Origin of the sequence: Micromonospora sp. NPDC000668, assembly GCF_042897975.1 — a bacterium.
In the GTDB taxonomy this organism is placed as follows: Bacteria; Actinomycetota; Actinomycetes; order Mycobacteriales; family Micromonosporaceae; genus Micromonospora.
Genome location: NZ_JBIAYP010000003.1, coordinates 866,456 through 980,315 on the forward strand (window position 1 = coordinate 866,456; position 113,860 = coordinate 980,315).

105 protein-coding genes, 1 tRNA gene, 2 pseudogenes and 1 riboswitch are annotated in these 113,860 nt (G+C 72.5%); of the genes and pseudogenes, 37 read left to right on the plus strand and 71 right to left on the minus strand.

Annotation, left to right across the window (positions count from 1 at the left end; genetic code table 11):
• The first annotated feature begins 64 nt into the window (after positions 1-64).
• On the plus strand, positions 65-595 hold the full coding sequence (locus ACFY29_RS20315) for a GNAT family N-acetyltransferase (RefSeq protein WP_355601688.1): 531 nt from the start codon (positions 65-67) through the stop codon (positions 593-595).
• 177 nt (positions 596-772) lie between these two features.
• Here ACFY29_RS20315 and paaN read toward each other — a convergent pair whose 3' ends face one another.
• From paaN to ACFY29_RS20335, 4 genes are all read right to left on the minus strand, one after another.
• The gene (gene paaN, locus ACFY29_RS20320; RefSeq protein WP_328420961.1) at positions 773-2,446 is read right to left on the minus strand and encodes a phenylacetic acid degradation protein PaaN; all 1,674 of its coding nucleotides are present in this window, start codon (positions 2,444-2,446) and stop codon (positions 773-775) included.
• Between the two features lie 50 nt (positions 2,447-2,496).
• Positions 2,497-3,516 (minus strand): GNAT family N-acetyltransferase, encoded by a 1,020-nt coding sequence (locus ACFY29_RS20325; RefSeq protein WP_386988208.1) that lies wholly within the window; start codon positions 3,514-3,516, stop codon positions 2,497-2,499.
• A gap of 332 nt (positions 3,517-3,848) precedes the next feature.
• A complete protein-coding gene (thrC, locus tag ACFY29_RS20330) occupies positions 3,849-5,135 on the minus strand; it encodes a threonine synthase (RefSeq protein ID WP_355601693.1) in 1,287 nt (428 codons plus the stop codon).
• An 11-nt stretch (positions 5,136-5,146) separates the two neighbouring features.
• Positions 5,147-5,282, minus strand: a riboswitch (SAM riboswitch).
• Positions 5,283-5,349: 67 nt separating this feature from the next.
• Positions 5,350-6,318, minus strand: a complete 969-nt coding sequence (locus tag ACFY29_RS20335) for a DMT family transporter (protein WP_355601695.1) — start codon at positions 6,316-6,318, stop codon at positions 5,350-5,352.
• Between the two features lie 91 nt (positions 6,319-6,409).
• On the opposite strand from ACFY29_RS20335, the gene ACFY29_RS20340 reads away from it, so the two are divergent.
• Positions 6,410-6,793 (plus strand): ArsR/SmtB family transcription factor, encoded by a 384-nt coding sequence (locus tag ACFY29_RS20340; RefSeq protein ID WP_386988212.1) that lies wholly within the window; start codon positions 6,410-6,412, stop codon positions 6,791-6,793.
• A gap of 824 nt (positions 6,794-7,617) precedes the next feature.
• Positions 7,618-8,313, plus strand: coding sequence for a DUF4232 domain-containing protein (locus tag ACFY29_RS20345; protein WP_386988215.1), 696 nt, complete (start codon positions 7,618-7,620; stop codon positions 8,311-8,313).
• Positions 8,314-8,323: 10 nt separating this feature from the next.
• Here the strand turns inward: ACFY29_RS20345 and ACFY29_RS20350 are convergent, their stop codons facing one another.
• A complete protein-coding gene (locus ACFY29_RS20350) occupies positions 8,324-9,220 on the minus strand; it encodes an ABC transporter permease subunit (RefSeq protein ID WP_328420973.1) in 897 nt (298 codons plus the stop codon).
• Positions 9,220-12,084, minus strand: a complete 2,865-nt coding sequence (locus ACFY29_RS20355) for an alpha/beta fold hydrolase (RefSeq protein WP_386988219.1) — start codon at positions 12,082-12,084, stop codon at positions 9,220-9,222. The genes ACFY29_RS20350 and ACFY29_RS20355 overlap by 1 nt, the downstream gene beginning before the upstream one ends.
• Positions 12,085-12,448: 364 nt before the next feature.
• Between ACFY29_RS20355 and ACFY29_RS20360 the strand changes: the two genes are divergently transcribed.
• From ACFY29_RS20360 to ACFY29_RS20395, 8 genes are all read left to right on the plus strand, one after another.
• On the plus strand, positions 12,449-13,642 hold the full coding sequence (locus ACFY29_RS20360; protein WP_386988222.1) for a hypothetical protein: 1,194 nt from the start codon (positions 12,449-12,451) through the stop codon (positions 13,640-13,642).
• Positions 13,629-16,316 (plus strand): nitrate- and nitrite sensing domain-containing protein, encoded by a 2,688-nt coding sequence (locus ACFY29_RS20365; protein WP_386988225.1) that lies wholly within the window; start codon positions 13,629-13,631, stop codon positions 16,314-16,316. Before ACFY29_RS20360 ends, ACFY29_RS20365 begins: the two co-directional genes overlap by 14 nt.
• Positions 16,313-16,789, plus strand: a complete 477-nt coding sequence (locus tag ACFY29_RS20370) for a roadblock/LC7 domain-containing protein (RefSeq protein ID WP_355601707.1) — start codon at positions 16,313-16,315, stop codon at positions 16,787-16,789. The genes ACFY29_RS20365 and ACFY29_RS20370 overlap by 4 nt, the downstream gene beginning before the upstream one ends.
• Positions 16,786-17,271 (plus strand): DUF742 domain-containing protein, encoded by a 486-nt coding sequence (locus ACFY29_RS20375; protein ID WP_386988228.1) that lies wholly within the window; start codon positions 16,786-16,788, stop codon positions 17,269-17,271. The genes ACFY29_RS20370 and ACFY29_RS20375 overlap by 4 nt, the downstream gene beginning before the upstream one ends.
• A complete protein-coding gene (locus tag ACFY29_RS20380; protein WP_386988231.1) occupies positions 17,249-18,019 on the plus strand; it encodes an ATP/GTP-binding protein in 771 nt (256 codons plus the stop codon). Before ACFY29_RS20375 ends, ACFY29_RS20380 begins: the two co-directional genes overlap by 23 nt.
• Before the next feature lie 39 nt (positions 18,020-18,058).
• Positions 18,059-18,592, plus strand: a complete 534-nt coding sequence (locus ACFY29_RS20385) for a hypothetical protein (protein WP_386988233.1) — start codon at positions 18,059-18,061, stop codon at positions 18,590-18,592.
• Positions 18,593-18,628: 36 nt separating this feature from the next.
• The gene (locus ACFY29_RS20390) at positions 18,629-20,884 is read left to right on the plus strand and encodes an AAA family ATPase (protein WP_386988236.1); all 2,256 of its coding nucleotides are present in this window, start codon (positions 18,629-18,631) and stop codon (positions 20,882-20,884) included.
• 106 nt (positions 20,885-20,990) lie between these two features.
• Positions 20,991-21,923, plus strand: coding sequence for an SMP-30/gluconolactonase/LRE family protein (locus ACFY29_RS20395; protein ID WP_386988238.1), 933 nt, complete (start codon positions 20,991-20,993; stop codon positions 21,921-21,923).
• A gap of 49 nt (positions 21,924-21,972) precedes the next feature.
• On the opposite strand, the gene ACFY29_RS20400 is transcribed toward ACFY29_RS20395, so the two are convergent.
• The 19 genes and pseudogenes from ACFY29_RS20400 to ACFY29_RS20490 all read right to left on the minus strand — a co-directional run bounded on the left by ACFY29_RS20400 (position 21,973) and on the right by ACFY29_RS20490 (position 34,183).
• A complete protein-coding gene (locus ACFY29_RS20400; protein WP_386988241.1) occupies positions 21,973-22,326 on the minus strand; it encodes a gas vesicle protein K in 354 nt (117 codons plus the stop codon).
• Positions 22,323-22,535: a gas vesicle protein gene (locus ACFY29_RS20405; RefSeq protein WP_386988244.1), complete on the minus strand. Its 213-nt coding sequence runs from the start codon at positions 22,533-22,535 to the stop codon at positions 22,323-22,325. The genes ACFY29_RS20400 and ACFY29_RS20405 overlap by 4 nt, the downstream gene beginning before the upstream one ends.
• A complete protein-coding gene (locus ACFY29_RS20410) occupies positions 22,532-23,359 on the minus strand; it encodes a GvpL/GvpF family gas vesicle protein (protein ID WP_386988247.1) in 828 nt (275 codons plus the stop codon). Before ACFY29_RS20410 ends, ACFY29_RS20405 begins: the two co-directional genes overlap by 4 nt.
• Positions 23,360-23,525: 166 nt before the next feature.
• Positions 23,526-23,678: pseudogene (gene gvpJ / locus ACFY29_RS20415) on the minus strand (gas vesicle protein GvpJ); the annotation flags it as partial.
• Between the two features lie 49 nt (positions 23,679-23,727).
• A complete protein-coding gene (locus ACFY29_RS20420; RefSeq protein ID WP_386988249.1) occupies positions 23,728-24,060 on the minus strand; it encodes a gas vesicle protein in 333 nt (110 codons plus the stop codon).
• Positions 24,026-24,346: a gas vesicle protein GvpG gene (locus ACFY29_RS20425; RefSeq protein ID WP_386988252.1), complete on the minus strand. Its 321-nt coding sequence runs from the start codon at positions 24,344-24,346 to the stop codon at positions 24,026-24,028. The genes ACFY29_RS20420 and ACFY29_RS20425 overlap by 35 nt, the downstream gene beginning before the upstream one ends.
• A 3-nt stretch (positions 24,347-24,349) precedes the next feature.
• Positions 24,350-25,105 (minus strand): GvpL/GvpF family gas vesicle protein, encoded by a 756-nt coding sequence (locus ACFY29_RS20430; protein ID WP_386988255.1) that lies wholly within the window; start codon positions 25,103-25,105, stop codon positions 24,350-24,352.
• 136 nt (positions 25,106-25,241) lie between these two features.
• Positions 25,242-25,457: pseudogene (gene gvpJ / locus ACFY29_RS20435) on the minus strand (gas vesicle protein GvpJ); the annotation flags it as partial.
• Positions 25,454-26,638 (minus strand): SRPBCC family protein, encoded by a 1,185-nt coding sequence (locus ACFY29_RS20440; protein WP_386988258.1) that lies wholly within the window; start codon positions 26,636-26,638, stop codon positions 25,454-25,456. The gene ACFY29_RS20440 and the pseudogene gvpJ (ACFY29_RS20435), both read right to left, overlap by 4 nt.
• Before the next feature lie 2 nt (positions 26,639-26,640).
• On the minus strand, positions 26,641-27,054 hold the full coding sequence (locus ACFY29_RS20445) for a hypothetical protein (protein WP_386988261.1): 414 nt from the start codon (positions 27,052-27,054) through the stop codon (positions 26,641-26,643).
• 278 nt (positions 27,055-27,332) lie between these two features.
• On the minus strand, positions 27,333-27,842 hold the full coding sequence (locus tag ACFY29_RS20450; RefSeq protein ID WP_386988264.1) for a GNAT family N-acetyltransferase: 510 nt from the start codon (positions 27,840-27,842) through the stop codon (positions 27,333-27,335).
• Positions 27,843-27,983: 141 nt separating this feature from the next.
• A complete protein-coding gene (locus ACFY29_RS20455; protein WP_386988267.1) occupies positions 27,984-28,874 on the minus strand; it encodes a hypothetical protein in 891 nt (296 codons plus the stop codon).
• A complete protein-coding gene (locus ACFY29_RS20460; protein ID WP_386988269.1) occupies positions 28,843-29,496 on the minus strand; it encodes a DUF3618 domain-containing protein in 654 nt (217 codons plus the stop codon). Before ACFY29_RS20460 ends, ACFY29_RS20455 begins: the two co-directional genes overlap by 32 nt.
• Before the next feature lie 22 nt (positions 29,497-29,518).
• Entirely contained in the window at positions 29,519-29,914 is a 396-nt protein-coding gene (locus ACFY29_RS20465; RefSeq protein WP_328421000.1) for a phage holin family protein, read from the minus strand.
• Positions 29,911-30,567: a hypothetical protein gene (locus ACFY29_RS20470; protein ID WP_386988273.1), complete on the minus strand. Its 657-nt coding sequence runs from the start codon at positions 30,565-30,567 to the stop codon at positions 29,911-29,913. Before ACFY29_RS20470 ends, ACFY29_RS20465 begins: the two co-directional genes overlap by 4 nt.
• Positions 30,568-30,750: 183 nt before the next feature.
• Positions 30,751-31,155: a DUF3263 domain-containing protein gene (locus ACFY29_RS20475; RefSeq protein ID WP_328421004.1), complete on the minus strand. Its 405-nt coding sequence runs from the start codon at positions 31,153-31,155 to the stop codon at positions 30,751-30,753.
• A 101-nt stretch (positions 31,156-31,256) separates the two neighbouring features.
• A complete protein-coding gene (locus tag ACFY29_RS20480; RefSeq protein ID WP_386988276.1) occupies positions 31,257-32,273 on the minus strand; it encodes an ABC transporter permease subunit in 1,017 nt (338 codons plus the stop codon).
• Positions 32,270-33,277 (minus strand): ATP-binding cassette domain-containing protein, encoded by a 1,008-nt coding sequence (locus tag ACFY29_RS20485; protein ID WP_386988279.1) that lies wholly within the window; start codon positions 33,275-33,277, stop codon positions 32,270-32,272. The genes ACFY29_RS20480 and ACFY29_RS20485 overlap by 4 nt, the downstream gene beginning before the upstream one ends.
• 120 nt (positions 33,278-33,397) lie before the next feature.
• Positions 33,398-34,183: a DeoR/GlpR family DNA-binding transcription regulator gene (locus ACFY29_RS20490; RefSeq protein ID WP_053654382.1), complete on the minus strand. Its 786-nt coding sequence runs from the start codon at positions 34,181-34,183 to the stop codon at positions 33,398-33,400.
• Positions 34,184-34,383: 200 nt separating this feature from the next.
• Between ACFY29_RS20490 and ACFY29_RS20495 the strand changes: the two genes are divergently transcribed.
• The 3 genes from ACFY29_RS20495 to nagA all read left to right on the plus strand — a co-directional run bounded on the left by ACFY29_RS20495 (position 34,384) and on the right by nagA (position 37,467).
• Positions 34,384-35,313 carry a sugar isomerase gene (locus ACFY29_RS20495; RefSeq protein WP_328421013.1) on the plus strand — a complete coding sequence of 310 codons (930 nt, stop codon included), beginning with the start codon at positions 34,384-34,386 and terminating at the stop codon, positions 35,311-35,313.
• A 76-nt stretch (positions 35,314-35,389) separates the two neighbouring features.
• Positions 35,390-36,361, plus strand: a complete 972-nt coding sequence (locus ACFY29_RS20500) for an ROK family protein (protein ID WP_386988283.1) — start codon at positions 35,390-35,392, stop codon at positions 36,359-36,361.
• Positions 36,358-37,467: an N-acetylglucosamine-6-phosphate deacetylase gene (nagA, locus tag ACFY29_RS20505; protein WP_328421017.1), complete on the plus strand. Its 1,110-nt coding sequence runs from the start codon at positions 36,358-36,360 to the stop codon at positions 37,465-37,467. Before ACFY29_RS20500 ends, nagA begins: the two co-directional genes overlap by 4 nt.
• Positions 37,468-37,521: 54 nt before the next feature.
• On the opposite strand, the gene ACFY29_RS20510 is transcribed toward nagA, so the two are convergent.
• The gene (locus tag ACFY29_RS20510) at positions 37,522-38,745 is read right to left on the minus strand and encodes a DUF4032 domain-containing protein (RefSeq protein ID WP_328421019.1); all 1,224 of its coding nucleotides are present in this window, start codon (positions 38,743-38,745) and stop codon (positions 37,522-37,524) included.
• A 118-nt stretch (positions 38,746-38,863) separates the two neighbouring features.
• Here ACFY29_RS20510 and ACFY29_RS20515 point away from each other — a divergent pair, with 118 nt between their 5' ends.
• Positions 38,864-39,601: a phosphatase PAP2 family protein gene (locus ACFY29_RS20515; protein ID WP_386988532.1), complete on the plus strand. Its 738-nt coding sequence runs from the start codon at positions 38,864-38,866 to the stop codon at positions 39,599-39,601.
• A 10-nt stretch (positions 39,602-39,611) separates the two neighbouring features.
• The gene (locus ACFY29_RS20520; RefSeq protein WP_386988287.1) at positions 39,612-40,850 is read left to right on the plus strand and encodes an APC family permease; all 1,239 of its coding nucleotides are present in this window, start codon (positions 39,612-39,614) and stop codon (positions 40,848-40,850) included.
• Positions 40,851-40,877: 27 nt separating this feature from the next.
• On the opposite strand, the gene ACFY29_RS20525 is transcribed toward ACFY29_RS20520, so the two are convergent.
• The 4 genes from ACFY29_RS20525 to ACFY29_RS20540 form a co-directional block, all read right to left on the minus strand.
• The gene (locus tag ACFY29_RS20525) at positions 40,878-41,633 is read right to left on the minus strand and encodes an ABC transporter permease (protein WP_355602021.1); all 756 of its coding nucleotides are present in this window, start codon (positions 41,631-41,633) and stop codon (positions 40,878-40,880) included.
• Positions 41,634-41,737: 104 nt separating this feature from the next.
• On the minus strand, positions 41,738-42,727 hold the full coding sequence (locus tag ACFY29_RS20530; protein WP_386988290.1) for an ATP-binding cassette domain-containing protein: 990 nt from the start codon (positions 42,725-42,727) through the stop codon (positions 41,738-41,740).
• Positions 42,728-42,757: 30 nt separating this feature from the next.
• Positions 42,758-45,637: a BTAD domain-containing putative transcriptional regulator gene (locus ACFY29_RS20535; RefSeq protein ID WP_386988292.1), complete on the minus strand. Its 2,880-nt coding sequence runs from the start codon at positions 45,635-45,637 to the stop codon at positions 42,758-42,760.
• A gap of 65 nt (positions 45,638-45,702) precedes the next feature.
• Complete coding sequence (locus tag ACFY29_RS20540) at positions 45,703-47,715, minus strand: NAD-binding protein (RefSeq protein ID WP_386988295.1); 2,013 nt, start codon at positions 47,713-47,715, stop codon at positions 45,703-45,705.
• A 93-nt stretch (positions 47,716-47,808) separates the two neighbouring features.
• On the opposite strand from ACFY29_RS20540, the gene ACFY29_RS20545 reads away from it, so the two are divergent.
• The 3 genes from ACFY29_RS20545 to ACFY29_RS20555 all read left to right on the plus strand — a co-directional run bounded on the left by ACFY29_RS20545 (position 47,809) and on the right by ACFY29_RS20555 (position 50,644).
• Positions 47,809-48,297 carry an MSMEG_6728 family protein gene (locus ACFY29_RS20545; RefSeq protein ID WP_386988297.1) on the plus strand — a complete coding sequence of 163 codons (489 nt, stop codon included), beginning with the start codon at positions 47,809-47,811 and terminating at the stop codon, positions 48,295-48,297.
• Between the two features lie 48 nt (positions 48,298-48,345).
• A complete protein-coding gene (locus ACFY29_RS20550; RefSeq protein WP_386988299.1) occupies positions 48,346-49,884 on the plus strand; it encodes an FAD-dependent oxidoreductase in 1,539 nt (512 codons plus the stop codon).
• 316 nt (positions 49,885-50,200) lie between these two features.
• Positions 50,201-50,644, plus strand: coding sequence for an HNH endonuclease (locus ACFY29_RS20555; protein WP_386988302.1), 444 nt, complete (start codon positions 50,201-50,203; stop codon positions 50,642-50,644).
• A gap of 70 nt (positions 50,645-50,714) precedes the next feature.
• Here ACFY29_RS20555 and ACFY29_RS20560 read toward each other — a convergent pair whose 3' ends face one another.
• The 4 genes from ACFY29_RS20560 to ACFY29_RS20575 all read right to left on the minus strand — a co-directional run bounded on the left by ACFY29_RS20560 (position 50,715) and on the right by ACFY29_RS20575 (position 55,884).
• On the minus strand, positions 50,715-52,265 hold the full coding sequence (locus ACFY29_RS20560; protein ID WP_386988305.1) for a serine/threonine-protein kinase: 1,551 nt from the start codon (positions 52,263-52,265) through the stop codon (positions 50,715-50,717).
• Between the two features lie 83 nt (positions 52,266-52,348).
• The gene (locus tag ACFY29_RS20565) at positions 52,349-53,122 is read right to left on the minus strand and encodes an enoyl-CoA hydratase/isomerase family protein (protein WP_386988308.1); all 774 of its coding nucleotides are present in this window, start codon (positions 53,120-53,122) and stop codon (positions 52,349-52,351) included.
• Between the two features lie 171 nt (positions 53,123-53,293).
• Positions 53,294-55,687, minus strand: a complete 2,394-nt coding sequence (locus tag ACFY29_RS20570) for a M4 family metallopeptidase (protein ID WP_386988310.1) — start codon at positions 55,685-55,687, stop codon at positions 53,294-53,296.
• Positions 55,688-55,725: 38 nt separating this feature from the next.
• Complete coding sequence (locus ACFY29_RS20575; protein ID WP_386988313.1) at positions 55,726-55,884, minus strand: hypothetical protein; 159 nt, start codon at positions 55,882-55,884, stop codon at positions 55,726-55,728.
• Between ACFY29_RS20575 and ACFY29_RS20580 the strand changes: the two genes are divergently transcribed.
• Positions 55,883-56,398, plus strand: coding sequence for a hypothetical protein (locus ACFY29_RS20580; RefSeq protein ID WP_386988316.1), 516 nt, complete (start codon positions 55,883-55,885; stop codon positions 56,396-56,398). The two genes, ACFY29_RS20575 and ACFY29_RS20580, sit on opposite strands and share 2 nt — an antisense overlap.
• A gap of 11 nt (positions 56,399-56,409) precedes the next feature.
• Here ACFY29_RS20580 and ACFY29_RS20585 read toward each other — a convergent pair whose 3' ends face one another.
• The 5 genes from ACFY29_RS20585 to ACFY29_RS20605 all read right to left on the minus strand — a co-directional run bounded on the left by ACFY29_RS20585 (position 56,410) and on the right by ACFY29_RS20605 (position 59,560).
• The gene (locus ACFY29_RS20585; protein ID WP_386988319.1) at positions 56,410-57,048 is read right to left on the minus strand and encodes a histidine phosphatase family protein; all 639 of its coding nucleotides are present in this window, start codon (positions 57,046-57,048) and stop codon (positions 56,410-56,412) included.
• A gap of 67 nt (positions 57,049-57,115) precedes the next feature.
• The gene (locus ACFY29_RS20590; protein ID WP_328421049.1) at positions 57,116-57,781 is read right to left on the minus strand and encodes a DUF998 domain-containing protein; all 666 of its coding nucleotides are present in this window, start codon (positions 57,779-57,781) and stop codon (positions 57,116-57,118) included.
• 11 nt (positions 57,782-57,792) lie between these two features.
• Complete coding sequence (locus ACFY29_RS20595; protein WP_328421051.1) at positions 57,793-58,212, minus strand: VOC family protein; 420 nt, start codon at positions 58,210-58,212, stop codon at positions 57,793-57,795.
• 35 nt (positions 58,213-58,247) lie between these two features.
• A complete protein-coding gene (locus ACFY29_RS20600; RefSeq protein WP_328421053.1) occupies positions 58,248-58,646 on the minus strand; it encodes an AraC family transcriptional regulator in 399 nt (132 codons plus the stop codon).
• Positions 58,647-59,483: 837 nt separating this feature from the next.
• Positions 59,484-59,560 (minus strand) — tRNA-Thr (locus ACFY29_RS20605).
• 353 nt (positions 59,561-59,913) lie between these two features.
• Between ACFY29_RS20605 and ACFY29_RS20610 the strand changes: the two genes are divergently transcribed.
• Positions 59,914-61,005 carry a sn-glycerol-3-phosphate ABC transporter ATP-binding protein UgpC gene (locus ACFY29_RS20610; RefSeq protein ID WP_355601813.1) on the plus strand — a complete coding sequence of 364 codons (1,092 nt, stop codon included), beginning with the start codon at positions 59,914-59,916 and terminating at the stop codon, positions 61,003-61,005.
• A gap of 133 nt (positions 61,006-61,138) precedes the next feature.
• On the opposite strand, the gene rlmB is transcribed toward ACFY29_RS20610, so the two are convergent.
• The gene (rlmB, locus tag ACFY29_RS20615) at positions 61,139-62,272 is read right to left on the minus strand and encodes a 23S rRNA (guanosine(2251)-2'-O)-methyltransferase RlmB (RefSeq protein WP_328421103.1); all 1,134 of its coding nucleotides are present in this window, start codon (positions 62,270-62,272) and stop codon (positions 61,139-61,141) included.
• The gene (cysS, locus tag ACFY29_RS20620) at positions 62,272-63,687 is read right to left on the minus strand and encodes a cysteine--tRNA ligase (protein WP_328421105.1); all 1,416 of its coding nucleotides are present in this window, start codon (positions 63,685-63,687) and stop codon (positions 62,272-62,274) included. The genes rlmB and cysS overlap by 1 nt, the downstream gene beginning before the upstream one ends.
• A gap of 216 nt (positions 63,688-63,903) precedes the next feature.
• On the opposite strand from cysS, the gene ACFY29_RS20625 reads away from it, so the two are divergent.
• Together ACFY29_RS20625 and ACFY29_RS20630 are read left to right on the plus strand one after the other, a co-directional pair.
• On the plus strand, positions 63,904-64,512 hold the full coding sequence (locus ACFY29_RS20625; protein WP_328426136.1) for a helix-turn-helix domain-containing protein: 609 nt from the start codon (positions 63,904-63,906) through the stop codon (positions 64,510-64,512).
• Positions 64,513-64,722: 210 nt separating this feature from the next.
• Positions 64,723-65,685 carry a DUF559 domain-containing protein gene (locus ACFY29_RS20630; protein WP_386988324.1) on the plus strand — a complete coding sequence of 321 codons (963 nt, stop codon included), beginning with the start codon at positions 64,723-64,725 and terminating at the stop codon, positions 65,683-65,685.
• A gap of 190 nt (positions 65,686-65,875) precedes the next feature.
• On the opposite strand, the gene ACFY29_RS20635 is transcribed toward ACFY29_RS20630, so the two are convergent.
• The 3 genes from ACFY29_RS20635 to ACFY29_RS20645 form a co-directional block, all read right to left on the minus strand.
• The gene (locus tag ACFY29_RS20635; protein ID WP_386988327.1) at positions 65,876-67,585 is read right to left on the minus strand and encodes a S8 family serine peptidase; all 1,710 of its coding nucleotides are present in this window, start codon (positions 67,583-67,585) and stop codon (positions 65,876-65,878) included.
• 97 nt (positions 67,586-67,682) lie between these two features.
• Positions 67,683-68,468: an HAD family hydrolase gene (locus ACFY29_RS20640; RefSeq protein ID WP_386988331.1), complete on the minus strand. Its 786-nt coding sequence runs from the start codon at positions 68,466-68,468 to the stop codon at positions 67,683-67,685.
• A 13-nt stretch (positions 68,469-68,481) separates the two neighbouring features.
• The gene (locus ACFY29_RS20645) at positions 68,482-69,456 is read right to left on the minus strand and encodes a DMT family transporter (protein ID WP_386988333.1); all 975 of its coding nucleotides are present in this window, start codon (positions 69,454-69,456) and stop codon (positions 68,482-68,484) included.
• An 85-nt stretch (positions 69,457-69,541) separates the two neighbouring features.
• Here ACFY29_RS20645 and ACFY29_RS20650 point away from each other — a divergent pair, with 85 nt between their 5' ends.
• Positions 69,542-70,087, plus strand: coding sequence for a CGNR zinc finger domain-containing protein (locus ACFY29_RS20650; RefSeq protein WP_328421113.1), 546 nt, complete (start codon positions 69,542-69,544; stop codon positions 70,085-70,087).
• Here ACFY29_RS20650 and ACFY29_RS20655 read toward each other — a convergent pair.
• The 6 genes from ACFY29_RS20655 to ACFY29_RS20680 form a co-directional block, all read right to left on the minus strand.
• A complete protein-coding gene (locus ACFY29_RS20655) occupies positions 70,054-70,665 on the minus strand; it encodes a GNAT family N-acetyltransferase (RefSeq protein ID WP_386988337.1) in 612 nt (203 codons plus the stop codon). The genes ACFY29_RS20650 and ACFY29_RS20655 overlap by 34 nt on opposite strands.
• 65 nt (positions 70,666-70,730) lie before the next feature.
• Positions 70,731-72,140 (minus strand): class II fumarate hydratase, encoded by a 1,410-nt coding sequence (locus ACFY29_RS20660; RefSeq protein WP_386988340.1) that lies wholly within the window; start codon positions 72,138-72,140, stop codon positions 70,731-70,733.
• Positions 72,141-72,175: 35 nt separating this feature from the next.
• Positions 72,176-75,157: a BTAD domain-containing putative transcriptional regulator gene (locus ACFY29_RS20665; RefSeq protein WP_386988343.1), complete on the minus strand. Its 2,982-nt coding sequence runs from the start codon at positions 75,155-75,157 to the stop codon at positions 72,176-72,178.
• 255 nt (positions 75,158-75,412) lie between these two features.
• A complete protein-coding gene (locus ACFY29_RS20670; RefSeq protein WP_328421121.1) occupies positions 75,413-77,080 on the minus strand; it encodes a fumarate hydratase in 1,668 nt (555 codons plus the stop codon).
• Between the two features lie 148 nt (positions 77,081-77,228).
• A complete protein-coding gene (locus tag ACFY29_RS20675) occupies positions 77,229-78,698 on the minus strand; it encodes a PQQ-binding-like beta-propeller repeat protein (protein WP_386988537.1) in 1,470 nt (489 codons plus the stop codon).
• 108 nt (positions 78,699-78,806) lie between these two features.
• Positions 78,807-79,295, minus strand: a complete 489-nt coding sequence (locus ACFY29_RS20680) for an Lrp/AsnC family transcriptional regulator (RefSeq protein ID WP_328421125.1) — start codon at positions 79,293-79,295, stop codon at positions 78,807-78,809.
• A gap of 139 nt (positions 79,296-79,434) precedes the next feature.
• Here ACFY29_RS20680 and hppD point away from each other — a divergent pair, with 139 nt between their 5' ends.
• Genes hppD through hisC form a run of 4 tightly spaced genes read left to right on the plus strand, consistent with a single transcriptional unit; the run spans position 79,435 to position 83,529 of the window.
• Positions 79,435-80,646: a 4-hydroxyphenylpyruvate dioxygenase gene (gene hppD / locus ACFY29_RS20685; RefSeq protein WP_355601835.1), complete on the plus strand. Its 1,212-nt coding sequence runs from the start codon at positions 79,435-79,437 to the stop codon at positions 80,644-80,646.
• Between the two features lie 11 nt (positions 80,647-80,657).
• Positions 80,658-81,389 (plus strand): RDD family protein, encoded by a 732-nt coding sequence (locus ACFY29_RS20690; RefSeq protein WP_386988347.1) that lies wholly within the window; start codon positions 80,658-80,660, stop codon positions 81,387-81,389.
• A complete protein-coding gene (locus ACFY29_RS20695) occupies positions 81,386-82,429 on the plus strand; it encodes an RDD family protein (protein WP_386988350.1) in 1,044 nt (347 codons plus the stop codon). The genes ACFY29_RS20690 and ACFY29_RS20695 overlap by 4 nt, the downstream gene beginning before the upstream one ends.
• Positions 82,426-83,529 carry a histidinol-phosphate transaminase gene (hisC, locus tag ACFY29_RS20700; protein WP_386988353.1) on the plus strand — a complete coding sequence of 368 codons (1,104 nt, stop codon included), beginning with the start codon at positions 82,426-82,428 and terminating at the stop codon, positions 83,527-83,529. Before ACFY29_RS20695 ends, hisC begins: the two co-directional genes overlap by 4 nt.
• Before the next feature lie 155 nt (positions 83,530-83,684).
• Here hisC and ACFY29_RS20705 read toward each other — a convergent pair whose 3' ends face one another.
• The 5 genes from ACFY29_RS20705 to ACFY29_RS20725 all read right to left on the minus strand — a co-directional run bounded on the left by ACFY29_RS20705 (position 83,685) and on the right by ACFY29_RS20725 (position 88,233).
• Entirely contained in the window at positions 83,685-84,944 is a 1,260-nt protein-coding gene (locus ACFY29_RS20705; RefSeq protein ID WP_386988356.1) for a PQQ-binding-like beta-propeller repeat protein, read from the minus strand.
• Positions 84,945-85,086: 142 nt separating this feature from the next.
• Positions 85,087-85,569: an SRPBCC family protein gene (locus tag ACFY29_RS20710; protein WP_328421136.1), complete on the minus strand. Its 483-nt coding sequence runs from the start codon at positions 85,567-85,569 to the stop codon at positions 85,087-85,089.
• Between the two features lie 137 nt (positions 85,570-85,706).
• Positions 85,707-85,916, minus strand: coding sequence for a DUF397 domain-containing protein (locus ACFY29_RS20715; RefSeq protein WP_355601845.1), 210 nt, complete (start codon positions 85,914-85,916; stop codon positions 85,707-85,709).
• A 254-nt stretch (positions 85,917-86,170) separates the two neighbouring features.
• Complete coding sequence (gene fahA, locus ACFY29_RS20720) at positions 86,171-87,367, minus strand: fumarylacetoacetase (protein WP_386988360.1); 1,197 nt, start codon at positions 87,365-87,367, stop codon at positions 86,171-86,173.
• Positions 87,364-88,233 carry a hypothetical protein gene (locus ACFY29_RS20725; protein WP_386988363.1) on the minus strand — a complete coding sequence of 290 codons (870 nt, stop codon included), beginning with the start codon at positions 88,231-88,233 and terminating at the stop codon, positions 87,364-87,366. Before ACFY29_RS20725 ends, fahA begins: the two co-directional genes overlap by 4 nt.
• Positions 88,234-88,326: 93 nt before the next feature.
• On the opposite strand from ACFY29_RS20725, the gene ACFY29_RS20730 reads away from it, so the two are divergent.
• Positions 88,327-89,493 carry a homogentisate 1,2-dioxygenase gene (locus ACFY29_RS20730; RefSeq protein WP_386988366.1) on the plus strand — a complete coding sequence of 389 codons (1,167 nt, stop codon included), beginning with the start codon at positions 88,327-88,329 and terminating at the stop codon, positions 89,491-89,493.
• Between the two features lie 49 nt (positions 89,494-89,542).
• Here ACFY29_RS20730 and ACFY29_RS20735 read toward each other — a convergent pair whose 3' ends face one another.
• Genes ACFY29_RS20735 through ACFY29_RS20750 form a run of 4 tightly spaced genes read right to left on the minus strand, consistent with a single transcriptional unit; the run spans position 89,543 to position 92,318 of the window.
• Positions 89,543-90,571 (minus strand): tetratricopeptide repeat protein, encoded by a 1,029-nt coding sequence (locus ACFY29_RS20735; RefSeq protein WP_386988369.1) that lies wholly within the window; start codon positions 90,569-90,571, stop codon positions 89,543-89,545.
• A gap of 10 nt (positions 90,572-90,581) precedes the next feature.
• Positions 90,582-91,067: a 2-C-methyl-D-erythritol 2,4-cyclodiphosphate synthase gene (ispF, locus tag ACFY29_RS20740; RefSeq protein WP_328426137.1), complete on the minus strand. Its 486-nt coding sequence runs from the start codon at positions 91,065-91,067 to the stop codon at positions 90,582-90,584.
• Between the two features lie 13 nt (positions 91,068-91,080).
• Positions 91,081-91,776, minus strand: a complete 696-nt coding sequence (ispD, locus tag ACFY29_RS20745) for a 2-C-methyl-D-erythritol 4-phosphate cytidylyltransferase (protein WP_386988372.1) — start codon at positions 91,774-91,776, stop codon at positions 91,081-91,083.
• 56 nt (positions 91,777-91,832) lie between these two features.
• The gene (locus tag ACFY29_RS20750) at positions 91,833-92,318 is read right to left on the minus strand and encodes a CarD family transcriptional regulator (RefSeq protein ID WP_328421148.1); all 486 of its coding nucleotides are present in this window, start codon (positions 92,316-92,318) and stop codon (positions 91,833-91,835) included.
• 327 nt (positions 92,319-92,645) lie between these two features.
• Between ACFY29_RS20750 and ACFY29_RS20755 the strand changes: the two genes are divergently transcribed.
• Positions 92,646-93,341 carry a hypothetical protein gene (locus ACFY29_RS20755; RefSeq protein WP_386988377.1) on the plus strand — a complete coding sequence of 232 codons (696 nt, stop codon included), beginning with the start codon at positions 92,646-92,648 and terminating at the stop codon, positions 93,339-93,341.
• A gap of 52 nt (positions 93,342-93,393) precedes the next feature.
• Here ACFY29_RS20755 and ACFY29_RS20760 read toward each other — a convergent pair whose 3' ends face one another.
• From ACFY29_RS20760 to ACFY29_RS20775, 4 genes are all read right to left on the minus strand, one after another.
• Complete coding sequence (locus ACFY29_RS20760) at positions 93,394-94,041, minus strand: hypothetical protein (RefSeq protein WP_386988380.1); 648 nt, start codon at positions 94,039-94,041, stop codon at positions 93,394-93,396.
• Between the two features lie 32 nt (positions 94,042-94,073).
• On the minus strand, positions 94,074-95,132 hold the full coding sequence (locus ACFY29_RS20765) for a type III polyketide synthase (protein ID WP_386988382.1): 1,059 nt from the start codon (positions 95,130-95,132) through the stop codon (positions 94,074-94,076).
• An 84-nt stretch (positions 95,133-95,216) separates the two neighbouring features.
• The gene (locus ACFY29_RS20770; protein WP_386988385.1) at positions 95,217-96,386 is read right to left on the minus strand and encodes an acyl-CoA dehydrogenase family protein; all 1,170 of its coding nucleotides are present in this window, start codon (positions 96,384-96,386) and stop codon (positions 95,217-95,219) included.
• A gap of 42 nt (positions 96,387-96,428) precedes the next feature.
• Entirely contained in the window at positions 96,429-97,199 is a 771-nt protein-coding gene (locus ACFY29_RS20775; protein ID WP_328421158.1) for a methyltransferase domain-containing protein, read from the minus strand.
• Positions 97,200-97,245: 46 nt separating this feature from the next.
• On the opposite strand from ACFY29_RS20775, the gene ACFY29_RS20780 reads away from it, so the two are divergent.
• The 4 genes from ACFY29_RS20780 (at position 97,246) to disA (ending at position 101,875) form a co-directional block, all read left to right on the plus strand.
• A complete protein-coding gene (locus ACFY29_RS20780) occupies positions 97,246-98,085 on the plus strand; it encodes a UbiA family prenyltransferase (RefSeq protein ID WP_386988387.1) in 840 nt (279 codons plus the stop codon).
• 139 nt (positions 98,086-98,224) lie between these two features.
• Positions 98,225-99,016 (plus strand): hypothetical protein, encoded by a 792-nt coding sequence (locus ACFY29_RS20785; protein ID WP_386988390.1) that lies wholly within the window; start codon positions 98,225-98,227, stop codon positions 99,014-99,016.
• Positions 99,017-99,101: 85 nt separating this feature from the next.
• Entirely contained in the window at positions 99,102-100,559 is a 1,458-nt protein-coding gene (gene radA, locus ACFY29_RS20790) for a DNA repair protein RadA (protein WP_386988393.1), read from the plus strand.
• Between the two features lie 131 nt (positions 100,560-100,690).
• Positions 100,691-101,875 (plus strand): DNA integrity scanning diadenylate cyclase DisA, encoded by a 1,185-nt coding sequence (gene disA / locus ACFY29_RS20795; protein WP_328421167.1) that lies wholly within the window; start codon positions 100,691-100,693, stop codon positions 101,873-101,875.
• 6 nt (positions 101,876-101,881) lie between these two features.
• On the opposite strand, the gene ACFY29_RS20800 is transcribed toward disA, so the two are convergent.
• The 3 genes from ACFY29_RS20800 to ACFY29_RS20810 all read right to left on the minus strand — a co-directional run bounded on the left by ACFY29_RS20800 (position 101,882) and on the right by ACFY29_RS20810 (position 103,816).
• Positions 101,882-102,592, minus strand: coding sequence for a hypothetical protein (locus ACFY29_RS20800; RefSeq protein WP_386988396.1), 711 nt, complete (start codon positions 102,590-102,592; stop codon positions 101,882-101,884).
• Positions 102,593-102,710: 118 nt separating this feature from the next.
• The gene (locus tag ACFY29_RS20805; RefSeq protein ID WP_386988399.1) at positions 102,711-103,307 is read right to left on the minus strand and encodes a peptide deformylase; all 597 of its coding nucleotides are present in this window, start codon (positions 103,305-103,307) and stop codon (positions 102,711-102,713) included.
• Positions 103,304-103,816, minus strand: a complete 513-nt coding sequence (locus ACFY29_RS20810; protein ID WP_328421173.1) for an ACT domain-containing protein — start codon at positions 103,814-103,816, stop codon at positions 103,304-103,306. The genes ACFY29_RS20805 and ACFY29_RS20810 overlap by 4 nt, the downstream gene beginning before the upstream one ends.
• 96 nt (positions 103,817-103,912) lie before the next feature.
• On the opposite strand from ACFY29_RS20810, the gene ACFY29_RS20815 reads away from it, so the two are divergent.
• Positions 103,913-104,824, plus strand: a complete 912-nt coding sequence (locus tag ACFY29_RS20815; protein ID WP_386988402.1) for an A/G-specific adenine glycosylase — start codon at positions 103,913-103,915, stop codon at positions 104,822-104,824.
• Positions 104,825-105,055: 231 nt separating this feature from the next.
• Here the strand turns inward: ACFY29_RS20815 and ACFY29_RS20820 are convergent, their stop codons facing one another.
• The 3 genes from ACFY29_RS20820 to lysS all read right to left on the minus strand — a co-directional run bounded on the left by ACFY29_RS20820 (position 105,056) and on the right by lysS (position 110,060).
• Positions 105,056-107,587: an ATP-dependent Clp protease ATP-binding subunit gene (locus tag ACFY29_RS20820; protein WP_328421177.1), complete on the minus strand. Its 2,532-nt coding sequence runs from the start codon at positions 107,585-107,587 to the stop codon at positions 105,056-105,058.
• A gap of 510 nt (positions 107,588-108,097) precedes the next feature.
• The gene (locus ACFY29_RS20825; protein WP_328421179.1) at positions 108,098-108,442 is read right to left on the minus strand and encodes an Lsr2 family protein; all 345 of its coding nucleotides are present in this window, start codon (positions 108,440-108,442) and stop codon (positions 108,098-108,100) included.
• Between the two features lie 109 nt (positions 108,443-108,551).
• Positions 108,552-110,060 (minus strand): lysine--tRNA ligase, encoded by a 1,509-nt coding sequence (gene lysS / locus ACFY29_RS20830; protein ID WP_328421180.1) that lies wholly within the window; start codon positions 110,058-110,060, stop codon positions 108,552-108,554.
• Positions 110,061-110,148: 88 nt separating this feature from the next.
• On the opposite strand from lysS, the gene ACFY29_RS20835 reads away from it, so the two are divergent.
• Entirely contained in the window at positions 110,149-110,892 is a 744-nt protein-coding gene (locus ACFY29_RS20835) for a class I SAM-dependent methyltransferase (RefSeq protein WP_386988406.1), read from the plus strand.
• Positions 110,893-110,902: 10 nt separating this feature from the next.
• Here ACFY29_RS20835 and ACFY29_RS20840 read toward each other — a convergent pair whose 3' ends face one another.
• Entirely contained in the window at positions 110,903-111,661 is a 759-nt protein-coding gene (locus ACFY29_RS20840; RefSeq protein ID WP_252417322.1) for a type III pantothenate kinase, read from the minus strand.
• A gap of 118 nt (positions 111,662-111,779) precedes the next feature.
• On the opposite strand from ACFY29_RS20840, the gene ACFY29_RS20845 reads away from it, so the two are divergent.
• On the plus strand, positions 111,780-112,871 hold the full coding sequence (locus ACFY29_RS20845) for a hypothetical protein (RefSeq protein WP_328421187.1): 1,092 nt from the start codon (positions 111,780-111,782) through the stop codon (positions 112,869-112,871).
• Positions 112,872-112,910: 39 nt separating this feature from the next.
• Here the strand turns inward: ACFY29_RS20845 and nadC are convergent, their stop codons facing one another.
• On the minus strand, positions 112,911-113,807 hold the full coding sequence (gene nadC / locus ACFY29_RS20850; RefSeq protein ID WP_328421189.1) for a carboxylating nicotinate-nucleotide diphosphorylase: 897 nt from the start codon (positions 113,805-113,807) through the stop codon (positions 112,911-112,913).
• Positions 113,808-113,860: the final 53 nt, after the last annotated feature.

Genomic DNA, 113,860 nt, shown 5'->3' on the forward strand with positions numbered 1-113,860 from the left:
CGGCCGTCCGGCGGCGATCGAGCACGCCGAAACCGTCGTCCACCCCTGTGATAGGCATGCGGGCATGACCACCGATCCGGGCGGAGTCGCCCTCCGGCAGGCGAAGGTCCGTCGGGTCCGGCCGGAGGACGCCGCCCGGATGCGGGCGCTGCGCCTGGAGATGCTCGCCGACGCACCGCTGGCCTTCCTGGAGACCGTGGCCGAGGCCGCGGCCCGCTCCCACACCGAGTACGCCGCCCGGGTCGCGTCCACCGCGACCGGGTCCGGTACCGCGCAGTTCATCGCCGACCCGGGAGGCCGGCTGGTCGGGCATGCCGGGGGCACGGCCGCGCCGTACGAGGCGGGGTTGACCGTGATCTACGCCGTCTACGTCACGCCGGCCTGGCGGGGCATGGGGCTACTCGGTGAGCTGGTCGACGAGGTGGCCGCCTGGTCGCGCGCCTGTGGCCGGCCGGAGTTGCTGCTGGAGGTGGTGGTCGGCAACAACCGCGCCTACCGGGCCTACCAGCGGCTCGGCTTCACCGACACCGGCGTACGCGTCCCGCACCCGACCATCCCCGCGCTGACCGAACTCCAAATGCGACGCCCAGCCTGAACCCCAAGAACCCTCCCAAGGCAGAACCCCGGTGATGTTTCCAAGAGCCGGCTGCGTCGCGCCTAGCGTGCGCCGAGAGGGTTTCCGGGGCAGCCCGCCCCGCGCAGGGATCAAGCCTGACCGCCCGGAGCGGGGTGGGCTGCCCCGGAAACCCCAACAGCAACCAAAGACCAACGATCAGACAGGCCGCCGCGACTGCACGATCCGGAACCGATTCGCCACGTACGCGCCGTCGGTCAGCGCCGAGTTGGCCGCCGCGTTGGCGCCGCTGCCGTGGAAGTCGGAGAAGGCCGCCGACTGGTTCACGAAGACCCCGCCGGTGAGGTTGCAGGACAGGTGCACCCCGACCTCCACCGCCACCGCCTCGGTCGCGTCCAGCACCGCCTCGTCCGTGGAGTAGACCCCCGCGGTGAGCGCGCCCTTCTCGCCGACCGTCCGGTGTAGCAGTTCCAGGCTGTGCGCGGTGGAGTCGGTGGCGATGGCGAACGAGATCGGCCCGAACCACTCCCGGCCGTAGGTCTCCGCGTCGTCCGCGCCCAGCTTCACGATGGTCGGGGTACGCACCACCGCGTCGGCGTACGACGGGTGCGTGACGGCCCGCGACTCCAGCACCGGCTCGCCGACCTTGGTCACCTCGGCCAGCCGCTCCAGCACCCCGTCGTTGACGATGGCACCGGTCAGCTCCACACCCCGGGCCGGGTCGGCGGTCAGCTTGCCGACCGCCGCGGCGATCCCGCCGGCCACCTCGTCGAAGCTCTTGTGCCCCTGGTCGGTCTCGATGCCACCGGCCGGGATGAGGAAGTTCTGCGAGGTGGTGCACATCTGGCCGCTGTACAGGGTCAGCGTGAAACCGAGGTTGCGGCACATGCCGGCGAAGTCGTCGGTGGAGTCGATCACCACCGTGTTCAGCCCGGCCTTCTCGGTGTAGACCGCCGCCTGCCGGGCGTGCGTCTCCAGCCAGTCGCCGTACTCGGTGGAGCCGGTGAAGTCGACGATCTTCACGGCCCGGTGCAGGGCCAGGTCGCTGGCGAGCTTCTCGCCGGGCGTCTCGGCGGCCAGCGTGATCAGGTTCGGGTCGAAGCCGGCCTCGGCGAGCACCTCCCGGGCGTACTTCACGGTGATGGCCAGCGGCAGCACCGCGCGCGGGTGCGGCTTGACGATCACCGGGTTACCGGTGACCAGCGAGGCGAACAGCCCCGGGTACGAGTTCCAGGTCGGGAAGGTGTTGCAGCCGATCACCAGCGCCACCCCGCGGGGCACCACGTGGAACGTCTTGGTCATCCGCAGCGGGTCACCCTTGCCGGCGGACTTCTCCCACCCGGCCGTCGCCGGGTGCCGGGTCATCTCGGCGTACGCGTACGCCAGCGCTTCCAGCGCCCGGTCCAGCGCGTGCGCGCCGCCCGCCTGGAAGGCCATCACGAACGCCTGGCCGCTGGTGAACTGCACCGCGTTGGCCAGCTCGAAGATGTTCTTGTGCAGCCGGTCGAGGATCTCCAGGCAGACGCCCACCCGGGCCTGCGGGCCGGCGTCGCGCCACGCCGGCAGCGCGGCGGTGGCGGCGGCGACCAACTGGTCCACACCTGCGTGCGGGTAGCGCACCGCCAGCTCCACCCCGAACGGGCTCGCCTCGGTGGCGACCCGGTCGCCGGTGCCCGGCTGGTCGAGGGGGAAGTCGCCACCCAGGTACGCCTCGAAGGCGGCCTTGCCGTCGGCGGCGGCGGTCTCGCCGTACACCCGGGGGCTGGGGGACTCGGGATAGGCGGACCAGTAGCCCCGCTCCGTGATCGCGGTCAGCGCACGGTTGAGGGTGTCGGCGTGCCTGTCGTACAGGGGATGCGGGGTCTCCGTCATGCCCGCCATCATGCCTGAGGAGCGCCCGTGAGCAGTAGCGCCGATACCCGTCAGAGAGTGAGCTGCCAGTTGCTCCAGGAGTCCACCGGGCGGAACCCGAGCCGCTCGTTGATCGCCACCATGTAGCTGTTGCTCGCCGCGTTGAAGGTGTCGATGACGCGTACCGCCTGCTCGTGGGTGAGCAGATGATGCAGGTTCTCAATCTTGGCGAGCAGGCCGAGCCGGTGCCCCCGGTGGGCCGGGTCGACGATGGTGATCTGTTGGAACGCGTGCCAGTCGGCGGAGGCGCCCACGTCCAGCAGCGTCCAGGCGACCAGCCGGCCGGACTCCTCGTGCAGCACCCCGAGGTTGTAGCGCCGCCGACCCCGGGCGTCCAGGGCCCGTTCGGTGCCGCGGATCCGCTCGGCGTCCACCTGCTCCGGTTCCCACTGCACGTCTCCCATGGGCGCATCCATGAGCAGCCGGCCGTCCAGGTAGGCGACGTCCGCCACGTACTCCTGCGGGGTCGCACCCTGCCAGCAGACCGACCGATAGCCCTCGGCTAGGGCGTGCGCCTCGGCCAGCGCCGCGCGCAGCGCGACCCGGTCGATGGTGCCGACCTCGAGTCGGCGACGCACCTCGGCCAGCGCGGACTGGGCTCCGGTCGCGGCGGCGAACGCATCGCCCGCCACCGTCCGGGCCGGCCCGTCGGGCAGCGCCGAGACGGTCATCGCGACCACCCGCTTGCGTCCGCGCTCGCGCAGCAGGCGTACCCCGTGCTCGTGCAGTGCCCGACCGACGCCCCGCCGCCGCAGCTCGGGATGCACTACCAGCTCGGCCGTGGCGTTTTCGGTGTTGTCGAGCTGCGGCAGGTCCAGCTGGACATAGCCGGCCGGTACGCCGTCCAGTCGGGCCAGCGCCCAGAGCGTCTCGGTGCCGGGCATCGGCGTGTGGAAGAACGCGTCGAAGCGACGCCGGCAGAAGGGCGGGAAGTCCGGGAGATCGGCGTCGTTGGCCGCCGCGCCGATCCGGTACGCCTCGTCGACCGAAGCTCGGTCGGCGCCGTCGAACGACGCGATGGTGATGCTCATGCCGCCGAGCGTGCACCCCGGGAAAGCGATCGGGCCAGCGAATTAATCGCTGGCCCGATCGAACGTGGTCGGGAGGGACACTCGCACAACGCCTCCGGCGCTGGGTCGCAAGAACTTCAAAAGTCTCCGGCGAAATGCCCTCCCGCAGGGAGCATCTTGCGCCGTCCGGTTCCTGCCGTCAAGTCCAGAGCGGTGGGTTTTCCACACTCACTGCGAAAAGCCAGTTACCCGGCGGATCGGCCCGATCCCCCGTCCGGGCGATCCCCTATCCCCCGCCCGACCCTGCACGCCCACCCCTCCGGCGCGGGGCGGGGCGGGGTGGGCGGGGCTGATCAGCCCAGGAGGCCGGCGTCTCGGGCGGCACGGAGGGACGGCTTGATGTGGTGGGTCGGGCCGACCTGGCCGGCTACCGCATCGATGGTCTTCAGCCCCTCGCCGGTGTTGAACACCACGGTCTCCGCCGTCGGGTCGAGCCGACCGGACTCGACCAGCTTGCGCAGCACCGCCACGGTGACCCCACCGGCGGTCTCCGCGAAGACGCCGGTGGTACGGGCCAACTGCCGGATGCCGGCGCGGATCTCGTCGTCGTCGGCGTACTCCATCCAACCGTCGGTGCGGCGGACCGCCTCCAGGGCGTAGAGGCCGGCGGCCGGGTCGCCGATGTTCAGCGACTTGGCGATGCCGGTGGGCTTGACCGGGGTGATCGTGTCGGTATCGGCGTGCAGGGCGGTGGCGATCGGGTTGCAGCCTGCGGACTGGGCACCGAAGACCTTCCAGCCGCCGGCCGGCGCCTCGACCAGCCCGATCTCGACCAGCTCGGAGAACGCCTTGTCAATCTTGGTGAGCAGCTCGCCGCTGGCCATCGGGATGACCACCTGGGCCGGGATCCGCCAGCCCAACTGCTCAGCCACCTCGTAGCCGAGGGTCTTGGAGCCCTCCGCGTAGTACGGCCGGACGTTGACGTTGACGAACGCCGTGTCCTCGAACTCGTCGGTCTCCACCAACTCGCCGCAGAGCCGGTTCACGTCGTCGTACGAGCCGTCGATGGCGACCAGGTCGCCGCCGTAGACCGCGGTGGTGATGACCTTGCCCTGCTCCAGGTCACTGGGGATGAAGACCACCGAGGGCACCCCGGCCCGGGCGGCGTGCGCGGCCACCGAGTTGGCCAGGTTGCCGGTGGAGGCGCAGGCGAACCGGCTGAAGCCGAGCGCGCGGGCGGCGGTGAGCGCCACCGAGACGACCCGGTCCTTGAACGAGTGGGTCGGGTTGGCGCTGTCGTCCTTGACCCAGAGCGGCGCGGTGATGCCCAGCTCGGCGGCCAGGTGCGGGGCCGCCACCAGCGGGGTGAGCCCCGGGTCGAGGGTCACCCGGGTGGACGGGTCCTGACCGGCGGGCAGCAGCGCGGCGTACCGCCAGATGTTGTTCGGGCCGGCCTCGATCTGCTCACGGGTGACGGCGGCCAGGGCGGCGGTGTCGTAGTCGACCTCCAGCGGGCCGAAACACTCGTAACAGGCGTGCTGGGCGGCGAGCGGGTAGCGGGCCGAACAGGCGCGGCACACCAGGGCTCGGGCGGGGCTGGAGGAGGTGTCGATGCCAGGGGTGGCGAGCGTCGACGTCATGTCGAGGAGTCCTCTCATCTTTCCCCACACCGCACGGTGCGGCGGGGACGGAATTGGCACCTGCCCCGCAGGTCGCTCAGCGGTGAGCGCGCGGGGTGGTTGCCGGGGCGTCGTCGGGCCGTATCCCTCAGCCCCTCTGGATGAGGTATTCAGTTGTGCCGTCGAGTCTAGGCAACGCCGGGCGCCGCCTCCACCGCAGATCCCAGTGGGTGGGTCAGCGGTTGGCCACCGCCACCGGGTCGACCACCGCGACCGGGTCGGTCACCGCAGTTGGTTGGGGCAGCGACGGGGTCACGGTCCGAGCCCGGGTGGCGAGGTTCGCGGCGATCAGGGCGGCGATGGTGATCGCGGCCCCGACCAGTTCGATCGGCTCCGGTCGGTAGCCGCGGACGATCTGCACCGTGAAGGTGGTCACCGGCACCAGGTTCATGAACAGGGCGGCGTTGGCGGCTCCGAGCCGCTGCACGCCGGTGTTCCAGGCCAGCACCGCGATCACCGCGCCCATGATCACGGCGTACGCCAACTGCGGGGCGACCGCCACGAGGTCGGCGGCGGCCGGCGCGTGCTGCCATCCGATGCCGTCGGCGAGCACGCTCGCGGCGAGCATGGCGGCCGTGCCGGCGAGCGCGGTCAGCGTGGTGTACCGCAGCGGCGACCAGGTGCCGAACTGGCTGGCGCCGTGGGTGTAGATCGCCCAGCCGAGCACCGCGCCGATCATCATCAGCCCGCCGAGGCCGAACTGACCGAGCCCGGTCAGGCTCCCGCGGGTGATCACCAGGCCGACGCCGAGGAGCGCCACCAGGGAGAGGGCCAGCAGGAGGGGCTTCGGGCGTACGCCGTCGCGGGCCCAGCGGACCAGTTGGGTGATCACCGGGGTGGTGGCCACGAAGAGGGCGATCTGCTGCGGGGCGGCGTGCTCCAGCGCCAGGTTGGTGAGCACGTTGAAGCCGGCGAAGCCGACCACACCGAGCACCGCCACCTCGACGGCCCGGCCGCCGAGCCGCAGCGCGCCGGCACCCTCGCGGAGCAGCAGGATGGCGACCAGGATGAGGGCGGCCAGCAGGTAGCGGGCGGTGGTCAGGTTGAGCGGATCAACCCGGGTCAGCGCGCTGGCCAGGACCGGGAACATCACTCCCCAGCTGAGCACGGCGAGAAGCGGATAGGCGGCGGAACGGGGACGCATCGTCAGCTCCAATGTTCGAGAATCGTCGAACCAGCGACACCGACCCTAGGGACTTGTTCGACGGTTGTCGAACAACGGTTACACTGGTCACATGGAGCCGCACGAACCCGACCTGACCGCCGTACCGGTCACCACCGTGCTGGCCGCACTCGCCGACGACGTGCGGCTACAGATCGTCCGGGCGCTCGCCGAGGGCGGCGAGTTCGCCTGCAACACCTTCGAGTTCGGCGTCTCCAAGGCGACCCGCAGCCACCACCTCAAGGTGCTGCGCGAGGCCGGCCTGACCCGCACCCGGGCCGCCGGCACCAGCCGCTACGTCCGCCTCCGGCGAGACGAGCTGGAGCGCCTCTACCCCGGCCTCCTGAACGCCGTCCTCACCCCCGCCCCGCCCGCCCCGAGCCGCGCCGCCCCGAGCCGCCCCGAGCCGCCCCGAGCCAGCCTGAGAGCGGCCGGCACCGCTGGCGACGCGACGTGACGGCGGGCTGACGAGCCCGGCGGTCGGGAGTAACGGACTGCCTGCACGCCCTGTCGAGCTGCCCCAGATATGGGGCAGGGTTGGACGTCGGCGTTACCACCGCTCGGTGCCGGATTGTGCGCTTGCCTCAGCATGCCGGCCGCGTGCCGGGTCAATGACCGCCGGCCGCTACACGCGGACGAGCGATGTCCCCAACCATTCAGCTCCAGAGGCACCCGGAAGCCCTCGTCAGGTCCGTGCCGAGAGGGAGCGGCGGCAGAGCAGCCGCCCCAGCACAACACTCGCCCGGCACAGCAGCCAGGCAGAGCAGCCAGCCCAGCACAGCAACCGCCCAGCCTCGCGCCCCCAGCCCGGCACAGCAGCCAGCCCGGCACAGCAGAGCAGCCGCCCCAGCAGAGCAGCCAGCCCGGCAGAACCGGTCAGGTGACTGGTCGCCGCGCAGCCCTCGCGGCGATGGTCCAAATATGGGGCAGCTCGACAGGGTCAGCAACCGGCAGGCCGGGCCGGCGGGCCGGCAGGCCGGGGCGCGAGCCCGGGGCCGCGAGCCCGGGGCGCGAAGCCGGGGCACGAAGCCGGGGCGCGAAGCCGGGGCGCGAAGCCGGGGCGCGAGCCCGGGGCGCGGCCGGGGCGCGAGGCCGGCGCGAGGCCGGGGCGCGAGGCCGGGGCGCGAGGCCGGCGCGAGGCCGGGGGCGCGAGGCCGGCGCGAGGCCGGGGGCGCGAGGCCGGCGCGAGGCCGGGGGCGCGATGCGGGAGTCGATGCGGGAGCCGATGAGATCCAGAGGGCCGGGCGGCGGTCGGAAGCTCGCGTGGGCGAGGATCAACGGATGACCTTGCACGGCGCGGCAGCGCGGCGACGGACCGGCGTGGCGCTCGCGATGGCTCTCGTGCTCGGCGCCTGTGCTCCCGCCGACCATCGAGGCCAGGCGGGGGATGGCCCGAGCCGGCTGCCCGGGGTCACGGCCACGCCCAGCCCGACGCCGTCGGCGTACGTCAGCCCGCCGTTCTGGTGCCCGGAGTCGGGCCTCCGGGTCCGGACGAGGGGGTCGGACGCCGCCATGGGATTGCGCGCCCTCGGGCTGGAGCTGGTCAACTGCGGCGACCAGCCGTACCGATTGAAGGGGTATCCGGCGCTGCGCGTGCTGGACGAGCAGCGCGAGCCGATCACCCTGCGGGTGGTGCCCGGGGCGAAGGAGATCACCCCGGGGTTCGACCATCCGCCCCAGCAGTTCACGCTGCAGAAGGGTGAACGCGCCGTCGCCACCGTCCTCTGGCGCAACCTCGTCACCGACTCGACCGTGCCGGCCACCAACGGGGCGTACCTGCTGGTCGCACCCACCGCCGGGCAGCCGGTCGAGGACGTCGACCCGGACGGCCCGATCGACGTGGGCAACACCGGCCGGATCGGCGTCAGCGCCTGGAAGAAGGCCGACCCGCCCGCGCCGGTGCCGACGCAGCCGGCTCAGCCGCCGGCGCCGAGCGCGGTGCCGTCGTCGGTGAGCCCGCCCGACATCCGGCTGTGAGGTCAGCCGGCTACGAGGTGATGTCCTTGCGGGTGAAGCGCCAGAACGCCAGCCCCCAGAACAGGGTCGCGTAGCTGATCGCCGAGATACAGCCGCGTACCACGTCGTCGGTCTGCACCGGGGTGGAGAGCAGCCCCAGCCAGGCGGTGCTGAAGTGGGTGGGCAGGAAGTCGCGCAGCGCACCGAGCGCGGTGATCTGGTCCAGGATGCTGGACAGGATCCAGAGCAGCACCGCGCCGCCCACCGCGCCCAGCGCGGCGTCCGTCGTCACCGACAGCAGGAACGCCAGCCCGGCCACCACCAGCAGGACGACCGCCAGGTAGCCAAGCACCGCCAGCAGCCGGAGCAGCCCCTCGGCCGGCTCCAGCTCCGCGGCGACCGTGCTGCGCAGCGGCGACCAGCCGTACCGCAGGGTGCCGGCGACCAGCGCGGTGCCGGCCAGCAACAGCAGGGCCAGCCCCGAGTACGCGAGCGCGACCACCAGCTTCACGGTGAGCAGCCGAGCCCGGGGCACCGGGATCGCCAGCAGGTAACGCAGGCTGCCCCAGCTCGCCTCGCTGGCCACCGTATCGCCGCAGAACAGCGCCACGACCACCACCAGCAGGAACGACGCCGACACGAAGATCGAGAACAGGGTGAAGTTGAGCCCGCCAGCAGTGGCCAGGTCGACCAGGCTGGCGAACTCGTTGTTGCCGTTGTCGTCGTCGCCACCGGAGTTGAACTGGAAGGCGACCAGGATGACCAGCGGCAGCAGCACCATGAACCCGAGCGCCAACTGGGTTCGCCGTCGGGACGCCTGGCGGCGGAACTCCGCGCCGAACGGCATGGTGGCCGACGGCCGGTAGCCCCGGGCCGCACCGGCCGGATCGGTGACGCCCATCGGCGCCTCGACGGAAGAGCCAGCCATCACCGGTCACCGCTTCCCCGAGAGTTTTCGCCCACCAAGGCGAGGAACGCGTCCTCCAGGCGCCGTCGGGGCACCACCCGGTCCACCCCGATGCCGGCGCGCACCAGCTCGGCCACCACCTCGCTGCGGGCCGTGCCGTTGGTGTCGACCACCAACTGGCCGTCGCTCTCCGGCAGCACCCGGACCCCGTGCAGCCGGTCCAGCACCGCCCGCGCCGCCACCGGATCGGTGACGTCGAAGAGCACGCTCGGGGACTCGCCCACGATCTCCTCCACCGGTCCGGATGCCACGATCCGGCCCTTGTTCACCACCACCGCGTGCGTACAGGTCTGCTCCACCTCGGCCAGCAGGTGGCTGGAGACCAGCACCGCACGACCGTCCGTGGCGTACTGCTGGAGGACTCGGCGCATCTCGGCGATCTGCGGCGGGTCGAGCCCGTCGGTCGGCTCGTCCAACACCAGCAGCTCCGGCAGGCCGAGCATGGCCTGGGCGATGGCCAGTCGCTGGCGCATCCCGTGGCTGTAGTTCTTGATCTTCCGGTGCACCGAGTCGCCCAGCCCGGCGATCTCCAGCGCCGCGTCGAAGTGCGCGTCCGCCGCCGGTCGCCCGGTGGCCCGCCAGTACGCCTTCAGGTTGTCCAGGCCGGACAGGTGCGGCAGGAAGCCGGGCCCCTCCACCAGCGCGCCGATCCGGGAGAGCACCGGCGAGCCGGGCACCAGTCGGCGGCCGAAGACGTAGATCTCCCCGGCAGTCGGCTGGGTCAGCCCCATCAGCACCCGCAGCGTGGTGGTCTTGCCCGCGCCGTTCGGCCCGAGCAGGCCCACCACCTGACCCGGGTGCACCTCGAAGTCCACGTTCGACACCGCGACGAAGCCGTCCGCGTACTCCTTGCGCAGCCGCCGCACGGCCAGCGGCGTGTCCGCGTACTCCGGATGCACCGAGCGGTCCTGTCGACGGTGCCGGCGCCGGACCACGGCGACGACCACGACGAGGCCGATCGCGATGGCGGCGAGCAGGCCGGCGAGGACCCAACGCCAGATGATCGCCGCGGTGGGGATCGGCTCGCCGCTGATCGTGGGCAGGCTGACCGCGCCGTCCGCCGCCACCGTGTAGACGGTGGGCTGGGCCGGTGTGGTGTACGCCTGGTCGGAGCTGGCCACCACCAGCCGCAGCCGGTGCCCGGCCTCCACCCGGCGGACGATCCCGGGCAGCGTCACGGTGACCGGGCGGGCGTCCTGCACCCGCTGCGGCAGGCCGGTGAGCCGAACCGGGGCGACCAGCCCGTTCTGCAGCGTGGCCGCGCCGTCCGGGTCGACGTCGTAGAGCTTGACGAAGAGCACCGCCTCGCCGGTCGGCGACGCGGCGCGCAGGCTGACGGTGGGCGCGCCCGCCACATCCACGGCCTCGGTCAGCGGTGCCGACTCGAACCGGGCGTGCTGGCCGGGAACGTCGCCGGCCACCCCGTCCAGCAGCGACGCGAGCCCACCGGCGAACGGGATCGAGGAGATGGCGGCCGGGTTGCCGTTCGGCGGGTTCGCGATCGGCTGCGCCGGACCGGCGACCGCCACCTCCCGGCGGCTGCTGCCGGTCAGGCCCGGATAGTCGGCGCGACGGAAGCCGGTGGCGACCAGCCCCCGGTCGAGCGCGTCGAAGCCGGCGATCCGCGACCAGGTGAAGTCGTCGCCGGGCGCATCGCCCTCGCCCTTGACGTAGTGGTCGAGCCACTGGACGGTCAGGAACTTCACCCGGTCCGAGTCCGAGCGGGGGCCCGCGCCGCCGTCGTGCCCGCCGGTGAACCAGGCGACCCGCACCGGGGTGCCGGCGGCGGCGATGCCCCGCGCGTTGGCGTCCGCCTCGCCGAGCGGGAAGAGGGTGTCCGCCTCGCCCTGCACCAGCAGGGTGGGTGCCGTGATCCGGTCCAGCACGCCCGCCGGGCTGGAGCGGCGCAGCAGGTCCACGGCGGCCTGGTCGGCCTGCCCGGTGGTGGCGATCCGCAGGTACGCGGCGCACACGTCGGCAGCGAAGCGGCCGCAGGACGGGTCGGCAGCGCCGGCCGGGGCGCCACCGGGACCCGTGCCCGGGCCGGCGCCCGGATCCGGGCTGGGCGGGCCGGCGGAGGCCGGTGCGCCCTGCGGCTGGGCGGCGGCCCCGCCGGAGATCCCGGCCGGGCCGGTGCCCACGTTGCCGCCCCCGCCGAAGAAGAGGCCGGCCCACCCCTTCTTGAACACGCCCTCGGTCGGCGCCCCGCCGGTGCTCTCCGGCAGGAACGCCCGGGACAGGTCGTTCCAGGTGATCATGGGAACGATCGCGTCGACCCGATCGTCCTGGGCGGCCAGCAGCAGCGCCAACCCACCGCCGTACGAGCCGCCGACCACACCGACCTTCGGGTCGCCAGCGGCGTCGGTGCGCACCTCCGGCCGGGCGGCCAGCCAGTCCAGCAGCCGCTCGGCGTCACGTACCTCGTAGTCGGGGCTGTCCAGGTGGATCTCGCCACCGCTGCGGCCGAAGCCCCGCGCCGTCCAGGTGAGCACCGCGTAACCGCGCCCGGCGAACTCCTCGGCGTCGGACCGTACCGACTCCTTGGTGCCGCCGAACCCGTGCGCCAGCAACACCGCCGGCACCTTCCGGCCGGACGACGCGTCGGCCGGCAGGTAGAAGGTGGTGTCCAGGTCGACAGGCTGGTCGCCGGCCGGCCCGGAGCGGACGGTGAGCATCGCGCTCTCGGTGCGCACACCCGATCCCTGCGGCCACACCGCCCAGGTCACGACGGCCGCCAACAGCACGACGACCGTCGCTGCGGCGATCGCGCGGCGGCGGGTGGGCAGGGCACGCCGGAACCACGCGGCCGGCGACGGCGATCTCATGCGGCACACGGTACGGGCCACAGGCTGAGCGTTGGCTGAGATCCGCCGTACGTCCGTCCGGTTGCCCCGATCGGCGACCGGACGGGATGCGACCGCCCACCGTGCGACGCGGCACAGTGAGTTGAGTTCGCATCCCGTGAATTCCGATCTTCGGCGGATATCCACCTCGATCCCTTCATGTCACACCCGTCGACGGGACGCAGCGTGCCGGCAACACGGACGAACAGTGACATCGCTCGAACTGACGCAAACCCGACTCACCGACGACGGGTTGGCCACCGGAAGGTTCGGTTAGTTTTCCGGTCCGGTGCACGGGACTCATCGGCGAAACCCGACACCGCGCCCACCGCCGGAGGAGACACACATGACAGTCCCCGCGCCGCGGGTCCGTCGAAGGCCGTCCATGTTGGGTCGACTGCTGCCGCTGCTGCTCATCACGGCGCTGCTGGCACCGGTGGGTCTGCTCCTCACCCAGACCTGGCGGCAGACCAGCGACGACCGGGATCTGGCCGCCCGGGAACGGCTCGGCGTGCAGTATCTCCGCGCCCTCGCCCCGGTCACGGGCGCGCTGGTCGACGCCCAGTCCGCCGCCGTCAGCGGCCGCCCAGTCTCCAGGGAGGCGCTGACCCGCACGGTCGAGGACGCCGCCGAGGTGGACGCTCGGATCGGCGCCGAGCTGCGCAGCCAGGAACGCTGGGCCGGGCTGCGGGCCAGACTGGAAGCCTTGCAGGACCGCAGCCCCACCGACCCCGAGTCCGCCTACACCGCGTACGGCGAGGTCACCGACCTGCTGTTGGCCCTGCACCGCAAGGTCCGGGAAAGCTCCGGGCTGGTGCGCGACCCGGGGGCCGACTCCTTCTCCCTCCAGGACAGCGCCGGCCAGGAGCTGCCCGAGGCTGTGGTGGCCGCCGGCCGGCTCGCCGACCTGGGCACGCTCGCCGCTCGCCGCCCGGCCGCCGAGCAGACCCGCAGCCTGATCGAGCTGACCGGCCTGCGGGTGGCCGCCCTGGCCCCCGCCGCCGACCTGGTCGACAACCTGCGCGCCGCGGTGGACAGCTCGGAGAGCACCGACCTGGGTGCGAACGTGCTGACCCCACTGGACACCTACCAGCGCTCGGTGGAGGCGCTGGCCGCGTACTCCGCCCCGGCCGCCGGCACCGGCACGGTGGACCCGGGTCGGCTGGCCGCCGCCCGGCTCGATGCGCACACCGCCGCCCTCCAGCTCCAGCCGGTCATCCTCAGTGAGCTGGACGCCCTGCTGGCCGAGCGGATCGACGGGCTGGACCGGGACCGCTGGCTGACCGCCGGGGCCGGGGTGGCCGCCGCGCTGCTGCTGGGTTGGCTCGCAGCGCTCCTCATCGCGGCCAGCCGTCGGGCCCGTCGCCGGGCCGCCATGACCGCAGCGGGCGCGGAGAGCCCCGGCACCCCTCCGTCCGGCGGTTTCTGGCAGCCGGCGGTCAGCGCCGGCCGACCCGGCGACCCACGGCCGCTGCAACCGGTCGGCGCGACCCGGGACCCGGAATCCGCCCAGTGGGGGGCGTTCGATGCTGCTCGGTAGGCTCCGGATCCGCGGCAAGCTCGCGCTGCTCGTTCTGATCCCCCTGCTCAGCATGGTCGGCCTCGCGGTGCCCGTGGTGCTCGAGCGGGTGGCCGCTGCGCAGCGCGCCGACGACATCGCCGAGCGGGTGCGGCTCGCCAGCCGGGTCGGCAGCCTGGTGCAGGACCTCCAGCAGGAACGCATCCTCTCGGTGGGCTTCCTGCTCGGCCGGGTGGAACGCGCCGAACTGGTCCGCAAGACCGCCGATGTGGACGACCGGGTCGCCGACCTACGGGCCGGGGGGAGCGACGCGCTGACCGACCGGGTCGACCACGCCCTGTACGGGGTGTCCAGCCTCATCGACCTGCGGACCGCCGTGCTCGCCCGGTCAGCGAGCCCGATCCAGGTGATGGACGCGTTCGGCCCGGTCAACCGGGGAATGATCGACTCGCTTCGGCTGCCGTTCAGCGTGGACACCGACACGCAGCCGGGCCGCCAGGTGCTGGCCCTGGACGGGCTGCTGCGCGCCGACGAGGGGCTGGGCGCCTGCGCCACCCTGATCGTGCTGGTCAAGGCGACCGACAGCCCGCAGGCCAGCGCCGGGTACGTGGCCTGCATGGCCGCCCTCCAGGTGGACAGCCAGCGCTTCCGCAGCCTGATCACGCCCGAGCAGCTGGAGGTGGCACGGCTCAACGACGTGGCGGTGGCCGCACGTACCAGCCCCGACTTCCTGGTCACCAGCGCCCGCGACCCGGCCGACGCGATCCGTGACGTGCCGCTGGACGCGCTCTTCCCGTCCGTCCGCTCGATGATCCGGCTCGGCCAGTTCGTGGAGAAGAAGCTGGTCGCCGACGTACTCGCCGAGGTGACCGCCGAACAGCGGCGGGCGCTGACCGCCGCGTACCTGGTCGGCGGCGCGGCGGCGCTGATCCTGGCGATGGTCGTCCTGCTCAGTGCGGTCGTCGCCCGGACGGTGGCCAGGCCGCTGACCCGGCTCACCCTCTCTGCGGACCGGGTCGCCCGGGTCGCCGAGGCGGAGCTGGTCCGGGTCGCCGACGACGAGACGGAGAACGCCCAGCCGATCCGGCTGGATCCGGTGGACATCCGGGCCCGCGACGAGATCGGTGACCTGGCTCGGGCCTTCGACCGGGTGCAGAGCACCGCTGCCCGGCTGGTCGAACGGCAGGTCGCCGGCCGGCGCAACGTGGCGCAGATGTTCGGCCACGTCGGGCGGCGTACGCAGAACCTGGTGGGCCGGCAGATCGCGCTGATCGACCGGCTGGAGCAGCAGGAGGCCGACCCGGGCCGGCTGGAGCACCTCTACCGGCTCGACCACATCTCCAGCCGGCTACGGCGTAACGCCGGCAGCCTGGTCGTGCTCTCCGGCTCCGCCGGGGCCGACGCGCACACCGCACCGGTGCCGCTGGCCGACGTGGTCCGGCTGGCGCTCGGCGAGATCGAGGACTACACCCGGGTGGACGTGCAGGTGCCGGCGGGCATCTCGGCCGCACCGGCGGTGGTCGGCGACCTCGTCCTCGCGCTGGCCGAGCTGATGGAGAACGCCACCGTCTTCTCCCCGCCGCACACCCGGGTGCTGGTGGTCGGTGAGGCGTCCGGGCTCGGTGCCCGGATCACGGTGCTGGACCGGGGCATCGGCATGACCGAGCAACGGTTGGCCGAGGAGAACGCCCGGCTCACCCGCCGGGAACGGCTCGACCTGACTCCGACCGAGGTGCTCGGCCTCTTCGTGGTGGGCCGGCTGGCCCGTCGCCACGGCTGGACGGTCAACCTGGCCGCCACCACCGGCGGCGGCGTGACCGCCCGGTTGGAGATCCCGCCGGTGTCGCTGGTGCTGCGCCCTGCCGACCGGGTCGGGGCCACCGTGGCCCGGGCCGCGGTGCCGGAACGGGACCGCCGCTCGCTGACCGCACACGAAACCGGCCGGGGTACCCGGTCCCTCACGGCAGCCGCCCCCGCGGCACCCGCCGGCTTCGACTCGGACCTGCTCAGCCGCGCCACCCGCAGCCTGGAGTCGGGCAGGCCCTGGGACGCGTTCGGCGCCGCTGCCTCCGCAGCGCAGATCAGCGCGCCCGCCGACGCCTCCGCCGCGACGCCGGCCGCCCCGGTGGACCTCCCGGCGACCGACTCGGGCCTGCCCCGCCGACCGGGGCGCGGCACGGCCGGCGGGGCGGGCATCGCCGGCGCCGGCATCGGCCACCCGGACCGCACTGCGCCGGGGCCGGAGAGGCCGGAACCGACGGGTACGCCCACCGGCCCACGGGTCCGGCAACGGGTGCCCGGGGCCAGCCTCCCCGCCGCCACGGCGCCAGTCGGCCCGGTGGACGCCACCGACGCCGACCCGGCCGCCGCCCGCGCGCTGGTCGAGGCGTTTCAGGCCGGCGTACGCCGAGCCGAGCTGAGCGTGAAGGTCGACCGTCCCGCCACACCTGGCGGTCTCGGCCCCACGGTCGCGGACACCGCCGGCTCGGCAGGGACCACCCCGGGCCGGCCCCTGCTGAGCCGGCGGGTACCCGGGGCGAACCTCACTGTCGACCCGCCCTGCCAGGCGGCCAGCCCGCACCTCGGCGATCCGGCCGAGATCCGCAAGCTCCTCACCGAGTTCGAGGCGGGCGTCGCCCGTGCTCTCCGCGAAGTCAGCCCAGACCGTCGGAACGAAGAAGGATCATCACGGTGACCAGCCCCTTCCTGCACGACAATGTCGACCACCAGAGCCCGTCCGGCGCCGTCGGGGATCTCAGCCCGGAGGCGCGCACGTTCAACTGGCTCCTGGACTCCTTCACCTCCAGCACGGCCGGCGTGCTGGAGGCGATCGCGGTCTCCTCGGACGGGTTGCTGATGGCCATGTCGGCGATCAAGGACCGGTCCAACGCGGAGCGGCTGGCCGCCGTGGTCTCCGGCATGACCAGCCTCGCCGGCGGCGCGGCCAGCTGGTACGCGCTCGGCGGCCTCAACCGGGTGATCGTCGACATGGCCGACGGCTACCTCCTGATCAGCGCGATCAGCAGCGGATCAGTCCTCGGCGTGGTCGCCGACCGGTCGGCGAACCTGGGTACCGTCGCGTACGAGATGACGCTCTTCGCCGGACGGGCCGGTGGCGCCCTCACCCCGCGGCTGATCGTCGAGCTGAAGAACGCCGTCCAGCAGTGATCCCCGACGTCGCCGGCGAGGATCCGGACCCGGAATCCGGTGTCCGGATCCGCCCCTACCTGCGTACGCCCCCGTCCGGGGGCGGCGCGTCGGCGGCAACGGCGCTGCCCGAGCCGGAATCCGGCGATGACCGGCCGGGCGGTCCCCGGCCGTTCGTGCTCACCTCCGGACGGGTTGCCGGCGCGGACCCGGCGATCGGCCTGGAGACGCAGGTGACCGTCCGCGCGGACAGCGGCTGGTGGACCGGCCCGCCGGGCGTCCTGCTGGCGCCGGAGCTCCAGGCGATCATCGCGCTCTGCACCGAGCCGATCTCGGTGGCCGAGCTCTCGGCCCGGACCCGGCTGCACTTCGGCGTGACCCGGGTCCTGGTCGGCGACCTGCGGGCAGCCGGGCACCTGGACGTGCACGTCACGGACGCCGACGGTGCCTTCGACCCCAACCTCATCCTGCGAGTGATTGATGGACTCCGTGCGATCTCCTGAATGGCCGGTCGCCCCGCTCGGTGGGCCCGCCGGCAACAGCGCCGCTGCCCGCTACGGCACCTCGCCGACCACCGGTCCCGCGCTCGGACGCACCGGCCAGCCGCTGCCCGCGCCACCGCCGCCGTACCAGCCACTGGCCGGTACGGGGTCGGCGCCGGCACCGGCACCGGCCAACCGGCCTCCTGCCGCGCCACCGATCCCGGTCAAGATTCTGATTGCCGGCGGGTTCGGCGTGGGTAAGACCACCACGGTCGGCGCGATCTCCGAGATCGCGCCGCTGACCACCGAGGCCGAGATGACCAGCGCCGGGATCGGCGTGGACGACCCGGGCGTCCGTTCGCACAAGACGACGACCACGGTGGCGATGGACTTCGGTTGCGTAACCATCGACCGCAGCCTCAAGCTTTACCTGTTCGGTACGCCGGGGCAGACCCGGTTCGGCTTCATGTGGGACGACCTGGCCCGGGGTGCGCTCGGCGCCCTGGTGGTGGTTGACAGCGCCCGGCTGGACGACTGCTTCCCGGCGATCGACTTCTTCGAGCGGGCCGGGCTGCCGTTCGTGGTCGGGGTCAACGCTTTCGACGGGCGGCTGGCCCTGGAGCTCGGCGAGATCCGGTGGGCGCTGGCCATCGGGGAGCATGTTCCCCTGGTCCAGTTCGATGCCCGGGACCGGCTTTCGGTACGGGACGCCCTGCTGGTCGTCCTGGACCGTGCGCTGGAACGGGCCACCCGGGACAGGAGGGCCTGAGCCGACCGGCTCCGGCCGTGGGCGGGAAGGGGTGATCTGGTGAGGGGCGACCTGGACGAAACGCTGGCCCGGCTGGCCCGGCGCGAGGAGGCGCTGCGCCGGCTGGCCGCCGACCGTGACGACAGCACACCACCACCGGATCAGGTCGATGGGCCGGCTCAGTCCGGAAGCGGCCGCACCGACACCCGCAACGCCGGACCGGGCCGGCACGACGCCCGGCACGCCGGGCGGGACACCCCCGGTGAGGTGGCCGGGTGGGGTCCGGTCGAGGAGGTGGCCGAGGCGGTACGGCAAATCGTCGGCGCCCACCCGGGGCTGGCGGTGACCGTCCGCGTCGAGCACGCCGGGCGGACGTACCCGCTGCGGGTCTCCTGGGACGGCCCGGACGTCACGGTCGGCCCGGAGCTGTCGGCGCCCCCGCCGGAACCACCGCCGGCCTGGCCACTGTCCGGCCGGACGGTGCCGGCCTGGGCACCCGGCCCGGACGGGCTGACCGCCGACCCGGCGGCCCGGCTGGCCGAGCTGATCCGGCGGGACCCGTCGCTGTTGAACGAGCTTGATCCCCGGCGCTGACCAGCGGGGCTGGCGGCCGGCGCGTACGGTCGGGCGGTGGCGCAACCCGACCTGACCCTGACCGCGAGCCTGCGGCCGGCGGCGCTGGATGCCCGCCGGGGCATCGTGCGGCTGCACCCGGAGGCGCTGACCGCGCTGGGGCTGCGCCCCGGCGACCCGGTCCGGCTGGCCGGCCGCCGGGAGACGGCCGGGATCGTGGCGGCGGCGGAGCCGGGAGCGAGCACCGCCCTCCTGTACGCCGACGACCTGACGCTGGGCAACCTCGGCCTCCGCGACGGCGGTCAGGTGCGGGTGACCCCGGTACCCCTGGCCCCGGCGAGCCGGGTCACCCTGGCCGGGCCGGTGGAGGTGGTCGCGGCGGTCAGCCCGGAGATGCTCCGGCTCGCCCTGCTGGGCAAGGTGGTCACCGCCGGCGACGACGTGTCGCTGTTGCCGCAGGACGTGCTGCCGGACGCCTCGGTGCGCGGCCTGATCGAGGCGGCCCGGCGCAGCCTCGCCAACACGGTCGGGTTCGCCTGGACCAGCACCCTGCTCACCGTTGTCGCGGTCGAGCCGGCCGCTGGCGCGCTGGTCACCATGGACACGCTGGTCGGCTGGGAGCACGGCCCGACCACCCACGGCTCCGCCCCCGGCCGGCTCACCCCGGCGGAGCGGCCCCTCGCGGATGCCGGCGGGCACCGGCCGGCCGCTGCGGCTCCGGCGGATGCGGCGGCGGACTGGACGAACGACGATGCGCCCGACGTGGATGAGCTGCCCGGCCTGCGGGCCCAGGCCGAGGAGCTGACCGAGCTGCTCGACCTCGGCTTCCACCACCGAGAGGTGCTGGGCCGGCTGGGCACCACCATCTCGCTGGGAGTGCTGCTCAGCGGGCCTGCCGGCTCCGGGAAGTCGGCGCTGGTCCGGGCGGTTGCGGCCCGGGTCGGTGCCCGCGTACACCCGCTCTGGGCGCCCGAGGTGGCCGCGCTGGCCAACCAGGCCGCCGCCGATCGGCTGCGTGCCGTGGCGACGGCGGTCCGGGCCGGCGGGCCGGCGGTGTTGCTGGTCACCGACGTGGAGTCGCTCGCCCCGGCGGACGAGCCCGGCCCGGTGGCCACGGTGTTCCGGCAGGTGCTCGCGGAGGCCGTCCGGGCCGGCGTCGCCGTGGTCTGCACCACCGGCCGGCCGGAGGCGGTCGACCCGGCCCTGCGCGCGCCGGACCTGCTGTCGCTGCGGATCAGCATCCCGCTACCCGACCCGGCGCTGCGCCGCGAGCAGCTCACCGTGCTGACCCGGCAGGTGCCGCTGGCCGACGACGTCCGACTGGACGAGGTGGCCGGCCGTACCCCCGGGTTCGTGGCCGCGGACCTGGCGGCGCTGGTCCGGGAGGCCGGGGTACGGGCGGCGCTGCGGCAGAAGGCGGCCGAGACGCCGACCGTGTCGATGGCCGACTTCACCGCCGCCCTGGAGGTGGTCCGGCCGACCACGATGGCCGCCTCCACCCTGGAGTTGGCCTCGGTGACCCTCGACGACGTGGGTGACCTGGTCGAGGTCAAGCAGACGCTGACCGAGTCGGTGCTCTGGCCGCTGACCTACCCGGACACCTTCGCTCGCCTCGGCGTACAGCCGCCGCGCGGCGTGCTGCTCTACGGGCCGCCCGGCTGCGGCAAGACGTACCTGGTCACGGCCCTGGCCGGGTCGGGGCGGGCGAACGTGCTCTCGGTGAAGGGCGCGGAGTTGCTCTCCAAGTGGGTGGGCGAGAGCGAACGCGCCGTTCGCGAGCTGTTCCGTCGGGCCCGGGAGGCGGCTCCCGCGCTGATCTTCCTGGACGAGGTGGACGCGCTGGCGCCGGTCCGCGGTCAGGCCAGCGACGGGGGCACCACGGACCGGGTGGTCGCCGCGCTGCTCACCGAGCTGGACGGGGTGGAGACGCTGCGCAACGTGGTGGTGGTCGGCGCGACGAACCGTCCGGACCTGGTCGACCCGGCGCTGCTGCGGCCGGGCCGGTTGGAGCGGCTGGTCTACGTGCCGCCGCCGGACGGGGCGGCCCGCGCGGAGATCCTGCGAGCCTCGTCCCGAAACGTGCCGCTGGCCCCGGACGTCGATCTGGCCGCGCTCGGCGGGGAACTGGACGACTTTTCCGCGGCCGACTGCGCGGCGCTGGTCCGGGAGGCGGCGCTCGCCGCGATGCGTGAGTCGTTGACCGCCGCCACCGTCACCGCCGCGCACGTGGCCACGGCACGTCGCCGGGTCCGTCCGTCGCTGAACCCGGCCCAGGTCGCCTCGTTGGCCCGGTACGCCGCCGATCGGTCGTGACGCCAACAAAACTGATCCGCGAGTCAACCTTTCGAGCCGCCCAGGGTGTTCCTAGGACGTCACATTCCTCAGTGGAAAATTCCACGACGACGTCAGGCGGTGTTCCTTGCGCAAGCTGTTCTCTCTTCTGGTCGTTCCCCTGGTGGCGGCCGCGACCCTGGTCACGGTCGGCTCACCGGCGACCGCTCATCCGGCGAAGCCGTTTCCGGCCCGGATCGCCCTACCCGACGGGTTCACCCCGGAGGGCCTGACGATCGGTCGGGGCACCACCGTGTATGTAGGGTCCATTTTGGACGGTGCGATCTGGCGGGGTGACTTACGCACAGGGCGCGGCTCGGTGCTGATCCCGGGTGTGCCGGGCAAGGACAAGGCCGGCCTCAAGCTCGACCAGCAGGGCCGGCTGTGGACCGCCGACTTCTCCGGCGGCGGCGCCAGCGTGTACGACGCGGGCACCGGCGCCCAACTGGCCCACTACCAGTTCACCGACGAGCCGGGCAGCTTCGTCAACGACCTGGTGATCACCAAGCGGGCCGTCTACTTCACCGACTCGGCCCGACAGGTGCTGTACGTGGTGCCGCTGGGCCCGGGCGGTCGCCTGCCGGCCGCCAGCAACTTCCGGGTGCTCCCGCTCACCGGTCCGGCCGCGACGCCGGACGCGTACCACAACGGGATCGTGGCGCTGCCGGACGGCGATCTGCTGGTCGCGCAGATGCTGCCCGGCCGGCTGGTACGCATCGACCCCCGCACCGGTGGCAGCCGCCTCGTCGACCTCGGTGGCTACTCGGTGGAGCGGGCCGACGGCCTGGTGCTGCGCGGGCACACCCTCTACGTGATCCGGAACCTGACCAACGTCATCGCGGTGGTCCGGATGAACGCCAAGTACACGGCCGGAGTGGTGCAGCGGGAGATCACCGGTCCGGAGCTGCGGTCGCCGGCCACCGGTGACCTGCTCGGTTCGGCGCTGTACGTGGTGAACGGCCGCTTCGACGTGGAATCCACGCCGGACACCGACTACGACATCGTCCGAGTCCCGGCCTGATCTGGCGGCCGGCGGCGACCCCTCCCGGGTTGCCGTCGGCCGGCTCGGGTCAGTCCGTGGGGAGGAGCGGGCCGAGCGGCCCAAGGTCCAGGTTCAGGTCCTCCGGCGCCAGGCCGAAGTGTTCGCGCAGTCCGACCATCTGCTCCTCCAGGGCCATCAGTGTCACCCCGATCCGCTCGACCTGCTCCTCGGTGAGGTCACCGAGGTCCACCCGGCGCAGCGCCTGCCGCTCCATCAGCTGCCGCAGCAACTCGACGACGGTGAGCACCAGGCTGGCCAGCCCCCGCTCGACCGAGTCGCGGTCCACGGCGATCCGGCGGTCCAGCGGGGCGACCCGGGGCGGTTGCCACGACTCCGCGCCCAGCGCGGTGGCCAGTTCCGCCGCCTCGTCCCGCCCGTTCATCCGGCGTCCTCCGTCTGGGCCAGCGCGCCGACCGAGGCGACCAGCGCACGCAGCGAGATCCGGACGAGATCCACGTCGGCGATGGATAGGGTGATGTCGCCGCTGATCACCACTCCGGTGGCGAGCACCCGGTCGAGCAGGTCGACCAGGGCGACCGGCCGGTAGGCCAACGGATCGTCGGCGCTGTTCGGCGCGAGCGCGGTGGTCACCGCTGCTCCTGAACGGTGAGCGCGGGCTCCGGTCGTTCCGCGACGAAGGAGTAGGCCGGCCACGGCCCGGTCAGCTCCAGGTGGAGTCCCGCATGTCGTCCGCTCAGCGAGCCGACCAGCTCGGTGAAGCGGGACAGCTCCGCGAGGTCGACCAGGTACGCCCCGTTGAGCACCATCGGGGTGGACGCCCCGGAAAGCCGCCGGTCCTGTGGGGCGTGCCGCCGGCCCGCCACGGCCAACTCGCACAGGGCGGCGTGCACCGCGTCCGCGGCCGCGCTCGCCACCTGCTGACGTTCCTCACGGGCGGTCAACTGGGCCCGTCGGCGGCGCAGGTACGCCGTCCCCACCCCGCCGGCCCCGGCCGCTTCGGCGCTCGCGGTAGCCGCTCCCGGTACCAGGTAGCCCTTGACACCCCACTCGCCGCGCCCGGTCAGCCGGTCCAGGGTGGCGACCAGTTCGGCCCGCCGGGCTGTGAGAGAGCCGGCCACCCGGTCGTCGTTCGTGTGCACGGTGGCGAGCCGGGCCGGCACCACCGGCCCCCGCCGTGCCAGCGCCTCGACCACCGCGTGGTGCGCCCGGGCCGCCCGCTCCAGCCAGGCCAGGTCCTCCAGGTTGCGGCGCAGGGGCTGCTCGCCGTACTCGTTCAGCGGCGCGGTGCTGACCACGGCGACCAACCCGGCGGCGGACACCGCGCGGACCGGGGCTCCGTCCATCCCGACGATCGCCGCCAGCGTCGCCGGCTCGGCGTCCCGGACCACGCCGTGCAGCCAGGCAGCGGCGGCGGGGGCGGGCCGGTCGGCGGCCACCTCAACCGTCGAACTCATCCCACTCCTCCACTTCGGCGTCCCGGCGTCGCGCCCGAGCCGCAACTCGGGGGCGCCGCTCCGCTTCGACCTCCTCCGGGTCACGCGGTCCCGGCTCCACCGGGGGTCGAGCCCGTGAGCTGAGCCACGGGTCGTGCTCCCACCAGTCGATGCCGATCTGCCGCGCGGTGTCGACCGACGCGATGACCAACCGCAATTTCAGCGTCAGCAGCTCGATGTCGAGGAGGCTGACCCGGATGTCGCCGGCGATCACGATGCCCCGGTCGAGCACCCGCTCCAGGATGTCGCCCAGATTGGCCGGCTCGTGGCCTGCGGGCAGGACCTGTCCGGAGTTCTGCACCACCGATGGCGGTTGCGCAGCGGTCATCTCAGCCCACCTCACCCTTCCCGCGCTGGTAGCGCCGCACCCGCCGGTAGCCGAGCAGCCCACCCTCGATGTCCAGCTCCACCTCGTAGAGGCCGAGCAGATCGACGGAGTTGGGGATCCGATGCGCCTCCACCATCTCCACCCCGACCAGCCAGCCGTCCTCGGTGGCCTCCAGCGACGTGGTCCCGGACGGCTCCCGTCCGGTCAGCTCGACGAGCTGCCGGAGCCCCGCCCGAGCCGCCTCGGCCGCCGACACCGGCTCCACGTACTCCTCGGCGGGGTAGCCCTCTGCGGCCGGGTCACGCCGTCGTGCCCGGACGTCGTCGTCGGTCATCGCGCACTCCTCCCTCGCGTGCCGGGCCACGCCGAGCCGGGCGTGATCGCTCACCGGACCGCGCGCCCCCGGTCAGCCGGTCCAGCACCCGCTGCTCGGCCCGGTCGCGTTCCTCGGCGCTGAGTTCACCGGCAGCTGCCGCCGCGTCCAGTTCCTCCAGCTCGCGTCGGATGTTGACCGGGTTCCGCTGCCGCGACTCGGCTTCCCGCGCGACCACCCCGACCACTGCGGTCAGCCCGCGCACCGGCGCGTACGGCAGGGTCAGCAGCGCCCAGAGCAGGTCCACCGGTCAGCCCGCCAACTGGTGCGCGCTGACGAAGTCGTACGGGGCGAGCGGCCCGAGCAGCCGCAGCCGCAGCAGGCCGCCGCAGTGCTGCGCGTACTCATCCAGCGCATCGACCAGTGCGGCCTCTTGGTCGATGTCCACCAGCAGGGCCAGGTGCGCCGCGTCCAACTCGTGGCTGGGCGGACGCAGCTGCGTGGAGACGACGTACTCGGCCGTGGCGTCGAGTAGCCGCCGGTTCTCCGCCTCGCGGCGCAGCTCCACCGCCTGGCTGATCAGCTCCCCGAGCCGAATCCGCGGCTCACGGCTGGCCGCCTCGGCCCGACCACGCACCTGCTCGGCGAGCCGGGCGGCGGTCGGGTTCTCGTCGAGCACGCCGCGTAGCAACATCCGCTCGTCGAAGCGGCCGTGCACGACGTACTGCACCCTGCCCTCGAACTCGGCGAGCGCGGCGGCGAACCGATCGTGATGCGGTCGGAGCAGGTCAAGCACCGCGTCCGGGCCGGTGACCACGGTGCCGAACCGCACCGGCAGCACCGGCGCCACGACCGCGGTCCCGTCCAACAGCTCCTGGTACGCCCGCAGATCCGCCGACCGGCCGAGCGGCACATCCAGCGCCACCGCACTGACCAGGGCCCCGAGATCGCCGTGCCGGATCACCGTCACCTCGCCGGGAGGGTCGCCGACCCCGGCGGCGTCGGGCGTCGCCTCCACGTCGGCCGGCACCAGCCCGTAGACGAACAGTCCCGTCTCGTCCGCCATCTCAACTCCTCCCAAGGTCACGCACATTGCCGGCGATACCACCGACCGAGTCGGTGACGTCCCGGACGGTGCCGGTGACGCCGCCGAGGAGGCCGGCCAGCCCCTCGCCCTCGTCTGGGGCGATGTCCAACCGGTCGACCGCCTCGGCGAACCGCAGGTACGTCTCGATGCTCGCCACCACCACCCGGGCGTTGATCTCCACCAGGGGGATGCCGATGACCCCGACCGTCACCTGCGCGTCGATCACCACGCCCTTGTCGAGCACGGTCTCCACCACGTCCGCGAGCCCGCTGGAGGAACCCACACGTTCCAGGGCGCCGCCGACAGCGTCGTCGCCGGGTACGAGCGTCACTCGCCCTCCTCCCGGCGACGGCGCACGACGGGGCGGCGCGGCGGCTCCGGTCCACGGCGGACGGCCGGCCGGGGGCGCTGCGGCTCCTCGCGCGGCTGGAGTCGGCGGGCCCGGTCGGGAGCGCGGCGGCGGGGTGGCGTCGGCTCCTCGTGGGGCTCCTCCGCGTACCCCTCGTCGTAGCCGTCCTCGTAGGCCTCGTACTCCTCGTCGTACTCCGGCTCGGCCGGTCGGCGGGGAGGCCGCTGGCGCAGTCGCCCGCCGTGCCGGCGGCGAGGCTCTTCCCCGGTCGGCTCCTCCTCGGCGAACTCGTCGGCCTCGGGGCCGGCCGGCGCCTGGCCGCGCTGCTCCCGTTCCTCGCGTAGGCCGGTCTCGTGGTCCTTGACCACCTGGGAGTCGCGGATCTCGCCGCGCCAGCCCTCGACCTGGTCCGGGTCGAGGACCACCTCGGTCATCACGTGCCGGACGAAGTGCTTCAACTCCAGCCGCACCCGCCGGCCCTGGGCGCGCCACAGGTTGCCGGTGTGCTCGAAGAGGCCCTGCGGGTGGTACTCCAGCACCACCAGGATGCGGGTCAGGTCCGGGGTGATCTCGTGGAAGCTGACGGTGCCGTCGACCGAACCCTTGTCACCCTTAGACCGCCAGTGGATGAGCTTGTCCGGCACCTGCCGGACGATGGTCGACTCCCACGTCCGGTGCGACCACAGGACCTGGGCCTTCCAGGTCACCTTCTCGTCGTTCTCGGTGTCGACGTTCTCGACCTTCTTCATGAAGCTCGGGAAGTCGCCGAACTGCGTCCACTGGTTGTACGCGGCCCGTACCGGCACACCGACCTCGATCGTCTCGACGATGTTGGTGACCTTCTTCTTGCCGCCGCCCTTCCCGCCCGTGCGGCCGAGAGCCGACATCACCTTCTCCTTACCGCCGGCCACCCCGGCATGCACCATCGCCTTCACCGGTGAGCCGCCCTCGGCCAGCTTCTGCGCACCCGTGGCGGCGGCGATCAGACCGGGCCCACCGCCCTGGCGCGCGTACTCGCTGATCCGGCCGGTCGCACCGGTGATCCGCTCGGTCACCACGCTCATCGCACGATCGCCGATCGCCCCGGCGAGGTTGCGCACCTCATCGGCCAACTGGCCGCGGAGCTTGTCGCAGAGTCCCCCCGGGTTGGTGTTCTCCGTCATGGTCACCGCCCCCGCCGCTGCCCGGCCGCCGCCTCGTCCCGGTCGTCCGTCGCGCCGCGGTCGGTGTCCTCACCCGCGCCGTTGTCGCCAGCGCCGCTCTGGTTGCCTGAGCGGCGGCGCAGCGCGTCGGCGGAGCCGCGCAGCCGACCGGTGAGAGCGTCGACGCCGCTGCCGGCCGCCGCGGTCGCGGCAGACCGGCCGGCGTTGACGAGCGGCGCGCCGAGCCGGCTCAGGTTGCTCAGCTGGGGGGACGAATGCAGCACATCGGTGCCGCGCTTCAGCAGCCCGCCCGGGTTCTGGCTCGCCCGGCCGGCGGCGACCGCCGCGGCCAGGGTGAGCGCCGTACGCAACTTGCGGCGGCGGCCCAGCAGGTAGCCGAAGCCCACCGCCAGCCCGATTCGTGTTCCGGTCTTCATCAGGTCTCCTTCGCTCCCCGCGGGGGTCCGGACGCCTGCCCGGTGAGGGCCGGAGAAGGGCTACCGGGGAGTGGTGTGAACTGTGCCTTCGATCAGGCATCCCGTATCTACGGACCCGGCGGGCAGTACCCGGCGGCATTACTCCGAAACCGCTTCGGCAATTTCCTTAAGCTTCGGGAAAGGCCATCCGGAAATGCGGGGCGGCACGCCCCAGACCGGACTTTCAGGCGGTCAGGAGCAGGGAGAATGACAGGAGGCGCGAAGCCTCGAAATGGGCTTCAGAGCGCGGGCGGCGTCAAATCGAGGCAGATTTCGGCGCGTACCTTGCCGCCGTCCTCGCGCAGTTTCGCACCGCACTTCTTCAGCACGGCGACGGCGCCGACATTGTCCGGGGTCGTCTCGGCCACCACGGCCCGCATGCCCGCTCGGGCGGCGGCGTTCAGCAACTCGCGCAGGGCGGTGGCGCCGATCCCCTGCCCGCGTGCCGAGCGACCCAGCCACATCCCGGTCTCCACCGTGCCGGGCTCGTCACAGCGCGTCATCCGCACCATGCCCATCACCTCGCCACCGACGAGGATCGCGTACATCTGCGAGCGGGTCGGGCCGTCCAGGCCGCCGAAGCTCGCCCGGTGGAAATCCCGGAACGCCTCCCGGCGGGCGAGCGACCAGCCGGCGGGAGCCTCGACCGGAGGCATCACGTCACCCGGCTCGGCCTCGGCAGCCGCTACGGAGAGCAACGGCTCCAGGTTCCGCTCGTCCACCGGCTCCAACCGGACCGCACCCGCCACGTGCCGCAGTCTGCCGCCCTCACCGGCCGAAGTCCACCCCATTGGGCATCCACTGGCGGTCCGGCTACCGGTACCAGCCGGTCGGGCGGCCGGGGTGTTCCACCTCACGCTCTGTCGCCAGCCGGTCGTGCGGCAGATCGATCAGGCCGCCGGCCCGAACTCGCAGAACACCACCGAGGCGTCGTCGGTCGGCTTGTGCCGGCGCAGCCGGTCGGGGTGGTCGCGCTCGGCGTCCCGAACCCGATCGAGCAACGCGCCCGGGCCGTCGGCGCTCAACATGTCCAGCAGCCCGGCCCAGTCGGTCAGCCCGAACTGCTCGACCGCGCTGGACGCGCCGTCGCTGAGCAGCGCCGCCCGGCGCACCGCCGCCGGGCCTCGCCGGGGCAACGTCCCGGTCACCGCGTGGAAGGCCGCGTCCGGGTCGGCCGCCGCCACCCAGTAGCCGTGTGTGCGGTTCATCCGCTCCCGCTGGACGCCCACGGCCTGGCGAAACCGGGTGACCGGGTCGGCGGCGCCGGCCGGCACGGTGGCGACGGTTCGGCGCAGGTCGGCCATCGCCGACTCCAGCCGATCGTCGGTCACCACGCTGACCTGGCCGCCGGCGTCGAGCACCAGTGGGCTGTCGCAGAGCACCAGGTAGTCCACCTGGTCGCCACAGTCACGCAGCAGGCAGACGGTGCTGGACGGTGTGCCGGGATGGTCGAGATCGCACTGCCCGCCGTGGTCGGCGCGAACGGCGAGAATGGCTGCGGCCAGGTTGCTGGTCAGCCTGGCCGACGGGCGCGCCGCCTCGGCCACGCCGAGCCGGGCGGCCAGGTGCCGGACGTACCACTCCGGCCCGTGCACACAGCCGGTGTCGAAGCCCTCCGGCACGGTGGCGCCGTCCAGGACGCCGACCAGCGGGCCGAACCGGAAGACCAGGTCCTCGTTCACCGGACGGCCGGGGGCCGGCGCGGACGCGGAACGAACCCGCATCGGTGCCGGCCCCGGCCCGCTCGGGTCAGCGCTGCCGGAGGTCGTCGGCTGCCGCATGCGCCTGCCCCTGCACCTGACCGGCGGATGACCGGCTCTGCTCCCGGACCGCCGACATCCCCTGCTCGGCGGTGGACCGCACCGACTGCGCCGCCTGCTGCGCGGGCTCGCGCAGGTTGTCCTGCATCTGGTGCCCGACCTGGCTCGCCTGTTCGCGCAGCTCACCGGAGTGTTCGGTCACCATGCTCCGGGCCTGGCCGGCGAGTTGCCGTTCCCGCCCGCTCGGTGGGACCAGCGAGGCGGCCAGCAGCCCGACGCCGAAGGCGACCAACCCAGCCGCCAATGGATTGCCCTGCGCCTGCTCGCGGGTCTGCCGCCCGAGCGACTGGGCCTCGTCCCGCGCCGAATACATCGCACCCCGCGACTGCTGCCCCAACGACCGAGCCTCGTCGCGTACCGAGCCGGCCATGTGCGACATCCGCTGGCTGGCCTCCTGACCGCCATGGCTCGTGCTGCCCATCACCTTCTCCTTCGCTCGGGTGAACGCGCCACGGGCCTCGCTCACGCGATCACCGGCGATCCGACGCGGATTCATCCTGTCGGTCAGCGCGTCGACATCGTTGCTCAACTCGTTGCGGGTGGTCTCGATCTCCCGCCGGATCCGATCCGGATCACTGGACATGACCTGTTTCCTCCCGACTCGTTCACCGACCCCGCATGGCGTCCGGCAGTTCCCGGGCGGTCTGCTTCGTCCGGGGCAGCACCGCACGTGCCGCCCTCAGTTGGCTCCGCGCGTTGATGAAGAGGCCAGCGGCGACGACCGCCCAGATGATCGCGACGATCAGTGCGGCCCAGCCCTGGTCCATCGTGTTGGACAGCCCCCACCAGGCGGCGTACGACACGAACAGCACGGCCAGGAACCCGGCCAGCCCCGCCCCGCCGAACATGCCACCGGCCTTGCCGGCCTGGCTCGCCTCCTCGCGGAGCTCAGCCTTGGCCAGCTCGACCTCCTTGCGCATCAGCGTGGAGAGGTCCCGGGTCACGTCACCCAGCAGGTCGCCGACCGAGGCCTGGGTCCGCTCCTTCTCCGGGGCGCTCACGGTGCCACCCCGCCCGGCAGGTCCCGCTCCGGCCGGCCGGCCGGCGAGGCGTTCTGCGCCCGGGCCACCCCGCTGTACGGCTGCTCATACTGCTGCGGCCCGGCCCCGGCTGCCTGGCCCTGTGGGGCCGGTGGGCCGCCTGACATCCCTCCATCGCCACTGCTGGTCAGACCACGGGTGAGCCGCCCGACCAGCAACCCGGCCACCGCAGCGCCGGCTAGGAAGGTGCCGGGATGCTGCCGGGCGTACGTACGCACGTCGTCCAGCACCTCACCGGGCTCCCGTCCGTCGAGCCAACCGGCGGCACGTTGGGCGGCGTCCGCCGCCCGGCGGACCGCCTGGCCGGCCAACCCGGAGTCGCCGTCCCGTTCGGCCATGGAGTTGAGCCCCTGGCCCAGGTCGCGCAGCCCGTCGACGGCCCGTTGCTGTTGCGACCGGGCCTGCTCACGCAGCTGGTTGGTGGCCTCCCCGGTCAGGTGCTGGGCCTGCTGGCGCGCCTCGGTCGCTACCTGCCCACCCTGCTCAGCGGCGGCGTGGGCGACCTGGCCGCCGGCCTGTGCGGCCTGCTGCCCGACCCGAGACGCCTCCTGCCGAGCCTGCTGCCCGGTGCCGGTCGCACCCTGCGATGGCCGGCTCGGGTTGGTACCCGTCATAGCCCCTCCCCCCGTCGGCCCGGAGCCCCCTGACGGCGGCCCGGTACCCGTCCCGCCTACCCGTCGCATCTGGCGACATGCTTTCGCCGGCTGCGACGGACCGGGCACCTGGGAGGCGGTTCGCAAGTGGGCATCATTCACCGATGGCGCAACGTTCTTCGCCATCCGCCGCAACGGACGCGGTCAGCGGCGGCGGTTGCGGGCGCGCGACGAGCGGAGTCGACGGAGCCGGCCAATCAGCACGGGGTCGGCGACGAGTGCCGCCGGGTTGTCGAGCAGCGCGTTGAGGAGTTGGTAGTACCGGGTCGAGGACACCCCGAAGGTGTCCCGGACGGACTGCTCCTTGGCGCCTGCGTGCCGCCACCACTGCTGCTCGAAGGCGAGGATGGCCCGTTCCCGCTCGGTCAACCCCGCCGCCGACGCGGTGGGTTCGGCGTCGTCCCTGGCATCCGGCGCGAGGTCGTCGGTGTTCTCGTCGGCCGGCGCCGGCCGGGGTGTCGGGACGATCGGCCCGCCACCAGCCGCCACGTGGCCCGGACGAGCGTCGGTGGACGGCTCGGGGGCGGCGGGGGTGGCGTCGGCGGGCATGGCACTCAGCCTAACCAGGGTCGACCCGGGTCGCAGCAGGCGGCGCGGCCGGCGCCGCACCGCCGGGAACCCCGACGGCCGGGCCGGCCGCGCCGCACCGGTCAGGAGATGTCGCGCCGACGGATCGCCCAGAGGGCCGCGCCGAGGATCACCACCACCCCGACGGAGAGCAGCACCGAGGACTGCTGCCAGGTGATGTCCAGGGTCTCCGGCTTGCACTCGCCGTAGTAGGTGGCGTTACAGGAGTCCCAGTCCTGCAGGGTGACCGTCTTCGTCATCCAGGCCAGCACGTACGTGGGCAGCAGCCATGCCTCGGTCCACCGCACATTGGCCATCTCCAGCAGGATGCCCAGGCCGAACTGGCCGACCACCATCACCGCCACCACGCCGCCGAGAGCCATCGCGGTGTGCCGGCCCAGCGAGGCCAGCGCGAAGCCGATGGTGGTGAGCACCAGTACCAGCACGACACCGCGCAGCCCGGTGAGGGCGAACGACTGCCAGGCCCCGGAGGTCATCTTCTCGGTGCTACCCCGGAACGCGGCGACCGCCCAGAACCCGGCGAACCAGAGCACTGCGGCGGGCAGCGTCACCGCCAGAATGCCGGTGAGCAGCGCGGCCAGTTTGGTGAGCAGCACGGTGAGTCGCTTCGGCCGCCAGAGCAGCAGGTTCATCATGCCGCCGGTGCTCCACTCGGCGCCGACGAAGGACGCGCCGACCACGAACCCGACCAGGGCGAGGATCGCCGCGAACGGGATCAGCGTCTCGGGGAACGTCTCACGGAAGTTGAACGTGGAGGGCAGGAACCACTCCGCCTGGATCTGGTCGCGGGGCGGCGGCGTGATCACCGAGCAGTCGTCGGGGTAGCGGCCGTCGTTCGGCGTGCCGGCGGTCTTGGCCTGCTCGCAGTTGACGCGCTCCTGCTCGCTCCAGCGCACCTGCTCCTGGTAGCTCTGCTCGGCCTGGCGCTCGGCCTGGGCCAGCTGATCGGTGCCGATCTTCTGGTTCGTGAAGAACACCCCGATCACCACTGCGGCCAGCACCAGCAGGCCGAGCAACGACATGTAGCGGGTGAAACGCCGCTTGGCCAGCCGGCGCAGCTCCGTACGATAGAGGCTCACGCGCCCCACCCTCCTCCGGTGGCGGGCTGACCCGTCCCACCGACCTTCGTGGACTCGTCGACCTGCCGGTTCTGTCCGGGTACCGGCGCGGTGGCGGTCAGTTCGAGGAAGACGCTCTCCAGGTCCACGGCGACCGGGGCCAGCTCGCTGACGTAGAGGTTGTGCTCGGCGAGCAGCCGGGTCACCGTGGCCGGCTTGTCGACGCCGGCCAGCATCAGGTGGTCCGGGTGGCCGGTGACCCGGATCCCGGCCCGGGTGAGCGCGTCGGTGGCCGCCGGCAGGTCGCTGACCGCCTCCAGCCGGACCAGGACGGCACCGGACGAGTGCTGGGCGAGCACCTCGTCGACCGGGCCGAAGGCGACCCGCCGGCCCAGCGAGATGATGGTGACCGAGTCGCAGATCAGCTGGATCTCGCCGAGGATGTGGCTGGACAGCACCACGGTCATCCCGGATTCGGCGAGCGTCCTCATCAACGTGCGCATCTCCCGGATGCCGCCCGGGTCGAGGCCGTTGGCCGGCTCGTCGAGGATGAGCAGATTCGGGTTCTTCAGTAGGGCGGAGGCCACGGCGAGCCGCTGCTTCATGCCCAGCGAGTACGTCTTGACCCGCTCGCCGGCCCGGTCGCGCAGCCCGACGAGCTCCAGCACCTCGTCGACCCGGGTGACCGGCACCTCGCCGGCCCCGGCCAGCAGAGACAGCGTGTCCCGCGCCGAGAAGTGCGGGAAGAACTGCGGGCTTTCCACGATGGCGCCGACATGACCGGCGACGGTGGGCAGCGCGTCGGGCACCTCGTGCCCGAGCAGCGCCATCCGCCCGCCGTCGGGTCGGATCAGGCCGAGCAGCGTACGCAGCGTGGTGGTCTTGCCGGACCCGTTGGGACCCAGGAAGCCGTGCACCTGCCCCGCGTCGACCCGCATGTCGAAACCGTCGAGCGCGTTGCGGGTGCCGCGTCGACGACTCTTGTACGTCTTACGTAGACCTTCGATCTCCAGGACAGCTGGCAAGCTGCACCTCCCCCGATGATGGGCGTGACAGCCGACACCATACGCGGTATGCAGCGGTGCGCAATACGCGGTATGCATCGGCGCGCCGAAGGAGGTAATTGATAGACGGAGAGTGACCGGTCAGGCGCAGACGACCTGCACGCCGGCGGCGCGGAACGCGTCCACCACCTCCGGGGCGGCGCCGGAGTCGGTCACCAGCGTCTCCACCCGCTCGACCGGGCAGATCCGGGCGAAGGCGTGACCCCCCAACTTGGACGAGTCCGCGATGATCACCACCCGCTTGGCGCGGGCCACCATCAGGTTGTTCATCGCCGCCTCCCCCTCGTGGTGGGCGGCGGCGCCGAGCTGCGGATCGATCGCGTCCACACCGAGCAGCGCGACGTCCAGGGTGACCTCACGCAGCAGCGCCCCGCCCAGCGGGCCGACCAGCTCGAACGACTTGGGACGCACCACCCCGCCGGCCACCACGACCTTCATCCGCGACCGGACCAGCAGTTCGTTGGCGATGTTCAGCGCGTTGGTCACCACGGTGAGCTGGGCACCCTCGGCGCTGGTGTTCAGATCCGGCCGGACGGCCAGTGCCCGGGCCACCTCGGTGCTGGTGGTGCCGCCGTTCAGGCCGACCACGGTGCCGGGCGTGACGAGCGCCGCGGCGGCGGCGCCGATCCGCTGCTTCTCCGCCGAGTGCTTGGCGGTCTTGTAGCGCAGCGGCAGGTCGTACGAGACCCCGTTGGCCACCGCACCACCCCGGGTCCTGGTGATCATCTGCTGCTGGGCAAGCTGGTCGAAGTCACGGCGAATGGTGGCCTGGGAGACGTCCAGCCGCTCAGCGGCCGCCTCGACGCTGACCCGGCCGTTGTCGGTCAGCATCTCGAGCAGGGCGTTCCATCTGGCGTACCGGTCCACCGCGGGGGTCCTCCCACTGACTGCACGAACGGTGATTGATTGCGTGCACACTAGTGCGCGAAACTAGGCTTGCGCAAAAGACCGGCCTGCGCGATCGGCTGGTCGGTTGCCACGGCCACCCAGTTTCGCGCAGAATGACGCGCGAAATACGGGTGTAACGAGCCGTATTGCGCACCGGCCGGCCCTGCGAGGAGTTTCCCATGGCATACGTGGACGCGGAGATCGCGAGCCAACCCGACTGCTGGCGGGAGGCGGCCGACCTGGCCGGCGTCGTGCGTGGTGATTTGCCGCGCCCCGGCGAGCGGGTCGCCGTCGTCGGCTGCGGCACGTCGTGGTTCATGGCGATGGCGTACGCGGCCCGCCGCGAGCAGGCCGGCCAGGGCGAGACCGACGCGTTCCAGGCATCCGAGTTCCCCGTCGGCCGCCGCTACGACCGGCTGATCGCTATCACCCGTTCCGGCACCACCACCGAGGTGCTGGAGCTGCTGGCCGCGCTGCGCGGGCTGGTGCCCAGCACCGTCATCGTCGGCGACCCGGCGTCCCCGGCGGTCGACCTGGCCAACGCCGCGGTGACCATGCCCTTCGCCGACGAGCGATCGGTGGTGCAGACCCGCTTCGCGACCACCGCGCTGGCCCTGCTCCGGGCCAACCTCGGCGACCCGGTGACCGCCCTCGCCGCCGACGCCGAGGTGGCCGTGCGCGCCCCGCTGCCGATCGATCCGGCCACCATCGGGCAGGTCACCTTCCTCGGTCGGGGGTGGACGGTCGGGCTGGCCCAGGAGGCCGCGCTGAAGTGCCGCGAGGCGGCCACCTTCTGGGCCGAGGCGTACCCGGCGATGGACTACCGGCACGGACCCATCTCGATCGCCGCGCCCGGCCGGCTGGTCTGGGCGTTCGGCGAACTGCCCGACGGGCTGCCCGAGGACGTGGCCGCCACCGGCGCGGCCTTCGTACACAGCCGCACGCACGGGTGCCGCACGGTGCTGGGCAGTTGGGCCGCCGGCCGGACCCCGGTCGACCCGATGGCCGACCTGATCCTCGCCCAGCGCTTCGCGGTGGCCCTGGCGACCAGCCGGGGTCTCGACCCGGACGCGCCCCGTCACCTGACCCGGTCGGTGGTGCTGGCGTGAGCGAGCGCAGCGAGCGAACCATCAGGCACAGCAGCGTGGCGCGGAGCGTCGGCACGGAGCGCAGCGGAGTGCCGACGTGAGCGACGGCCACGCCGTGGGCACCGACCGGGTGGTCGTCGCGCTGGACGTCGGCGGCACCGGCATGAAGTGCGCCCTGGTCCGACCGGACGGCGTCGCGGTACACACCGAACGGCACTCCACCGACGCCGCGCGCGGCCCGGCCGCCGTGGTCGGCACCATCCTGGACGTTGCCGAGGGGCTGGCCGGCAAGGCGCGCGCCGACGGGCTCACCCCGGTCGCGCTCGGCATCGCCGTGCCCGGGGTGGTGGACGAGGCGCGCGGGGTCGCGGTCTGGTCGGCGAACGTGGGCTTCCGGGACGTACCGCTGCGGGACCTGGCGGTGGCGCGGCTCGGCCTGCCCACGGCGCTCGGCCACGACGTGCGGGCCGGTGGCCTCGCCGAGGCCCGGCTCGGCGCCGGCCGCGGCACCGGCCACGTGCTCTTCGTGGCGATCGGCACCGGCATCGCCGCCGCGCACGTGGTCGACGGCACGGCCGCCGTCGGCGCTCACGGCGCTGCCGGGGAGATCGGCCACATCCTGGTACGTCCCGGCGGCCCGCGCTGCGGCTGCGGTCGGCCCGGCTGCCTGGAGGCGGTCGCCTCCGCCTCCGCGATCGGCCGCCGCTACGTGGAACTGGCCGGCGGGACGCCCGCCGAACCGGTCACGGCGGCCGAGGTGGCCGAGCGGGCCGCAGCCGGCGAGCCGCTCGCGGGCCGGGTCTGGCAGGAGGCGGTCGAGGCACTGGCCGACGGCCTGGCCTCCGGGCAGGCGCTGTTCGACGTGTCGACGATCGTGCTCGGCGGTGGCCTGGCGCAGGCCGGGCACCGGCTGCTCGACCCGCTGCGGACGGCGCTGCACGAACGAATGACCTTCCACCGGGAGCCGCGGCTGGTCGCGGCAGCCCTCGGCGACGAGGCCGGCTGCCTCGGCGCCGCTCTGCTCGCCCTGGACGCCGCCGGCGTCCGTGACCATCAGGAGAAGCGATGACCGTGCGGGTGAACGGCCGAGTGGTGACCCCGACCGGTGTCATCCGGCAGGGCTGCGTCGAGTGGGACGGCGACCGGATCACCGCGGTGGCCGAATACCCGTCGGTCCGCGACGGGCACTGGATCCTGCCCGGCTTCGTCGACATGCACACCCACGGCGGCGGCGGGCACACCTTCACCACCGGAGACGCCGACCAGGCCCGGTCCGCGGCGGCGTTCCATCTGGGCCACGGCACCACCACTCTGCTGGCCAGCCTGGTCAGCGCACCCTTCCCGCTGATGCGCGCGGCCACCGAGGCGTTCGCACCGCTGGTCGACGCGGGCGTGCTGGCGGGCATCCACTTCGAGGGGCCCTACCTCTCCGCCGTCCGCTGTGGGGCGCAGAACCCGGAGTACCTCCGCGACCCGTCCACCGACGAGCTGGCCGAGTTGATCGAGCTGGGCGGGGGCGGGATCCGGATGGTCACCCTCGCCCCTGAGCGGGACGGCGCGCTGGAGGCGATCAAGCTGCTCACCGCCCACCGGGTGGTGGCCGCGGTGGGCCACACCGACGCCACCTACGAGCAGACCCGCGCCGCGATCGCCGCCGGCGCCAGCGTCGGCACCCACCTGTTCAACGGCATGCGGCCGGTGCACCACCGCGAGCCCGGCCCGGTGGTGGCCCTGCTCGACGCACCCACCGTGGTCTGCGAGCTGGTCGCCGACGGGGTGCACCTGCACGACGGCATGCTGACCTTCGCCACCACGACCGCCGGCCCGGACCGGGCCGCGCTGATCACCGACGCGATGGCCGCCGCCGGTATGCCCGACGGCGAGTACGAGCTGGGCGGTCAGGTCGTCACCGTGGCCGACGGGGTGGCCCGGCTGGCCCGCGACGGAGCGATCGCCGGCAGCACCCTGACCATGGACGCGGCGCTGCGGCACGCCGTGGAGGCCGGCATCCCGATCGCCGACGCGACGCGGATGGTGGCCACCACCCCGGCCCGCGCCATCGGCCTGGGCGACCGGGTGGGCTCCCTTCAGGTCGGCCTCCGCGCCGACCTGGTGGTGCTCGACGAGGACCTGAACGTGGTCCGGGTGCTGCGCGGCGGCTCCTGGGTGGAGTGACGGGCGCTCTGCCCGGCCTGGCGGCACCGGCGAATCCGAAGCCCCAGGCTCGGGTCAGCCGAGGGTGGAGACCTCGACGCCGAGCACGGCCTGCTCGTCGGGGCGATGCACCAGCACGTCGGCCAGGTACGACTGGACCGCGTGGCGCATCCCGACGTCCCGGCCGGCCCGCTCGGAGAGCAGCCACTTGTGCTCGATGATCTGCGCGAACAGCTCCTGCGGCTCCAGCTTGCGGCGCAGGTGCGCGGGCACCGCCCGGACCACCGGCTCGAAGACCTCGGTGAGCCAGCGGTGCGCCGCCTGCTGCTCGTCGTTCAGGTCGCTCTCCGCCCGGTAGGCGTCCAGGTCGTTGAGCAGCTTGCGCGCCTGGTTCTCCTCGGCGTCCAACCCGGTGAGTCGCAGCAGCCGCCGGGTGTGGTAGCCGGCGTCGACCACCTTCGGCCGGACCAGGTAACGCCCGTTGTCAATGGTCGACATGGCCACCTCGGCCACGTCGAAGCCCAGGTCGTTGAGGCGGCGGATCCGGCCCTCGATGTCGTGCCGGGCCTCCCGCTCGACCGCCTGCTCGTAGGTGATCTCGTGCCAGAGCCGCTCGTAGCGCTGCACGACCTCCTCGCAGACCAGCTCCGGGTCGATGGACTCGTGCAGCAGGCCAGCGGCCTGCAGGTCCAGTGCCTCGCCAAAGATGTTGACCCGGGCGATCTCCAGATCCTCGCCGCGCTGGCCGTTGGAGAGTGAGTTGTGCAGCGCGCCCGTCTCCGCGTCCACCAGGTACGCCGCGAAGGCGCCGGCATCCCGCCGGAACAGCGTGTTGGACAGCGAGCAGTCGCCCCAGAAGAAACCGGTCAGGTGCATCCGCACGATCAACGCGGCGAGCGCGTCGAGCAGCCGGCTCATCGTCTCCGGCCGCAGGGTGTGCGAGAAGAGCGCCCGGTAGGGCAGTGAGAACTGCAGGTGCCGGGTGATCAGCACCGATTCGAGGGGTTCCCCGTCCTCGGTCTGCCGGTCGGCGACCACCGCCACGGCCTCGACCGACGGGAAGTCGATCCGCTCCAGGGCCCGGAGCAGGTCGTACTCCCGTTCGGCGATCCGCTCGCGAGTCTCCTTGAACGCGTAGACGTACTCACCCAGCCGGACGAACCGGACGATGTGTCGGGAGATGCCCTGCGGCAGGGCCACCAGGTGCTGGGCAGGCCACTCCTCCAGCGGTGTCGACCAGGGCAGGTCGAGCAGCGCCGGGTCCACGAGGGCAGACGTGATCCGCACGGGCACAAGCATGACTGGTCTCCCCCCACATCCGCCTCTCATCGTGGCTGGGCACACAGCGCGGGACGGCGGCCTCGCCCGGTGCCGGTAGCGTGGTCGCGTGCGGGAGACCACAGCGGTACGACGTCACCTGCGGCTACGGCCGGTCCGGCCGGCCGGCTGGTGGTTCGATGCCCTGCTGCTGCTGGGGCTGGTCGGGCTGACCGTGGCGCTCGCCGCGGACCAGCTCTTCGGGCTGGACCGGGCGGTCGCCGACTGGGCCGACGGGCATCGGCCGGCGGTCGCGTACTGGGCGGCCCGGGTGCTGAACCTGCTCGGCCAGGGCACCCCGCTGACCTTGATCGCCGCCGGGCTGGGTGTGCTGCTGGCCGTCCGGCTCCGGTCGCTGCGACCGGTCCTGCCGCCGGTGGTCGCGTTCGGGCTGACCTATCTGACCATCGGCCCGCTCAAGGTGTGGACCGCCCGGGCGGCGCCGAGCGCGAGCGTCAAGGAGCCCTACCTGCCACCCGAGCAGACCCTGCCGCTGTTCCACGACGACCTGCCGGTCCGGTTCGCCCAGTCCTACCCGTCGGGGCACGTCGCCAACGCGATCGTCTGGTACGGCGTCATCGCGCTGCTGCTCGTCCCACTGGCGCGCAGCTTCGGCCGGCAACTTCCGGCCCGGCTGGTCATCGTGATCCGCGTGGTGCCGCCCCTGGCGGTGCTCACCACCACCACCTACCTGGGCTGGCACTGGCTGACCGACTCGGTGGCCGGGCTGCTGCTCGGGCTGATCCTGGACCGGCTGCTGCACCGGGCACCGTGGGACAACCTGCCGCTGCCCGGCCGGCTACGCCAGTGGGACCGGCCGTTCACCTCGTACCCCTAGGGTGCGGCGGGTGAATCACCTGGCGCGACGGCTCGACGTACCCGATGCGGTGGTCATCGGGTTGGGCTCGATGCTCGGCGCGGGCGTCTTCGTGGTCTTCGGCCCGGCCGCGGCGGCGGCCGGCGGCGCCGGCCTGCTGCCCGCCCTGGTGCTCGCCGGCTTCATCGCCTTCTGCAACGCGACCAGTTCGGCCCGACTGGCGGCCCGCTATCCGGAGTCCGGCGGGACCTACGTCTACGGACGGGAGCGCCTCGGGCCGCTGGCCGGCTTCGTGGCCGGTTGGGGATTCGTCGTCGGCAAGACGGCGAGCTGCGCGGCGATGGCGCTGACCATCGGGGCCTACCTGTGGCCGGGTCAGGCCCGGCTGGTCGCGGTCAGCGCTGTCCTCGCGGTCACCGCGGTGAACCTGCGCGGCATCGGCAAGACGGCAACCGTGACCAAGGCCCTGGTCGCGCTGGTGCTCGCGGTGCTGGCCCTGGTCGCGGTCGTCGGCGTCGCCGGTGGCGACCTGGCGCTGGACCGGCTCGGCGATCCCGGTGGCTCCGGCCGGGGCGTGCTCACCGCCGCCGGGCTGCTGTTCTTCGCCTTCGCCGGGTACGCCCGGATCGCCACGCTCGGCGAGGAGGTCCGTGATCCGCAGCGGACCATCCCCCGGGCGGTGCCGCTGGCGCTCGGCGTGGTGCTCGCGATCTACCTGGTGCTGGCCGTGGTCACGATCGGCGTGCTCGGCCCCGACCGGCTGGCCGACTCCGCCGCGCCCCTGGTCGACGTGGTGACCGCCGCCGGGCTACCCGGCCTGGCCTGGGTGGTCCGCGCCGGGGCCACCATCGCCGTCATCGGAGTGCTGCTGTCCCTGGTCGCCGGGGTCGGCCGGACCACCCTGGCGATGGCCCGCCGCCGCGACCTGCCCGGCGCGCTGGCCGCCGTACACCCCGTACGCCAGGTGCCGCACCGGGCCGAGGTGGCCGTGGCCGCCGTGGTGATCCTGGTGGTGCTGCTCGGCGACGTGCGGGACGCGATCGGCTTCTCCAGCTGCACCGTGCTCGTCTACTACGCGATCACCAACGCGGCAGCGCTGACGCTGGGCCGGGAGCCGGGGCGGAAGCTGCCGGTTCGGGTGCTCGCCGGCCTGGGCCTGGTCGGCTGCCTGGTGCTCGCGGTCAACCTCCCACTGAGCAACGTCCTCGCCGGCTTCGGAGTGCTCGCCGTCGGCGCCGCCTGGTACGCGCTACGGCCTGGTCGCCGCTGACCCGAGGAGGCCACCGGCGACCAGGGGTCAGCGACTCAGCCGCTGGTAGCGGCGCACTGCCAGCGGAGCGAACGTCGCGATCAGCAGCACCGGCCACACCACCGCCAACAGCATCGCGTTCTCTGCCGGCCAGGAGTCGCCACCCAGGCCCGGATTGCCGAACAGTTGGCGGATCGCCGCGACGGTGGCCGACAGCGGGTTCCACTCCGAGATCGCGCCGATCCACGGCGGCATGAGCTCGGGCGACACGAACACGTTGGAGATCGCGGTGAGCGGGAACGCCGCCGGGAAGACGATCACGCCGACCGTGTCCGGATTGCGGACCAGCAACGCCAGGTAGATGCCGATCCAGGTGATCGAGACCCGCAGCAGTAGGAGGAGCCCGACGGCGAGCAACGCCCGGCCCACGCCCTCTCGCCACTGCCACCCGACGAGCAGGCCACAGACCAGCAGGGTGGCCATCTCCAGCAGGGCGCGGAGCAGATCGGCGGCACTGCGGCCGGTCATGAGGGCGGAACGCGCCATCGGCATCGACCGGAACCGGTCCACGACACCCCGACTGAGGTCGAGCGCCACGCCGGTCGCGGTGGCGCCAAGCCCGTACAGCATCGTCATCACGAAGACCCCGGGCAGCAGGAACTCGCGATAGTTGCCGCCGCCCGGCACCTGCATGCCGCTGCCGAACACGTAGCCGAAGACGAGCACAAACATGATCGGCAGCGAGAAGTAGAGGATCAGCTCCTCCGGCGCACGGATCACGTGGATCATGTTGCGCCTGGTCATTGTCCAGCCGTCGGTGATCGCGGCACCCAACCGCGCCAGCGGCGTACGCGCGGGCACCGGCGGGACCGTGGTGGCCGCCGTTTCGACCGATCGGATCGCAGTGGTCATGCCGCGTCCACCTTTCCTCCGGCGCCGACGGGCACGCGGGCTTCGTCGGGGCGGTGCCCGGTCAGGTGCAGGAACGCCTCGTCCAGCGTCGCGCGGCGCAGGCCGATGTCCTCGACCGCGATCCCCGCGTCGTCCAACGCCCGCACCACGTCGACCAGCCCGGTGACCCGGTCGGTCACCGGCGCGCTGAGCCGCCGGATCTCCGGATCGCGCTCGGGCTCCGCGCCGCAGATCCGGGTCACGATGCGGGCAGCCTGGGTCAGGTCGGCCACGTCGCGCACCACCACCTCGACCCGGTCACCGCCGGTCATCGACTTCAGCTCGTCCGGTGAGCCCTCGGCCACCACCCGACCGGCGTCGATCACCGAGATCCGGTTGGCGAGTTGGTCGGCCTCCTCCAGGTACTGCGTGGTGAGCAGCACCGTGGTCCCGTCCGCGACCAGGGTCCGGACGAGGTCCCACACCTGGTTGCGGCTGCGCGGGTCCAGGCCGGTCGTCGGCTCGTCGAGGAAGAGAACGCGCGGCGTGCGGATCAGGCTGGCGGCGAGGTCCAGCCGGCGGCGCATCCCACCCGAATACTCACCGGCGGACCGACTCGCCGCCTCGTCGAGCCCGAACCGTTCCAGCAGTTCGTCGGCTCGTTGGCGGGCCGCCCGTCGGCCGAGCCGGAACAGCCGGCCGAACAGCTCCAGGTTCTGCCGGCCGCTGAGGGTCTCGTCGACGGCGGCGTACTGCCCGGTCAGCCCGATCCGGGCACGCACCTCGTCCGGCTGACGCCGCACGTCGAATCCGGCCACAGTGGCCCTGCCGGCATCGAAGTGCAGCAGCGTGGCGAGGATCCGTACGGCCGTCGTCTTCCCGGCGCCGTTCGGTCCCAGCAGTCCGTGCACCGCGCCGGTCGGTACGGTCAGGTCAAACGTGTCGAGCGCGTGGGTCGGGCCGTACCGCTTGCCCAGCCCTTCGGCGACCACGTCGAATGTCGTCATGCCCCCACGGTGCGGTCGGGCGCTGACGGCTCACGCACCGTCGGCTGACGGCGGCGCACCAGGCGCCTCCGGTGCCCCGGCTTTCTCCGCCTCGGTGATCTGGTCGAGGACGAGGATGATCTCCGAGCGGGTGGCCTCGCCGACGTACCAGCCGGTGAGCCCGCCGACCAACGCCTCTTCGCAGAGCCGCCTCGCCTCGCCGAGATCTCCGCGCAGCCGTGCGACCTGGGCGAGGCCGAGCCGAGCGCTGGATACGAACTCCGGCGCGCCGCTGCGCTGCGCGAGGAGCAGCGCAGCGGCGAAGTCGTCCCACGCCGCGGCGAGGTCACCGGCGCGCAGCCTCAGCTCGCCCCGGGTACGCAGCATGTCGGCCTGATCGACGGCCGATCCGAGGCTCTCGGCCAACCCCAGGGCCTCATCCATGTGTGCGCTGGCCGTCTCCGGATCATCCCGCCAGGCGGCGAGTTCACCGAGCGCGCCGAGCGTGATCATGGCCCCCCACCGGTCCCCGGTGCTCCGGAAGCCGTCAAGCGCGGTGACCAGTGCGGTCCTGGACTGGTCCCACTGACCACGCCACATCTGCGCGGAGCCGGTTCCCATCGCGCCGAGCGCGTTGATCCACACATCCGGGCCGACCAGCTGCCGCAGCTCCCGCATGAGGTCTTCGACGTCCTCGGCACCGCCGGACGGTGGCCCGGTGGAGATCCCCGACAAATACAGCAGGAAAGGTTGTCGAGGCGGCCGGCCGAGGCTTCGGATCATGGACTGCTGCGATCCGGACGGCAGATGGCCGGAACCACCGAGCGAGGCGTTGAAGACGCAGAGGGCGAACTCCTCACCCAGCCCGGGCGGTGCCTCGGCGCCGAGCAGGTCGAGGACGTCGGCGGCCAGCCGGGCACCTTCCCCGCGCATGCCGCGCAGCCACCAGTAGAACGACAGGGCCGCGACCAGCCCGGCCGCGTCGGACGCGTCACCGGCCGCGGTGGCACGACGCAGCGCCGCATGCAGGTTGTCCCGCTCGGCGTCGAGCCGTCGCAGCCACTGCAACTGTTCAGCTCGCCTCAGGTGGTCACTGGCGGTCCAGGCGAACTCCAGGAAATACGTGGCGTGCGCGCGGCGTAGCTGGTCGGCCTCGCCGGCTTCGGCGAGACGCTCGGCGCAGAAGGCGCGCACCGTCTCGAGCATCCGGTAGCGACCACCGGTCAACTCGACGAAGGACTTGTCGGCCAGACCGGTCAACGCGTCGACGAACTCGGCGGTGGGCAGGCCGGAAACCCTCCCGGCCGCCTCCAATGTGGCACCGCCAGCGAAGACAGTCAGCCGTCGGGCCAGCCTCCGTTCGGCGTCGTCGAGCAGGTCCCAACTCCATTCGACCACGGCTCGGAGCGTGCGGTGTCGCGGCGACGCGGCCCGGTTGCCCATCGACAGCAGCCGGAACCGATCGTCGAGACGAGCGGCCACCTCCGCGACGGGCAGCGCCCGCAGCCGCGCGGCGGCCAGCTCGATCGCCAGCGGCAGGCCGTCGAGGGTACGGCAGATCCGCAGCACCATCTCGACGTTGGCCGACGTGACGGCGAAGTCGGGCGCGACGTCAGCGGCCCGCTGGGCGAACAGGATGACCGCGGCGTAGTCGTCGGCGTCCAGCACCGACACGTCGGGCGGCGGCAGGGTCAGCCCGGACAACGGGCACAACGCCTCACCGGCCAGCCCGAGCGGTTCGCGACTCGTGGCCAGGACAGACAGCGTCGGGCACGCGCTCAGCAACCGCGCGGCCAACCGGGCCGCGTCTGCGATGACGTGCTCGCAGTTGTCGAGCACGAGGAGCAGCCGCCGCTCGGCGAGCGCCTCGACCAGCCGGTCGGTTGCCTGCCGGTTCGGTTCGACCGGGGCGCGCAGGCCCGCGTCGCGCAGGCCGAGCGCGCTCAGCACCGCCTGCGGTACGTCCGAACCATGTGCCAGCCCAGCCAGCTCAACGAAGCGGACCTCACTGTCGAGGCGGCCTGCCGCCTCGATCGCCAACCGCGTCTTGCCCGCTCCCCCGGGGCCGGTGACCGTGACCAGCCTTCGCTCGCCGAGCAACTCCCCAACGCGCTTGAGCTCATCCTCCCGCCCGACGAACGTGGTGAGCTGGCTCGGCAGTGCCGGTTCGCTTGTCCCGCGCACGGCCGGGTGCGCCTCACCGCGCAGCACAGCCAGGTGAATCGCGGCCAGCGCCGCCGACGGGTCGACGCCGAGCTGCTCGGCCAGCGTTCGCCGGGCGTCCTCGAACTCGGCCAGTGCCTCGGCCGGCCGGCCCAGTGCGGACAGGGCGCGCATGAGCTGGCCCCGCGACCGCTCCCGCAACGGATGCGCGACGACCAGCTCCCGCAGCTCCGCGACCAGCGCGACATGCGCGCCCAGCGCCAGCTCCGCCTCGATACGATCTTCGATGGCGGCCAGCCGCAGCTCGTCCAGCCGGGCCGCTTGCGCGGGTGCGCCCGCCAGGTCGATGACGTCGGCCAGGGCGGGACCACGCCACAGCTCCAGCGCCTCGCGTAACACGGCCACCGCGCGGGACCAGTCGCCGCTGGCGAGCGCGCGGCTTCCCGCCTCGGCGAGCCGCTCGAACCGGTACGCGTCGACATCGCCGGGATCAATGGCGAGGCGATAACCAGCCGGGTGGAACTCGACCGGGTTGTGCTCGGCGGGCAGGGCCTGGCGCAGCCGCGAAACCTGGGACTGGAGTGCGTTGGCCGCGCCACGGGGCGGGTGCTCGCCGTACAGGCCGTCGATCAGCCGCTCCGCGGACACCATCCGGCCCGCGTCGAGCAGAAGCAGCGCCAGCAGAGCGCGCAACCGCGGACCGCCCACGGGGATCTCGCGCCCGTCGGCCAACAGCACCTGAGTCGGACCCAGGATGCGGAATTGCATGACCCCGATTGTCACTCACGACCAGCCCGTCCCTGCTATCCGGCAAGGCCATCGTGCGAACCCGGTCAGCTCGGCTCGCCGGCCCCATCGGGTTGGCGGGTCAGCCCGCCGTCGTCCGGGGCGGACGCGTCCGGCGGTCCACCGTTGACCGACGGCACCGCCCCGACCGGGGGTGACACCGGAGTAGGCATGGGATGGGCCGCGCCAGGGGCGGAGGCGGCGACCTCCCAATCCGCCGGCCCCGGCACCGACCTGGGTGCCGCCAGTGGGGTCGGCACCCCGCCGAGGACGGGCCCGGCCGGTCGGGGAACCGGGCCGGTGCGGGCGGGCGGGGCGCACTGCCTGGTCAGCCAGTCCAGCCCGCGCCGGCGGGCGACCACGGTGAGCCGGTCGCCGGCGAAGATCACCTGTCGGGGGTCAAGGTCCCTCCACCAGATGGTCTTGGCGCCGCCGGCTGGGGTCCGGGCGATCAACCGGACCTGCCCGTCCCGGTTGACCACGTCGAGCGGCCGGCCGTCCAACTCGGAGCCGGGGGCGACCGGCACCTCGGCGACCGGCAGCGCATGCCGGTCGACCGGGATGGTGGTGATCACCGCGCGTTCGGTGAGTGCCCCGATGAAGGCCGGAGCGGCCAGGTAGGAGACCGAGCGGGACACCCCGAGGGCGAAGGTCTCCTCCACCCGTTCGGCGAAGTCGCCGTCGAAGAGCCGCAGCACCACCCGCAGGTCGTCGCGGAGATCCCGGGCCGCCAACGCTGCCTCCAGGTTGGCCACGTCGTCGGTGGACGCCACCACCAGCGCCTGACAGTCCGCCACCGACGCGGCGGCCAGGGTCTCCGGCAGTGCGGCGTCCCCGACGATCAGCGGCACCTCCAACTGGCGGGCCAGGGCGGCGCCACGCGGCTCCGGGTCCTTGTCGATCGCCACCACCTCGACGTCGTACTCGCGGAGCTGGGCCATCACCCGGGTGCCGACGTTGCCGAGGCCGACCACCACGAAGTGACCGACCCGGGCGGGCTGCAGCCGGCCGGTGTGCAGGGCCAGCCGCGCGTTGACGATGCCGTCCACCACGACCGCGGTGATCAACGGAATCAGCGCGAGCCCGGCCAGGTTGAGCACCACCTGCATGATCTGCGCGTCGGCCGCCTTTTCGGTGTCCGGGTCGGCACCGCTGAGGGTGGTGACCAGCGTCAGGTAGAGCGCCTCGGCCGGGGAGACGCCCTCGGCCCGGGAGATCAACGTGCCGAGCAGCGCGATCACCGCGAGCACCAGCATCACCGCGATGCCGATCTTGCGGGTGGCGAAGCCGCGTACCGCGCGCAGCAGCACCGCCATCGGACGGCGCCGCCGGCGCGCCCGGACGAGCCGGCGGGCGGCGACCTCGGTGCCCGGCGGCTGCCCGGTCGCCTCGGCGAGCACCAGGTCGGCGTCGGCCTGCTCGGCCGGCAGCAGCTCCACCCCCTGCTCCTCGCTGATGTCGGCCAACGCGCAGACCACATCCTGCGGCCGGACGTCGGCACGGCGAGCCACCCGCAGCGTCTTGTCCCGGTGCTGGAACGAGCTCGGGTCGACCTCGCCGAGCGCGGCGGCCACGAACGCCGGTGCGGCCATCTCGGCGTCGGAGAGCACCTCGACCGGCGCCTTGAGCAGCTTGCGCACACCACCGGCGAGGGTGCCGTTGAACATCCGCAGCACCTGACGGACCCGCTGGTCGACGGCCTGGGCGCAGAGCGCGGCGTGCAGGTTGCCGACGTCGTCCTGGTGCAGCAGGGCCAGCCCGGTAGCCCCGGCCAGCCCGGCGGCCTCGAAGGTCGCCACGTCCAGTCGGTCGGAACGGACCACCCGGACCCCGCGCAGCCCGGCCACGTCCGGCCCGTTGGTGCGGTAACGCTCCGGCACCACCACGGTCACCCGGGCCCCGCCGGCCGGCAACTCGGATTCGAGCATCGCCCGGGCCACGTAGTAGGCGAGCGCGTCGCGCCCGCAGATCACGTAGTGCGGACGGGGGTCCCCGGCGGACCGCAGTCGCCAGTTCCACTCGACCGCCCGTCGCGCCCGGTCCCGCCACGGCTCCGCCATGCCCGGATCGTAGTCAGCACCACCACGGTGGGCGACCCCGTCCGGATCATCCCGGCCAGGCATGTCGGCCAGGGCGGTGGGTAGAGCAGCGGCATGCAGACGTTCCTCCCGTACCCGGACTTCCTGGCCAGCGCCCGCACGCTGGACCAGAGGCGGCTGGGCAAGCAGCGGGTGGAGGCCATCCAGGTGCTGCGTGGGCTCACCCGGCCCGGGTACGGCTGGCGCAACCACCCGGCGGTGAAGATGTGGGCCGGGTACGAGGAGGCACTCACCCGCTACGGGCTGGACATGTGCGCGGTCTGGACCGAGCCGGGGCGGGCCGACACCTGCGCCACCACGATGACCGTCGACCTCGCCGCCGCCTGCGGAGCCGGCGTCGTGCGTACCCAAACCGAGCTGGCCGAGGCCGCTGAACTTCCTCCCTGGCTGGGCCGCGACGAATTCCACCTGAGTCACCGCTCGTCACTGCTACGCAAGGACCCCGCGCACTACCGCCCGATCTTCGGCGACGACGTGCCGGCGGACCTGGAGTACGTCTGGCCCGCCTCCGACCGGAGCCGCCGCTGCCTACCGCGCGACTGACCGTTTTGTGCGGCAGACTGGAGGCTCCGTCAGGTCGGGAAGGTGCTCATGGCGCTGTCGCAAATGGTGGGACGGCTCATCGGCGTACGCCAGCACCAGGTGGACCCGGGCGGCGGTGGCGTCGACCGCGTGCCGGGACCGGTCACGGCGGTGGTGGTGGGTGGCGGCATCGCCGGCATGTCGGCGGCGGTGGTGCTGGCGGAGCGCGGTGTGACGGTGACGGTGCTGGAGGCGGCACCCACCCTGGGCGGCCGGCTGGGCGCCTGGCCGGAGGCGCTCGCCGACGGCAGCCAGCAGAACGAGCACGGCTTCCACGCGTTCTTCCGGCAGTACTACAACTGGCGGTCCATCCTCCGCAGGGTCGACCCGGACCTGGGCTTCCTCAAGCCGATCCCGGGCTACCCGATCCTCAGTGAGCAGTGGCCGACCGAGGAGTTCGGCAAGCTGCCGCCCGCACCGCCGGCGAACCTGCTCGCGCTGCTGCTGCGCAGCCCCAGCCTGCGCCTGGCCGACCTGCGACTGATGGACCGGGACGCCGCGCTGCCGCTGCTCAGCTACGACCCGGTACGCACCTACGCCGAGCTGGACGACACCACCGCCGACGAGCTGCTGGCGTCGCTGCGACTGCCGGACCGCGCCCGGGCCATGCTGTTCGAGGTCTTCTCGCACTCGTTCTTCAACCACGAGTCGGAGATGTCGGCCGCCGAGATGGTCGCCCAGTTCCACTTCTACCTGCTCGGCAACCCGGAAGGGCTGGCCTTCGACTGCCCGGACGAGGACTACGGCACGGCGATCTGGGAGCCGCTGACCCGGCACGTGGAGAAGCACGGCGGCCGGGTGCTCACCCGGGCTACCGCGACCGGGGTGCACCGTGACACCGACGGCTGGCGGGTGTCGACCGCCGACGGCGGCAGCCACCCGGCGGGGCACATCGTGCTGGCCATCGACCCGCCGGCGCTCGCCGCGCTGGTCGGGGCCTCCCCCGACCTGGTCGAGCAGGCACCGGAGCTGGTGGCGCGGATGCCCGCGTTCGGCACGCCAGGCCCGCCGTACGCGGTGGCGCGGTACTGGTGCGACGGGGACGTGGCCGCCGAGCGCGCGGTGTTCAGCGGGGTGTCCCGGCAGCCCACATTGGACTCGGTGACGCTCTACCACCGGCTGGAGAACGAGTCGCGGCGCTGGGCGCGGCAGACCGGCGGGTCAATCATCGAGTTGCACGCGTACGCCTGCGAGCCGGGAGTACCGGCCGAGGAGCTGGCCGAGCGGATGCGCCGCGAGCTGGTGGCGCTCTGGCCGGAGGCCGCCGGCCTGCGGATCCGCGAGCTGCGAGCCCGGGTGGAGGCGCAGGCGCCGGCGTTCAGCCTGGGCAGCCACGCCTGGCGACCGGGGGTACGCACCGACGCGAACGGCCTCTACCTCGCCGGGGACGGAATCGCCACGGACTTCCCGAGCGCCCTGATGGAACGCTCAGCGGCCACCGGAATCATCGCCGCGAACCACATCCTGCGTGCCGAGGGTGGCGCCGCCGAGCCGGTGCACTCGATCCGGCCACGGGGGCTGCTGACCAGGAGAGGCGCGGCAACCTGACAAGGCGGTCATATGCCGCACTGCCCGCCGGGGCAGAGCCGGACGGCCGATCGAAATACGTTGCCCGTCTGACCCGTGCCGACCTACCGTGATCGCGCAAGGTCAACACCGCCGCGGGAGCAGATCATGACGATGTCGCACGTCACCAGCGTGCCATCCGTGCTGCCCGGCGACGGTTGCCGAGCGGAAGGTCCCCGGGCGGGCCGGCCCGACTGACGCGTACCCGTACGCGCCGAGCCGCCCGTCCCACAGCCGGACCGGGCGGCTCTTCGCTGTCCGGAGCCATCGTCCGTCACTGCCCTGGAGGGAGATCCCGGTGGACGCCGTCCTCGTCATCAACGCCGACCTCGGCCCGCTGCACCGGGTCACCGTTCAGCACGCCGTCCGGATGCTCTGCCGTCGAGTGGCCGAGATCCACGAGGCCGAGCCGGACCAGGTGATCGGGGTCTTCCCGATGCCCCGGGTGGTGCGACTCGTCCGCTACGTGGTCACCCGGTGGCGGTTCAGCTCCGGGCCGGCCTGGTCCCGGGCCGGTGTGCTGCGCCGCGACGACCGCTGCTGCGCGTACTGCGGTGGCGCGGCGTCGACCATCGACCACGTCCTGCCCCGCTCGCGCGGCGGCCGGAACACCTGGCGAAACACCACCGCCGCCTGCTACGGCTGCAACCAGCGCAAGGGCGACCGGACGCCGGCGGAGGCGGGCATGCCGCTGCGCCGGGAGCCGGTGAACCCGGGCTGGGCGGCCCTGGCGGGGCGGTGACGGACCGGCCGGCGGGAACGGGGGGCCGTGTCGGGGGTACGCCCCAGGCGCGGCACCCGCCGGCCCCCGGTCAGCCGGCGCGCTCCTTGACCTGCGGCTTCGGGCGGCCGTTGGCGCAGTGCACCCGGATCTCGCTGCGGTGCTCGGCGGAGGTCAGCTCGACCTGGATCCGCTTCGCCGGGCCCGGGTCGTACGCCGCCGCCCGGTAGCCGGGTGCGGACGTCACCGCCAGGACCTCGGCCGCCGCCCCGAGGCAGCGAACCGTGACCGTCCCACCGAGGGCGTCCACCGGCACGCCCGGCCCGGGGCTGGGTGTGGACGCGGCTCCAGTCGGGATCGGCCCGGAGGTGCTGGTGGGCGGTCTCGGTACGGAGGTGCTGGCGACCGCCCGTGTACTGCCTGGACCGGTCGACGGGTCAGGTCCGGCGCTGGCCGGCGGGGCGGCGGGCGGTCGGCGGACGGCCGCGTCAGCCGGGTCGGCGATACGCGGCAGCCCGACCGTCGTGGTGCCGCCCGATCCGATGCCGGTGCGCGGCTCGCCCGCTTCCGGTCGTCGTGTGACCGGGTCGCCGAGCGACCCGCCCATCGCCACCGCGGCCACCACCGCACCACCGACCGCCAACACCGCCCGCCGCCGACGCCAGGACACCCTCCGGGCGGCACCGGTCGTTCCGGCGACCGCACCGCCCACCGTCTCGGCTGGCTCAGCGCGGGCGTCCGCCATCCCGCCGGACGGCAGCCCGGAACTCGATGCGCCCACGGCGGCGACCTCTTCACCGCCGGTCGCCGTCGATCTGCCCACGGCGGCGGCCGGTTCGCCGGCGGTGAGCAGGATGCGGGCCACCTCGGCGGCCGGCGGCCGGTCATCGGGGTCGCGGGCCAGACACCAGCGGTAGAGCCGGTGGATCTGGGGCGGCACCCCGTCGATCGCGGGCAGCGGGTCCGGCTCGACGTACGCGTGTGCGCGCAGCATCCCGGCCCGCGCCTCGATACGCCACGGCAGCCGGCCGGTCAGCACCCGGTGCAGGAGCAGGCCGAGCGCGTAGACGTCGCAGGCCGGCAGCACCTCGCCGGCTTCCAACCGTTCCGGGGCGAGGTAGGCCGGCGTGCCGAGCAGCCGCCCCTCGAAGTCGATCTCCGGATCCCCGACGACCGCCGCGATGCCGAAGTCGAGCACCTTGGCGCCGGTGGGGGTGAGCATCACGTTGCCCGGTTTGACGTCCCGGTGCACCAGCCCCCGGGCGTGCGCGGCCGCGAGCGCGGCCGCCACCTCGGCGCAGATCCGCAGGCCGGCGCGGGGCGGCAACGGCCCGGTGGCCAGCCGCTGTTCGAGGGTGTGGCCGCCGAGCAGTTCCATCACCACGAACGGGACCTCGGCACCATCGAGCGGCGACTGGCCGTAGTCGAAGACGCTGGTGACGTGCGGGTGCGACAGCCGGGCCGCCGCCTTGGCCTCGGCCCGGATCCGTTGCCGGGCGTTGGTGTCCGAGACGACGAGCACCTTCACCGCCACGTCCCGTTCGAGCACCTCGTCGTACGCCCGGTGCACCTCGGACATGCCGCCACTGCCGAGGCGTTCCAGGAGCCGGTAGCGGCCCGCAAGCAACTGATCACGCTGCACAACGGACAGCCTGCCGTACGGCCCTGCCGTACGCCAGCCTGGATCGAGATCCTTTGATCGCTGGAGTGGACCCTGAAACGTGGTCAGTCGTTGGCGGGAGGCCGCCAGGCGAAGCGGGGCGTACGGCGCTCGGCGACCGCCGCCACCCCCTCCCGGGCCTCGCCGCTGGTCGCCACCTTCCGGTGCCACCACGCGACCCGGGCCGGCCCGGCCCGGTCGTCGACGATCTCCTTGGCGGCGGCGACGGTCAGCGGCGACCGCTGGGCGATCGTCGCGGTGAGGTCGTCCACCCGCGCGGCGAGCTGGTCGCCCGGCAGCACCTCGTCGACCAGGCCGACCCGCAGCGCCCGCGTGGCATCGATCAGCTCGGCGGTGAACAGCAGATGCTTGGCGGCGGATGGCCCGATCAGCCGGGCCAGCCGGCGGGTGGTTGGCGCCGGGTAGACCAGCCCGAGCCGGGCCGGCGGTACGCCGAACCGGGCGTCGTCGGCGGCGATCCGCAGGTCGCAGGCGACCGCGAGCTGGCACCCACCCCCGACGCAGGCGCCCCGGATGGCCGCCACGGTCGGCTTGGCGAAGCGGGCCAGGCGCTCCTCGGCGGCCACCGCGATGCTGGCGTCACCGGCGTCCAGCAGCTCGGCCAGGTCGCCGAGGTCGGCGCCGGCGCAGAAGGCGTCGCCCGCGCCGGTGAGCACCAGCGCCCGTACGTCGGGGTCGGGCTCCAGCCGGTCGAGCAGCTCGGGGAGCTGGCGCCACATGGCCGCCGTCATCGCGTTGCGGCGGGCCGGGTTGTGGATCACCACGGTCGCCACCGGCCCGGTCACTTCGACGGTCAGCTCCGCGTCCGACACGTCCACCCCTCTCCACGGGCGCCCCCTGGGGTCGCCACCACGTCCGTCGACTCCGCGCCGGCCGGATTCCGCCGACCGGCGGCGGCCTGCCCGCTCCGGTGCCGCGACCATAGCGGCGCGGGCCCGACGCCCACCCGCGAGGGGTGGCCGTCGGGCCCGCTTGAGCAGCGCGTCAGGTCAGGAGACGGTGAGCGCGGTGTCGTCGACCACGAAGGACGTCTGCAGCGAGGAGTCCTCGGTGCCGGTGAACTTCAGGGAGACGGTCTGGCCGGCGTACGCGGCCAGCGAGAAGGACTTCTGGCTGTAGCCGGCGGCCTTGTTCAGGTTCGAGTAGGTCGCCAGCGTGGCCAGCACCGTCCCACCGCTGTTGAGCACCTGCACGCGCAGCGTGTCGTACGCGATGCTGCTGGTGGTCTCGGCGGTGTCGATGTGCAGCCAGAAGCTGACCGAGTACGACGAGCAGCCCGACGGCAGGCTCACCGACTGGGCGAGCGTCTCGGTGCGGGTGCTGCCGTACCCGTTCAGCCACGCCTTGTACGACCCGGTGCGGGCGGGCTGACTGCTGGAGTTGGTGATCACGCCGGAGCTGGCCGTCCAGCCGGTCGCACCGGACTCGAAGCCCGGGTTGGCCAGCTTCTGGCCCGGCGCCGTGCAGCCACCGCCGGTGCCGTTCACGGTCAGCGTGTAGGTCGCGCTCCGGGTGACCGCTCCCACGCCGTTGACGGTGACCGAGTAGGTGCCGGGCGGGGTGCCCGCCGAGGTGCTGATGGTGAGGGTGGACGAGCCGCCCGAGGTCACCGAGGCCGGGCTGAACGCGGCGCTCGCACCGCTGGGCAGGCCGGACGCGGAGAACGTCACGGTCTGTGCCGTGCCACTGGTGGTCGCGGTGGCCACGGTGGTGGACGCCGAGCTACCCGGGTTCACCGAGCCGGCGGTCGGCGAGAGCGCCACGGAGAAGTCGTTGCCGGTCGAGCACGGCGCGTCGTTGCCGGCCACGTTCACCGCGGTCCAGGCGGCCTGCACGGCCTTGTACTCGGTGGAGCAGCTGCCGTACAGGTCGGTGGCGGCCCGCAGGCTGTAGGCCCGTGCGGTGTTCGCCGGGTTGCTGGTGTTGACGTACGAAGTGTTGGAGGTGAAGTAGACGTCCAGCGCCCGGAACCAGATCTTCTCCGCCTTGGCCCGGCCGATGCCGGTCACCGCGGGGGCGGAGCCGCAGACCGGCGAGGTGCCGTACGCGGTGGCGCCGGTGCCCTCGGCGAGGTTGAAGTAGAAGTGGTTGGCGACGCCGGAGGAGTAGTGCACGTCCTTGTTCTTCGTGCTGGTGGACCAGCAACTGTCGGACGAGCCGTCCAGCGACGGGTTGTACATGTAGCGCAGCGGCGTGCCGTTGCCGTTGATGTTGATCTTCTCGCCGACCTGGTAGTCACCCGGGTCGGCCGAGGTGTTGGCGTAGAACTCGACCATGTTGCCGAAGATGTCGCTGGTGGCCTCGTTGAGGCCACCGGACTCACCGGAGTAGGTCAGGCCGCCTGGGACCACGTTCTCGGTCACGCCGTGGCTCATCTCGTGTGCGGCCACGTCGATCGAGACCAGCGGACGGGAGTTGCCCGAGCCGTCGCCGTAGGTCATCCGGGAGCCGTCCCAGAAGGCGTTGACGTAGTTGCTGCCGTAGTGCACCCGGCTCGGCACGCCGGTGCCGTTGCCGAAGATGCCGTTACGGGCGTGCACGTTCTTGAAGTAGTCGAACGTCTTTGCGGCGCCGAAGTGCGCGTCCACGCCGGCGGACTGCCGGTTGGAACTGGCCCCGGTGCCCCAGGTGTTGTCCGCGTCGGTGAAGGTGGTGCAGGTCGACGTGCCGTTGTTCATGTCGCAGGTCGAGCCGTTGCCGTGCGACGGGTCGATCATCTGGTACGTACTGCCGGAGAGCGTCGTGTCGACGGTGACCGTGCCCGAGTAGATGCTGTTGCCGGTGCCGTTCACCGCCTCGATCTCGTCGTACGACCCGACGGCCGCGCCGGTGGAGGCGTCGGTGATCACATGCAACCGGGACGGGGTCTGCCCGTCGGGCTGCCAGCCGCTGACCACGGTCTCCCAGGCCAGCCGGCCCTGGCCGGAGCTGGCGTCGACGAACAGCTCCGGCGTGCCGACGGCCTCGACCGTGCCGGTGAACCCGGCGCGGGCGGTCTTCTTCGCCGCCGCGGAGGCGACCTTGGCCGAGGTACCGAGGGTCAGCGGTGCGGCCAGACCGACCGAACTTCCGGCGTAGGTGCCGCTCGGCGTGGCGTGGATGACGAAGTCACCGCCGTACACCCGCAGTCCCTGATAGGTCCGGGTGTAGCGGGTGTGCGTGGCGCCGGTGGCGTCCACCTTGGTGCTGTGCACCTGGTAGGACTCGGCGCTCGAACCCTGGACGGCGCCGGGGTTCGTTCGCAGGACGGTCGCTGCCTGAGCCACGGCGGAGGCATCCGGCGCGGGGGCGGTGGGCGGTGCCGCGTGCGCCGAGGTGGCGACGCAGGTCAGCAGGCCGCTGGTGAGCAGCGCTGCGCTGACGGCGGCGAGGGGTCGTTTCACGTGCCCTCCGGAAAGGAGAAGGATTGTGACGGGGGTAGTCACACATGTAGATATAACGATGTGTTGAAGAAAAGAGAAGCCCTGGACCGCTCCCAGACATCGACAATGGCCGTTCGGATGAGGGCCTTGACAAGGGAACCGGCGACCGGGGCCACGCGTCCGAGCGGCATGAGACCCGCCTCGACGAACGGCGTCATGATCGCGCTCCTGGTCGCCGCCCTGGCCGGCTGCACCAGCGCCGACCCGGCCGGCAGCACCCCGGACCGGCCCCCGCCCACCGCCGGCCCGACCTCGACCGCCCCGGCCACCGACACCCCGCCGGCGACCACCGCCCCCACGGTGAGCCCGGGTACCGGGGCCACCAGCGCGGCCGCCCGGGTGATGCTGTTCCGCTCCGGCGGCTTCGCCGGCCGCGGCGACGCCGTGACCGTCGAACCCGACGGCCGGTGGACGATGGTGGACCGGGCCGGCAGCCAACGTACGGGCCGACTCGACCCCGCCGACCTCGGCCGGCTGCACGGGCTGGCCGCCGATCCCCGACTGGCCGGCGAGGCCCGCCGCCCGACCACCACGACCCTCTGCGCGGACGCGTTCAGCTACCGGCTGACCGTCGGCACGGTCGAGACCGGGTACGTCGACTGCCCGACCGACACCGCCCCGCCGCCGGCCACCCAGGCGCTCGTAGAGCTGCTGCTACGCGCCACCGGCTGACCGCCCGACGCTCAGGTCAGGTAGTCCGGGGGCAGTCCGGTGCCGCGCAGCTCCGGCGGCAGGTGCGCCACGTCGTTGACGGCGACCAGGTTCGGCGGCCCGGCCGGGCCGTACCGGATGACGGTCAGCCCCGCGTTGTGCAGATTCAGCCCCAGCCACCGCCGTTCCGGCGCGTCGAGGGCGTGCCGGATCAGCCAGGCGATCAGGAAGTTGTGCGTCACGACCAGCTCACGGACCGGCCCGGCGCCATCCGCGCCGTCGGTGCCGTCCGCGACCGGGCCGGCGAACCGCAATACCGCCGCCGCCGTCACCTGCGGCCCGTCGACCCGTTCGGCTGCCGCGAACTGGGCCAGGAATTCGGCGTACGCCGGAGGGAGGCCGGCAGGCTCCGTGTCGTGCGGGAGGTGGTCGCCGGCCAACTCCGTCGCGTACACCGGAACCCCGGGCAGCGACGCGGCGACCAGCTCGGCGGTCTCCGCGGCCCGGCGCAGTGGCCCGTGGTGCACGGCGGCGAACCGCCGGCCCCGCAGCCGCTCGCCGAGCAGCCTGGCCTGCCGCCGGCCCCGCTCCGAGAGGCCGGCATTCGGCTCGCCGGGTTCGGTCAGGTCCTGCTCGCCGTGTCGGGCCAGATACAGCAGCCGCGTGATCATGTCTCACACCTCAGCACACCGGGAGGCACGGGAACTCCCCGTGCCTCCCGGTGTGACGGCAACCGGCTCAGTCCACCCGGCCGGACGCCGCTCGCGCGAAGGTGACCGACACCCACAGCCAACCGACCGTCACCGCCAGGCCGAACGCCACCATGACGGCCGGCGCCGGCCGGACCATCAGCGCCACCCAGGCCACCGCGAAGAAGGCCCCGGTCGCCAGGCTGAACCCGGCCCGACCCACCAGCCCACGACGCGCGGCCCGTCGGCCGGCGACCACCGTCGCCACGATCAGCGAGACGAAGGCGACCGCCGCCACCAGGAAGTGCAGGCCACCGTGCCAGCTGATCTGGCCGGCACCCCGGGGCGTGCCGACGGGGAACCCGTCGGCCGGGTCGGCGCTGAAGATCGCCGCCCCCACCAGGCCCAGCCCGTACAGGGCGAGCAACCGGGGCACCCAGACCGAACCGGTGCCGGTGGAGCGCCGAAGCGCCCCGGCGGCCAGCACGCAGAGCACTCCGGTGACCAGGAACGTGGCAATCTGGATCCAGCCCAGCTCACCGGTGCTCAACACACTGACCGGGTGCCGCCGGAAGTCGAAGCCATCCCGGGTGAGCCCCTGGAGCAGCGCCGAGCCGGCGAAGATCGGGCCGGCGAGCACCCCGCCGGCCAGCAGCGCGCGGTCCAGGCCAGCGACCACCGGTCGGACCCCGGGAAGCGGAACGGCCTGGCTCATCGGTCCGCCCCTCAGGCCCGAGGGAACATCTGGCCGATGCGGATCCGGTTACCGAACGGGTCCCGGATGCCGAAGTCGATCCCGTACGGGCGCTCGGTCGGCTCGTCGGTGATGTCGACCCCCTTGGCCACCAGGTCCTCGTGCGTCTTGTGGGCGTCGTCGGTGGTCATGAACAGGGCGCCGCCCAGCGCCCCCTTGGTGAGCAGTTCCCGGACCTGCGCCGCGGTGGCCGGGTCCATCGCCGGCGGACCCGGCTTCTCCAACAGGATCTCGCGCTCCGGGTCGCCGGGCAGGTTGACCGTCAGCCAGCGCATGAAGCCGAGGTCCTGGTCGGTGTTGAGCTCCATGCCGAGCTTGTTCACGTAGAAGTCGAGTGCCTCGTCCTGGTCGAGGACGTAGATCTGGGAGCGGCTGATCGCGTTCATCGTCATGTCAATCACGCTAGACGGAGACCGTGACCTGCTGCTTATCCAAAACTGCTGGGTCTGGTCCAGGCCTTGGTGAAGCAGGACGGCACGTTGGTCGGCGCGGCGCGGCGGCGGAAGTCCGTCGGTGACTCCCCGACGATCTGCCGAAACGTCCGGCTGAACGTGCCCAGGCTGCTGAAGCCGACCGCGAAGCAGATGTCGGTGACGTCTCGCCCGGTCTCCACCAGCAACGACATCGCCCGCTCCACCCGCCGGCGTTGCAGGTAGCGGTGCGGGGTCTCGCCGAAGGTGGCTCGGAAGGTCCGGATGAAATGCGCCTCGGAGACGTGCGCGATCCGGGCCAGCGCCGGGATGTCCAACGGCTCGGCGTACGCGCGGTCCATCGCGTCCCGAGCACGCAGCATCGCCCGGTTCGACTCCTCCACGGCGCGACTCATCCGTCCTCGTTTCGCTCTTTATCCCCCGGCCGGGCTGCCCAGCTCAGGTTACCGCTGGCCCTCGGTGTCGCCCGCACGCCGACGCGGCCGGCGTCGCTGCCGGTTGAGGTGACGTGATCGTTCGGGATGCACCGGGCGTACGAACCCTTGAGCTAACCGTGAGTCGGCCCGCCACCAGCGGTGGAATGCCGCTGAGGCCGCGACGTACGGGCCATCATTGGTTCACAGCGCTGCGGTGACCGCCGAGCTGAAAGCATGGGCGGATGAGGTCGAGGCTGCGCAAGCTACACATCGACGGCCGGGAGTTCACCTGGAAGGCCGACATCCGGCCCGCCTCTGGCCCTGACGGTCGTCCGCACCGCTGCATAAGAGTCCGCGTATGGGGTGCAGGAAAGAATGGTCGTGCCCTACAGGTCGACCTGACCGAGCGGCCCGACTTGGCACCCACCGTCGCCTTCGGCCATCGATACGTCGAGACGGACGTGCACGACAGTGGGGAGACGTATCCATTCCCGACAGCTGCGGACGTCCGCGCTCTTGTCCGTTACGGGCTGATCGCTGGCTGGACACCGCATGCGCTGGGTGGGACGTTCCCAGTCACGTCGGCGGCTGAACTGGAACTACCGGGATTTGCCATCACTGATCTTCTGCGGGCCGTCGACCCGCACCGCTAGTGCTGGGGCAGCGCCCGACACGCCGACGTGAAGATCACCCTCAAGGTCTACGCTCACGCCAACGTCGACGCGATGCGTCAGGCGCTTGGCGAGCTCTCGTGAGTCCCGTTCCGGTCAACCGGTCGACTCACGGCAGTGCCCGTCGGGAAAAGCCTGGTGGAATTGGAGCCCCCGGCCGGGATCGAACCGGCGACATCTCGCTTACAAGGCGAGTGCTCTGGCCAGCTGAGCTACAGGGGCGCGCGCGTCGAAGCCAGCATAGCGACTGACGTCCGGATATCCCGCTCGCGAGGCCTCCCGAGCATGGGAAACGTCAACAACCCGACGCTGATCCATCGTCGTGCGGTCAAGCCGTATGTCGATTGATGTCCGACCGTGCCCGACTGACCGGATTGTGTAGGCAATGGGCCGCGTCCGGCGCTCCCGCGCCTTGGCAGCGCGAGGAAAGCCGTTTACCGTGCAGTGACACGGACGACAGGTCCGGCCGCCCTCGCGACCGACCCGCCGTCCGTTGACCGACACGGATACGTGTCGGTCGCTCCTTCACTCGGATCGTCCGGCACGTTCCTGCCGGTGAAAGGAAGCGCTTCACCATGGCTACGGTCACTTATTCCAAGGCGTCCCGGATCTACCCGGGCACCGAGCGTCCCGCCGTCAACGAGCTGGACCTCGAGATCGGCGACGGCGAGTTCCTCGTCCTGGTCGGCCCCTCCGGTTGTGGCAAGTCCACCAGCCTGCGGATGCTCGCCGGCCTGGAGGACGTCGACGCCGGCTCGATCTACATCGACCAGCGTGACGTCACCCACCTGCCCCCGAAGGCCCGCGACATCGCCATGGTCTTCCAGAACTACGCCCTCTACCCGCACATGACGGTGTACGAGAACATGGCGTTCGCCCTCAAGCTGCGCAAGACCTCCAAGTCGGAGATCGACCGGCGGGTCAAGGAGGCAGCCGGGCTGCTCCAGCTGGAGGAGTACCTCGGCCGCAAGCCGAAGGCGCTCTCCGGTGGTCAGCGTCAGCGTGTGGCGATGGGCCGGGCGATCGTCCGCGAGCCGCAGGTCTTCCTCATGGACGAGCCGCTGTCGAACCTCGACGCCAAGCTGCGCGTGCAGACCCGTACCCAGATCGCGTCGCTGCAGGCCAAGCTGGGCGTCACCACGGTCTACGTCACGCACGACCAGGTCGAGGCCATGACCATGGGTCACCGGGTCGCGGTGCTGCTCGACGGTGTCCTCCAGCAGGTGGACACCCCGCGGGCGCTCTACGACACCCCGGCCAACGTCTTCGTCGCCGGTTTCATGGGCTCCCCCGCCATGAACATCAAGACCGTCCCGCTGAACGAGCAGGGCGCCGAGTTTGCCGAGCTGCACATCCCGCTGACCCGCGAGCAGGTCGAGGCGGCCCGCGCCGAGGGCGGCGACGGCAAGGTCACCGTGGGCTTCCGCCCGGAGGACTGCGAGCTGGTCAGCCCGACCGAGGGCGGCATGCCGGTCGTGGTCGAGCTGGTCGAGGACCTTGGCTCGGACGCCAACGTCTACGGCCACGCCGCGCTGGGTGGCAACTCGGAGCGCTTCGTCGTCCGCACCGACCGGCGCACCATGCCGAACATGGGTGACACCGTGTTCGTCAAGCCGCGCACCGGTCGGAACCACGTCTTCCACGCCACCACGGGCGCCCGGATCTGACGTAACGCCGTACCAACAGGGGCGGTCCGCTTCGGCGGGCCGCCCCTGTCGCGTACTCCCGTCAGGTCCCTCGGCTCGGACGCGACGAAGCCCCGCCCCCGGCTGTCAGGGGCGGGGCCTCAAAGACGCGTCGTTACAGTTCCGCGGCGCGGCGGCGGGAGACCTCGGCCAGGGCGACCGCTGCGGCCACGCTGGCATTGAGCGACTCGACCTCGGAGATCATCGGGATGCTGACGGTCAGGTCGCACGTCTCCCCGACCAGCCGGGACAGCCCGCGCCCCTCCGACCCGACCACGACCACCAGGGGGCCGACCGCGGCCTCCAGGTTGTAGAGGTCGGTGTCACCGTCGGCGTCCAGGCCGACGACCGTGAAGCCGGCGTCGCGGCACGCCTTCAGCGATCGGGTCAGGTTGGTGACCTGCGCCACCGGCACCCGCGCGGCCGCGCCGGCACTGGTCCGCCAGGCTGTCGCGGTGATCCCGGCGGCCCGCCGCTCGGGTACGAAGACACCCTGCGCGCCGAACGCGGCGGCCGACCGGATCACCGCACCCAGGTTGCGTGGGTCGGTGACGCCATCCAGCGCGACCAGCAGCGGGGCCTGCTGCTCCAGGGCCGCGGCGACCATGTCCTCGAACGGCTGGTACGCGAACGGCGGCACCTGCAGCCCAACGCCCTGGTGCAGCACCCCGCCGGTCATCCGGTCCAGCTCAGCCCGGCTGATCTCCAGGTTGGCGATGCCCCGGTCGGCGGCGGTCCGGATGATCTCGTTGATCCGGTCGTCCATGTCGATGCCCTGGGCGGTGTACAGCGCCGTCGCCGGCACCTGGGCGCGCAGCGCCTCCAGCACCGGGTTGCGCCCGACCAGCAGCTCCGGCGAGTCCCTGGCCGGGTTGGACTTGCGCCCCGGGGCGACCCGGGGGCCGGATCGGCCGCCGGGCTTGCCGCCCCGGCCGCCAGTGCTGCCACCCCGGTTCGCCGGAACGCCACGGCCGCCACCCTTGCCCCAGGTGGTGTCCTTGGTGCCAGGCAGACCGATCTTGGGGGCACGCCCCTCCTCGGCCGCCGCGCGGCGCTCCTTGTCCTGCTTCCAGGCGGTGCGCTGGGGCAGCTTCTCGGTGCCCGAGTACCCCTTGTGCCACGGCCGCTCGTCGGCGGGCAGGGTGCGGCCCCGCCCGGTCAGGGAGTCCTTGTTTTTGCCGCCGGTGCCCTTGGGGGCGCCCGCCTTCGGCGTCAGTCGCCGGCCACGGCGCTGCGAGTTGCCGGCCATCAGTCCTGCTCTCCAATAGTCCAACGGGGTCCCTGGGGGGTGTCCTCGACCACCACGCCGGCCAGCTTGAGCTGGTCCCGTACCGCGTCGGCGGCGGCCCAGTCCTTGCGGCCCCGGGCCTGCGCGCGCTGCTCCAGGGCCAGCGCGATCAGGGAGTCCACCACGGCACGCAGATCATCGGAGCGGCCGCCACCGGTCCAGGCCGGGTCGAGGGGGTCGATTCCGAGGATATCCAGCATCGCCCGTACTGCGGCCAGCGTGGTGCGGACGGTCACATCGTCGCCGGTGCTCAGCGCGGTGTTGCCGTCCCGGAGCTGCTGTTGCAGTACGGCCAGCGCGGCGGAGGTGTTGAGGTCGTCGTCCATCGCCGCGACGAAGCCGGTCGGCAGGTCGCCGAGGTGCCCGGCACCGACCCGCTCGGCCGCCCGCAGCACGAAACCCTCGATCCGGCGGTACGCGGTGGCCGCGTCGCGAAGCGAGTCCTCCGAGTAGTCGATCACCGAGCGGTAGTGCGCGGCGGCGTAGTAGTAGCGCAGCTCCACCGGCCGCACTCCGAGCGAGTCCACGTACCTCAGGTCCAGCGCGTTGCCGGCGGACTTGCCCATCTTGGCCCCACCGATGCTGAGCAGCCCGTGGTGCACCCAGTAGCGGGCGAACGGCAGCCCGGCCGCCTGGGACTGGGCGATCTCGTTCTCGTGGTGCGGGAACGTCAGGTCCAGCCCGCCGCCGTGGATGTCGAACTCCGGACCCAGGTAGCGCCAGCACATCGCCGAGCACTCGATGTGCCAGCCCGGTCGACCCAGCCCCCACGGCGACGGCCAGTAGGCGTCCGCCGGCTCGTCCGGCTTGGCGCCCTTCCAGAGCGCGAAGTCGCGCGGGTCCCGCTTGCCCCGGTCGGGGGCGTCCCCGGCCGACTGCATCGCGTCCGGCGACTGGCCCGACAGCGACCCGTACGCCGGCCAGGACGCCACGTCGAAGTAGACGTCGCCGGAGCCGTCGGTGGCCGGGTAGGCGTGCCCGTCGGCGATCAACTTCGTGATCAGCTCGTGCATCTCGGGGATGTGCCCGGTGGCGCGCGGCTCGTAGGTGGGCGCCAGCACGTTCAGCGCCCGGTACGACTCGGCGAGGATCAGCTCGTTGGCGTAGGCGATCGACCAGAACGGCCGGCCCCGCTCCCCTGCCTTGACCAGAATCTTGTCGTCGATATCGGTCAGGTTGCGGATGAAGGTGACCTCGTAGCCGGCGGTCAGCAGCCAGCGGCGCAGCACGTCATAGTTGACACCGGAGCGAAGGTGACCGATGTGCGGCGGGGCCTGGAGGGTGAGACCACACAGGTAGACCCCCACCTTGCCGGCTTCCCGCGGGACGAAGTCCCGCACCGATCGGGTGGCGGTGTCATACAGGCGTAGCGTCACCGTACAAGGGTAGCCGTCCGCGCATGTTCGAGTCCGCCGGTGCCGGGTCGTACGCTGCCAGGCGTGGATGCGACCGCACGCCCCGGTGAGCCGCCGACCCTCCGCGGTGCCGGTGCCCGGCTCGACGCGGCCACCGCCGCGCCTACGGGAGCGTCCGACGTCGGTTCGGATCGGACCGTCCCGGGCGGCGGACGGGCCGGGGAGACGGCGCAGACCCTGGACCGGGGGTTGCGGCTGCTGCACCTGGTCGCCGACACGCCAGGCGGACTCACCGTCACCGAGGTGGCGAACCGGCTCGGCATCGGCCGGGCTGCCGTCTACCGGCTGGTCGGCCCGCTGACCGGGCACGGCATGCTGCGCCGTGACGGCGACGGGCGGCTCCGCCTCGGCGCCGGGGTGCTGCACCTGGCCCGACGCGCCCAGCCGCTGCTCGCCGACGGGGCACTGCCCGCGCTGCGCCGGCTCGCCGAGCAGGCCGGCGCGACCGCACACCTGACCGTGGTCGAGGGCGGCGAGGGTGTCGCCCTGGCCGTGGTCGAGCCGAGTTGGACGTCGTTCCACGTCGCGTACCGGACCGGGGCGCGGCATCCGCTGGACCGGGGCGCGGCGGGTCGGGCCATCCTTGCCGGCCGGTCCGGGGCGGCGGAGCCGGTGAGCAGCAGTGGCGAGTTGCAGTCCGGGGCGTACGGGGTGGCCGCGCCGGTGCTCGGCGTACCCGGGTTGGAGGCCAGCGTCGGCGTGGTCGCGCTCGCCCCGTTGGACGTCGACACAGTCGGCCCTCAGGTGCTGGCCGCTGCCACGGCCATCGCCGCCGCCCTCCGCTGACTGACTAGCCCCCACCTTGATCGACTCGGGATCGGCGATATCGCGGTATCCCCATCGCTCTACACCGCCACATCGCCGCCGCGGTGATGATCTCGCCGTATACCACGCCAAACTGGCGCCCGACCGTCGTCCACAGGCGCACGGCACGAGACCGCCGGCCGCTGTCCACAGGGGTGTCGGGTGCCCGGCCTGGGGTCGGAGGCTGAGCACATGCCTCCTCGCCCCCACCGACCTCTCGCCCTCGCCTGGCAGGTCTTCCGCGGCTCCGACGTGATCCGGCAGGGCCTGGTGACCAGACATCAGCTACGCGGCGCGTCCTGGGTCCGCCTTCGGCACGACGTGTACGCGGACGCGCGGATCGATCGCGACCACGAGTTGGCCTGCCGTGCCGCGGCGTTGCGGCTGCCAGCGGAGGCGCTGATCGCCGGTCCGTCCTCGGCCTACCTGCACGGCATCGAGCACGCCGCCGGCTTCGACGACGACGTGCACGTCCTGGTGCCGAGGACCGTCCGGGTCGACTCTCAACGCGGCCTTCGCGTGCACCTGCTCAGCGCCAGCGCACCGACGTTCCCGGTCCTGGGTGAGGCAGCGTTGCCGCCCACCGCCCCTCCCACGAGGAGGGCCCAACCCACACTCCGCCGGACCGACCCCGCCTCCGCGGCCTGGGAGGCGGCGGCCTGGTTGGAGCCGCTGCGGGCCGTCACCATCGTCGACTCGCTGCTCGGAGGCGGCCTGACCAGCCGGTCCGCGCTGGCCGCCGTCGCCACCGCCAACGCGGAGCGCCCGGGTGGCCGGCGGGCGAACTGGGTGTTCGACCTGGCCGATCCGGGTGCGCAGTCGCCGCCCGAGTCACAGCTACGGGTGCGTTTGGTGCTGGGCGGGTTGCCCCGGCCGGTCGCTCAGCACCCGATCCGGCTGTCCGGAGGGCTCGTGCTCCACCCCGATCTGGCCTGGCCCGAGTTCCGGGTGGCGGTGGAGTACGACGGCCGATGGCACGCGGACCCCGAGCAACTGCATCGCGACCGCCAACGGCTCAACCTGCTCGTCGGTGCCGGCTGGCTGGTGCTGCACGTGACCAGCCGCCGGTTGCAGAACGACTTCCCGGCCGTGCTGGCCGAAGTCCGGTCGGCTCTGATCTCTCGCGGCTGGCGCCGCCGATCATCCGGGAGCTGATCGACTTCAGGTCGCCGACCTGGGGGCATCGGATGAGCCTGATACCGCCACGCCGGCGACCTTGAGTCGATCAACCGCGAGATCGCGCCGCGCACGGCCGAGGCGCGCACGGCCGAGGCGCGCACGGTCGAGGCGCGGGAATGCGTCGGGGCCCGGTCGACCGTGGTCGACCGGGCCCCGATGTGTTGCCTTACGGACGGGCGTTCGGCTTGAGCGGGGTCTTCACCGCCGCGTAGGCGTCGACGATCCCGTACCCGTAGAAGCCGTTGAAGTTGACCCCACCGGCGCAGTAGGCGTCGTAGGTCTCGTCCCGGCCCTCATTGCGGTACTGCTGCAGCCGCGGCTCCGGGCAGGCGTGCTCGGCCGCCGTCCGGTAGAGGTGCTGCTCGACCAGGTCCGGCGACATGCCGAAGCCACCCCGGCGCTCCGCCTTGCCGAACCGGCTGACGATCAGCGCGGCCACGCCTGCGGCGTGCGGGGACGCCATCGAGGTGCCCTGCAGGTAGGTGTAGTAGCCGCAGTCACCGTTGGCCTTGCACTGCTTGAAGACGAGCGTGGCCACCCGCGGGTCGATGTTGCCGTTGGCGTCCACCCGGGGGTCCGGGATGGTCGGGGAGATCGGCTCCTCCTGGAGCACCTTCAGCGGGTACGTGGAGAGGATCCGGTTGCCCGGGCTGTTGTACGTCGGGGTCCCGAAGCCGTCCCGGGCGAAGCCACCCGGCGCGGCGACCGAGATCTGCTCGGTGCCGTAGTTGGAGAAGTCCGCCTTCTTGCCGGACGGGCCGACCGCCGACACACCGATCACGTGCGGGCCCTCGGCAGGCAGGTCCCAGCAGCTGTTGTTGTCGATCGGCCGGGGGTACGGAGCGGCGCCGTAGTCCGGGCTGCTGATGTCCGTGCGCGGTGCGCCCAGGTCCTCGTTGTTGTTGCCGAGCGCGCCGACCAGGGTGACGCCCTTGTTGTGGGCGAAGGTCAGTGCCCGCTTCATCGCCTTGATGATGGCCCGCTGCTCGGCCTGGCTCGCCGGGGAGTCGGCCGGGTTGGCGTTGCAGTTGTAGAGCCACGGGTCGACGTAGAACGACATGTTGACCACGTCGATCCCGGACCGGCCGGCGTAGACCAGAGCGTTGACCACCGGGTTGAGGAAGAAGTAGCCGGAGTCCTGGCCACCCTTCAGCTCGACCAGGGAGATGTTCGGGGCGACGCCGGAGAGGCCGAGGCCGTTGGCGGCCGCGCCGATGGTGCCCGCCACGTGGGTGCCGTGCCCACCGTCGTCGGTGCCCACCGCGTCGAGGCAGCTCGGCACCTCACACGGGCCGTCCACGTCGGTCAGGTCCGGCGCGAAGTTGCGCGACAGCGACCAGTTGAAGTTCGGCGCGATGTCGGGGTGGCTGGCGTCGACGCCGGTGTCCAGCACGCCGACGGTCACCCGACGGTCACCCGGCTCGATCTTGCGGGCCTGGTCGGCCCGGATCATCTCCAGGCCCCAGAGCTTCTCGTCGAGCGGGTCCAGCTTGGCGCCCTTCTTGGCGGCGGCACCGGCGGCGGCCGTGTTGGCCAGCACCTGCTCCTGCTCGACCCGGTCCAGCTTCGGCTTGCGGCCGATGGCCTTCTGCTCGGCGGCGCCGATCAGCGTCGGGGCGGCGGTCGCCCTGTCCGCGAAGTCAGCCCGGTCGCTGGTCACCTGGAACATGCCGACCTCGTCGGACCGGGACACCACAGTGCCGCCAGCAGCCCGGATGGCGGCGACAGCCGTCTCGGCGGCGACGCCATCCTCGGCGACGACGGTGAAGGTTCGGAAGCTGGTCGGCGCGGCGTTGGCTGGTACACCCAACCCCGTCACCGTAAGTGCCAGCACAGCCGCGGTCGCGACGGCACCGGCGGTGAAGCGCTTGCTCACCACATCGGATCCTCTCGTTGAGGGACGTGGCAGCCATCACACAACACTCGGCGGGTTTGCGCCAGGTCAGCGTCCGTTATGGCGGTGAATCTCTCCATCATCCGCCCAGGTTGGCGCGAGCCCCACCCTGCTGGGCGCGAACCCCGGGTAGATCGGCCCGCACCACTGGCCGGTCGGCCGGCTGCACGGGCAGGTCAGCCAGTATCGCGGGCAGGTCGGCCAGCGCCACTGGAAGATCGGCCATGGTGGACACCTCGGCGTCGGGCGCACCCCCGACCGGGCGGGGCAGGCCGTGCCGGTTCAACCACACCGATCGCAGGCCGGCCCGCTGCGGTGCCACAACGTCGTGCTCCCACGAGTCACCGACGTAGACGATCTGCCCGGCCGGCACCCCGGCTGCCTCGACCACCGCCGCGTAGAACTCCGGGGCTGGCTTCTTCGGCAGGCCGTTCTCGTGCGCGTACACCTCGAAGGCGAACTCGCCGGCGAGCCCGCAGCGTTCGGCGCGGCTGTTGCCGTTGGTGGCGAAGCCCAGCGTGTACCGGTCGCGCAGCCTGGCCAGCGCCGGCGGCACGTCCGGAAATGGTCGGGTGAGGGCGAATCGGCGGGCGAAGAAGAGGGTGGCGACCTCGTCCAGGTGCGCGTCCAGTCCGGCGCGGGCCAGCGACCGGGCCAGCGCGGCGCGCCGGATCTCCGCCACCGGAGCGGCGCTCAGCTCCCCGAAGACCGCGCCCCAGTCCGACTCCAGCTCGGCGAGCGACACCTCGGCCGCCACCGGGCTGCGCCGCCGCATCTCGTCGAGGACGGCCAGCAGCCCGCCGGTCACCGCCGGGCGCAGATCCAGCAGGGTCTCGTCGGCGTCGAACACCACGGTGGTCAGCACGGGGACCACTGTCTCATCGGCCGTCGAGGGCCAGCGCGGGCTCGGGCGAGGCGGGCGCGGGCGCTGGCTCTGGTGCTGACGACCCGCGCAGCTCGTCGAGGCGCACGAGTGCGACCCCTGCGACGATCATCGCGCCGCCGAACAACTGCCAGGCGGTGGGCAGCTCGTCCAGGAGCAGCCAGGCGATCAGCACCGCGAAGAGCACCTCGGTCAGCCCGACGAACGACGAGAGCCGGGGGCCGAGGATCCGCGTACCGGCGATGCCGGCCAAATACGCGATCACGGCAGCCACCAGGGAGAGCCCGACGATTGGCAGCAGCCAGCTGGTGCGCTGCCCGGCGAAGGTGACCTCACCGAAGGTGGCCCGCAGCGGCAGCAGACCGGTCAGCCCGATGATGAGCAGCGTGGCGGCGCCGACAGCCATCCCGCCGCTGGCCATGGCGACCGAGGGCAGGCGGGGATCGACCCGGCCAGCGAGCACGAAGTAGCCTGCCAGGCCGAATGCGGCGCCCAGCCCCCAGAGCACGCCCACCGGGTGGAAGCCGGCGGTGCCGGTGACGTCCAGCACGAACGCCAGCCCGGCCAGGGCGGCCACCGAGCCGGCCACGGTGAGCCGGCGGGGGCGCTGCCCGTGCCGCAGCCACATCCAGCCCACGACGAGGATGATGCCCAGGTACTCCAGCAGCAGTGCGATGCCGACCGGCAGGTAGCGCACGGCGTTGAAGAAGCAGACCTGGGCCAGCGCCACGCCGAGAAGGCCGAACATCCCGATCGCCGTGGCGTTCTGCCGCAGCACGTGCCACCTGCCGCGTAGCGACAGCAGGGCGGGGATCGCCAGCACCAGGGCGGCGATGCCGACCCGGGCGATCACCGCGGCCTCGGCCGACCAGCCGGCCTCGATGAGTGACCGGGCGAAGGTGCCCGAGGTGGCGAAGGTGACCGCGGAGAGCAGCGCCAGCGCGGCGCCTGCGGCGGGTCGTGACTGCATCTCGCGCTCCTCGGGACGACACGGTGTCATGAGCAAACTATCCTTGTACCCATGACGCTAGGCGACCCCTGTGACAGGAGTCAAGTTGCTGTTCGCTCATGACACCGAGTGTTCGCTGATCGCCGCCGCCGCGCTGGTCAACACCGCGGGCCGGGACGGCGAACTGCTGCCCGACATCGCCGCGCTGGACACGTTCTTCGTCCGGCACACCTACAGCGGGCGGCACGAGCACACCGACGCCGAGTTACGCGCCGTCCGGGAGCTGCGACCCCGGCTGCGCCGCATCTGGTACGGCGAGCCCGCCGAGGTCGTCGCCGTGGTCAACAGCCTGCTGCTCGAACACCGGGCGCTGCCGCAGCTCATCGAGCACGACGACGAGCCGTACCACCTGCACGCTGTGCCCCGCGACGCGCCGCTGGCCACCCGGATCGCGGTGGAGGCGGCGATGGCGATGGCCGACCTGGTCCGAGCCGGGGAGCTGAGCCGGCTGCGGATCTGCGAGTACCCGGACTGCGACAACGTGCTCGTTGACCTGTCCCGCAACCGGTCGCGGCGGTTCTGCGAGGCCGGCTGCGGCAACCGCGCCGCGGTGACCGCCTACCGCGCCCGCCGGGCCGCCGGCCACTCCTGAGCGGTGGCCGCCCACTCCTCGGCCCGCAGCTCGTACTCCACCTCGCCGTGCTCGGTGCCCGGGATCGGGTCGTCCCACTGCAGGTGGAAGGTACGCAGGTAACGCAGGCCGGCCTTGGCCATCACCCGTCGGGAGCGGTCGTTGACGGTCATCGTCTCGGCCCAGACCCGGCGCACGCCGACAGTGCCGAAGGCGTACCGGACCAACGCCCGGGAACCCTCGGTGGCCAGCCCGCGCCCCCACGTCGAGCGGCGCAGCCGGTAGCCCAACTCGGCCTCGGTGCCGTCAGCCGACGGGTCGAGCGCGAACCAACCCAGGAACCCGCCGGTCTCAGGGTCGAGCGCCGCCCAGCGGCCCAGACCCGGATGCCGGTCGTACTGGGCCAACAGCTTCGGCAACTGCTCGTCCCGGACCGTGGCCATCGGGGTGGCGACGCCACCGGTGAGGAACCGCATCACCTCGGGATCGCTGTCCAGCTCAACCAGCGCGTCCACGTCGGCCATGGTGAGCCGCCGCAACCGCAGCCGCTCGGTCACCGGCGGCAGGCCGGCCGCACCCTGAAGGTCACCATTCGACACCGCAGGATCATCCCGCCCACTCCGCGCCCCGGTCGACCGACTTACTCCCCGCCGCCCTGGGGGCGTCAGGGGTGGGTCATCCGGAGCAGGTCGAGCGCCTCGTCGAGTTGGGTCTCGCTGAGCTTGCCCGAGTCGATGTGACCCCGGGAGATCACCACCTCGCGGATGGAGGTCTGCTTGGCCAGCGCCTCCTTGGCGATCGAGGCGGCCTCGTCGTACCCGAGGTGGCGGTTGAGCGGCGTGACGATCGACGGCGAGCCCTCGGCGTACGCCAGGCAGACCTCGGCGTCCGCGACCAGGTCGACCACCAGGCGGTCGGCGAACAGCCGACTTGTCGCCGCCAGCAGCCGGATCGACTCCAGCAGGTTGCGGCCCATCACCGGGAGCATCACGTTGAGCTCGAAGTCGCCCTGCGAACCAGCGAAGCCCACCGTCGCGTCATTGCCGATGACCTGGGCGCAGACCTGCCGCATCGCCTCGGCGACCACCGGGTTGACCTTCCCCGGCATGATCGACGAGCCGGGCTGGAGGTCGGGGATGCGCAGCTCGCCCAGGCCGGCCCGGGGGCCGGAGCCCATCCATCGGATGTCGTTGGCGATCTTGTAGAGCCCGACCGCCACGGTCCGCAGCTGCCCCGAGGTCTCCACCAGCGCATCCCGGGCGCCCTGCGCCTCGAAGTGGTTGCGCGCCTCGGTCAGCGGCAACCCGGTCGACTCGCGGAGCTTGCCGATCACGGCGGCGGCGAAGCCGAGCGGGGTGTTGATCCCGGTGCCCACGGCGGTGCCGCCCAACGGCAGCTCAGCCAGCCGGGGCAGCGCCGACTCCAGCCGCTCGACGCCGTACCGGACCTGGGCGGCGTACCCGCCGAACTCCTGGCCCAGGGTGACCGGCGTGGCGTCCATCAGGTGGGTACGTCCCGCTTTGACCACGGTCTCGAACTCCGCCGCCTTGGCCTCCAACGCCGTGGCGAGGTGGATCAGTGACGGCAGCAGGTCCTCCACGATGAACTGGGTGGCGGCCAGGTGGATCGAGGACGGAAAGACGTCGTTGCTGGACTGCGAGGCGTTGACGTGGTCGTTCGGGTGCACGTCCCGGCCCAGCTCCCGGGTGGCCAGGGTGGCGATCACCTCGTTGGCGTTCATGTTGGACGACGTTCCGGAGCCGGTCTGGAACACGTCGATCGGGAACTGGTCGTCGTAGCCGCCGTCAGCCACGTGCGCGGCGGCGGCGGTGATCGCCGCGGCCACGTTCGCGTCGATCACGCCCAACTCGCCGTTGACCTCGGCCGCTGCGCCCTTGATCTGGGCGAGCGCCTTGATCTGGGCCGGCTCGATGCCCCGGCCGGAGATCGGGAAGTTCTGCACCGCACGCTGGGTCTGCGCCCGCCACAGCGCCTCGGCGGGCACCTCCACCTCACCCATCGAGTCGCGTTCGATCCGGTAACCGGTCGCTTCTGGAGTCGTCACGCGTACCATCCTGCCGCGCTCGTCGCCGACGTGCAGATGATCCGTCAGTCCAACTCGGCCAGCAGTCGCTCCACCTCGTGCTGGTCCGGCGACTCGATCTGCCGGAACAGCGCGAGCGCCCGGACCCAGTGCGATCGAGCCGCCGCCGGATCAGCCGGGCGCAGGCAGCGGGCGATGCCGTCCAACGCCCGGGCCTGCTCGTAGCGCGCGTTGATCCGCGTGGCGTCCCCCAACACCCTGCGGTGCAGGTCCAGCGCGCTGGCCACGTCCCCCTGATCGAGGATCGCCTGGGCCAACAGATTCCGCGAGGCGCACTGGCCGATCCGGTCGCCCACCCCGGTCATCTCGACGAGCGCCGCCCGGTACAGGTCGGCGGCCCGTTGCGGGCGGCCCGCTTCCCACTCCATCATCCCGATCTCGGTGAGCACCTCGCCCTCGCCGAACCGGTTCCCGGCCTCGCGCTTGAGGCGCAGCGCCACCCGCAGCAGCCGGCGGGCTGGCTCCCCGTGGCCCATCCGGTGCCGGATCATGCCCAGGTGCCCGATGGCATTGCCGACCTGCCGGAGGTCGCCGATCTCCCGGCCCAGCGACAGGTGGCGTCGGGCTGTACGCAGGGCCTCCTCGTGCCGGCCCCACAGCAGCAGCGCGATCGACAGATTGTTGAGCGCGTTCGCCAGCGGGACCTGCTCCTGCATCCGCCGCGCCAGCGCGGCGGATGCGTGGTAGCACTCCCGGCCCAGGCGGTAGTTGCCATTGGCGACGTGCGCGGTGCCCAGGTTGCCCAGGGTGTTGCGGACATCGCGACGCGACCCGAGCCGGCGGTAGAGGTCGACCGCCCTCTCCATCAGCCGGATCGACTCGGAGAACCCGCCCAGCCGGTAGTGAGCCGAGGCGAGGTAGTTCAGCGTCATCGCCACCGCCGCGTCGTCACCCAACTCCTCGGCGGCGCGAAGGCCAACCGCGTGCGTTTCGATCAGCTCGTCGAGGCGACCGCCCTCGAACTGGGCGTACCAGCAGGCCCGCGCCAACTGCCAGCAGAGACGCGGAAATCCCTCGGTCTCGGCCAGCCGGACCAGGGCACCCAACGCGGGCATGTTCTCGTCGAACCAGACCCGACCCTGGGCCGCGATGGGCGCGACCAGGTCGGGGCAGGCCGGCTCAGGCAGCAGGATGAGCGAGTCGCCGGCGGAGAGCTCCGTCCTCCGGGCGATCGCCGCGGCGACGTGCAGGTGGTGGCCGAGCAGTCGCTCGATAGCGTCGCGCCGCTCGGCTGCCCGCTCCGGCGCGGCGACCAGCGTCCGCGCGTACTCCCGGACCAGGTCGTGCAACCGGTAGCGGTCCGACTCCGCCTCTTCCACCAGATGCGCGTCGACCAACTCGTCGATCAGGTCCTGTGCCTCGGGTAGGGGAAGCTGCGTGAGGACGGCGACGATCGGGTTGTCGAACCGTACCCCCGGGTGCAGGCCCAGCAGCCGGAACGCTCGTTGCGCCGCAGGTGACACCTGGCCGTACGACAGGGCGAAGGCGCGGCCGACGGACCGCTCACCCGCCTCGAACTCGGCCAGCGGATCCCGCCGGGAGGTCAGCCGCTCGGCCAGGTCGGCGATCCGCAGGCGGGGCCGGTGCGCCAGTCGAGAACCGGCCAGCCGGATGGCGAGGGGCAGGTGGCCACAGCGGCGGACCACCTCGGCGGCTGCTTCCGGCTCCGCCGCCACCCGGTCCGCACCGGCCACCCGCCCGAGCAACTCGACCGCCTCGTCGGCATCGAGCACGGGCAACGACGACGGTCGTCCCTCGTCCACCCCGACCAGCCGGCGGCGACTGGTGATCAGGACAAGGCAGTGCGGGCCGTTGGGCAGCAGCGGATTCACCTGGTCGGCGCTGGCCGCGTTGTCCAGCACCACCACTGCGCGCCGACCGGCCAGCTCGGTCCGCCAGAGCGCCAGCTGGTCGTCCAGGTTCACCGGCACCCGCTCCGCCGGCACGCCCAGCTGACGCAGCAGGGTGGCCACGGCCGCGCCGGGCGTCAACGGGCTGCGCTCGCTGTGCCCGTGCAGGTCGATGAAGAGCTGGGCGTCCGGGTAGCGGTCGGCGAGAGCCGTGGCGACGTGCACGGCGACGGTTGTCTTGCCGCTGCCGGCCATCCCGTCGATCAGTTGGATCTGGGCGACGTTCTCCTCCACCTGCTTGACCAGGCGGCCAACCGTGTCCTGCCGGCCGGTGAAGTCACCGATCGCGCGGGGCAACGAGCGGACCGGGGCAATCGACCGGGTCTGCCGGCCTGACAGGGCCAGGTCGCCGGCGAGCACCCTTTGGTGCAGCTCCTGCAACTCGGCGCCCGGCTCGATGCCCAACTCGTCGGCGTAGAACCGCCGGCCCTCGCGGTAGACCATCAGCGCATCGGCCTGCCGGCCGACCGAGGCGAGGGCGAGCATCAGTTGGGCACGCAGCCGCTCCCGCAGCGGGTGCCGGTCGACACTCTCGGTCAGCTCCTCGATCAGCTCGTCGGCCTGCCCGAGGCGCAGCTCGACGTCGACGCACACCTCCAGTGCGGTGAGGCACTGCTCGTCGAGCGCCTGCGCGCGACGGCGGACGCTGCGGCTGGGGATACCGGCCAGCGCCGGCCCCCGCCAGAGCGACAGCGCGGCGCGGAATTGCTCCCGCGCGTCGGTCAACCGGCCTGCCGCCACGGCGGCCCGGGCCGCCTCCACTCCGCGGGTGAAGACCTCGGCATCCAGGTCCGCTGGCGCGGTACGGATGCCGTACCCCGCTGGGTCGGTGACGATGGTCTCCGGTGCCAGCCCGAGCTCGGCGAGCCGGCGCCGCAACCGCGACACGCAGGTCTGCAGCTGTGCCCGGGCGGTGGCCGGCGGGCGATCCTCCCAGACCGCGTCGACCAGCTCCTCGACCGGCACCAGCCGGCCGGCACGGAGCAGCAGCATGGCGAGCACGATCCGGTCGCGACCGGCGGTGACCGTGGACTCGCCACCGCCGATCCGCAGAGGCCCCAGGATCCCGAACCGCATCTGCTCCCCCGCATCGACAGTGCAACTTCCAGCAGAGTAGCCCGACGATCACGGATCGCCCCGATCCGCCGAGAGTGATCTGAGAGTGGATCGACAGCGGCGCACCGAAGACTCACTCCGGGTTGTCGGTGACGACATCCGACGGGGGCGGTGCGCCCGTTCCACCTCAGCGGGCGGGCGCACCGATGTCGGTGGAGCGCGGACGGCGACAGGGGGCACCGGGCGGAGACGCCCGGTGCCCCCTTCGCTGTCGGGTCAGCGACGCCCGACGGTGAGCACCGGCTTGGTGACCTCGGCGAAGAAGTCGTTGCCCTTGTCGTCGACCACGATGAAGGCGGGGAAGTCCTCCACCTCGATCTTCCAGACCGCCTCCATGCCCAGCTCCGGGTACTCCAGGACCTCGACGTGCTTGATGCAGTCCTGGGCGAGGCGGGCCGCAGGGCCGCCGATCGAGCCGAGGTAGAAGCCGCCGTGCTGCTGGCAGGAGCGGGTCACCTGGCCCGACCGGTTGCCCTTGGCCAGCATCACCTGCGAGCCACCGGCGGCCTGGAACTTCTCCACGTACGCGTCCATCCGGCCGGCGGTGGTCGGGCCGAACGAGCCGGAGGCGTAACCCTCGGGGGTCTTCGCCGGGCCGGCGTAGTAGACCGCGTGGTCGCGCAGGTACTGCGGCATCGGCTCGCCGGCGTCCAGCCGCTCGGCGATCTTGGCGTGCGCGATGTCCCGGGCCACCACCAGCGGGCCGGACAACGACAGCCGGGTCTTCACCGGGTACTTGGACAGCTCGGCGCGGATCTCGTCCATCGGCCGGTTCAGGTCGACCCGGACGACCACCTCGGCGTCGAGCGAGTCGTCGGTGACGTCGGGCAGGAAGCGTGCCGGATCGGTCTCCAGTCGCTCCAGCCACACGCCCGACGGGGTGATCTTGGCGACGGCCTGCCGGTCCGCCGAGCAGGACACGGCGATCGCCACCGGGCAGGAGGCACCGTGCCGGGGCAGCCGGACCACCCGTACGTCGTGGCAGAAGTACCGGCCGCCGAACTGCGCGCCGATGCCGAAGTTGCGGGTCAGCTCCAGCACCTCCGCCTCCAGCTCCAGGTCGCGGAACCCGTGGGCGCTCAGCGAACCGGCGGTGGGCAGCGCGTCGAGGTACTTGGCGCTGGCGTACTTCGCGGTCTTCAACGCGTACTCGGCGGAGGTGCCGCCGATGACGATGGCCAGGTGGTACGGCGGGCAGGCGGCGGTGCCGATCAGCCGCAGCTTCTCCTCCAGGAACTGCATCATCCGCGTCGGGTTGAGCAGCGCCTTGGTCTCCTGGTAGAGGTACGACTTGTTGGCCGACCCGCCGCCCTTGGCCATGAACAGGAACTTGTACGCGTCGGGGTGCCCGTCCGGGTCCTCGGCGTACAGCTCGACCTGGGCCGGCAGGTTGCTGCCGGTGTTCCGCTCGTCCCACATGGTCAGCGGGGCGAGCTGGGAGTAGCGCAGGTTCAGCTTGGTGTACGCCTGGTAGACGCCCCGGGAGATGGCCTCGGCGTCAGCGCCGTCGGTCAGCACGTGCCGGCCGCGCTTGCCCATCACGATCGCGGTGCCGGTGTCCTGGCACATCGGCAGCACCCCGCCGGCGGCGATGTTGGCGTTGCGCAGCAGGTCCAGCGCGACGAACCGGTCGTTCGGCGAGGCTGCCGGGTCGTCGATGATCGCCCGGAGCTGGGCCAGGTGCGCCGGGCGCAGGAAGTGCGCGATGTCGTGCATCGCTTCGGCGGTCAGCGCGGTGAGCGCGGCCGGTTCCACGGTGAGGAATCGGCGGCCTCCCGGGCCGTGTACGACGTCCACGCCCTCGTCGGTGACCAGGCGGTAGTCCGTCTGGTCGGGGCCGGTCGGCAGCAGGGGGGCGTACGAGAATGCGGCGGCACTGCTCATGAGCGGCAAGCCTAGGGCAGACCGGTCGATCATTCTCACCCGCCGGGCGGTCCTGGGACGCCGCTCTCACCCGCCGGGTCCGCCCGCGCTCCGACTCGTCCCGGCCACCCCCGCTGATGGCAGGGCACGCCCTGCCGACCCCGCCCGCTCAGCCGTCCTTGCCGCTGCCCGGGTCGGGGCATTGTTCCCGCTTGGGGCCGCAGGTGCCGTCGTCGCCGGGGTTGGGGCCGGTGCCGCCTGGGCCGGGGTTGCCGCCGTCGCCGGGGGTGCCGCCGTCGCCGGGCCGCGGGGCAGGGGTGCCGCCGGTGGCGCCGCCGCCGAAGCGGACGTACCCGATTTCCCGGCCCTCGCCGATGATCATGCCTTGCGGCCCGACCGCGAGGGCGTTCGAGGAGGTCCGCAGGGCGGCCAACTCCCGGCCGGTCCGCGGGTTCACGGCGACCAACCGGGTCGGCTTCTCGTCGGCGACCACGGCCGCGTACGGAGTGAGCGCGGCACCGGACTTGCCGCTGGCGGGCCGGGTCCACAGAACCCGGTCGGTGCCGAGCTCGCGGGCCACCACCGAGCGCTTGTCGGCCGCCCGGAACAGGGCGTAACGGTCGTCGACCGCGATCAGCCGGGTCCCTGGTTCGCCGACCCAGAGCAGCCGCCCGTCGTACCCGTCGATGACCGCCTCGCGGCCATCGGGGCCGACCCCGATCAGTACGTTCCGCGCGCCCTGCGGGTCCTCCCGCTGCACGCAGCCGGCACTGTCGGCGGTCCGCAGGTTGACCCCGGCGCGCTGCCAGGCCTCCTGACCGGTCGCCGGGTCCCGCGCGGAGATGGCGAAGTAGCAGGTGCCGTCCTGGGAGCGGGCGGTGATCCGCAGCATCCGGCCACCCACCACCGAGAGCCGCTCGTCCTGGCCCGGCTCGACGTTCTGCAGTACCCGCCCGGTGGCGGTGTCGACCACGTGTACGCGGCCGTCGACCGGGAAGCCGAGCAGCGGTGGCACCGGTTCGGGCCCGGCCACCCCGTCGTCGATCCGGGTGGTGGTGATCCGGCGGGTGCCGCGCAGTCCTGGGTTGTCGGCGAGCAGCCCGCTGTGCACCCCGGGCAGGAAAGCCGTCCACAGTGGTGCCGTGCCGCGTGGGTCCCAGGCGCTCAGCGTGCAGTCGGTGGCGTCCGTGCAGTGGGCGTCCAGCAGCAGGTTGCGGTACGTCCAGACGGCCACCGCGTCGTCGTCGCGCCGCCGGGTCACTCCGGTGGTCGGGTCGAGCAGCTCGTACCCCTTGACCAGCAGCTTGCCCACGGCGACGACCGGGTCCCGGTCGCCGCCGGCGACCGCCGACCAGTCCGCCTTGCGCTCCCAGAGCTTGGCGCCGGTGGCCAGGCTGCGGGCTTCGACCCGGGTGCGTTGCTCGACCACCACGGCGTCGCCGGCGATGGTCACGCTGCGCGGAGTGCCGCCAACCCGCTGCTGCCAGACCACGTCCGGGTCGGAGATGGGTTGGCTGCGGTCCACCCAGTCCCACAGGCCCGGAAAGGGGTTCCACACGCCGGTCGCGGCGAGGGCGACGACCACGGCGAGGCCAAGCAGCAGCCCGCCGCGCACGCTCCCCTTCGCCACACCGCACACCGTAGCCACGATCACGGATCTTCCGTACGCCCGCGCCGCCGTGTCGCCGCGCTTTCTGGGCCCGGAGGTGTTATCAGAGGACCGTTCCTCCGCCGGAGGCGCTGCTGCTTACTGGCGTATCGCGCTGCGGATCAGGGGGAGGGTGCGGTACGGGATCTGCTCGGCGAGCGCGATTATGGTGCTGGCTCGGGTGATGCCCGCGGAGGAGACGATCTGGTCGATGACCCGTTGCAGGTCGGTGTTGGAGCGGGCCACGATCCGGCAGAGCAGGTCGCTGGAGCCGGTGATGGTGTGCGCCTCCAGCACCTCGGGGATGGCGGCCAGGTGGGCGGTGACCGGGTCGTGGCCGTGCCGCTGACTGATCTCCAGGGTGACGAAGCTGGTCACCGCGAACCCGATCGCGGTCGGTGAGATGTCCGGGCCGAAGCCGCCGATGACCCCCCGGTCGACCAGCTTGTCCAGCCGGGCCTGCACGGTGCCCCGGGCCACCCCGAGCCGCCGGGAGCACTCCAGCACCCCGATCCGCGGCTCCTCGGCGAGCAATTCGATCAAGCGCACGTCGAGCGCGTCGAGCTGTACAGCCTGCTCACCGTTCATGGGTTCAGACCATACCGAATGCGCAACCTGACCAGCGTTTACTCCGACAGTTGCCCACCCGGGGTCGGCGGCGCGATCCTCGCCACAGAAACCAACCACGGCGGCCCAAGAGGCCGGCCGGTACGCGAGGGAGGCCACCATGACCCAGGCGATCGACCGACCCCAGTCGACCGAGGACGTCGATGTCGACGTCGACCGGCTCGTCGGCGCTGTCGACCACGACATCAGCCACGACCCGTTCCCGGTCAAGGGCCTCGACCACGTGCACTTCCTGGTCGGCAACGCCAAGCAGGCCGCGCACTACTACTCCACCGCGTTCGGCATGACCTGCGTGGCGTACCGCGGCCCGGAGCAGGGCTACCGGGACCACGCCCAGTACGTGCTGACCAGCGGCTCCGCCCGGTTCGTGCTGACCGGCGTGGTGCGCCCGGACGCCGACGGCGCCGAGCACGTGGCCCGGCACAGCGACGGGGTGAGCGACATCGCGCTGGAGGTGCCGGACGTCGACACCGCGTACGCGCACGCCATCGCGCAGGGCGCCACCAGCGTGGTCGAGCCGCACGAGGTGACCGACGAGCACGGCACTGTCCGGCTGGCCGCCATCGCCGCGTACGGCGACACCCGGCACACGCTTGTCGACCGGTCCCGCTACACCGGCCCGTTCCTGCCCGGTTTCGTGGCCCGCGGCCCGATCGTGGACCGGCAGCCGATGATCGACGCCGGCATCCAGCCGAAGCGCTTCTTCCAGGCCGTCGACCACGTAGTCGGCAACGTGGAGCTGGGCCGGATGGACGAGTGGGTCGAGTTCTACAAGCGGGTGATGGGCTTCTCCAACATGGCGGAGTTCATCGGCGACGACATCGCCACCGACTACTCGGCGCTGATGAGCAAGGTCGTGGCGAACGGCACCCGCAAGGTCAAGTTCCCGCTGAACGAGCCGGCGGTCGCCCGCAAGAAGTCGCAGATCGACGAGTACCTGGAGTTCTACCAGGGGCCGGGCGCCCAGCACATCGCGGTCGCCACCAACGACATCCTGGGCAGCGTCGACGCCATGCGGGCCGCCGGAGTGGAGTTCCTCGACACCCCGGACTCGTACTACGAGGACCCGGAGCTGCGCGCCCGGATCGGCAACGTGCGGGTGCCGATCGAGGAGCTGAAGGCTCGCCGGATCCTGGTCGACCGGGACGAGGACGGCTACCTGCTCCAGATCTTCACCAAGCCGGTCCAGGACCGCCCGACCGTCTTCTTCGAGCTGATCGAGCGGCACGGCTCGCTCGGCTTCGGCAAGGGCAACTTCAAGGCGCTCTTCCAGGCGATCGAGCGAGAGCAGGAAGCCCGCGGCAACCTGTAACACTTGCAAGCGTGACGCAGCCTCCGTCGTACCCGACGCCGCCGGTCGGTGGGCCCCCGCCCGCCGCCGGCGGCGTCGTGCCGCCCAGCCCACACCCCCAGGGGTACGCCGTGCCGCCGCAGTACGCCCCGCCCGGGTACGCCGTGCCGCCGGGGTACGCCCCGCCCGGGTACGCCCCGCCGCACTGGTACGCCGGACCACCCCGACCGGTGACGCCGCCACCGACGCTGAGCCCGGGCGGGCAGCCGCTGGCCAGCTTCTCCGACCGGCTGCTGGCCGCCCTGATCGACGCCGCGGTGTTCATGGCGATCGGCATGGTGCTCGCCGTGCCCGCGGTGATCATCTTCTTGATCGTCGTCATGCCCGACCTCGTCCAGGTCACGCCGGACGGCACCGTCAGAGAGCCCGACTTCCTCAACGACTTCCTGGTGCCGATGCTGTGGCTCGACCTCGCGATCATCGTGGTCACGATCGTGATCTCGTACATCTACCACGTCGAGATGATGTTCAAGACCGGCCAGACCCTCGGCAAGAAGATGATGAAACTGCGGATCGTGCCGCTCGACCCGGCCCGCACCCTCGACCGTCGGGCCGCCGCCAAGCGGTACCTGGTGCAGCAGGGCATCGGCCTGGTTCCCGGCCTGAGCTACCTCGACGGGCTGTGGCAGCTGTGGGACAAGCCCTGGCAGCAGTGCCTCCACGACAAAGCCGCCCGAACGGTCGTCGTTAAGGTGTCCGGGTGAGCGTGCAACCCGGCTGGTACGTGGACCCCGCCGACCCTGAGACCCGGCGGTACTGGGACGGTGAGGGTTGGCTCGGTGCACCCATCCCCGTCGACGCCACCCCGCCGGAGGGACCGCCCCCGGTCGAACCCCCGCCCGCCCCGGTCGAACCCACGGCGCCGGCCGCCCCGGTGACCGCCCCGCCGGGCTTGCCGCCGCACCCCGGGCCGGGTTCGCAGCCGGGGCACGGCCCGGGTTGGGGACCGCAGGCCGGTCCGCCGGGCTGGGGACCGCAAACCGGTCCGCCCGGCTGGGGACCGCAGGGTGTTCCGCCCGGCTGGGGACCACAAGCCGGTCCGCCCGGCTGGGGACCACAAGCCGGTCCGCCCGGCTGGGGACCGCAGGGTGTTCCGCCCGGCTGGGGACCACAGGGTGTTCCGCCCGGCTGGCCCGGACGGCCGCCCGAGCCGCGCCCGCACGGCCTGCCGCTGGCCGGCTATGGCGCCCGTTTCACCGCCCGGCTGATCGACTTCGCCATCGTCTTCGCGCTGAACGCTCTGGTCAATGGCTGGTTCGTCTGGCGACTGATCCAGGAGATGCTGCCGTACATGCGGGAGGTGTATCGGCGCCAGTTGGCCGGCAACCCGTCCACCGAGGGGCTGCCGGAGGTCGGCCCGCAGGCTGGCAACCTCATCGTGGCGATCCTGCTGATCGCCACCGCGCTCTGGCTGGCGTACGAGGTGCCCGCCATGGCCGCCGGCGGGCAGACCGTCGGCAAACGGCTGATGCGGATCCGCGCGGTGCCGCTCACCGCCGACCAGCCGCTGGGCTTCGGCCGGGCGCTGATCCGGTGGACGACGCTGGGCCTGCCCACCCTGGCCTGGTACTGCCTCGGGCTCGGCCTGATTCTGCAACTGGTCGACGCCCTCTCCCCACTCTTCGACCATCCGCTGCGTCAGGCGCTGCACGACAAGCGCGCACAGACGGTGGTCGTCCAACTCCCCGCCATCGCTTCCGCCACCCCGAACGACCGCACCCAGCCCTCGGGAGACACCCCATGACCGACCCCGGACGTCAGCAGCCGGCGCAACGGCTGACCCGCGCCGACCTGGACGCGCTGCCCAGCTACGTACCAGGGCGCAGCCCCGCCGACCTGGCGCGGGAGCTGGGTCTGCCGGAGGCGATCAAGCTGGCCAGCAACGAGGTGCCGTACGGGCCGCTGCCCGGCGTGGTGGAGGCGGTCACCGAGGCGGTCACCGCCGCGCACCGCTACCCGGACATGGGCGTGGTGGCGCTACGCGACGCGCTGGCCCAGCGGTACGGGGTCGACGCCGACCGGATCGCCACCGGCTGCGGGTCGGTGGCGCTCGCCGAGCACCTGGTCCGGGCCACCTGCCTGCCCGGCGACGAGCTGCTCTACTCGTGGCGGTCGTTCGAGGCGTACCCGATCATCGCGGCGACCAGCGGCGCGACCAGCGTGCGGGTGCCCAACGACGCCGGGCACGGGCACGACCTGGCGGCGCTGGCCGCGGCGGTGACCGACCGGACCCGGATGATCCTGGTCTGCAACCCGAACAACCCCACCGGCACGGCGGTACGCCGGGCCGAGCTGGACCGGTTCCTCGACGCGGTACCGGACGACGTGCTGGTGGTCATCGACGAGGCGTACCGGGAGTTCGTCACCGACCCGGACGTGCCGGACGGGCTCGGCTACCTGGACCGGCCGAACGTGGCGGTGCTGCGCACCCTGTCCAAGGCATGGGGCCTGGCCGGGCTGCGGGTCGGCTGGCTGGCTGCCCAGCCGGTGGTCGCGGCGGCGATCCGCAAGGTGGTGACTCCGTTCTCCACCAGCACCGCTGCCCAGGCCGGGGCGCTCGCCGCGCTCACTCAGGCCGAGGAGATGGAGCGCCGCTGCGCCCTGGTCGTCGCCGAGCGGGAGCGGGTCACCGAGGCGATCCGGAAGTTCGTGCCCGACGTGCCGACCAGCCAGGCCAACTTCGTCTGGCTACCGCTCGGCGAGCGGGCGGTGGCGTTCGGCAAGTCGTGCGAGGCGCGCGGGGTGATCGTCCGGCCGTTCGCCGGGGACGGGGTCCGGGTCACCATCGGCACCCCGACCGAGAACGACGCGTTCCTGGCCGCTGCGGAGGCGTCGCTGACCTGACCCGACCGATCTCGCCGTGCTGGCCCGCCGATCCCGTCGGGTCGCCGGCGGAACCCGGCCGGGCGCTGGGACCCCGCCGGCGGCCGTGCGTCAGCTCGGCCGTCGGCGGCGAGCGGCCAGCCAGCCGGCGAGGCCGGAGGGCCGACTCGCCACGATCAGGTGGCGGCCAGGATCACCGCCTCGGCGGTCAGGTAGTACCGCTGGTCGTCCCCGTCCGGATCGACCGGCTCGCGGAGCCGCTCCACCGCGAGGTAGCCGTCCGCCGCCGCCACCGCTCCGGGCGCCCAGCCCGTACCGTCCGAGCCGACGTTGAGCGAGAAGCGGGAGAGCTGCGTACCGGTCACCGGATCCAGCGTCACCAGGTCGTTCGCCTCGGTCAGCAGGTGCACACGCCCGGGTTGGACGGCGAGCACCCGGGCCGTCGTCCCCAGACCCTCGAACCGCCACAACTCTTCGCCCGACCGTGCCGACCGGCCCACCGCCACCCCGTCGAGCACGGCGACAGCCTGCTCACCGATGAGGGTTGCTCCGGTCGGGTCCAGCGCGGGGGCGGCGGTCGGCTCGCTGGCACCCAGCAGCCAACCCCGGCCACCCGCGTCGCCCGGCCCGGCGGTCCGCAGGGCGGGGCAGTCAGACCGTCCGGTGCGGCATCCGAGTGGGGTCACCAGCAACCCGTCCGGGGCACCCGACGGGCGCCAGCGGTCGCGCACCGCACCGGTCGCCGCGTCCCGGAACTCGACCGTGGCCGGGCCGGCGCAGCTGTCCAGGCCGATCAGCTGCCCGGACGCGGCGGTACCGACGTCGCTGCGGCAGCGCCCAGGCAGGTCGACCCGCCACAGCTCACGGCCGCCGGCCAACTCCACACCGCGCGCCTGGGTGTCGCTGGTGACCACCAGCACCGTCCGGCCATCCGCAAGGTCGGTGAGGTAGAGCCCGCGCGGGTCCCAGACGGTGGTCGCCCCGGTACGCCGGACCACCGCCCCGCTCTCGGCGGGCACCGGGCCGTCGGCCCTCCACAGCACCCGGCCGGTCGGTGCGTCGAGCGCGACCAGCCGGCCGTCGGACCAACGGCTGACCACCGTGCTGCCGCTGGCCACCACCCCGGTCAACTCCGCCGGCCAGCGCCGGTACGACCAGTACGGGGTGGTCCGGTGCCGGCCGTCGACCGGCCGGTCGGCATAGACCTGACGGTGCGCGGCGTACACCCGCAGCCGGGCGTCCACGATCAACGGGGCGACCGGCAGCCGACCGACCACCCCGACGGGTGGCTGGGCCGCGGCCGGGTACGCACCCCGGGCCACCGTGCTCACCTCGGCCGGCGCGAGCACCCGGTGGACGATGACCGCGACCACCGCAGTGGCGAGCAGCGCCGCGACCGCCGCCACCAGCCGTCGTCGGCCCTTCGGGAACCCCATGCCCCACCTCCGCCCGGCACCCTACCCAGCGGAACCGGCCGGACCCCGGTCAGGTCACGCCGTGCTGGGCGGGGTCAGGCGGGGTGATCGTCGCCGCCGCCCGGGACGGGGGAATCGACGGACCGAGCTAGCCGGAACGAGGTCAGGCGGCTTCGACGGAGCCGGTGGCACCGGCCGCGACGGCCAGATCGGCGAGATCACGTCGGAGCGCCACCTCGACCGCCCGGGCGGCGAGCCCGCCGAGCAACAGCGCCACCACCCGGCCGTACGGGGCGGTCGGCACCGCCTCCTGGGTGACGGTGATCGCCGTGCAGCCACGGCGGCGACGCTGGACCTGCCGCAGGCTCCAGGTGATCCGGTATTCCGCGCCGGCACCGGATGAGCAGAGCACCAGCCGGTGGGGGGCGAGCGCCTCCACCACCAGGAACTCCTCGGTCAGAGTGCCGCCGCCTGGCTGGACACGCTCCTCACGCCATGCGGTGCCCGGCCCGAACGGACCCGGGGTGAGCAGCTCGACCGGGCCGGCGGTGGTCAGCCGGGCCGCGCGGCCGGGCAGGTCGGTCAGCAGACGCCAGACATCGACAGCGTGCGCCTCGATGAACCCGGTAACCGCCACCGTCGACATGCCACCCTCCCGTGTCGTCGACGGTACGCGGCGTAAGGGCCGGACGGGGCCTCCGGGACGGAATTTCCACCGCCCGGAGGCCACGCTGTCCATTTCGGTGGCTGCTCGACGCCGGTCGTCGACCGGCCCGGCGACGGTCAGCGTTCGAAGCGACCCGCCCGGATCGCGCCGATGAACGCCGTCCACCCCGGCGGGCTCACGGCCAGTGTGGGCCCGGACTGGTCCTTGGAGTCGCGGACCGCGACCAGACCGAGGACGTCGACCAGGTTGTCCGCCACCTCCACGCAGAGCCCCTGGTCATTGGAACGGCTGCTGGTACGCCAGACCGCGCCCGCGAAATCGTGCATCGTCGTTACCTCCGTGTGCGATGGGATGCCCCACCGCTGCCGGCCAGGTGCCCGGCCCGTTCCGCACGGTGGGGCGACGGAATCCGCGACGATCAACGGGGAAACGCGGATCGGTGATCGCACAGCCGGTGCGATCACCAGTCCCATCAATGAGACGGTCGGCCGACCGGGTGAACAACCCGGTCCGGCAGTACCGAGGACCCGGTTCACACGACCGCCGGGCCCGGTCCAGCGGGCGGTACCGCCCGGTCGGCTCAGCGGGCCGGACGGACCGTTCCGGTGACCTCGCCGAGGGCGATGGTGGTGCCGTCCGGGCCTTGTGCCGTGGCGGTGATGGTCACCGTGTCGCCGTCGACGAGGAAGGTGCGGCTCTCGTCGCCGAGCTTCACCGGCTCCGCCCCGCCCCAGGTCAGCTCCAGGAACGACCCGACCTGCCCCCGGTCCGGGCCGGAGACGGTGCCCGAGGCGTACAGGTCGCCGGTGCGCAGGGACGCGCCGTTGACGGTGAGGTGGGCCAACTGCTGCGCTGGCGTCCAGTACATGGTGGCGAAGGGCGGCTCACTGACCCGCTCGCCGTTCCACTCGACCACCAGCCGGAGGTCCAGCCCCGCATGCGGCACGTCACGCAGGTAGTCGACGACCGGCGGGTCCTGGTCGGGGGCCGGCACGAAGGCGTCGGCGAGCGCGTCCAGCGGCGTCACCCAGGCCGAGACCGAGGTCGCGAAGGACTTGCCCAGGAACGGGCCGAGCGGCTGGTACTCCCAGGCCTGGATGTCCCGGGCCGACCAGTCGTTGACCAGCACCACCCCGAACACGTGCTCGGCGAAGTCGTCGACGGACACCCGGGCGCCGAGCCGGCTGGGCACTCCGACCACGAAGCCGACCTCCGCCTCGATGTCGAGGCGTACCGACGGGCCGGTGACCGGCCCCTCGGCGGAGGCGCGCTGGCCGCTCGGACGGATCACCGGCGTACCGGAGACCACCACCGTGCCTGCCCGGCCGTGGTAGCCGATCGGCAGGTGCTTCCAGTTGGGCAGCAGCGGCGGCTGGCCCGGGCGGAAGATCTGCCCGACGTTGGACGCGTGGTGCTCCGAGGAGTAGAAGTCGACGTAGTCGGCCACCTCGAAGGGCAGCAGCAACTTCACCTGGTCCAGCGGCACCAGCAGCGGCTCCACGGCCGCCCGGTGTGCCGGGTCGGTCAGCAGCTCGGTGATCCGCTGCCGCACCGACGTCCACTGCGGACGGCCCAGCGCCATGAACTCGTTCAGGGTGGGCCGGCCCAGCGCACCGGCGGCCAGCACCAGATCGGCGGCCTCCGCCCCGGCCAGGTCGAACACCCATGACCCGATCCGCACGCCGATCCGCGGCCGGCCCCCGTCCTGCCGGAAAACCCCGTACGGCAGGTTCGTCACCCCGTACGGCGAACCGTCAGCGCCGGTCACCCAGGTCATGCGTCGTAGCCCCCGTTCACCAGCCCCAGCCGGATCAGATCGGTCAGTGGTTCCAGGATGCTGCACGAGCCGAAGCCGACCCAGAGCGGGCGGGGCACGTCCAGCCGCCCGTCCGTGCGCTCCAGCAGCGGCCGCGGGTCGACCACGGTCAGCAGCTCGGCGACCGCGCCCACGCCGTCACCCTCGGCGGCCGCCAGCGTCGCGGCCAGCACGTTCGCGTACCCGTGGTGGGTGAAGCCGGTCTCCGGGTCGAGGTGCCGGACCGCCTGGTGCAGCCCAGCGGTGAGCTTGAACGGCAGGTTCCGGTCCCGGCAGGCGCAGATCACCGCGGCCAGCTCGGCCGGGGTCGGGAAGAGTTCGGCGGCCAGCCCGCCGGTGCGGAACTTGGCCGCGACCGGCACCCCGTCGTCCCGAGCGGCGGCGAGCGCGTCCAGCGCACCCATCAGGCCAAAGGTCAGCGGCAGCTCGGCGTAGACGGCCTCGACGCCCGGCATGGTGCCGGTCAGCCGGCGCAGCTCGGTGATGCCGGGCAGTGGGTCCTCGCCACGCCTGGCGACCGCCACCTCGACCTGGCGGGCGGTGACGCCGTCCGGTGCCAGGAACGAGAGCGCGAAGGGCAGGCCCCCGATCCCGGTGTCACCGATCACGCCCACCACCAGGCCCTCGGCCGGGTCGACGAGACCGCTCAGATCTCCTGCGGCAACGGTCGAGGCCGGGACCAGCAGCGGGCCGACCAGGTCGGCGTACCAGGCGGTGCGATGCCGGCGGTGGGCGGCCAGCGCATCGGGCAGCGCGGCGCTGCCCGGAGGGAAGACGGCGGCGTCGTCCACCAGGCCGTCGAGGAGTGCGGGCACCTGCGTTGACACGGAACAAGAATGTACGGGACGCTACAAGGAACGGACAACCGCGTCCGATAATCGGACGCCCCCGGCCGGTGAACGGGACATATGGGAGGCGAGATGCCGTACTACCGCAGCGTCGGCGAGGTGCCACGCAAGCGCCACACCCAGTTCCGCCAGCCCGACGGCAGCCTCTACGCCGAGGAGCTGATGGGCCAGGAGGGTTTCTCCTCCGACTCGTCCCTGCTCTACCACCGGCACGCGCCCACCGCGATCCTGGCCGCCGACGAGTTCACCCCACCGGGGTTCGCCCGGACGCCGAACCTGCCGCTCAAGCCGCGCCACCTGCGCACCCACAAGCTCGACACCGGCGGTGCCGACCCAATCCTCGGCCGGCAGTACCTGCTCGCCAACGACGACGTGCGGATCGGTTACGTGCTCGCCGACCGGCCCTCGCCGCTGTTCCGCGACGCCACCGGCGACCACTGCCTCTACGTCGAGGCAGGCTCGCTGCGGGTCGAGTCCCCGTTCGGCGCGCTGGACGCGGTCGCCGGGGACTACGTCGTCATCCCCACCTCGACCATCCACCGGCTGGTGCCCACCGGCGAGCAGCCCGTCCGGCTGCTCACCATCGAGGCGGCCGGGCACATCGGCCCGCCCAAGCGCTACCTCTCGGTACGCGGCCAGTTCCTGGAGCACTCGCCGTACTGCGAGCGCGACGTCCGCGGCCCCGACGCCCCGCTGCTCGTCGACGGCGAGGAGGCGGAGGTGCTGGTCCGCCACCGGCGTGGTTGGACCCGTTACGTCTACGCCCACCACCCGTTCGACGTGGTCGGCTGGGACGGGCACCTCTACCCGTGGGCGTTCTCCATCCACGACTTCGAGCCGATCACCGGCCGGATCCACCAGCCCCCGCCGGTGCACCAGACCTTCCAGGGCCCCAACTTCGTCATCTGCTCGTTCGTGCCCCGCAAGGTCGACTACCACCCGGACTCGATCCCGGTGCCGTACAACCACCACAACGTCGACTCCGACGAGATGCTCTTCTACACCGGCGGCAACTACGAGGCCCGGCGCGGCTCCGGCATCGAGCAGGGCTCGATCTCACTGCACCCGTCCGGCTTCACACACGGCCCCCAGCCGGGTGCCGCCGAGCGCTCCATCGGCGCGGACTACTTCGACGAACTGGCCGTCATGGTCGACACCTTCCGCCCACTGGACCTCTGCGACGCGGCCCGCACCTGCGAGGACGACGGCTACGCCTGGACCTGGGCGCGTCGCGCCTAGTCCCCGGGGGCCTGGTCGAGCCAGGCGGCGCTCGTTGACCTGCTGGTGGTCAGCGGATGGCGGTGCGGGTGAAGATGGCGAACTCGGCGACTGCGGTGGCGGTGATGGCCAGCACCAGCGGCCACGGCGAGCCGACCACCGCGTACACCAGCAGCAGCACCGGCGCGGCGGCCACCGCGTAGATCGCCAGGGCGAGCGTCCGGTCCGAGTGCAGCAGTTCGGGTAGGACGGTCCGCGTCAGCCCCGGCAGCCTTGCCGCGAGCTGCCAGACCACGACCCCGCCGGTGAGCGCGGCGAGCACCGCCAGGACACGGGAGAACCCGTCGCTCGCCGAGGCCGCGAACGCCACCAGCACCGCGGCCACCAACGACCAGCCGGCGCCGTAGAGCACCAGGCGGTGCAGGCCGTAGGCGATGGTCCGCCCCGAGTCCATCCGTTTCGGGCTGATCGTGGCCGCCTCGGCAAGGTGCTCCAGCGCCTCCGACCAGCGGCGCTGCTCCAGCCGGATGACACCCACGTCGTGCCGGGCCTCGGCGAGGCGCGGGTCGAGCCGCAACGCCTCCCGGTAGGCCCGCTCGGCCAGGTCGAACAACTCCAGCCGGGCGGCGACCAGCCCGAGCACCAGGTGGGCCTGCGGTTCCTCCGGGGCCAGCTCGACCCCGCGCCAGGCCGCGTTCAGCGCCGGCTGGCCGTTGCGCGCGCCGGCCAGGATCGCCGCCGCACTGCGCTGGGCGTACGCGTCCGCCGGGCCGAGCGCGAGGATCCGGTCGGCGGTGGCGGCCGACTCGGGGTAGCGCTCCAGATCGGCCAGCGCCATGCCCCTGGCGACCAGCGGTGGGAGCGCCTCGGGTGCGGCGGCCACGGCCGCGTCGGCGGCGGTGAGCGCATCAGCCGGCCGGCCGGCGGCCAGGTGCACCCGGGCCAGCATGGTGAGCGCGTCGGGGTCGTCGGGCTGCAGGGCGAGCCCGTAGGTCAGCTCCCCGGCCGCTTCGTCGTGGCGGCCGAGCTCGGCGAGGAGTTGGGCCCGCTGGAGATAGCCGTCGGCGGCGGACCGGTCGGGGGCGGGGTCGCTGGACATCGCGGCGAGCCTAGGTGGCCGGGGCGTCGTACACCAGGGCCACCGCGATACCGGCCAGCCCCTCACCGCGGCCGGTGAAGCCCAACCCGTCGGTGGTGGCGGCGGAGACGGTGACCGGGGCTCCGACGGCGGCGGAGAGCACCCGCTGGGCCTCCTCGCGGCGCGGGCCGATCTTGGGGCGGTTGCCGACGATCTGCACGGACACGTTGCCGATGGCCAGGCCGGCAGCCCGGACCCGGCGGGCCGTCTCGGTCAGCAGGGCCACCCCGGACGCGCCGGCCCACTCCGGCTGGCCCACCCCGAAGGTGGAGCCGAGATCGCCGAGACCGGCGGCGGAGAGCAGTGCGTTGCAGGCGGCGTGCGCGGCCACGTCGGCGTCCGAGTGCCCGGCCAGGCCGTCCTGATCGGGCCACAGCAGGCCGGCCACCCAGCACGGCCGGTCGGGCGCGAACGCGTGCACGTCGGTGCCGACGGCCACCCGGGGAACGATCATGATCAGAGGGTACGCGTCAGCCGGCGGCGGCCAGCAGGTGCTCCGCCAGCGCCAGGTCGAACGGACGGGTGATCTTCAGCGCGTACTCCGAGCCCGGCACGCAGCTCACCGTGACGCCCTGCTTCTCAACCAGACCGGCGTCGTCGGTGAGCGGATCGCCGGCCGTGGCGTGCGCGGCGGTGAGCACGGACCGGCGGAAACCCTGCGGGGTCTGCACCGCGCGTAGGGCGGACCGGTCGACGGTGCCGAGCACCACCTCGCCGGCGCCGACCTCCTTGATCGTGTCGACGACCGGCAGCACCGGGATCACCGCGTCCCGCCCCTCGCGGACCGCCGCCGCGACGGATTCGACCAGCTCCGGCGGGGTGAGCGCCCGGGCGGCGTCGTGCACCAGGATGATCGCCGGGCCGGCGGGCACCGCGGCCAGCGCGGCGGCCACCGACGCCTGCCGCTCCGCGCCGCCGGGCACCACGGTCACCGGCGCCACCGGAGCGAGCAGCTCGCGTACGGCCGTCACCTCGGTGGCCGGCGCGGCCACCACGATCGTGTGCACCGAGGGCGCTGCGGCCAGCCGGCGCACGGCGTGCACCAGCAACGACTCGCCAGCGAGCAGGCGCAGCGCCTTGGGTCGGCCGGGGCCGAGCCGTACGCCGGCACCCGCCGCAGGAACGAGGACCGCGACGTCACCGCGCGGATTGAGCTGCGCGGTCACGTCACGGTCCTCGGTGGTTTCTTCGCTACGAAGTGGGTACGACGATGCTGTGCGGACTAGGCCTCGGTGAGCACCTTGTCGAGCAGCATCTCCGCCTCGTCCTTGGTGCTCTTCTCTGCCAGCGCGACCTCGCCGACGAGAATGTCACGGGCCTTGGCGAGCATCCGCTTCTCACCCGCGGAAAGGCCCCGCTCCCGCTCCCGGCGCCACAGGTCACGGACGACCTCGGCGACCTTCAGCGGGTTTCCGGAGGCCAGCTTTTCCAGGTTGGCCTTGTAACGCCGCGACCAGTTGGTCGGCTCCTCGGTGTGCGGAGCCCGAAGAACGTCGAAGACAAGGCCGAGGCCCTCTTCGCCGACCACCTCGCGCACACCCACGATCTCGGCGTTCTCGGCCGGCACCCGGACCGTCAGGTCACCCTGAGCGACCCTCAGGACGAGGTACTGCTTGGGCTCGCCCTTGATGACCCGAGTCTCGATTGCCTCGATGAGTGCGGCCCCGTGGTGGGGGTAAACAACGGTCTCGCCGACACTGAAAACCATAGGTTCGAAACCCCTTTCGCTGTGTCTAGGGTAACACGCTCAGGCACCGATGTCTCACCGATGTCCTGACCGTTGGCGCAGCTCAGGGGCCCTGTGAGAGGTCTTGCTTCAGCTTGACAGGCGGTCAAACCAATGGTTTGAACACGCTCCGTAACGCACGGGTGACTTCCCGGTACGGGTGAACAGAACGTCGAGATCAAGGGCTATGCGCTCCCCCATGGTATCCCTCCCGGCGGGACTGCGCCCAGATCTAGCGGGAGGTGCCCCCAGTGCGGGACGCTGGAGGCAGACCCGCACGCCGCTCTCGAGACGCTGTCAGGGGGTCCGATGGGCAAACCAGACGCAGAGGGCCAGGGGCCGTCCGACGGCCTGCCCGACCTGCCACCCGAGTGGGGTCGGGTCGTGGTGCCCGACGATGCCTCCGAGCTCGCCTACGAGGCGGCCCAACTCCGCCGTGAACTGCGCCGGGCCGCCGGTCAACCCGGTGACGGCCCCCGGGCCCTGGCCCTGCCGCTGCTGGTCCTGCTGGTGGCGCTGCTCACCACGCTGGCCGGCCTGCTCGCGGTCACCTGGCCGCGCGCCAACCGCGGCGCCGACCGCCCGACCCCCGCTCCCTACTCACCGCCCGCCGCCCTCACCGGGCGGGCGCTGCCCGCACTGGACCTGGTCGACGCCGGCCAGGCGCCGGTGCCGCTGCGCGGCCTACTGCCCGCCATGATCATCTTGGTGGACGGCTGCACCTGCCCGGGCCGGGTCGCCGAGGCGGTGGTGGCGGCGCCCGCCGGGGTCGCCGTGGTCACCGTCACCGGAGGGCGGACGGTGCCGGCCCCACCGCCGACCAGACGAGACGCACGCGCGCTGGCCGATCCCGCCGGCGGCCTGCGCTCGTTCGTGGGCCAGCCGGCCCGCTCCGGCACCGCGACCGCACTGCTGGTCGACCGAACCGGCGTGGTGACCCGCGTGCTGCCCGAGCTGGGCCCGGTCGACGCGTACCGCGCGGACCTGACCGCCCTCGCCGCCTGACGGGGCCGTCCGTCGCCGGACGGACGGGTTGCCGGGACCGGTGCACCCACGGTCAGGGCAGCGCGGCCAGTTGCGCCTCGACCTCGACCGGCTGCTCCCCCGCCGTCGACAGCGACACCCGGATCAGCCCGCCGGTGGCGTCCACCTCGCTGACGCTGACCGTGCCGTCGCAGTCGACCCGGGGCGACCCGGCGATCTGGGCGCCGGTGATCACCAGCAGCATGGCACCCGGCCCGGTGCACCGGTACTGGAGCAGATAGCGGGCGCCGTCGTCGGCGGACTGCCGGGTCACGGGCTGCCCCGGGGTCAGCGTCGCCCGCTCCCGCCAGATCGTCTCACTGAACCGGGGCAGCCCACCCGACGCGTCCCCCTGGAAGAAGAACTCGCCCGAATCACCGTCGATGTCGGTGATCCAGCCCGTCTCCGGGTCGATCGACACCCCCGGCGCACGTCGCACCTCGGTGGCCTCGCCCGTCTCGGGATCCACCAGCGCCGTCACCCCCTCACCCGGCACACCGCTGGCCAGGACGCGGTCCAGTGCCGTGCTGACGGTCGGCCCAGCGGTCGGAGCGGCCGTCGCCGGACCAGCCGTCGGGGCGGGAGCAGCGGCCCGCCACCACCAACCGCCGACGGCCAGGGCAGCCAGGGCCACCCCGGCCAGCACCGCCGACCGCAGCCGATCATCCGCCTCCGAATCCATGCGGCGAGCGTACCGGCCGGGCTGCGGGACGCTCAGCCCTGTCGATCCAGCAGGGCGGCGTACAGGGTGAGGCCCGGACCGAACGCCAGCATGACGATCCGTCGAGGCGCCGACGTCGCGCGGCTCAACCGGTCCAGGATCAGCAGCACGGTAGGAGACGAGCAGTTGCCGTGCTCGTCGAGCGTCGCCCGGGACGCCGCCAACGCCTGCGGCGGCAGGGCCAACTCCCGCTCGACCACGTTGAGGATCCGCGGCCCGCCCGGGTGCACCGCCCAACCGTCCACCTCGGAGCCGGTGGTGCCATGCCGGGCCAACAGATCGTCGACCAGCCCACGGACATGCCTGGAGAGCACCTGCGGCACCTTCGGCGACAACCCCATCCGGAAGCCGGTGTCGGTGACGTCCCAGGTCATGTGGTCGGCGGTGGACGTGTCGGTCACCGCCGTGACCTCGCGCAGCGCGTACCCCGGGCCGCCCGGCACCACCACGGCGGCGACCGCGGCGTCCGAGAAGAGTGCGTGCGAGACGATCTGCTGGGTGTCCACCCGGGCGCTGGACGGCTGGATGTGCAGGCTGGTCAGCTCCGCGCAGAGCAGCAGCGCCGGGCGACCCCGTGCGGTGACGAAGTCGCTCGCCGCGCCCAGCCCCGGCAGCGCCGCATAGCAGCCCATGTGGCCGACGAACATCCGCTGGGTGTCCGGGGCCATGCCGAGGTCCCGGGCGAGCAGGATGTCCAGCCCAGGGGTGGCGTACCCGGTGCAGGAACACACGATGAACAAACCGACGTCACCTGCGCCCAGCCCGGCAGCGGTCAACGCGCGGCCGACCGCCTCCTTGCCCAGCGGCAGCGCCTCAACCTGGTAGCGGCGCATCCGTCGCTCGGTCGGCCAGTCCGAAGCGTCCTCCAGCAGGGGATTGACCGCCGCCTGCCGTCGCGTCACGCCCGAGTTCGCGAAGATCCGCTGGGCCAACAACCGGGTGGTGCCGGAGAAGTGCCGGGAGAAGAAGCCCTCCCACAACTCGTCCTGTGAAGCGGACGGCGGTTGCGCCGTCCCGAGCCCCGCGATCACTGGTACGGACACGATCCCCACCTCTCGTCCGACGCTGTCCTCCCCCTTGCCGTCCCGCCGGCCACCCGCCCGGCCCATCCCCCGTGGCAGTCGAGCCGCTGCGGCTCACCAACGCGGGGCCGATCCGTCGCGGTCCGGGTCTCCGCCCAACGCGGCGATGCCGAGCCAGTCGGCGCAGACGTCCGAGGTGGCCGGATGCAGTGAGCCACAGCGGGCGTCCCGGTAGAGCCGCTCCAACGGATGGCCGCGCCGGGTCGCCGAGGTGCCCGCCGCCTCCAGCATCGACGCCGCCACCTCGGCGGCCGTGGTGCCGGCCAGCAGCTTTGCCCGCCACACCCAGCGGTTGGTCTCCGCGTCGCCCGGCGTCTCGTCCACCCGACGGGCCGCCTCGGCCACCACCAGTTGGGCCGCCGCCGTCGCCGCGTCCGCCCGCCCCAGCCGGGCCCGCACCGCCGGCAGGCCGGCCAGATTGCGGGCGTTGAGATGCTCGGCCGCCGCGTCGATCGCCGCCCGGGCCACCCCGACGTAGACCGCCGCGTAGCTCGCCACCAGCCAGTGGGGCATCAGCTGGGCGACCACCAGGGCCAGCCCCTCCACCCCGCCGAGCAGCCGGTCGGCCGGCACCGTGACGTCCAGGTGCAGGTCATGGGAGGAGGTTGCGCGCATGCCGAGCGCGTCCCAGGTCGGCTCGACGGTCAGCCCGTCCGGGCCGGACGGCACCAGGAACTGGGAGACCACCGACTGGTCGGCGGAACTGCGCGCGGCCACCAGGTAGCCATCGGCGTGCCCGGCACCGGAGCAGAAGGTCTTGCTGCCCTTGAGGTGCCAGCCCTCGTCGGTCGGCTCGTAGACCGTGCTCAGCTGGGAGAGCCGTGCACCCGCGCCGCGCTCACTCATGGCGACCGCGTACCAGGAGCCGTGCGCCGCGGCGGTGAGCAGCCGGTCCCGGGCGGCCAGCGCCTCGTCCGGCACACCCAGCGCCTCGGCCAACTCCTCGGTGACCGCGCCGAGCGCACCCGTCACCGAGGCGTGCATGTTGAACACCAGGGCGGTGGCGCCGTTGCCCCGGGCAAGCTCGGTAGCCACCGCGGCGTACTCGGCGAAGCTGGCGCCCAGGCCACCCAGCGCCCGGGGCACCATCAGCCCGAACAGGCCAGCCTCCCGCAGGTCACGAAAGTCCTCGACCGGAAAGGAGCCGTCCCGGTCGTGCTCCGCCGCTCGCGCGGCGAACCGCGGCGCCAACCGGCGGGCCGCCTCCAGCGCGTGCACCGTCATATCGCCCCCTCCTCGGCGTCCCATACCCCCGCCACGGCCCGACTATCCGTTGCGGACCCCCCGGCCCTGGTACAGCACTGCGGTGGACCAGGTCGGCACGATGCGTGGGGCACGGCCGGCGGCCGCGCCAGGCGTCCGAGACGCGCGAGCCCGCCGCAGCAGCCAGGCGAGCATGCCACCGAATTGGGGTCGGATGCCGCGCAACCGCAGCTCGACACCATGTCGCGCGCACTCGGTCACCAGCGCGTGGGCGTCCACGAACAACTGTGGATCGTGGATGCCGCGCGGCACCGCCGGCAGTCGCTCCGCGATTCGCACCGCGACCAGACGGGCCAGCACCGTGTCGTTCAGAGTGTCCAGCACCAGTACGCCGCCCGGGCGCAGCAGCCGGCACGCCTCGGCCACCGCGCGCGGCCAGGCCGGCACATGTTCCAGCAGCTCACCGGCGGAGACCACATCGGCGCAGCCGTCGGGGAGCGGGACCGCGGTGACGTCGGCCTGGAGCACGCGTACCCCGTGCTCCGCGGCCTGGACCAGCGCCGAACGGGTCAGGTCGACGCCGACGTGCCGGTATCCCTTGCCGGCCAGGTGCGGCGCGAGCAGCCCGGCACCGCAGCCCAGGTCGACCAGGAGCGCGTCCGGGCGGGTGGCCGGCGGCACCATCGCCGCGCGGGCCTCGGCCAGCCAGTGCAGCATCGCGAACGCGCCATCCGGCCGCCACCACTCGCCGGCCAGGTCGTCGTACTGGCGCGGATCGTTACGCGGCAGCACCCGGGGGCCGGTGGACGCCGCGGCCGCAGCCACGTCTCGCATGGCACCGAGCGTGGCACGACTGCTCGGTAACGACCAGACTTCCCTTATGTCGTCGAGGGTGTTAGGGCTGGTCAGGGCGAGCCATCCGGAACCGGCCGCAGCGGTGACCACGGTGGCCGGTCTGCTGGCCTGGGGAGTGGGGCACCGGCCCGCCGGAATCGCCTCGGTGGTGCTCGCCGTGCTGGCCAGCCAGCTCGCCGTGGGCTGGACCAACGACGCGCTGGACGCCGAGCGGGACGCCACGGTGGGGCGTACCGACAAGCCGGTCGCCGCCGGCGCGGTCGGCCGACGCACCACGGCCTGGGCCGCGACGGCGGCCGCGCTGGCCTGCCCGCTGCTGGCGCTGACCACCAACCCCACGGCGGCGTTCTGGCTCACCGTCGCCCTGGTCTCCGCGCTGCTCTACGACTGGCCGCTCAAGGCCACCGCCTTCTCGGTGCTGCCGTACGCGGTCTCCTTCGGCGCGCTGCCCGCCTTCGTGGTGCTGGCGCTGCCCGGTGAGCCGACCCCGCCGGCCTGGCTGCTGGCGGCAGGTGCCTGCCTGGGCGCCGGCGCGCACTTCGCCAACGTGCTCCCCGACCTGGCCGACGACGCCCGCACCGGGGTGCGTGGCCTGCCGCACCGACTGGGTGCGGCCGGCAGCCGGGTGGCCGCGGCCGCGCTGCTGCTCGCGGCAACCGCGGCCCTGGTGCTCGGGCCGCCCGGGCCGCCGTCGGCGATCGGGGTGGCGGCGATCGGCACGGCCGCCGTGGTGCCGCCGCTGAGCTGGTACGCCGGACGCTCGGCGGTCCGGGCCGGCCGGCGGCCGGTGGCCGCCTTCCGCGCGGTGATGCTGGTGGCCCTCATCGACGTGGTCCTGCTGGTGGCGAGCGGTCGGGTGGTGTGACCGGTACCCAGGGAGGTGGCATTGCCGGGTCCGCGTGCGGGCCTCGATCAGCCCCAACTACCCTGGAGCGCGGTCTGCGCGGGTATGGCCACCGTGCCCGGCGTGCGGCCGGGTGGGGATCGTGACGAGGAGGACCGACGTGACGCGCTCGATCAGGGGATCCCGGCGGGCGGCCCTGCTGCTGTCCGGGATTGCGGCGGCCACCAGCCTGCTGGTGTCCGGGTGCGGCGCAGGCCAGATCGCCGAGACCGCCAAGAAGGCGCCGTCGGTCCAGGGCGTCAACCTCTCGGCCGGCAACGGCGCCTTCGCGGTACGCGGCCTGCTGGTCGAGTACCCGGGCGTCGAGGGCTACCGGGCCGGGCAGGACGCCGCGCTCAACGCCGTGATCTACAACGACTCGAAGGAAACGGTGACGGTCACCGTCACCACCGAGAGCGCCCGCGAGGTGGTGATCAGCGGCGGCTCGGCGAGCACGTCGCCGTCCGCCTCGGCGTCGCCCTCCGCCAGCCCGTCCGCCTCCGAGTCCGGTACGCCCAGCCCGTCGGCCACCGAGTCCGGCTCGCCCAGCCCTTCGGCGACCCCGTCCGAGACCGGGTCGTCCTCGGCCACCCCGTCCGCCCCGGAGTCGGCGCGGGCGTCGGGCTCGGCCAGCCCCTCCACCCCGGGGGAGCCCGCCCGCATCGAGCTGGCACCGCTGAGCTACCTCCAGCTCAACTCCGAGGCCACCACGCAGCTCCGGCTGATCGGCCTGACCGAGGCGCTGCGCTCCGGCCAGAACGTCTTCGTGACCTTCGACTTCGGCAACGGCAACGCGGTGACCGGCCCCGCGCCGATCGCGGTGCCGCTCACCCCCGCGGCACCCCCGTCGCCGATCATCGAGCGCGAGGGCGGCTACGAGGGTGAGGAAGAGGGTGGCTCCGGCCACGGCTGACCAAACCCCGGCATCGACAAACACCCCGGCGTGGTGACCACCACGCCGGGGTGTTTTCGTCGTACGCGAGGGCTAGCGTCCTGATGTGCCCACCTCCCGATCGACCTCTCCGCGCGGCGGCACGGCCAGTGGCGCCCGCGGTCGATCCACCGCCCGCGAGCCGCGTCCGGCCTACGAGTGCGACGCCTGCGGCCACCAGCCCCCCAAGTGGGTCGGGCGCTGCCCGGAGTGCGGCGAGTGGGGCGCGGTGGTCGAGAGCACGGTGACCGGTCCGACGGTTTCCGGTCGGGTGGTCAGCTCCCGGCTGCCGGCCGAGCCGGCCCGGCCGATCGCCACCATCAGCGCCGCGCCGGCCCGCGCCCGGCCTACCGGGGTGAGCGAGCTCGACCGGGTGCTCGGCGGCGGCCTGGTCCCGGGCGCGGTGGTGCTGCTCGCCGGCGAGCCCGGCGTGGGCAAGTCGACCCTGCTGCTGGACGTGGCGCAGCAGTGGGCCGCCGGCTCCGGCACCCCCTCGCTGGTGGTCAGCGGGGAAGAGTCGGTCAGTCAGGTGCGGCTGCGCGCCGAGCGGATGGGCACCCTGCACGACCAGCTCTACCTGGCTGCGGAGAGCGACCTGGCGGCGGTGCTGGGGCACCTCGACGCGGTCAAGCCCGGCCTGCTGGTGCTCGACTCGGTGCAGACCATCTCGACCACCGCCAGCGAGGGGGTTCCCGGTGGCGTGACCCAGGTCCGGGCGGTCACCGCCGCGCTGGTCGCGGTGGCCAAGGAGCGGGGCATCGCCACCGTGCTGGTCGGGCACGTCACCAAGGACGGCCAGGTGGCCGGGCCCCGGGTGCTGGAGCACCTGGTCGACGTGGTGCTGCACTTCGAGGGTGACAAGCACTCCTCGCTGCGGCTGGTGCGCGGCGTCAAGAACCGGTTCGGCGCGGCTGACGAGGTGGGCTGCTTCGAGATGCACGAGGGCGGCATCAGCAGCCTGGCCGACCCGTCCGGGCTTTTCCTGACCCGCTACTCGGAGCCGGTGCCGGGCACCTGCGTGACCGTGGCGATGGAGGGGCGCCGCGCCCTGGTCACCGAGGTGCAGGCGCTGATCGGCGCGACGGTGGCCGGCTCACCCCGACGCACCGTCTCCGGCCTCGACTCAGCCCGGTTGGCAATGGTTCTCGCGGTGCTGCAACGCCGCACCGAGCGGCTGACCCTGCATGACCGGGAGGTCTTCGCGGCCACCGTGGGCGGCATCCGGGTCGTCGAGCCGGCCGCCGACCTGGCGGTCGCGTTGGCGGTCGCCTCCGGCGGGCTCAACCTGGCCATCGCGCCGCACCTGGTGGCGATCGGTGAGGTGGGGCTGACCGGCGAGGTGCGCCGGGTCGGGGCGGTGCCGCGCCGGCTGGCCGAGGCGGCTCGGCTGGGGTTCAAGGTGGCCCTGGTCCCGCCCGGTTGCGGCCCGGCCAGCACCGGTGCCGGCCCTGAGCAGATGCGGGTGACCGAGGTCACCGATGTCCGCTCGGCCCTGCACCATGCGGCCCGCGCGTCCGCCGAGTGACCCACCGTGTCGACGTGGAGGGCGATACCGGACAGCGCGCCGCAAGCGGGAAACGGTTGGAAGGGCGGCATCGTGACACATCACAGTAACCACGACAGCACCCACCGCACCGCAGTCCGTAGACTGTGCCCGTGCCGATCGACCGCGATACCACCAAGCCTGCCGGCGCGCCGCCTCACGCCCGCACCGGTGGCATGGGCTCGCCCGCCCGCCCGATCAGCGTGAACGTGACCGCGGGTGCCACCGGGAGCGCCGGGGATCCGCTGCGCGCCAACCTCGCCCTGATGGCACCCGGCACCGCGCTGCGCGACGGGTTGGAGCGCATCCTGCGCGGCCGCACCGGCGCGCTCATCGTGCTCGGTTACGACAAGATCGTCGAGGGTCTGTGCACCGGCGGCTTCCCGCTGGACGTGGAGTTCTCCGCGACCCGGGTGCGAGAGCTGTGCAAGATGGACGGGGCCGTGGTGCTCTCCAGCGATGGCACCCGGATCGTGCGGGCAGCGGTGCACCTGATGCCCGACCCGTCCATCCCGACGGAGGAGTCCGGCACCCGGCACCGCACCGCCGAGCGGGTGGCCCGGCAGACCGGCTACCCGGTCATCTCGGTCAGCCAGTCGATGCGCATCATCAGCCTCTACGTCAACGGTCAGCGGCACGTGCTCGACGACTCGGCGGCCATCCTCTCCCGGGCCAACCAGGCGCTGGCCACGCTGGAGCGCTACAAGCTCCGGCTGGACGAGGTCTCCGGGACGCTCTCCGCACTGGAGATCGAGGATCTCGTCACCGTGCGGGACGCGGTGGCGGTGGTGCAGCGGCTGGAGATGGTCCGCCGGATCGCCGACGAGATCGCCGGTTACGTGGTCGAGCTGGGCACCGACGGCCGACTGCTCGCACTCCAGCTCGACGAGCTGATGGCCGGCGTGGACGCCGACCGGACACTGGTCATCCGGGATTACCTGCCGGTCGGCCGCAAGTCCCGCACCCTGGACGAGGCGCTGGTCGAGTTGGATCTGCTCGGCGCGACCGAGCTGATCGACCTGGTGGCGGTGGCCAAGGCGATCGGTTACCCCGCCGCATCGGACGCACTGGACGCCGCCGTCAGCCCCCGCGGTTTCCGGCTGCTGGCCAAGGTGCCCCGACTGCCGGTGCCGGTGGTCGACCGCCTGGTGGTGCACTTCGGCAGCCTCCAGCGGCTGCTGGGCGCGACGGTGGAGGACCTGCAGGCCGTCGAGGGGGTTGGTGATGCCCGGGCCCGGGGCGTCCGCGAGGGGCTGTCCCGGCTCGCCGAGGCATCGATCCTGGAGCGGTACGTCTGACCCGGCTCAGCCGGTGATGGTGATCTTCAGCGGTGCGCTCAACTTGGTGCCGACCCGGGCGAACACCTGGTACGTCCCGGCCGGCGGGAAGGGCCCGGCAGCCAGCCCGCTGTTGTCGCACCGGGTGGTGTCCCGTCCGTTCCAGCCCACCTGGTAGGAGCGCTCGAAGTTTGGGGTGAAGGACTGCACGTCCGACCCCTTCACCTTGCCGCAGGTGTCCGACGACCAGATCTTCTCGGCACCGGACTTGATGAAGATCTCCTGGAGATCTGCGCCGACGTTCCGGCTGCACGTCCGTTCCGACGTGTTCTTGATCTTGAGGTGAAGGTCGACCACCGCCCCGCGCTGCACCGAGGTGGGCTGCGCCACCGAGGTCACGCTGATCTCCGCGTCGGTGCAGGTGCCGTCGTCCACCGATCCGGCGGCCGCGTCCGGCGGCACCACGTTGCTGGTGATCTCGGGGCTCGGCTCCCCCGTATCAGGATCGGCGGACCCGGACGCTGGCGGAGCCCCGGTCTGCGGTGTCAGCACCGACCCCCCGGGACCCGGGGTCGCGGTGGACGTCGAAGTTGCCCCCGCCTGCGGTTTGCCGCCCGAGCGGCCCGAGCCGGTGCAGGAATAGAGCAGGACAATCAGGAAGAGAAGCCCCGCTCCGAGTACGACGACACGACGCCGCCAGTACACGGCGGGTGGCAGGGGGCCGACCGTCAGACGCATGATGCCCCCCACCGTAGCGGCGCGGCCCCCGCCAGGCCGGCGCGACGCGCCGGAACGTCACCGACTCGACCCACCGCGCGTCCACTAAGGACGGACAAGTCGATCGTCCCGTGCCCGATCAGAGGTAGACCTTGCGCTGATAGACCGCATGCGCGCCGGCCACCCGGTCCAGGAAGAGCAGCCCGGCGCAGTGGTCGATCTCGTGCTGCAACGCCCGCGCCTCGAAGCCGTCAGTCACCAGCCGGATCGGCTCCCCGGTGCCCGGCAGGTCCCCCTCCACCACCAGCCGGCTGGCACGCTTCACGTCCCCGGTCAGGGCCGGCACCGACATGCACCCCTCCCGGCCCGGCTTCCACCGGGTCGCCTCGACCACCCGGGCGTTGCAGAGCACGAAGGTGCCGTGCACGGTGACCGCCTTCGGATGCCCGGTGACATCAACAGCGAAGACCCGGGCACCCACCCCGATCTGCGGTGCGGCCAGGCCGACGCAGCCCGGCGAGACCCGCATCGTGGCGACCAGGTCGGCGGCCAGCCGGACCGTCTCCTCGGCGGTCGGATCGACCTCGCCGCCGACCCGACTCAGGACCGGGTGCGGGGCCGACACCACCGGCCGCACCTCGCCCGGCACTGCCAGCGACTCCGGCGTCCAGTCGCCCAGGCCGGCGTACGTCTCGACGTCCCGGCCGGTGTCCGCCCTACTCCGCTCGCCGGTCACAGCAGGTCCGGATCCGCCGGCCGGAGGGTCACCTCGACGCCCAGCTCGGTGGCCGTACGGTGCAGCCGGCCGATCAACGTGTCGGCGACTCCGGCCGGCAACTCGACCTCGGCCAGCACCACGTAGAGCGAGCCGGCCAACCGGGTGCTCAGGTCGGTGACGTTCCCACCAGCGTCCACCAGCACCCGGGTCATCGCCGCGACGATGCCCATCCGGTCCGACCCGTGCACCGCCATCACGTACGGCTCGCCCACCGGGGGCACCTCGGCGTCCGGGGTGACCGCGCGTACCGTCGCCAACAGCTGACCCTCCGCGGCCAGCGGCGCCAGCGCGGCCTCGACGTCGGCGGCGGCCGGGCCGGTGCAGATGAGGGTCATCGCGAAATGCCCCCGCAGCCGGGTCATCGTGCTGTCGGTGAGATTCGCGCCCAGTCGGGCCAGCACCTCCGCGACGTCGGCCACGATGCCCGGCCGGTCCCGGCCGATGACGGTGATCGCGAGCTCGTTCATCCGCGCATTCTGCCCGATCCGTCCGCTGCCGCAGTGGCACCCCGCCCGAGCCGCCCATCCAGCGGGAATGCGCCGCGTGACATCATCGACGACGCGATGACTGAGCCCGATTTCGCCACCATGGTCAGCCGGTGGTACCAGCAGCACGCCCGTGACCTGCCATGGCGCGAACCCGACGTCAGCCCGTGGGCCATCCTGGTCAGCGAGGTCATGCTCCAGCAGACGCCGGTGGTCCGGGTGGTACCCGCCTGGCAGGCATGGCTGGCCCGCTGGCCGAACCCGGCCGCGCTGGCGGCGGACAGCCCGGCCGAGGCGATCCGGATGTGGGGACGCCTCGGCTACCCCCGCCGCGCGGTCCGGCTGCGGGAGTGCGCGGTCGCGATCGTGGACCGGCACGGCGGCCAGGTGCCGGACCGGCTGGAGCAGCTGCTGGCGCTGCCGGGAGTCGGCACGTACACGGCGCGGGCGGTGGCCGCGTTCGCGTACGGGCAGCGGCACCCGGTGGTCGACACCAACGTGCGCCGGGTGGTCTGCCGGGCGGTCGCCGGCGAACCGGACGCCGGGCCGGTCACCCGACCGGCCGACCTGGTCGCCACGGAGGAGCTGCTGCCGGTGGAGCCGGCCGCCGCGGCGCTGGCCAGCGCCGCCTTCATGGAGCTGGGTGCGGTGATCTGCACGGCCCGGTCACCACGCTGCGCGGCCTGCCCGGTCGAGTCGGTCTGCGCGTGGCGGGCCTCCGGGCAGGAGGCACCGGCCGGACCGACCCGCCGGCCCCAGCGGTACGCGGGCACCGACCGGCAGGTACGCGGGCTGCTGCTCGGGGTGCTCCGGGAGTCGACCGGGCCAGTCCCGCACCAGCGGCTGGACCAGGTCTGGACCGACGACGTGCAGCGCGCCCGTGCCCTGGCCGGTCTGGTGCACGACGGGCTGGTGGAATCCGCCGGTGCCGACTCCTTCCGCCTCGTCGGCGACGGCCCGTCCCTGCCCACCCCCGACCTCACTGCCTGACCCGCGGGCCGGCCCGTGCGGCGGTGATCGACTCCATATCGCGGACATCGGGGCCTACCGACGCCAGGACACCGCGACATCGCCGACACCGAGTCGATCACCGCAACGATCCCGGCCGAGGCGGACGACGACCGCCGAGTTGAAGCCGCGCGCGGCGGGGCGGGCGGACAGCGGAAAAGGCGGGGCCCGGTGGCTTGCGCCACCGGGCCCCGCCCCTCGCTGCTGGTCCTGCTACTCGTCCGCGCCTGCGGCGGCGGTGCCGCCGAGATCGGCCGGTACGGCGTCCGGAACCTCGACCGGCTTGTCCGCGCCATGGAAGACGAGCTTGGACTTGTCGATGTCGTTCGGGTCGCCCTCGCAGTCCACCACCACGATCTGACCCGGGGTCAGCTCGTTGAACAGGATCCGCTCGGAGAGGTTGTCCTCGATGTCGCGCTGGATCGTGCGACGCAGAGGACGGGCACCGAGCACCGGGTCGAAGCCCTTCAGCGCCAGGTACTTCTTGGCGTTGTCGGTCAGCTCCAGACCCATGTCCTTGTTGCGCAGCTGCGTCTCGATCCGCTGGATCATGATGTCCACGATCGAGAGGATCTCGTTCTGGCGCAGCTGGTGGAAGACGATGGTGTCGTCGATCCGGTTGAGGAACTCAGGCCGGAAGTGCTGCTTGAGCTCGTCGTTGACCTTCTGCTTCATCCGGTCGTAGTTGGACTCGGAGTCCTCCGACGCCTGGAAGCCGAGCGACACCGCCTTGGCGACGTCCCTGGTGCCCAGGTTGGTGGTCAGGATGATGACCGTGTTCTTGAAGTCCACGATCCGACCCTGACCGTCGGTGAGCCGACCGTCCTCCAGGATCTGGAGCAGCGTGTTGAACACGTCCGGGTGGGCCTTCTCGATCTCGTCGAAGAGAACCACCGAGAACGGCCGACGCCGCACCTTCTCGGTCAGCTGCCCGCCCTCGTCGTAGCCGACGTAGCCGGGAGGGGCACCCACCAGCCGGGAGACCGTGTAGCGGTCGTGGAACTCGGACATGTCCAGCTGGATGAGGGCATCCTCGCTGCCGAAGAGGAACTCGGCGAGCGCCTTGGACAGCTCGGTCTTACCCACGCCGGACGGGCCGGCGAAGATGAACGAGCCCGACGGGCGCTTCGGGTCCTTCAGGCCGGCCCGGGTACGCCGGATCGCCTTCGAGACCGCCTTGACCGCGTCCTCCTGGCCGATGACGCGCTTGTGCAGCTCGTCCTCCATGCGCAGCAGGCGCGAGGTCTCCTCCTCGGTCAGCTTGTAGACCGGGATACCCGTCCAGTTGCCGAGCACCTCGGCGATCTGCTCGTCGTCGACCTCGCTGACGACGTCCAGGTCACCGGCCTTCCACTCCTTCTCCCGCTGCGCCTTCTGGCCAAGGAGCTGCTTCTCCTTGTCGCGCAGCTGGGCGGCGCGCTCGAAGTCCTGCGCGTCGATCGCGGACTCCTTGTCGCGACGCACCTGGGCGATGCGCTCGTCGAAGTCGCGCAGGTCTGGCGGCGCGGTCATCCGGCGGATCCGCATCCGGGCGCCAGCCTCGTCGATCAGGTCGATCGCCTTGTCCGGCAGGAAGCGGTCGGAGATGTACCGGTCGGCCAGCGTGGCGGCTGCCACGAGAGCGGCGTCGGTGATCGAGACGCGGTGGTGGGCCTCGTAGCGGTCGCGCAGGCCCTTGAGGATCTCGATGGTGTGCGCCAGCGACGGCTCGCCCACCTGGATCGGCTGGAACCGGCGCTCGAGCGCAGCATCCTTCTCCAGGTGCTTGCGGTACTCGTCGAGCGTGGTGGCACCGATGGTCTGCAGCTCACCACGGGCCAGCATCGGCTTGAGGATGCTCGCCGCGTCGATCGCGCCCTCGGCGGCACCCGCACCCACCAGGGTGTGGATCTCGTCGATGAACAGGATGATGTCGCCGCGGGTGCGGATCTCCTTGAGCACCTTCTTGAGGCGCTCCTCGAAGTCACCGCGGTAGCGGGAACCGGCGACCAGCGCACCGAGGTCGAGCGTGTAGAGCTGCTTGTCCTTGAGCGTCTCGGGCACCTCGCCCTTGATGATCTTCTGGGACAGCCCCTCCACCACGGCGGTCTTACCGACGCCGGGCTCACCGATCAGGACCGGGTTGTTCTTGGTACGGCGGGAGAGCACCTGCATGACCCGCTCGATTTCCTTCTCGCGCCCGATGACCGGGTCGAGCTTGCCCTCGCGGGCGGCCTGGGTCAGGTTGCGGCCGAACTGGTCCAGCACCAGGCTGGTCGACGGCGCGGCCTCACCCGGCGCGGCGCCAGCGGCGGCCGGCTCCTTGCCCTGGTAGCCGGAGAGCAGCTGGATCACCTGCTGGCGGACCCGGTTGAGGTCGGCGCCGAGCTTGACCAGCACCTGGGCGGCGACGCCCTCACCCTCGCGGATCAGACCGAGCAGGATGTGCTCCGTGCCGATGTAGTTGTGGCCGAGCTGCAGCGCCTCGCGCAGCGACAGCTCCAGCACCTTCTTGGCCCGCGGCGTGAACGGGATGTGCCCGCTCGGCGCCTGCTGACCCTGGCCGATGATCTCCTCGACCTGCTGGCGGACGCCCTCCAGGGAGATGCCGAGGCTCTCCAGGGCCTTTGCCGCGACGCCTTCACCTTCGTGGATCAGGCCCAGCAGGATGTGTTCCGTACCGATGTAGTTGTGGTTGAGCATCCGGGCCTCTTCTTGGGCCAGGACGACAACCCGTCGCGCTCGGTCGGTGAACCGCTCGAACATGCCCTCGTGCTCCTCACGTGCCGTGCGCCTTGATGGTCTAGATCTTGGCGGGGCCGGTGCACGAACGTCCGGGACGGGCGTCCGTGCCTCCTTACTCTATCGTCGCTGACCGACTCAGCTGAGGTCGTGTGTCTCCGGTGTGGGTCGGTTCCACGTTGTTTTGGACAACCGTCCGCGCTCAGGAGGTGTTCCGGTACCCCTGTCGCTACGCGCAGAGCGAAATCCGACTGGCGCGACGGAAGCCCTCTCCCGGCCCTGGGAGGCTCCGAGAGGGGGGTCAGCGCTGGCGACGAACGCCGCGCCCGACCCTGGGGGAAGTTGTCCACAGGCTGTGGATAGCTGCTCCACTGGTTGTGGACAACGTCGGGACGGCGGGAATGCTTCCCGGACGCTCCGCTGGCCCGACGACCCCCGCCGGCGGCCGTGGATACGGCGACGCCGGCCCGGAGAATGCTCCGGCCCGGCGTCGTGTCGCCCTGCGGTGGTCGATGCCACCAAGCTGCTGACGGATCAGCGCTTCGCGTGGAACTCGTCGACGATCTCCTGCGGGATTCGACCCCGGTCCGAGATGTCCTTGCCGGCCTTCTTGGCCCAGTCCCGGATCGCCTTGTTCTGCTCCCGGTCAGCGGTCGCGCCACCCCGACCGCGGGCAGCACGCCCACCGATCACCACGCCACCCCGGCCCACCTTGGTGCCGGCGGCCACGTACGACGCAAAAGCGTCGCGCAATTTCGCGGCGTTGGAACTCGACAGGTCGATCTCGTACTGGACGCCGTCGAGGGCGAACTTGACGGTCTCGTCAGCGTCCCCGCCGTCCAGGTCATCGACCAGCTTGTGAATGATCTGCTTGGCCACGTCCCACATTCCTTTCGAGCAGGGTCTCCTGCTAACGAGAGCACAATAACCCGTGCTCTGCTCGCCCCGTCAATAGGATGCGGTATCGACCCGACGCGAGCCGCCGAGACTACTCGGGGCGCACCAACGGGAAGAGGATCGTTTCCCGAATTCCGAGCCCGGTCAGGGCCATCAACAGCCGGTCGATTCCCATTCCCATACCTCCGGCCGGCGGCATTCCGTACTCCATCGCCCGGAGAAAGTCCTCGTCGAGACGCATCGCCTCGTCGTCGCCACGAGCGGCGAGCTGCGCCTGGGCCAGCAGCCGGTCCCGCTGCACCACCGGGTCGACCAGTTCGGAGTACGCGGTGCCCAGCTCGAACCCGAGCACGTACAGGTCCCACTTCTCCGCCAGCCCCGGCTCGTCACGGTGGGCCCGGGTGAGCGGGCTGGTCTCCTCCGGGTAGTCCCGGATGAAGGTGGGCGCCTCCAGGCCGGGAACGACCAGTTCCTCGAACAGTTCCTCGGCCAGCTTGCCCGGGCCCCACTTCGGGTCAACGGCCAATCCCACCTTGTCGGCGTACTCGACCAGTCGGGACCGTTCGGTGCGGACCGTGACCTCCTCGCCGAGTGCCTCGGAAAGCACCCCGAACAGGGTTACCGACCGCCACTCCCCGCCCAGGTCGAACTCCCGCCCGTCGGCGTGGGTCACCACGGTCGAGCCGCTGACCGCGACCGCCGCCTGTTGCACGAGATTGCGGGTCAACTCGGCCATCGTGTTGTAGTCGCCGTACGTCTGGTACGTCTCCAGCATCGCGAACTCCGGCGAGTGCGAAGAGTCGACACCCTCATTACGGAAGTTGCGGTTGATCTCGAAGACCCGGTCGACGCCGCCGACCACTGCGCGCTTGAGAAACAGTTCCGGAGCGATTCGCAGATACAGATCAGTGCTCAACGCATTGCTGTGAGTCACGAACGGTCGGGCCGCCGCGCCGCCATGCAGCAGTTGCAACATCGGCGTTTCCACCTCGATGAAACCCTGTCCGTGCAGCGAATCGCGCAGGCTGCGCACCGCCGCGGCCCGGGTACGGACCATCTGCCGGGCCTGCGGCCGGACGATCAGGTCGACGTAGCGCTGGCGGACCCGCGCCTCCTCGGAGAGCGGCTTGTGCGCCACCGGCAGTGGCCGCAGCGACTTGGCGGTCATTTCCCACCGCTCGGCCAGCACGGACAGCTCGCCCCGGCGACTGGTGATCACCTCGCCGGTGACGCCGACGTGGTCACCGAGGTCGACCAGGCGCTTCCAGTCCTCCAGGCGTTCCGGCCCGACCCGGTCCAGGGAGAGCATCGCCTGCAGCTCGGTGCCGTCCCCGTCGCGCAGGGTCGCGAAGCAGAGCTTGCCGGTGTTACGCACGAAGATCACCCGACCGGTGACCGAGGTCTGGTCGCCGGTGGCGGTGTCGGTGGGCAGGTCGGCGTAACGGGCCCGCACCTCCGCCAGGGTGGCCGTGCGGGGAAATCCGACCGGGTACGGCTCGACGCCGTCGGCGAGCATCCGGTCCCGCTTCTCCCGGCGGACCTTCATCTGCTCGGGAAGGTCGTCGGCGGGGTCCACTGGCACGGCGTTCTGCTCGGTCACGGCACGCTTCCTCGTCACGGAGATACAGGGGGTCAGGCCCGAGCGTACTCAAGCGCCTGGGGGGCTGTTACCGGATAACCTGCCCGCCATGGTCGATCACACTCATGCCCTCTCCTTCGGCGCTGCGGCGAGCGATTATGACCGGTTTCGCCCCACCTATCCGGAGGAGGCGGTCCGCTGGGCGCTCGACGGGCTGAACGACGCCGCCCAGGTCGTCGACCTCGGCGCCGGCACCGGCATCCTGACCCGCGTCGTACGGGCGCTCGGCCACCAGGTCCAGCCGGTGGAGCCCGACCCCGGCATGCGGGCCCAACTGGACGCCGCCACCCCCGGTCTCACGGCCCTGGCCGGCAGCGCCGAGTCGGTGCCACTGCCGGACGGCACCGCCGACGCGGTGCTGGTCGGCCAGGCCTACCACTGGTTCGACAAGGAGCCCGCGCACGCCGAGGTCGCCCGGGTGCTTCGGCCGGGTGGGACGTTCGCCCCGATCTGGAACGTTCGGGACGACCGAGCGGCCAATTGGATCGCCGAGTTGAGCCGGATCGCCGACCTCCGGGACAACTCCGGCGACCTGCTCCAGCAGGTCACCGGCTTCGGCCCGGCCTTCGGGCCGGTGGAGCTGGCCCAGTTCGCGCACCGGACCCGGCTCACCCCGGAGCAGCTGCTCGGCATGGTGCGCACCCGCTCCTACTGGCTGACCGCCAGCCCGCAGGAACGGGACGAGGTCGACCGGAAGGTCCGAGACCTCCTGGCCAGCCACCCGGACCTGGCCGGCCGGGAGACCATCGAGCTGCCGTACCGGACGCTGGTCTTCCGCGCCCGACGGCGCTGAACCACCGGGGTCACAGGTTGCGGTCGTAGACCATCCGCAGGCCGATCAGGGTGATCATCGGCTCGTGGTGGGTGATGCTGCGGCACTCGTTGATCACCAGGGAGGCGAGACCGCCGGTGGCGATCACCGCCTTCACCGTGCCCAACTCCTCGGTCATCCGCTCGACGATGCGGTCCACCTGCCCGGCGAAGCCGAAGTACAGGCCGGACTGGAGGCATTCCACGGTGTTCTTGCCGATTACCGAGCGGGGCTTGGTCGCCTCGACCTTGCGTAGCTGGGCGGCGCGCGCGGCGAGCGCGTCGAAGGAGATCTCGATGCCCGGTGCGAACGCCCCACCGAGGAACTCGCCCCGACCGCTGATCACGTCGAAGTTGGTGGTGGTGCCGAAGTCCACGACGATCGACGGCCCGCCATAGAGGGTGTACGCGGCCAGGGTGTTCACCACCCGGTCGGCGCCCACCTCCTTCGGGTTGTCGATCGCCAACTGCACGCCGGTCCGCACTCCGGGCTCGACGATCACGCTCGGCAGGTCGGCGTAGTAGCGGCCGAGCATGGTGCGCAGTGACCGCAGCGCGGCCGGCACCGTGGAGCAGGCGGCCACACCGGTGATCTCGACGTTGTCCCCGGCGAGCAGGCCCCGGAACATCAGACCCAGCTCATCCGCCGTCGAGCGGGCATCGGTCTTGATCCGCCAGGAGTGCACCAGCTTGTCGCCGTCGAAGGTCGCCAGCACGGTGTTGGTGTTTCCGATGTCGATGCAGAGCAGCACGCACGCAGCCTAGACAACGACCGTACGGGCGGGTGCGGACCGGGTTGCGGACCGTATCCTTGTCGCATCGCGACATGAACATGGGTCAATCCACGGCGCGGCCGGACGGGGAGCGGACATGTCGGGGACGTGGTGGGTGCGGGGCCGTAACACCCTGCGCCGGCGTAGGCGGCACGTGCTGGTGCTGGTCGCACTGGCCGGCGGCGCCATCTGGATGGTCGTGCAGGCGTGGCGGGCGTCCCTGCGGGAGGCCGGCAGCTTCGCCGGCGATCTCTACCTCAACATCGGCGCCGCGCTGATCATGACGCTGCTGACCTACGTGGTGCTCAACCCGCTCTTCCGCGAACTCCAGACGGTCAGCATCATCGAGCACCCGCGACTGGACCGGGACGCGCTGATCGAACGGGTCGCCCAGTCCCGGGAGATCGTGGCCATCCTGGAGACCTGGACCAGCATGCTGGAGGGCCCGTACGCGTCCCGGTTCGTGGCGGCGCTGCGCTCCGCGCTCGTCAACGGCGCCGCCGTCAAGGTGCTGCTGCTCGACCCGGACTCGCCGGCGGTCCGGCTGCGCGGCGAGGAGCTGCGCCGGCGGGACGCCTCGGTGGCCATCCTCAACAACATGTGGCACCTGGCCCGGCTCGCCGAGGAGCTGCCCGAGTCGGCCCGGGCCCGGCTCCAGGTCCGGGTCTACAGCGCCGCCCCCTCGGTGCAGATGTACCGCTGGGACGGCAAGGCGTTCATCTCGTTCTTCCCGGTCCAGGGCAGCACCTTCGACACCCAGCAGATCGAGGCATTCGTCTCGACCCCGCTCGGCGAGTTCGTCGACGACCGGTTCGCTGAGCTGTGGGAGACCGCGCCGGTGGAGGACCTGGCGGCCTGCCTCACCCTGCGGCTCTGCCTGCGCCAGGCCGGTCGGGACCTGGAGACCTGCGAGGCGCTCTACGTCCGCTCCGACGGCGACTGGTACATCGCCGGCACCGACCTGGTGCGCAACGTGGCCCGGCACGGCCTGGCCGGGCTGAGTGTGGTGCTGGACCGGCCCGAGGCGGAGGGCGAGACCTTCGCCATCGGCGAGGCCGACGAGCTGCCGCCCGAGATCTACAACCGGGTGCTGGAACTCTTCCGGGCCAAGTACGGCCTGGACGGCCGGCAGGACACCGAGAACCGGGTGATCTTCAACCTGGCCGCCACCTCACTGACCACCGTCTGAGGCCCGGCCCGTCGCGAGTAGCGCCGGGCCGGACACCCGTCACTCGATCCGCAGGTCCATGGCGATGTCCAGAATGGGCGACGAGTGGGTCAGCGCGCCCACCGAGAGGAAGTCGACGCCGGTGGCCGCGTACCGGCCGGCCACCTCCAGGGTCAGGCCGCCGGTCGCCTCCAGCTCCGCCCGGTCCCCCACCGCCGTCACCGCTTCCGCGAGCGTCTCCGGCGTCATGTTGTCGCAGAGCAGGAAGCCCGCACCGGCCTCCACCGCCTCCACCGCCTCGCCGACCGTGGTCACCTCGACCTGCACCGGCACCTCCGGGAACGCCTCCCGGACCCGCCGATAGGCCGCGGTGATGCCCCCGGCGGCGAGCTTGTGGTTGTCCTTGATCATGGCCACGTCGTAGAGGCCCATCCGCTTGTTGGTGCCGCCGCCGGCCCGCACCGCGTACTTCTCCAGCTGCCGCAGGCCCGGCGTGGTCTTGCGGGTGTCCAGCACCATCGCCTTGGTGCCGGCCAGCGCATCCGCCCAGGCACGGGTGTGGGTGGCCACCCCGGACATCCGGCAGAGCAGGTTGAGCGCGGTGCGCTCGGCGGTGAGCAGCAGCCGGGTCGGCCCGGTCACCGTCGCCAGCACGTCGCCGCGCGCCACCCGCTCCCCGTCGCGGGCGAGCACCGACACCTCGACGGTACGGCCGAACCCGGTCACCTCTCCGACCAGCTCGAACACGGCGGCGGCCACCGCCATCCCGGCCACCACGCCGTCCGCGCGGGCCACCAGGTCGGCGGTGTCGGTCTGCTCCGCCGGAATGGTGGCCACGCTCGTGACGTCCAGGAAGTCCGGCCCCAGGTCCTCGACCAGCGCGTTCTCGATCACCCGCCGCACCTGCGCGGGGTCCAGTCCGGCCGCCCGCATCGCCTGCCGCGTCGACTCCGTCATGACCTTCTCCGTTTCCGACTGCGGGGCCTGCAAAATCGGCTCACTCCTCACGC

Bases quoted from the DNA above. Each gene is read 5' to 3' on its own strand.
- ACFY29_RS20315 (WP_355601688.1), top strand. From the start codon at position 65: ATGACCACCGATCCGGGCGGAGTCGCCCTCCGGCAGGCGAAGGTCCGT.
- paaN (WP_328420961.1), bottom strand. From the start codon at position 2,446: ATGACGGAGACCCCGCATCCCCTGTACGACAGGCACGCCGACACCCTC.
- ACFY29_RS20325 (WP_386988208.1), bottom strand. From the start codon at position 3,516: ATGAGCATCACCATCGCGTCGTTCGACGGCGCCGACCGAGCTTCGGTC.
- thrC (WP_355601693.1), bottom strand. From the start codon at position 5,135: ATGACGTCGACGCTCGCCACCCCTGGCATCGACACCTCCTCCAGCCCC.
- ACFY29_RS20335 (WP_355601695.1), bottom strand. From the start codon at position 6,318: ATGCGTCCCCGTTCCGCCGCCTATCCGCTTCTCGCCGTGCTCAGCTGG.
- ACFY29_RS20340 (WP_386988212.1), top strand. From the start codon at position 6,410: ATGGAGCCGCACGAACCCGACCTGACCGCCGTACCGGTCACCACCGTG.
- ACFY29_RS20345 (WP_386988215.1), top strand. From the start codon at position 7,618: ATGACCTTGCACGGCGCGGCAGCGCGGCGACGGACCGGCGTGGCGCTC.
- ACFY29_RS20350 (WP_328420973.1), bottom strand. From the start codon at position 9,220: ATGGCTGGCTCTTCCGTCGAGGCGCCGATGGGCGTCACCGATCCGGCC.
- ACFY29_RS20355 (WP_386988219.1), bottom strand. From the start codon at position 12,084: ATGAGATCGCCGTCGCCGGCCGCGTGGTTCCGGCGTGCCCTGCCCACC.
- ACFY29_RS20360 (WP_386988222.1), top strand. From the start codon at position 12,449: ATGACAGTCCCCGCGCCGCGGGTCCGTCGAAGGCCGTCCATGTTGGGT.
- ACFY29_RS20365 (WP_386988225.1), top strand. From the start codon at position 13,629: ATGCTGCTCGGTAGGCTCCGGATCCGCGGCAAGCTCGCGCTGCTCGTT.
- ACFY29_RS20380 (WP_386988231.1), top strand. From the start codon at position 17,249: ATGGACTCCGTGCGATCTCCTGAATGGCCGGTCGCCCCGCTCGGTGGG.
- ACFY29_RS20400 (WP_386988241.1), bottom strand. From the start codon at position 22,326: ATGAACGGGCGGGACGAGGCGGCGGAACTGGCCACCGCGCTGGGCGCG.
- ACFY29_RS20410 (WP_386988247.1), bottom strand. From the start codon at position 23,359: ATGAGTTCGACGGTTGAGGTGGCCGCCGACCGGCCCGCCCCCGCCGCC.
- ACFY29_RS20420 (WP_386988249.1), bottom strand. From the start codon at position 24,060: ATGACCGACGACGACGTCCGGGCACGACGGCGTGACCCGGCCGCAGAG.
- ACFY29_RS20430 (WP_386988255.1), bottom strand. From the start codon at position 25,105: ATGGCGGACGAGACGGGACTGTTCGTCTACGGGCTGGTGCCGGCCGAC.
- ACFY29_RS20440 (WP_386988258.1), bottom strand. From the start codon at position 26,638: ATGACGGAGAACACCAACCCGGGGGGACTCTGCGACAAGCTCCGCGGC.
- ACFY29_RS20445 (WP_386988261.1), bottom strand. From the start codon at position 27,054: ATGAAGACCGGAACACGAATCGGGCTGGCGGTGGGCTTCGGCTACCTG.
- ACFY29_RS20455 (WP_386988267.1), bottom strand. From the start codon at position 28,874: ATGCGGCAGCCGACGACCTCCGGCAGCGCTGACCCGAGCGGGCCGGGG.
- ACFY29_RS20460 (WP_386988269.1), bottom strand. From the start codon at position 29,496: ATGTCCAGTGATCCGGATCGGATCCGGCGGGAGATCGAGACCACCCGC.
- ACFY29_RS20470 (WP_386988273.1), bottom strand. From the start codon at position 30,567: ATGACGGGTACCAACCCGAGCCGGCCATCGCAGGGTGCGACCGGCACC.
- ACFY29_RS20475 (WP_328421004.1), bottom strand. From the start codon at position 31,155: ATGCCCGCCGACGCCACCCCCGCCGCCCCCGAGCCGTCCACCGACGCT.
- ACFY29_RS20495 (WP_328421013.1), top strand. From the start codon at position 34,384: ATGGCATACGTGGACGCGGAGATCGCGAGCCAACCCGACTGCTGGCGG.
- nagA (WP_328421017.1), top strand. From the start codon at position 36,358: ATGACCGTGCGGGTGAACGGCCGAGTGGTGACCCCGACCGGTGTCATC.
- ACFY29_RS20510 (WP_328421019.1), bottom strand. From the start codon at position 38,745: ATGCTTGTGCCCGTGCGGATCACGTCTGCCCTCGTGGACCCGGCGCTG.
- ACFY29_RS20525 (WP_355602021.1), bottom strand. From the start codon at position 41,633: ATGACCAGGCGCAACATGATCCACGTGATCCGTGCGCCGGAGGAGCTG.
- ACFY29_RS20530 (WP_386988290.1), bottom strand. From the start codon at position 42,727: ATGACGACATTCGACGTGGTCGCCGAAGGGCTGGGCAAGCGGTACGGC.
- ACFY29_RS20535 (WP_386988292.1), bottom strand. From the start codon at position 45,637: ATGCAATTCCGCATCCTGGGTCCGACTCAGGTGCTGTTGGCCGACGGG.
- ACFY29_RS20540 (WP_386988295.1), bottom strand. From the start codon at position 47,715: ATGGCGGAGCCGTGGCGGGACCGGGCGCGACGGGCGGTCGAGTGGAAC.
- ACFY29_RS20545 (WP_386988297.1), top strand. From the start codon at position 47,809: ATGCAGACGTTCCTCCCGTACCCGGACTTCCTGGCCAGCGCCCGCACG.
- ACFY29_RS20550 (WP_386988299.1), top strand. From the start codon at position 48,346: ATGGCGCTGTCGCAAATGGTGGGACGGCTCATCGGCGTACGCCAGCAC.
- ACFY29_RS20580 (WP_386988316.1), top strand. From the start codon at position 55,883: ATGATCGCGCTCCTGGTCGCCGCCCTGGCCGGCTGCACCAGCGCCGAC.
- ACFY29_RS20575 (WP_386988313.1), bottom strand. From the start codon at position 55,884: ATGACGCCGTTCGTCGAGGCGGGTCTCATGCCGCTCGGACGCGTGGCC.
- ACFY29_RS20585 (WP_386988319.1), bottom strand. From the start codon at position 57,048: ATGATCACGCGGCTGCTGTATCTGGCCCGACACGGCGAGCAGGACCTG.
- ACFY29_RS20590 (WP_328421049.1), bottom strand. From the start codon at position 57,781: ATGAGCCAGGCCGTTCCGCTTCCCGGGGTCCGACCGGTGGTCGCTGGC.
- ACFY29_RS20595 (WP_328421051.1), bottom strand. From the start codon at position 58,212: ATGACGATGAACGCGATCAGCCGCTCCCAGATCTACGTCCTCGACCAG.
- ACFY29_RS20600 (WP_328421053.1), bottom strand. From the start codon at position 58,646: ATGAGTCGCGCCGTGGAGGAGTCGAACCGGGCGATGCTGCGTGCTCGG.
- ACFY29_RS20610 (WP_355601813.1), top strand. From the start codon at position 59,914: ATGGCTACGGTCACTTATTCCAAGGCGTCCCGGATCTACCCGGGCACC.
- rlmB (WP_328421103.1), bottom strand. From the start codon at position 62,272: ATGGCCGGCAACTCGCAGCGCCGTGGCCGGCGACTGACGCCGAAGGCG.
- ACFY29_RS20630 (WP_386988324.1), top strand. From the start codon at position 64,723: ATGCCTCCTCGCCCCCACCGACCTCTCGCCCTCGCCTGGCAGGTCTTC.
- ACFY29_RS20645 (WP_386988333.1), bottom strand. From the start codon at position 69,456: ATGCAGTCACGACCCGCCGCAGGCGCCGCGCTGGCGCTGCTCTCCGCG.
- ACFY29_RS20660 (WP_386988340.1), bottom strand. From the start codon at position 72,140: ATGGTACGCGTGACGACTCCAGAAGCGACCGGTTACCGGATCGAACGC.
- ACFY29_RS20665 (WP_386988343.1), bottom strand. From the start codon at position 75,157: ATGCGGTTCGGGATCCTGGGGCCTCTGCGGATCGGCGGTGGCGAGTCC.
- ACFY29_RS20670 (WP_328421121.1), bottom strand. From the start codon at position 77,080: ATGAGCAGTGCCGCCGCATTCTCGTACGCCCCCCTGCTGCCGACCGGC.
- ACFY29_RS20680 (WP_328421125.1), bottom strand. From the start codon at position 79,295: ATGAACGGTGAGCAGGCTGTACAGCTCGACGCGCTCGACGTGCGCTTG.
- hppD (WP_355601835.1), top strand. From the start codon at position 79,435: ATGACCCAGGCGATCGACCGACCCCAGTCGACCGAGGACGTCGATGTC.
- hisC (WP_386988353.1), top strand. From the start codon at position 82,426: ATGACCGACCCCGGACGTCAGCAGCCGGCGCAACGGCTGACCCGCGCC.
- ACFY29_RS20705 (WP_386988356.1), bottom strand. From the start codon at position 84,944: ATGGGGTTCCCGAAGGGCCGACGACGGCTGGTGGCGGCGGTCGCGGCG.
- ACFY29_RS20710 (WP_328421136.1), bottom strand. From the start codon at position 85,569: ATGTCGACGGTGGCGGTTACCGGGTTCATCGAGGCGCACGCTGTCGAT.
- ACFY29_RS20715 (WP_355601845.1), bottom strand. From the start codon at position 85,916: ATGCACGATTTCGCGGGCGCGGTCTGGCGTACCAGCAGCCGTTCCAAT.
- fahA (WP_386988360.1), bottom strand. From the start codon at position 87,367: ATGACCTGGGTGACCGGCGCTGACGGTTCGCCGTACGGGGTGACGAAC.
- ACFY29_RS20730 (WP_386988366.1), top strand. From the start codon at position 88,327: ATGCCGTACTACCGCAGCGTCGGCGAGGTGCCACGCAAGCGCCACACC.
- ACFY29_RS20735 (WP_386988369.1), bottom strand. From the start codon at position 90,571: ATGTCCAGCGACCCCGCCCCCGACCGGTCCGCCGCCGACGGCTATCTC.
- ACFY29_RS20750 (WP_328421148.1), bottom strand. From the start codon at position 92,318: ATGGTTTTCAGTGTCGGCGAGACCGTTGTTTACCCCCACCACGGGGCC.
- ACFY29_RS20755 (WP_386988377.1), top strand. From the start codon at position 92,646: ATGGGCAAACCAGACGCAGAGGGCCAGGGGCCGTCCGACGGCCTGCCC.
- ACFY29_RS20760 (WP_386988380.1), bottom strand. From the start codon at position 94,041: ATGGATTCGGAGGCGGATGATCGGCTGCGGTCGGCGGTGCTGGCCGGG.
- ACFY29_RS20770 (WP_386988385.1), bottom strand. From the start codon at position 96,386: ATGACGGTGCACGCGCTGGAGGCGGCCCGCCGGTTGGCGCCGCGGTTC.
- ACFY29_RS20775 (WP_328421158.1), bottom strand. From the start codon at position 97,199: ATGCGAGACGTGGCTGCGGCCGCGGCGTCCACCGGCCCCCGGGTGCTG.
- ACFY29_RS20780 (WP_386988387.1), top strand. From the start codon at position 97,246: ATGTCGTCGAGGGTGTTAGGGCTGGTCAGGGCGAGCCATCCGGAACCG.
- ACFY29_RS20800 (WP_386988396.1), bottom strand. From the start codon at position 102,592: ATGCGTCTGACGGTCGGCCCCCTGCCACCCGCCGTGTACTGGCGGCGT.
- ACFY29_RS20810 (WP_328421173.1), bottom strand. From the start codon at position 103,816: ATGAACGAGCTCGCGATCACCGTCATCGGCCGGGACCGGCCGGGCATC.
- ACFY29_RS20815 (WP_386988402.1), top strand. From the start codon at position 103,913: ATGACTGAGCCCGATTTCGCCACCATGGTCAGCCGGTGGTACCAGCAG.
- ACFY29_RS20820 (WP_328421177.1), bottom strand. From the start codon at position 107,587: ATGTTCGAGCGGTTCACCGACCGAGCGCGACGGGTTGTCGTCCTGGCC.
- ACFY29_RS20835 (WP_386988406.1), top strand. From the start codon at position 110,149: ATGGTCGATCACACTCATGCCCTCTCCTTCGGCGCTGCGGCGAGCGAT.
- ACFY29_RS20845 (WP_328421187.1), top strand. From the start codon at position 111,780: ATGTCGGGGACGTGGTGGGTGCGGGGCCGTAACACCCTGCGCCGGCGT.
- nadC (WP_328421189.1), bottom strand. From the start codon at position 113,807: ATGACGGAGTCGACGCGGCAGGCGATGCGGGCGGCCGGACTGGACCCC.